The following is a 115,343-nucleotide window of genomic DNA, read 5'->3' on the forward strand; positions in this document are numbered from 1 at the left end:
GGCGGGCTCGCTGATTCGCGTGCCCGATGCGCTGGAGCGGTTGCGTTATCTATGGATCGGCCCGAAGGCTCAGGTCGACGTGCTGCTGCCCTCGCTCGACGACAAACTCAAGCGCGTGTCGCCGGCGGTGTGGGACTGGCTCGACATCCGCGCGGGCGAACCGCGCATCACGCAGCCGGTGGTCGAACAGTTCGTGCCGCAAATGGTCAACTTCGACGTGCTCGGCGCGGTGAATTTCCGCAAGGGCTGCTATCCCGGCCAGGAAGTGGTCGCGCGCAGCCAGTATCGCGGCACGATCAAGCGGCGCACGTCGCTCGCCAACGTGGAAGGCGAACTGACGAGCGTGCGGCCCGGCATGGAACTGTTCCATTCGGACGATCCGGGCCAGCCGTGCGGGATGATCGTGAACGCGGCGTGGGCGCACGCTGGCGGTGTCGATCTGCTGGTCGAGATCAAGCTCGCCGCGCTCGAAAGCGGCGCCGTGCATCTGGGCGCGGCCGATGGCCCGACGCTGCGCTTCCTTGCGCTGCCCTACGGGCTGCCGACAGAGGTTTGACCCCTGCATCACGGCAAGCGGCGCGATCAGCGCCGCTTTTTTGCCGGGATAGACAACGCGAACGAACGCCAACGCTCTCACCGGGAGACATTCCCCGATGTGCCTGATCGTTTTCGACTGGCGGCCCGACGCGCTCGACGGCCCGCTTTTCACGCTCGCCGCGAACCGTGACGAATTCTTTCGCCGCACCGCCGAGCCGATCAGCTGGTGGAAGGACGCGCAAGGCGTGCTGGCCGGCCGCGACCTGGTGGGCGGCGGAACATGGCTGGGCCTGTCGCGCGACGGCCGCTTCGCCGCGCTGACCAACTATCGCGCGCCGCACCAAATGCGCGCCGATGCGCCCACTCGCGGCACGCTCGTCAGCAACTGGCTAACCCGTTCCGCGCGCGACGCGGACGGCAACGCGCACGAAAGCCCGCTCGCGTATCTGCAACACGTTGCGCGAACCGGCGACATCTACAACGGCTTTAATCTGCTGGTCGGCGACTGGACACGCCGGGAGCTCGCCTGGTATGGCAACCGGGCGGATCTCGCGCCTGCGTTGCTTTCTCCGGGCACGCACGGGATCTCGAACGCGGTGCTCGATACTGCGTGGCCGAAGCTCGTGAACAAGCGCACCGAGTTGCGCACGCTCCTCGCGCGCGATGCGACGCCGCCGCTCGAACGTCTGATCGAGCTGATGCGCGACACGCGCGTCGCGCGCGACGACCAGTTGCCGTCCACCGGCATTCCGCTCGAACGTGAGCGGGTGTTGTCGGCGGCGTTCATCGAGTCTGCGGACTATGGCACGCGCGGCACCACGGCGCTGCGCGTAAGCGCGCAGGGCGCCGTGATTAGCGTGGCCGTCGCCGAGCGCAGCGACGACAACGGCTCGCATCGGATCGTGCGGCCGGGCGATTTCGAGCGCAGCTTCGCGTTCAATGTCGAACGTGAGATGGCCTGAGGCCGGTTCCGGGAGCTTCGCATGGTTCGTAGTCCGGAATTGTTCCGATGCGCTGCAACCCGCGCTGTGAACCCGGCACGCTGAAACGAAAGCCGCCGCTACTGAACTACGAACGCGGCGCGCGGCTTGCGCATCAGCTTCTGCCGAGCTTCGAGGTTCAGATCAGCTTGACGAGCTGCTTGCCGAAGTTCTTGCCTTTAAGCAGACCCATGAACGCCTCGGGCGCCGCATCGAGCCCTTGTGCGATGGTCTCGCGATACTGCAGCTTCTTCTGCGCGACCAGCGCGCCCAGTTGCTCGAGCGCTTGCGGCCACACATCCCCATGCTCGCTCACGATGAAGCCTTGCACGAGCAGCCGTTGCCTGAGAATCGTGGACGGATTCTTCAGCGGCACTGGCCGACCGTCATAGCCGGCGATGAATCCGCACAACGCAATGCGCCCGAACGCATTCATGCGCGCGAGCGTCGCATCGAGCACTTCACCGCCGACGTTCTCGAAGTAGCCGTCCACACCGTCTGGCGTCGCGGCCTCGAGATCGCGAGACAGGTTGCCCGCTTTGTAATCGATGCACGCGTCGAGGCCGAGCGTCTCGACCACGTAACGGCACTTGTGCTCGCCGCCCGCGATGCCCACCGCACGCGCGCCGGCCAGCTTCGCCAGTTGACCGACCACGCTCCCCACAGCGCCGCTCGCCGCGCTGACCACCACCGTCTCGCCCGCTTTCGGCGCGATGATCCGGTTCAGCCCGTACCATGCGGTCACGCCGGGCATGCCGACCGGTCCGAGATAGGCCGATAGCGGCACATGCGTATCGTCGACTTTTTGCACGCCGGCACCGTTGGACGTGCCGTATTCCTGCCAGCCGAACATGGCGACGACCTTGTCGCCCACCGCGAACTTCGGGTTCTTCGACTCGACCACTTCACCGACGGTGCCGCCGATCATCACTTCGTTCAGCGGCTGCGGCGCCGCGTACGACTTGCTGTCGTTCATGCGGCCGCGCATGTACGGATCGAGTGACAGGAAGTGATTGCGCACGCGCAACTCGCCATCGGCCAAGGGCGCGAGCGGCGTTTCGACGAGCCGGAAATTGTCGGGCGTGACCGCGCCCTGCGGACGGGAAGCGAGCACGAGTTGACGGTTGATCTGGGGCATGAGGATCGTCTCCGGGAGTTGGCGATGAGGAAAGCAAATGCACGCTTGGGCAAGTCCAAGGCGGACCGACAGGTTTGCGTAGCCGTTGGACTACGCCCAATGAGATGTGACCGCAGCGGGACATGCCCGTTGAGGTCCACATCTTACCGTGGGCTCGCGTCATGCACTGAAGCGAGCCATCGATTACCTAGGTAATCGACACGTATGGACCCAGGTAATTTGAGCACCTACATTGCTTTCGAGATTGAACCGAAACCGACAAGTGAAAGTGGAGAGGACGATGTCAGCCCAGAAAGCGCAAGAGGTGGATATCAGGACGCTACGACGTGTCATCGCGGCGGCTTCGATAGGAAACTTTGTCGAATGGTTCGATTTCGCCGCATACGGCTTTCTCGCGACCATCCTGACGCGACAGTTCTTTCCGAGCGGCGATCCTACCGTTGGGCTTTTGAAGACGTTCGCGGTATTCGCGGTCGCCTTCGCGTTCCGACCGCTCGGCGGGCTTTTTTTCGGGGTCGTCGGAGACCGGATCGGCCGCAAGAGAACCCTCGCTGTCACCATCCTGTTGATGGCCGGCGCGACCACGCTGATTGGCCTTCTCCCGACCTATGCGAGCATCGGCTACTGGGCGCCGCTGCTTCTCACCGTCATTCGCTGCGTCCAGGGGTTTTCCGCAGGTGGCGAGTACGCCGGGGCCTGCGCCTATGTGATGGAGCATGCACCGCGCCGGCGCCGGGCGTTCTTCGGTAGTTTCATTCCCGTTTCGACCTTCTCGTCATTCGCGTGCGCGGCAGTCGTCGCTTACGCGCTCGACGCGTCGTTGGCGTCCGCCGCGATGATCGATTGGGGATGGCGGGTGCCGTTTTTGACGGCGGCGCCGGTTGGCCTCATCGGCGTCTATTTGCGCGTGAACCTGCATGAGACGCCCGCTTTCCTCGCACTCGCGGGCAGAAAAGAAGTCGCGCACGCCCCTCTGATGGAAACCCTGCGTTCGCAGTCCGGGAACATCCTGAAACTCGGCGCATTCATATCGGTGACGGCGCTGTCCTTCTATACATTCACGACGTACTTCGCAACCTACCTTCAGGTAGCCGGGCATCTTTCTCGCGCGACCTCGCTCCTCGTGACGGTGCTGGCGCTTTTCTTCGCGGCGGCCTGCTGCCCGCTCGCCGGCTGGTTGTCCGATCGGGTCGGCCGTCGCACGACGATCGCGAGTACCTGCGTCTTCATCATCGTCTCCGTTTATCCCGCTTTCGCCCTCGGCGGATCTGGCGACTTGTCCCGGTCACTGCTCGGCGTGGCACTGCTTGCCGTGGGCGCCGTGCTCTCCGGTGTGGTCACCGCGCCTCTTCTGTCGGAGGTCTTCGCGACGAAGACCCGATACACTGCGTCAGCGATCACGTACAACCTCGCCTACACGATCTTTGGCGGCACCGCGCCGCTCGTCGCAACATGGCTCATCGCCGAGACTGGAACGAATCTCGCGCCGGCGTACTACCTGATCGCAGTGTCGATCCTCGCAATGATCGGCGGACTCGCACTGCGCGAAACGTCCAGAACGGCACTCGAGGAAGCGGGCCCGGCAACGCAACGCGCGAGTGGTGGCGCGTGCGTCGAACACGCGATCAAAAGGACCAGCTGAGCGCCGCGGGCGCACGCCGCTTGCAGGCCCAACTGAACCGGTATATGCAATGAGTAGCCGCCACGATTTACGCCGCAGTCGACGAATCACCAGGGTGCGAGCCGTACGCCCGGGATCTCTGCATGGGCGGCTACCCGTCCGCTTGCCACTGGCGCGATATCGAAGCTTTGACGACGCGTGATTGCTACCTGCACGCGTCGAAATAAGCTATGCCTGTCTATTGCGACGAGAATCGGATTACCCCACGGTCCTGGCGAAAGGATAAGAAATATGACCGACGCGAAGTCCACGCTGAACTACCAGGATCTGTTCAGGCATCTTCCCGTCGCTGTCATCGTGGCCAGAGAACGAGTCATGGTTGACTGCAATTCGAGAGCCCTGGAAATGTTCAGGGCGCAACGCAGTGACATCGTCGGTCAGTCGTTCTCCGTCCTTTACCCCCAGCGCAAGGACTTTGCGACGACCGGCCGCCGTCTCGCGCCCCTCATCGCAAAACGCGCGATGTTCAGCGACGACCGCATCATGCGGCGCATCGACGGAAGCCACTTCTGGGTCACTGTTTGCGGTTTTGGATACAACCCGAAACGACCGTTCGAACTCGCCATCTGGACCTTTACCGACTCATCGGAAGGCCCGCAGCAACCTCAGGTCGCGAGCACGTTGACGGCACGTGAGCGCGACGTTGCGGCGTTCCTTGTTCACGGCATGTCCAGCAAAGAGATCGGCAAGGAGTTGAATATCAGCCCTCGCACGGTCGACATTCATCGCGCAAGCCTGCTGCGAAAATACGGAGTCAAGGCGACACCGGAGCTCGTCGCGCGGCTACTTGCCTGACCTTTCTTACCGCCTCGACCTTTCTTACCGCCTCGACCTTTCTTACCGCCTCGACCTTTCTTACCGCCTCGACCTTTCTTACCGCCTCGACGCCGACGCGGGACTGAGCGACGTCGTCGCTGTCATCGGAGTGCAAACATCAGAAAGCCGTGTTCCGACAACGGCGGCAGGCGATAGACGTTTGCACGCGAAAGAGAATGTGCGCTTTCACCGGCCCTTAGCGAGTCAGCGATCTGATCGATCAATGTGTTGAATAGCTTGCGCGGTGATTCCGCCCGCGCACACGGCTCGCTCGGCTCAAGCTCCTGGCCGTGGTCGCGCCGCCGAAGCCGCACACTCGCGCCCTAACCCGTCAACCGTCGCTCGGCCCGGGTTTGGCCGACGGGTCGCTGCGCAAGCGCTGGCGGGTCACGTCGCGGCCGACCGCAAGGCGTCGCATGTATTTGAAGGTGCCGAGCGCCTTGGCGACGAAGTGCCCTTCGCTGTCTCGGATCTCGCCTTCGCAATAAGCCATGGTGGTCGAGCGATGCAGTACGCGCCCGCTCGCGCGTAACTCGCCGCGGCCCGGCTGCATGAAGTTGACCTTCATTTCGACGGTGACGACGCCGACGCCGTCGCCGGCCAGACTGCGCGCGGCCATTGCGAGCGCGACGTCGGCGAGCGTCATGGTGACGCCGCCGTGCGCGACGTCCCACGTATTCATGTGATCGGGCTGCAACGGCAGCACGATTTCGCTGACGCCGTCGGCGGCCGACAGCAACTGCACGCCGAGACGGTCGACGAACGGGCTCTCGGGCAACGATGGCCTGGATGCGTTCGGGGAGGGAGATAAATCGGTCATTGCATATTCAGGGTTCGTGGTCGGCGCAGCGAAATGGTGCGCCGATGGGACTCGCTTGTTCGTTGAGCTTTGGCATTCACATCATGATTCCCATCACGAGTCGTCGCGTCGTATTGCAGCCGGACGCACGATCAACCTTCGGTGCGCCGCAAGAAATGATACCCGCTATCGCACCGTCGCATGCATGGCCGGCGGCGACGCGTTGGCGGCACGGATCGTCGTCGATCAGTGCGAGGCGGGCGCGCGCCATCCATCGGCGCGGCGCGTTCCCGGCGGCCATCGTGCTGCGTGCGCATGCGCATCGCGGCATGCAGCGTTGCATCGGTCGCGCCGCGCGGCAGTCGACCGCGCTCGTCGGAACGCGGCTGCGACGCGCCGCCTGCAACGCTCTCTTCGCGCGACTTCGCCCGGTACAATGCCTGACCAACCCGCTTGCCTGGAGGTGCTGGTCATGTCCTCATCGCGCGCGCCGCTGTCCAGCCGCATATTCGGTCTTTACCGCCTGCTCGCCGTCTCCACGTTTTTCATGCTCGTCGCGCTGACGCTCAATGGCTGCGCCGGCCTGTTCGGTGCCGACCCGCTGCGCGTCAGCGTGGCCGGCCTCGAACCGATCGCCAGCCAGGGGCTGGAGATGCGCTTTAACGTCAAACTGCGCGTGCAAAATCCCAACGATTCCACGGTCAGCTTCAACGGCGTGTCGCTCGATCTCGAACTGAACGGCAAGCCGTTTGCGAGCGGCGTCAGCGATCAGGCGGGAACGGTGCAGCGTTTTAGCGAGACCATCGTCACGGTGCCGCTGACGGTGCCGGCTTTTGCCGCCGTGCGCCAGGCCTTTGCGGTCGCGGACGCCGCGCAGTCAGGCCAGATTCCGTACATCCTGCGCGGCAAGCTCGCGGGCGGCATGACGGGGACGACGCGCTTCACCAATCAGGGAACGTTGAGTCTGTCGTCGCTTGGCGCGGGTTGGCAGTGATAGGGGCGCTTGCTTCGAGCAACCGATCCGCGAGATCGGCGCGAACGGAAAACGGACGGCACGGATCGAGCGCCGGTTGCACGTTAGCGCCGCGCGCCCCGTCTTAGGTGCCTCACGTACGGCCCGCATCAAACCACTTCGAACAAGCCCGCCGCGCCCTGCCCGCCGCCGATGCACATCGTCACGACGACCCGCTTCGCGCCGCGCCGCTTGCCTTCGATCAGCGCATGGCCGGCGAGCCGCGCGCCCGACACGCCATACGGATGGCCGACCGCGATCGCGCCGCCGTTCACGTTCAGCCGATCGTGCTCGATGCCGAGCTTATCCGCGCAATACAGCACCTGCACGGCGAACGCCTCGTTCAATTCCCACAGGTCGATGTCCTCGACCTTCAGCCCCGCCTGCTTCAACAGCTTCGGCACCGCGAACACCGGGCCGATGCCCATTTCGTCCGGCTCGCAGCCAGCCACGGCAAAGCCGCGGAACATGCCGAGCGGCTGCAGTCCTTCGCGCTCGGCCACTTTCGCATTCATCACGACGCAGGCCGACGCGCCGTCCGAAAACTGGCTCGCATTGCCGGCGGTGATGACGCCGCCGGGCATCGCGGTGCGAATCTTCGACACGCCCTCCAGCGTCGCATCGGCGCGAATGCCTTCGTCGCTGCTGACGGTGACTTCCTTGGTGTAAAGACGCCCGCTCGCTTTGTCGGCGACGCCGGCGAGCACCGTCAGCGGCACGATCTCGTCGTTGAACCTGCCGGCCTGGAGTGCGGCGGCCGCGCGCTGCTGCGAGCGCACGCCGTATTCGTCCTGACGTTCCTTGGAGATCGAATAGCGCTTCGCGACGTTCTCGGCGGTCTGCAGCATCGACCAGTAGATTTCCGGCTTGTTTTTGCTGAGCCAGCCCTCGGCCATCATGTGGCGGTTCATCTCGTTCTGCACGCACGAGATGGACTCCACGCCGCCCGCGACGAACACGTCGCCTTCACCGGCGATCACGCGTTGCGCGGCGAGCGCAATGGTTTGCAGTCCTGACGAACAGAAACGGTTCACCGTCATGCCCGGCACGCTGACCGGCAAGCCGGCGCGCAACGCGATTTGCCGCGCGATGTTGCCGCCTGTGGCGCCTTCCGGATTCGCGCAGCCCATGATCACGTCCTCGACGCGGGCCGGGTCGATTTTTGCGCGCTCGATCGCGGCCTGCGTCACGTGGCCGCCGAGCGTTGCACCGTGCGTCATGTTGAACCCGCCGCGCCATGATTTCGCGAGGCCCGTGCGGGCGGTGGATACGATTACGGCGTCGGTCATGTACGTCTCCTTCAACCCCAGTTAGCGCTTTGGCGCCCTACCTCAGTCATCCAATTCCATCGGCCATCGGCTGCTCAGCCGTTGAACCCGCGGCCTTCGGCCGCCAGCTTGCCAATGCTCGCCGCAAGTTCCCACGCATCGCCGTTCGGCTGCGTTGCGTAGCGGCGGATCGCCCGCTCAACGTTGTACAGGCCGACCGTGTCCGCGTACAGCATCGGCCCGCCGCGATGGAGCGGAAAACCGTAGCCCGTCAGATAAACGACATCGATGTCCGACGCTTTGGATGCAATCCCTTCTTCGAGAACCTTCGCGCCTTCGTTGACGAGCGCGAACACGAGGCGCTCGACGATTTCCTCGTCGCTGATCTCGCGGCGCTTTTCGTTGATTTCCTTCGAGTAAGCGCAGATCATCTCGTCGACGACTTTCGACGGATATGCGGTGCGCTCGCCCGCCTTGTAGTCGTACCAGCCGCCGCCGGTCTTCTGTCCAAAGCGCCCCATCTCGCACAGACGGTCGGCGAGCTTCGAGTAATGGATCTCGGGACGTTCCTGATAGCGGCGCTTGCGGATTGCCCAGCCGATGTCGTTGCCGGCCAGATCGCTCATGCGCAACGGGCCCATCGCGAAGCCGAAGTTCTCGATGGCCTTGTCTATTTGCGCGGGCAGCGCGCCTTCTTCGAGCATGAAGAGCGCTTGACGGAAATACTGCTCGATCATCCGGTTGCCGATGAACCCATCGCACACACCGGACACCACCGCGGTCTTTCCGATCTTTTTCGCGAGCCGCATCACGGTGGCGAGCACGTCCTTGGCAGTTTCGTTGCCGCGCACCACTTCGAGCAGCTTCATGACGTTGGCCGGGCTGAAGAAGTGCATGCCGACGACGTCTTGTGGACGCTTCGTGAACGCGGCGATCTTATTCAGGTCGAGCGTGGACGTATTCGACGCGAGAATCGCGCCGGGCCTCGCGACTTCGTCCAGACGCCTGAACACCTGCTCTTTGACGCCGAGTTCTTCGAACACGGCTTCGACGATCAGGTCGGCGCTCTTCAGGTCGTCGTAGGACAGCGTGGGCGTGATCAACGCCATCCGCGCCTGGAGCGCTTCGGGCCCCAGCTTGCCCTTCTTGACGGTAGCTTCGTAGTTCTTGCGGATCGTTGCGAGCCCGCGCTCGAGCGCTTCGTGTGTCGTTTCCAGCAGCGTAACCGCAATGCCCGCGTTGACGAAGTTCATCGCGATGCCGCCGCCCATGGTGCCCGCGCCGATCACGGCCACCTGACGGATCTCGCGCACCGGCGTATCGGCAGGCACATCGGCAATCTTGCCGGCCGCGCGTTCGGCGAAGAAAGCATGCCGCAGCGCACGGCTTTGCGGCGTCTGCACCAGCGCGACAAAGCACTCGCGCTCGAATGCGAGGCCCTTGTCGAAACCGTTCTGCACGCCCGCTGCCACTGCGTCGATGCATTTGTGCGGCGCCGGAAAATTCTTCGCCACCGCCGCGACGCTATTGCGCGCGAACTGGATGAATCCGGCCGCATTCGGATGCTCGATCGGGCGATCGCGCAGCCTCGGATGCGGGCCTTCCTTCGCCCCCACCTTGCGCGCGAACACGAGCGCCGCTGCGGCCAGGTCGTCCCGGCTAGCGACGAGTCCGTCGAACAGGCCCGAATCGTCCAGCTGTTCGGACAGCACCGGCGCACCCGAGACGACCATGTTGAGCGCCGCTTCGAGGCCGATGGCGCGCGGCAGCCGCTGCGTGCCGCCCGCGCCCGGCAGAATGCCGAGCTTCACTTCCGGCAGCGCGATCTGCGCGCCGCGCGCGGCAATGCGGTAATGCGCGCCGAGCGCGAGCTCGAGGCCCCCGCCCATCGCGACGCTGTGGATCGCCGCGACCACTGGCTTCGCGCTGCTTTCCACGATCTTGATGACCGTGGCGAGTGTGGGCTCCTGAGTGGCTTTCGGCGTGTTGAATTCGGTGATGTCGGCGCCGCCCGAGAAGGCCTTGCCCGCACCGGTCAGTACGATCGCCGCGAGCGCCGGATCGTTCTGCGCGCGCTCGATTGCGTCGACGATGCCCACCCGCGTCGACAGGCCGAGGCCGTTCACCGGAGGATTGTTCAGCGCGATCACGGCCACGCCGTCCCGGGTTGTGTAGTCCACTGCCATCTGCCTGCCTCCATGCAACCATGCCGATCCTGCTGAGCATGCCGATCGTGCGGTTAGGGCGGCACATTGCGCGCCGGGCGTCGGGGCTATCCAAGCGGCTCGTAGTTCAGATCATTGAATCAGGCAGCCGACGGCTAGTCCCGCGTTTGCAGGCAAGAATACACACAAAAGCACGATCGTTCCATTCACGTTGGGGCGGGGTTTGCCCTGGCAAGCGGGCAATGCTGTTCGTCCTCGAGCGCGGAAGGCAGCACGTGGTCGCGGAAAATTTCGCGCAGCTTGAGCTTCTGCAGCTTGCCGGTCGCGGTATGCGGCAGGTCGTCGACGAACACGACGTCGTCGGGAATCCACCACCTGGCGACCTTGCCTTCGTAGAACGCGAGCAGTTCCTCGCGCGTGACGTCGCACCCGGCGCGCTTGACGACTACCAGCAGCGGACGCTCGGTCCACTTCGGATGCGCGCACGCGATGCATGCCGCTTCCGCCACCGCCGGATGCGCGATCGCGACGTTCTCGATATCGATCGAGCTGATCCATTCGCCACCGGACTTGATGACGTCTTTGGAGCGGTCGGTGATGTGCAGGAAACTGTCGCGGTCGATCGTGGCGACGTCGCCGGTCGGGAACCAGCCGTCCACCAGCGGCGAGTCGTCCTTGCGGAAATAGCGGTCGATCACCCACGGACCGCGCACATACAGGTCGCCGAACGCGACGCCATCCCACGGCAATTCGCGCCCGTCCTCGCCGACGATCTTCATGTCGACGCCGTACATCGCGTGGCCCTGCTTTTCGAGCAATTTGCGCCGCTCGGCGAGCGGCCGCTGGCTCTGCTCCCAGTTGAGCTTTGCCAGCGCGCCGAGCGGCGACATTTCGGTCATTCCCCACGCGTGGATCACCTGCACGCCGTAGTCGTCTTCGAAGGTGCGCAGCATCGCCGGCGGGCACGCGGAACCGCCGATCACGGTGCGCTCCAGCGACGAAAACTTCACGCCCGCCTCGCGCAGGTAGTTCAGCAGGCCGAGCCACACGGTCGGCACGCCGGCCGAATACGTGACGCGCTCGCTTTCCATCAGCTCATACAGCGACTTGCCGTCGAGGTCCTTGCCGGGGAATACCAGCTTCGCGCCGGTCAAGGGCGCGGCGTGCGGAATGCCCCACGCGTTCACATGGAACATCGGCACGACGGGCAGCACGCAATCGCGCGCAGACAGACTCATTGCATCCGGCAAGGACGCGCCGAACGCATGCAGCACCGTCGAGCGATGCGAATAGAGCGCGCCTTTGGGATTGCCCGTGGTGCCCGACGTGTAGCAAAGGTAGGAGGCCTGCCGCTCGTCGATAGCCGGCCAGTCGAACTCGCCGTCCTGCGCGGCCATCAGCGTCTCGTAGCTGAGCACCGGCGTTTGCATCACGGGCAGATGCGCGTCGTCGGCGAGCGCGATCCAGCCGCGCACCCGCGGGCACTGCGGCGCAAGCACGTCGACGAGCGGCGCGAACGTGGTGTCGAACAGCACATACGCATCGTCGGCGTGATTGACGATGTAGGCGATCTGATCGGGAAAGAGACGCGGGTTGATCGTGTGGCAGACGGCGCCGAAGCCGGTCGTGCCGTAGTAGGTTTCCAGATGCCGGTAGCCGTTCCACGCGAGCGTCGCGATCCGCTCGCCCGGTGCTACGCCCAGCGCGATCAGCACCTGCGCGAGCTGCCTGGCGCGTTTTTCGCAGTCGCGGTACGTATAGCGGTGCAGGTCGCCCTCGATGCGCCGCGAGACGATCTCCGTGCCGCCGAAGTGCCGCGCGGCATGCGCGAGCAACGAGGGCACGGTGAGCGGCACGTCCATCATCTGGCCCAGCAGCGGCGTCGTCATAAAGCGGGGTCTCCTCGGCTTTTGTGTTTCGATCGGGTTGCGGTCCGGGAGCCGATTGAAGGTGTCTGACTGCGGGGTGGCGAAATCCGCAAAGCCGGCGACAGATGGGGATGAGACCGGGGTAGCACATCTGACTACCGCATGCGGGTGCAGCATCGTCCAAAGGCCGGCCAGCAGCTCCGCGGGCGCGGACTTACAATATCGGTTAATCCAGAGGCGCTCAACATGTCGTTTTCCCCAAGCATTACAGGGTTATCCGAAGCTTTAACGGAGCTGTCCAACGCTCTTCTCACTCCCCCGCCGAGCGCGTTCGCGCAACTCGGCAGTGCGTTTCTCACACGTCTGCCCGCCGCGCCGCTCAGCGCGCCGTACATGGTCGGCTTCTCCGCGGAGACTGCCGCGTTGCTTGGTCTGCCGCCCGAGCTTCGCGACGATCCGGGTTTCGCCGAACTGTTCTGCGGCAACGCGACGCGCGAATGGCCGGCCGACGCGCTGCCTTATGCGTCCGTGTACTCGGGCCATCAGTTCGGCGTGTGGGCGGGTCAGCTCGGCGACGGCCGCGCGCTCGGCCTCGGCGAAATCGAACACGGCGGCCAGCGCTTCGAGCTGCAGCTCAAGGGTGCCGGACGCACCCCCTATTCGCGCATGGGCGACGGCCGTGCGGTGCTGCGCTCGTCGATCCGCGAGTTTCTGTGTTCCGAAGCGATGCATCACCTGGGCATTCCAACCACCCGCGCGCTGTGCGTGATCGGCTCCGATCTGCCGGTGCGGCGCGAGACCATCGAGACCGCCGCCGTGGTCACGCGCGTCGCGCCGAGCTTCGTGCGCTTCGGCCACTTCGAGCACTTCTATTCGAACGATCGCGTGGACGCACTGCGCGCGCTCGCCGATCACGTGATCGAGCGCTTCTATCCGCATTGCCGCGATGCCGACGATCCGTACCTCGCGCTGCTGAACGAAGCGGTGCTGTCCACCGCCGACCTGATGGTCGAATGGCAGGCAGTCGGTTTCTGTCACGGCGTGATGAATACCGACAACATGTCGATTCTCGGCCTCACGATCGACTACGGTCCGTTCGGCTTCATGGACGGCTTCGACGCCGGCTATATCTGCAACCACTCCGACTCGCAAGGCCGTTACGCGTATCGGATGCAGCCGCAAATCGCATACTGGAATCTGTTCTGCCTCGCGCAGGGGCTCTTGCCCCTGCTCGGAGAACAACACGACGAAAGCGTGCGCAGCGACAAGGCCATCGAAGACGCGCAGCGCGTGCTGGGCAGTTTCAAGGAGCGCTTCGCGCCCGCGCTGGAGCGACGCATGCGTGCGAAGCTCGGCCTCGAAAACGAGCGCGACGGCGACGCGGCGCTGATCAATCGCCTGTTCGACGTGATGCACGCGAACCGCGCTGATTTCACGCTGGCTTTCCGCAATCTGGCGCGCGTGTCGAAACACGATGCGAGCGGCGACGCACCGGTGCGCGACCTGTTTCTCGATCGCGCCGCGTTCGATGCGTGGGCGAACGACTATCGCGCGCGGTTGTCGGAAGAAACACGCGACGACGCGGCGCGCGCCATTGCAATGAACCGTGTGAACCCCAAGTTCGTGCTTCGCAATCACCTGGCGGAAACGGCGATTCGCCGCGCGAAGGAGAAGGACTTTTCCGAAGTGGAGCGTCTGGCGGCCGTGCTGCGCCGCCCGTTCGACGAGCAGCCCGAGTACCAAGCTTATGCGGGCTTGCCGCCCGACTGGGCGAGCTCGCTCGAAGTGAGTTGTTCGTCGTGACGCGTGCGCGAGACAGGCAGCCTCCAAACCGAGTTAGAGACAGGAACCGACCATGAACAAACCCGATGACCTGAACCCCGCTGCCCCCGCCGTGCAGAAAGACGACGAAGCGTGGCGCAAGCAGCTGTCCGACATCGAATACGAGGTGACCCGCCACGCGGCCACCGAGCGTCCCTTCACAGGCCGCTACCACGATCACTGGGAGCGCGGCATCTACGACTGCGTCTGTTGCGGCACGCCGCTGTTCGAATCGGACACCAAGTTCGACGCCGGCTGCGGCTGGCCGAGCTACTTCAAGCCGATCAACGGCGAAGTGATTGACGAGAAAACCGACCGTTCGCACGGCATGCTGCGCATCGAAGTGCAGTGCAAGAACTGCGGCGCGCATCTGGGCCACGTGTTCGAAGATGGGCCGGCGCCGACCGGTCTGCGCTACTGCATCAATTCGGCTGCGTTACAATTCGAGCCCAAGTAACGCTGTGCGAAGCGCGGCGCCTGGCCGGCAGCGCGCGCCATCGGGCGTCCGAGGGCCGCAACGCCGCTGATCCGGCCTGCGGCTTCGTCAGGCGGGCGCGTCAGGCTCGCGGCGAACAGCTCAGTGTTGTCCCTGGCCGGTCCGCAACGCTCTCACCACAGGGCGCTTCTCACTGCGCCCTCACCTTCGACTCATTCTGCGAATTCCCGACCAGATAATGAAATTCCTGTTCGATCTGTTCCCGATCATCCTGTTCTTCGTCGCCTTCAAGATATGGGGCATTTTCACGGCGACGGCAGTGGCGATCGTCGCCACGCTGGTGCAGATCGCGTGGGTGGCCTTTCGCCACCGCAAGGTCGATCCGATGCTGTGGGTGAGCCTCGGCGTTGTCACCGTGTTCGGTGGCGCAACGCTGGTGCTGCACAACGACACCTTCATCAAATGGAAGCCGACGGTGCTGTACTGGGCGTTCTCCGTCGCGCTGATCGTCTCGCAACTGGGCTTCAACAAGAACCTGATCGAAGCGATGATGGGCAAGCAGATCACGCTGCCGCACGTGGTCTGGGGCAAGCTGAACGTGGTCTGGGCGGTATTTTTCGTGCTGCTTGGGCTCGTCAATCTGTTCGTCGCGTATCACTACACGACCGACCAATGGGTCAATTTCAAGCTGTTCGGTGCGACCGGATGCCTGCTGGTGTTCATCGTCGGACAGAGTTTGTGGCTTGCGAAGTACATGAAGGAAGAATGACATGACGAGCGATGTATTCATGCATGCGAGCACCGCCGAGCGCGCCGCGCTGATCGAGGCACGTCTCGCGGCCGCGCTCGCGCCGGTCGAATCGATTCACATCACCGACGACAGCGCACAGCATGCGGGCCACGCGGGAGCCGCCGCCGGCGGCCATTTCAGTGTCACGATCGTGGCCGCCGCATTCGCCGGGAAGCCCCGCGTGGCGCGGCATCGCATGGTGTATGATGCGCTGGCCGACGCCATGGAGCGCGGCATTCATGCCCTTGCCATCACGGCGTATACGCCCGAAGAATTTGCTTTGTTGCCCCGCTAGGAACTTCCGATGACCTTGAAGAAAACCCGCCTTTGGGTATTGCTGGCTGCGTTTGCGGCCGCACCTGCATTTGCACAGAACATCGCTGTGGTGAACGGCACGCCGATTCCCAAAGCGCGCGCCGATGCGCTGATCGATCAGCTGGTTCATCAGGGCCAGCAAAACACGCCGCAACTGCAAACGGCAGTGCGTGAAGAACTGGTGAACCGCGAAATCCTGATGCAGGAAGCGCTGCGCCGCGGCCTGCCGAATCGGCCCGACGTCAAGGCGCAAGTCGCCGTCGCGCAGCAAACCGTCGTGCTGCGCGCGCTCATCGAAGACTTCGTGAAGAACAACCAGCCGAGCGACGCCGAAGTCACCGCGCGCTACAACGCACTGGTCAAGGACGCGGGCGGCAAGGAATATCACCTGCACCACATCCTCGTCGACAACGAGCAGCAGGCGAAGGACCTGATCACGAAGATCAAGGCCGGCGCAAGCTTCGAAGACCTCGCCAAGCAATACTCGAAGGACCCCGGTTCGGGCAAGAACGGCGGCGATCTCGACTGGTCGGACCCGAAGGCCTACGTGCCTGAATTCGCGGAAGCGGCCACGCATCTGCAGAAAGGTCAGATGACCGACACGCCGGTGCATACGCAATTCGGCTGGCATATCATCCGTGTCGACGACGTGCGCAACACCACCCCGCCGCCGCTCGAACAGGTGCGCCCGCAAATCGTGCAGCAGATCCAGCAGGAAAAGCTGCAGGCGTTCGAAGAAGGTCTGCGCAAGAACGCGAAGATTCAGTGAGTGGTTGTAGAGCGAGCGCTTCGTCTGAAGCGTGAAAGCAGAAAAGCCGCCTGGGGCGGCTTTTTTGTTACTGCGGTTTTTCCGCTTTGTGCGAAGGTCGGCGCGAACGCAGGCAACGCAGATGTAAGGCTCGACTTGCCGCACATCGCAAAACGCGTCGCACGCTGTGAATCACTGCAGCATGGAGCCGGACGACACCGCCGCCCCTAAACCAGGCGGCGGCCCTGCATGCCTCAGTTCAGCCCAGCCAGCGGCGCGCGTTCTGGAATACGCGCATCCAGGGGCTCGCGTCCGTGCTGCCCTCGCCCCAGCCTTCCGGGTGCCAACTCATCTGCACCGCGCGATGCACGCGCTCCGTGTGCGGCATCAGCACGGTGAAGCGGCCATCGGCGGTGGTGACCGACGTGATGCCATTCGGCGACCCGTTCGGATTGAACGGATATTGCTCGGTCGGCTGTCCCCGGTGATCGACATAACGCATCGCCACCGCGACCTTCGACGCATCGCCTTGCTGCGAGAAGTCCGCGTAGCCTTCGCCGTGCGCGACCGCGACCGGAATGCGCGAGCCTTCCATGCCGGCGAAGAAGATCGACGGCGACGCCTGCACTTCCACCAGCGAGAAGCGCGCTTCGAACTGCTCGGACTTGTTGCGGGTGAACTTCGGCCAGGCTTCGGCACCGGGGATCATCGACGCGAGGCTGCTCATCATCTGGCAGCCGTTGCAGATGCCGAGCGCGAACGTATCTTCGCGACCGAAGAAGGCGGCGAACATGTCGGCCAGTTGCGGATTGAAGCGGATCGCCTTGGCCCAGCCTTCGCCTGCGCCCAGCGTGTCGCCGTACGAGAAGCCGCCGCACGCTACCGCGCCGGCGAAGTCCGCCAGGTTCGCGCGGCCCGCGAGCAGATCGCTCATGTGCACGTCGTGAGCGTCGAAGCCGGCACGGTCGAATGCGTAGGCGGTTTCCAGGTGCGAATTGACGCCCTGCTCGCGCATGACCGCCACACGCGGACGCGCGCCCTTGCCGATGAACGGCACCGCGACGTCCTCGGCGGGGTCGAAGGTGAGCACCGGCGTGATGCCCGGATCGGCGGCGTCCAGCAGCGCATCGTATTCGGCGTCGGCGCAGGCCGGATTGTCGCGCAGGCGCGCGATGCGCCAGCTCACTTCGCTCCATGTGCGATGCAGTTCGGTGCGCGGCGCTTCGTAGATCTTCTTCGCGTCGCGATAGATTTCGATCGCGTCGCGCTCGTTGACCTTGCCGATCACATGCGAGCACGCCGACAACCCATGTTCGCGCAACGCCACCAGCACCGCGTCGCGCTCCGCCGCGCGCACCTGGATGACGCCGCCAAGTTCTTCGGTGAAAAGCGCGCGGATCGTGCGATCCTCGCGGCGGCCGCTGGTCTGCTTCGCCCAGTCTTTCGCGTCGCCGTAATCGGATTCATGATGCGGATCGAGCACCAGCATGTCGACATTCAGCGACACGCCGACGTGACCCGCAAACGCCATTTCGCACACCGTCGCCCACAGGCCGCCGTCCGAACGGTCGTGGTAAGCGAGCAGCTTGCCCTGGCTGTTGAGCGCCTGGATCGCATTGAAGAAGCGCTTCAGGTCTTGCGGATCGTCGATGTCGGGCACCGTGTCGCCGACCTGCTGCGTGACCTGCGCGAGGATGCTGCCTCCCAGACGATGCTTGCCGCGGCCGAGGTCGATCGCGATCAGCACCGAGTCGCCGACCTCGCTCGAGCGGCGCAGTTGCGGCGTGAGCTGCCTGCGCACGTCTTCGACCGGCGCGAACGCGGAGATGATCAAGGAGACCGGCGCGACCACTTCTTTCGCGACGCCACGGTCTTCCCACCTCGTGCGCATCGACAGCGAGTCCTTGCCCACCGGAATGCTGATGCCGAGCGCCGGGCACAGCTCCATGCCAATCGCCTTGACCGTGTCGTAGAGCGCCGCGTCTTCGCCGGGCGCGCCGCATGCGGCCATCCAGTTCGCCGACAGCTTGAGCTTGTCGAGCGACGCGATCGGCGCCGCCGCGATGTTCGTGATCGCCTCGCCGACCGCCATGCGGCCCGAAGCGGGCGCGTTGATCACGGCGAGCGGTGTGCGCTCGGCCATGGTCATCGCTTCGCCGCGGAAACCCGCGTAATCCATTGTGGTAATGGCGACGTCGGCCACCGGCACTTGCCACGGGCCGACCATCTGGTCGCGCGCGGTCGTGCCGCCGACCGAGCGGTCGCCGATCGTGATCAGGAACGACTTGCTGGCAACCGTCGGATGACGCAACACGCTTTGCGCAACGTCCGCCAACGCGAGACCGGTGACGACCACCGGCTCGAGCCGCTGCTCGACGCGCTTGACGTCGCGATGCATGCGCGGCGCCTTGCCGAGCAGCACTTCCATCGGCATGTCGACCGGCTGATGCGCGGCGGCGTCGTTCAGTTCGGAGTCGATCAGCTTCAACTGACGCTCGGCGGTGGCCGTGCCGATCACCGCGAACGGGCAGCGCTCGCGCTTGCACATCGCTTCGAAGGCGGGCAGATCGTCCGGCGCGATCGCCAGCACATAGCGCTCCTGCGCTTCGTTCGACCAGATTTCGCGCGGCGACAAGCCGCTTTCCTCCAGCTGGATCTTGCGCAGTTCGAACACCGCGCCCTTGCCCGCGCCGTCCACCACTTCCGGGAACGCGTTCGACAGACCGCCCGCGCCGACATCGTGAATGCTCAGAATCGGGTTTTTGTCGCCGAGTTGCCAGCACGCGTTGATGACTTCCTGCGCGCGGCGCTCGATTTCCGGATTGCCGCGCTGAACCGAGTCGAAGTCGAGTTCGGCGGTATTGGTGCCCGTTGCCATGGAACTGGCCGCGCCGCCGCCCATCCCGATGCGCATGCCCGGGCCGCCGATCTGGATCAGCAGCGAGCCTTCCGGTAGATCGAGCTTGTGCGTGTGCTGGTCCGAAATATTGCCGATGCCGCCGGCGATCATGATCGGCTTGTGGTAGCCGCGCACGAGGCCTGCGACGTTCTGTTCATAAACGCGGAAATACCCGCCCAGATTCGGCCGGCCGAATTCGTTGTTGAACGCGGCGCCGCCCAGCGGGCCGTCGATCATGATCTGCAGCGGCGACGCAATGCGATCGGGACGGCCGTACGCTTCGTGCTGCTCGGCCGGATTGCGGTGCGCGAGCGGCTGAGCGGCGTCGCGCGCGTTTTCCCATGCTTCGACGCCGTCCGGCAATGCCAGGTTCGACACCGTGAAGCCCGCCAGACCCGCCTTCGGACGCGCGCCGCGGCCGGTCGCGCCTTCATCGCGGATCTCGCCGCCTGCGCCGGTTGCGGCGCCCGGGAACGGCGAGATCGCGGTCGGGTGATTATGCGTTTCGACCTTCATCAGCGTGTGCGTGAGTTCGACGCTGCGGCGGTAGTGCTCCGGCAATTCGCTTGCGCCGAGCTCGGCCGGCGTGCGCGGGAACCAGCGTTCCGCCATGCCGCCCGCCATGATCGCCGAGTTATCCGAATACGCGACGATGGTGCCTTGCGGATTCAACTTCTCGGTGTTGCGGATCATGTTGAACAGCGAGATCTCCTGCTTCTCGCCGTCGATGGTCCAGTCCGCGTTGAAGATCTTGTGGCGGCAATGCTCGCTGTTGGCCTGCGCGAACATCATCAGTTCGACGTCGGTCGGGTTGCGGCCGAGCTTCGTGAAGGCGTCGACCAGGTAGTCGATCTCGTCGTCGGCAAGCGCGAGGCCTAGCTCCCGGTTCGCGCCTTCCAGCGCGCCGCGGCCGTGGCCCAGCACGTCGACGGTTTGCAGCGGCCGCGCCGGCAGCTCGTCGAACAGATGCAGCGCGTGGTCGCGCGAGGGCGACAGGCTTTCGGTCATGCGGTCGTGCAGCGCCGCCGCGACGGCCGCGCGGGCTTCGTCGGAGAGCGCCTTCTTGCCGCCGAGCAGGCCGCTTTTGAGCGTGACCGTGTACTCGACGCCGCGCTCGATGCGGCGCACCTGGGTGAGCCCGCACAGATGCGCGATGTCGGTCGCTTTGCTGGCCCACGGCGACACCGTGCCGAAACGCGGCACGACGAGGAAGGTTTCGGCGGCGCCGCGCTCGTTGCCGGCTTCGAGGGGATGACCGTAGTGCATCAGCGCCTCGATCTTCGCGGTGTCTTCAGTGGACAGCGGGACCTGCGCATTGACGAAGTGCAGGTACTGCCCGCTCACGCCGGCGATATTCCGGTCGATGCGCGTAAGCGTTTCGAGCAGACGGGTTTGACGGAAATCGGAAAGGGCCGAAGCGCCGGGGAAACACGAGAAGTGGGCCATGGACTTGACGTTGCGTCGCTCAGTGATGCCGAGAAGTCGCGCATGCAGGCGACATGAGGCGGAAAGGAAGTCCGGGATTATACCCCGGCAACGCGCTTGCAGCGGGCCTGCCGGTGCGCTCCCGGCCCGCGCGCGGGCGCCGCCGGGTGGTGGGCAGCGCGTGGCCGCGACGGCGCTTTGGCTGCTATCATGCGCGCTTTCATCAGATCGGCGCGAGCCGCCCGAGCCATGCCGGGCACGCGCGCCGCATGCCACGCTCAACGGGAATGTGCCGCTTCGGCGTGCCGTCGGCAATTCGAATCAAAACATGGATGTCATCGTCATTGGCGGCGGGATAGCGGGCGTCGCCACCGCTTATCACCTGCGCGCGGCCGGCCATCGCGTATGCGTCGTCGAGCGCCACGCCACCGTCGCGCAAGGCGCGACCTACGGGCACGGCGGCAGTGTGCTGCCGACCCCGCTCGACGTCTGGTTCGGCCCGACGTTCCTCGCGAGCCGCCAGAACGCCAGGAACGGCGTCGTCAACAAGATCGGCTTTAACGGAGCGGCGCGTCAGTTCGTCAAGCAGCTCGCCGCGCTGCAGGAACCGCAGGCGTTCGCGCGCCAGTATGGCCGCTTGCGTGCGCTGATCGAGGCGTCGCGCGACGCGCTCGCCGACATGGAAGCGCGCTTCGGTCTCGAATTCGAACAGACGGCGGGGCTGCTGCATCTCGTGCGCGGCGAGCATGAATGGCAGTTGACGCAGCCCGCGCTCGACCTGCTGCGCCAGTATGAAGTGCCGCATCAGGTGCTGACGCCGGCCGAATGCGCCGCGTACGAGCATTCCGTGCGCACCGAGCCGCAATTCGCCGGCGGGGTGCTGTTCGAACAGGAGCGCACGGCGAACTGTCCGCTGTTCGCCAAGCTCATCAAGCAGACGCTCGATTCGCAAGGCGGCGTCCAATTCATGCTGGGCTGCGAGGTCTCGGCGATCCGTCTGGAAGGCCAGCGCGCGTCCGTAGAGCTGGCGCCGCGCGCCGCGGCGGCCGCCCGTTCACATGAAGTCGAAGTGATCCATGCGGACGCGGTCGTGGTGGCCGCCGGTCACGGCAGCCTTGCGCTGCTCGAGCGCGCCGGCTTGCGGCTGCCGCTGCATCGGCTGCGCTTGCACACGTTGGTCGCGCCCATCGCGCATGAGGAATGCGCGCCGCACGTGGCGATCGTCGACGCGGTCAAGCGGATTGGCATCAGCCGGATGAACCAGCGGCTGCGTATCGCAGGGGGCGCAGTGCTGCAAAGCGCAAGCCAGATCGACAAACCACTGGGCGAAGCCGTGACCACGGAAGCGCTCGCGCTGCTCGGCCAGGCGACCCACGACTGGATTCCGGGCGCGGCGCGGATCTCGGCGGCGCTGCCGTGGGAAGGCGTCAAGCTGCTGTCGCCGGACGGCTTGCCGGTGATCGGCAACGCGCTGCACCCGAGGCTCTTTGTCAACGCGGGCCATGGCCCGGCGGGCTGGGGCTTGGCCTGCGGTGCGGGCAAGCTGGTTGCCGACCTGCTGTCGGGGCACGCCCCGGATGTGCCGGACGATACGCTGGCCGCGCTGCGCGCGGAGCGTTTCCAGTAAGGTCCGGTCTCAGCGGTAGTGCGCTTCGAGCTCTCGCGCATGCTGGCTGGAGCCCGTCCCCGAGCGGAACGAAGGAGCCGCGCGTAGACCGTTTCCGGTAACGTCCGATTTCAGCGGCCATGCGCTTGCCGCTCTCGCGCATCGTGCTTTGAGCCGCCCGCGAGCGGGCTGGACCGACCGCGTGTAGACCGCTTGCAGCAACGTCCGATTACATCGGCAATGCGCTTTTTCAGCTCTCGCGCACCGCGCCTTGGGCCCGCCCGCAAGCGGGCCGAAAGAGCCGAGCGCTGCGGCTGTATCGGCACTACCATAGCGGTTTGCAAGCTTCGCGGCGGGCATGGGATCGACCGGGCCCAACGCAATGCAACAGCGGCAACTGAACCGAACCGGACCGCACCACCAGACGCCGCCACCGCAACGACCGCAACGCCCGGACGCAACCCCAACGACCGGAATCACCGGACGAACCATCAGGCCTCGCCATGACAGACGCCGAAAACGCTCCCCCGACGCTCATCGACCCACACCGTCGGGCGCTGCCCCTGCTGACGCTCACCGACCTGCGCATCGCGGAAACGCAAGCCGCGGCGGCATTGCCGCCTCACACGCTGATGGCGCGCGCGGGTCAGTCGGCCGCGAGCTTCCTCCATGAACAGATCACCCGCGACACGTCGATCGCCCGCGCAAAGCAGCGCGTGTGGCTGATTGCCGGCCCCGGCAACAACGGCGGCGACGCGCTGGTCCTCGCGACCCGGCTGCATGAAACCGGCATCACGGTGGAACTCTGCATGCCCGTCGAAGTGAAGCCGGACGACGCGCGCTGGGCGCTCGACGCCGCCCGCGCCGCGGGCGTGCCGATCACCGCGGCGCCGCCGGCATCGCTCGACGGCTACCGCTGGCTGGTGGACGGCATGTTCGGCATAGGGCTGACGAGACCACTGCAAGGCGTGTTCGCGAACGTCGCGCGGCAGTTGTCGCAACGCGCGAAGGCGCGGCCCAGGAAAGGCGGCGTGCTCGCGCTCGACGTGCCGAGCGGCCTCGACAGCGACACCGGCACGATCGTCGGCAATGGGGGCGACGCCGCCGTGCACGCGACCCACACCATCACTTTCATCGGCGCGAAGCCGGGTCTGTTCACCGCGCAGGGGCGTGACCTTGCCGGCGCGGTAACGGTCGCGCCGATCGGCGTGGACAGTAGCCAGCGCACGAGCGTGCAACTGAACGCGCCCGAACTGTTCAGCACATACCTGCCGCCGCGCGACTTCGCGACCAACAAAGGAACCTTCGGCAGCCTCGCAGTGGTCGGCGGCGACACCGGCATGTGCGGCGCGCCGATCCTCGCGGCGCGCGCGGCGCTCTTTTGCGGCGCCGGCAAAGTGCACGTTGCGCTGCTGGGCGAGGGCGCCCCGCCCTACGATCCGCCCCATCCCGAGCTGATGCTGCATGCGCTCGACGATCTGCCGCTGGACACGATGGACGCGCTCGCCGTCGGCTGCGGAATGGGGCATCGCGATTGTGCGATGCGGGTGATGCACGACGTCCTGCCGCTCGACGTGCCGAAGCTGTTCGACGCGGATGCGCTAAACCTGATCGCCAAAGACCCGGCGCTCGCCGCCGAACTCACCGCGCGCGGCGTGCAAGGCGACCCGTGCATTCTCACGCCGCATCCGCTCGAAGCCGCGCGCCTGCTGGGCAGCGACGCGCCCGGCGTGCAGCGCGACCGGCTGAGCGCGGCGCGCGCGCTAGCCGCGCGCTTTGCCAGCGTGGTGGTGCTCAAAGGCAGCGGCACGATCATCGCCGCGCCGGACGGCCGCCTCGCCATCAATCCGACGGGAAACGCCGCGCTCGCGACGGGTGGCACCGGCGACGTACTCGGCGGCATCATCGGCGCGCTGCTCGCGCAACGTCTGCCGCGCTACGAAGCGGCGCTCGCGGGCGTCTACCTGCACGGCCTCGCCGCCGACACCCTGAGCGCGCAAGGCCACGGGCCGGCCGGCCTGACGGCGGGCGAACTCGCGCCCATGGTGCGGACCTTGCTCAACCGTCTGTTCTATCCGCCGGCGCATGCATAACCTTTGCGCGCGCAGCGCGATCGGGTGCAGCCTGTCACGCAACGCCGCTATACTGAGTAACTGCGCTGCGCGCCGGGTCGATCACGGATGACGCCGAGGCTTCAACGGACATCCACGCGCTGGATGGCACCCCTGGAGCCTCGGCGACCGCCATCGCCGAACCGGGCCGCGCGGCATCGCTCTGACAGCCTCGTTGCCTCATTCCCGGCAGCGCTTCATGCGCGCGCCTTCCCTCCTGCCCCTGGTTAGACGGACGCTATGACCCAGAACTCGCTCCCCTCCTGGTCCTCGCTGCAAACGCATTACGAAAAGATTCGCAATGCGCATATGCGCGACTGGTTCGCCCCCGAGAACGATCCCGCCCCTACCCGCGCCGAGCGCTTCACGTTCTCGGGCGGCGGTCTCGCGGCCGATTTCTCGAAACACCGCATGACCGATGAGACGCTGCATCTGCTGGTGCAACTCGCTCGCGAAGCCGGCGTCGAGAAGCGCCGCGACGCGATGTTCGCAGGCGACGTGGTCAACCCGACCGAAGGCCGCGCGGCCTTGCATACCGCACTGCGCGCAACCGATCCGAAAGCGCCCTTCTTCGCCCAGGTGCAGGCCGAGCGCGCGAAGATGGCCGCCTTCGCCGACCAGGTGCGCAGCGGCGCATGGACGGGCTATACCGGCAAGCGGATTCGCTATGTCGTGAACATCGGCATCGGCGGCTCGGACCTCGGGCCGAAAATGGTCGTGCATGCGCTGCATCATCTGGCTGCGCCGGAGATTGCCACGCACTTCGTGTCGAACGTCGACGGCGCGGACCTGTACAACGTGATGCAGCAGATCGACCCCGAAGAGACGCTCGCGATCATCGTCTCAAAGACCTTCACCACGCTCGAAACCATGACCAACGCGCGCTCGCTGCGTGACTGGTTCATCGAGAGCGGCTGCCCGGAAAGCGCGCTCGCGAAGCACTTCGTCGGCGTGTCGGCCAACCCTTCCGAAGTCGTCAAGTTCGGCATCGCCAAAGAGAACGTGTTCGAAATGTGGGACTGGGTCGGCGGCCGCTATTCACTGTGGTCGGCGGTGGGCCTGTCGATCATGATCGCGATCGGTCCGCAACAGTTCGGCGAACTGCTCGGCGGCGCCAACGAGATGGACCAGCATTTCCGCGACGCGCCGCTCGAAAAGAACCTGCCGGTTCTGCTCGGCATGATCGGCATCTGGTATCGCAACTTCTTCGGCTTACAGAGCTATCTGGTCGCGCCGTATTCGGAAGCGCTGCATTTCCTGCCGTCGTATCTGCAACAACTCGAGATGGAGAGCAACGGCAAGTCGGCGCGGCTCGATGGCGCGATGGTCGACTATCCGACTGCCGCCGTGACCTGGGGCGAACCGGGCACGAACGGCCAGCACGCATTCTTCCAGATGCTCCATCAAGGCCCGACCATCGTGCCGATCGACTTCATCGCGGTGCTGACGCCGGAGCATCCGTTGATCAGCCATCATCCTAAGCTGCTGGCCAACTGCTTCGCGCAAAGCGAGGCGCTGATGCTCGGCCGCACCCTCGAGGAAGCCCAAAAAGTGGCCGGCCCGGACAAGCCCGAACTCGCGCCGCACCTGGTGTTTCCGGGCAACCGTCCAACCACGACGCTGCTCGTCGACGCGCTCACCGCGCGTTCGCTCGGCGCGTTGATCGCCTTGTACGAACACAAGGTGCTGGTCCAGGCGTCGGTGTGGGACATCAATCCGTTCGATCAGTGGGGCGTCGAATTGGGCAAGATTCTCGGCAAGGTGGTCGAGGCCGACCTGACGGCCGGCAGCGTCGACGAAAAGAAGCACGACTCGTCGACGTCGGCGCTGATCGCGCGGGCGCGCGCGGCGTTAAAGCGGTGAATAAAGCGGTGAATGTGCGCCGGGCGCTAGTGTCATGTCAGTGAGCTGATCAGCAGCATGCACTTGCGTGGCTACCCGCGTCGTTTAGCGCGATACGGGGTGGCTTCAGGTTACCGCATGTTGCTGCGTTACGTTCGGCGGTTCACGACGAAGCGCATGTGAAAAAGCGGGCCGTCATGCGGCCCGCTTGGCTTTTCAATTGATGGCCACCGATTCGATGGCCACAGCTCGCGCCTCCTGCGCGCTAGCGCGCCGTTCACGCGAGTCGTCCCGCCTCGATCGTCACGATGGTATCGCAACGACGCGCCAGCTCGATGTCATGCGTGACGAGGATCAGCGTCGCGCCGTTCGTGCGGTTCATCTCGAACATCAGATCGATCACCGCATGGCCGGTGGCGGCATCGAGGCTGCCGGTCGGCTCATCGGCGAACAGCACGGCCGGGTGCGTGACGAAAGCCCGCGCCAACGCGACGCGCTGCTGCTCGCCACCCGAGAGCAGCTTCGGATAATGACCGGTGCGCTGCCCCAGACCCACTTGCTCCAGCAGCGCACGCGCTCGCGCGGCAGCCTCGCGCGTGCCGATGCCGCCCTGGAGTTCGAGCGGCAACGTGACGTTTTCGAGCGCGGTCAGATGCGGCATCAATTGAAACGACTGGAACACGAAGCCGACCGAGCCGCCGCGCAATGCGGCCCGTTCGTCTTCGCTCAGTTCAGTCAGCTCGCGGCCGAGCAACCGAACCGAGCCCGAGCTCGCGCTGTCCAATCCCGCGAGCAAGCCAAGCAGCGTAGACTTGCCCGACCCGGATGCACCGACGATCGCCACACTGCTGCCGGCATCGATAGCAAGATCGATGTCGTCGAGAATCGTTAGGTCGCCCGTTGCATCCTTAACCTTCTTGCACAAACCCCGTACTTCAATGACCGGATCAGTTTTGTTTAGCATGGTGAAGCGTAGGTTGAAAGTGCTCGCCATGGGTTTTAGCACCACGGCTCGGATTGCTGCGGCAACAGGCTCAGTCGTCGTGAGCGCTGCGCTTTTTTCGATGGCCTTGCCGGTTCGCGCCGCGAATGCGCCCGAACCGGCCAAGCCGGTGATCGTCGTGCTCGGCGACAGCATCTCGGCCGAATACGGCTTGCCCCGCGACACGGGCTGGGTGGCATTGCTGCGCGAGCGTCTCGCCAAGGAGCGATTCGATTATAGCGTCGCCAATGCGAGCATCAGCGGCGATACCACGAGCGGTGGGCGGGCTCGCTTACCGGCGCTGATGCAGCGTTTGAAGCCGAGCATCGTGATCGTCGAGCTCGGCGCGAACGATGCATTGCGTGGCGTGCCGCTCGCCACCACCGAAGACAATCTGCGCACGATTATCGAGCAGGCTCAGCAGGCTCGCGCAAGGGTCGTGCTCGTCGGCATGTATGTCCCACCGAACTATGGCCCGGACTACACCCGCAAGTTCCACGGCATGTATGGCGAATTGTCGAGGGAACTGAAGGTGCCGTTGGTCCCGTTTCTGCTCGCGGGCATCGCCGACCAGCCGGACATGTTCCAGGCGGATCAGATCCATCCGGCGCAGCAGGCACAAGCGGTGCTACTCGGGAACGTGTGGCCCGTTCTCAAGCCACTTCTTCGCACAGGTTCGCCGCACTGAGAAGCGTGCTAACAACTTGTTTCCAGAACTGTGGGAACACGGGTGGCAGGCGTCGTTCTGACACTTTCACATCCGTGTGACCGGCTCGATTCTGAGCGACTTCCCAGGAGATAAAGTGAAATACCTACCGTTAATCGCTTTGACCGTGGCAATGTCTGCCTGCGCCGCTCAACCGCCCGCTGGCGTTGAATCTGTCGGACAGAGCCAGCAACCCCCCAGTGCCGTCGCCAGCTGCATCGCGCAGAAATGGGCGGACAGCTCCCAGCAACAGGTGATCTCGCAAAATACGCTTGCCCACGATCAGGCGATGGATGTCTATGTTCCCGGCCAGCAGCCTCCTAACGGCGCTGCCGCGGTGGTGCGTCCGTCGTACACCGGCAAGGGCACGTGGGTCGGCTTCCGTGGCGCGGGCACGGCGAACAGCAACGCTACCGGCGCAATCAGCGCCTGCCTTTGAGCCAATGCCGCTTCACGTTTGAAGCACGTTGTATCGTCAAATGAGAAAGCCCCGCAATGCGGGGCTTTCTTGCCTCTGCACCGGGTGCAGCATTGCTGCTCACCCCGCGAGCCTCGTTTTGATGACGTCTATTGGTCGGTCGCTTGCGCGTTGCCGCTGTCGAGTGAACCGTAGAACTTCACCTTCGAACGGGCGCGCAGCGCCTGGAGGTAGGCCTCGCTTTCGGACTGCGCATTCACTTGTGCGATCTGCTGCTGGGCGGCGGCGAGATGCTGAGGATCGGGTGGGGGGGCCGCCACCACCGAATTCACCCGATAAATCGCGTAGCCGTCGTCGCCCAGGTCGACACCCACGTACGCCGGCAATTTTTGGCCATCCACTTTGTAGATTGCACTCAATGCAGCCGGCGGCACGCCCTGAGCGTCGTTGCGCGACACTTTCAACGGCGATGAGAAACCGGTCGTGGCCTTCGACTTTTCAAGTTCGGCCAGCTTCGCCGCACCGTCCTTATGGGCCGCTTCGTTCGACTGCGCGGCGAACACCTTCTGACGCACCGCGTCTTTGACAGCCTCGAAGGCCGGCACAGCCGCAGGCTTATAGTCGGTGACGTGCGCCGCGATCAACGTGTTGCCGCCGACGTCGATTGCCTGGGTGTTGTTGCGTTGCACTGCCGCGTCGTTGGCGAACACTGCCGCGAGGAACTTCGGATTGTTCAGCGGGCTGCCCGGCGGCAGCTTGGGGTCCGGCTGCGGCGTCACCGTAGCGGTTTGCAGTTGCAGCTTGTATTTGTCGGCTGCAGGCTGCAGGCTCTTCGCCTTCTCGTACACGAGCGACGTGAAGCCTTCCGAACTGTCGGTGAACGCCTTGCTCGCCAGTTGCGCCTTCAGGTCTTTGGCGATCTGATCTTTCACTTCGTCAAACGGCTTCGTAACCGCCGGCTTGACGTCCGTCACCTTGACGATGTGAAAACCGAAGTCGGTCTGCACGATGCCGCTGATTTCGTCCTTCTTCAGAGCGAACACCGCGTCGTCGAACGCCTTGCCGCCCGCGATCATGCCGCGGCCAAAGTACCCCAGATCGCCGCCCTTCGATGCCGAGCCCGGGTCCTGCGAATTCGCCTGCGCGACCTGCGCGAACTGCTCCGGATGTGCCTTGACCTGGGCGAGCAACGCTTCGGCCTTCTGTTTCGCCTTGGCCTTGTCGGCCGCGCTGGCGTCTTTGGGCGCGGCGATCAGGATGTGGCTGGCACGCACTTCGCCTTCCGTGCGGTAGTGCGCGATGTTGTCGTCGTAGTATTTTTTCAGGTCCGCGTCGCTCGGCTGGATCGATGCGGCCAGCGTTTGCGGCGACAGCACGAGGTACTGAATGGCCGCAGTGGCCGGCGTCGCGAACTCGTTGCGATGCGCGTCGTAGTACGCCTGCAGTTGCGCGTCGGTGGGCTGGACTTTGGCCGCATAATCGCGCGGATGGAACGCCATGCCTTGTACTTCACGCTGCTGCTCGGCGAGCTCGGTCAGGTGCTGTGCGAGTACTTTCGACACGAACGCGCTGCCTTGAATGCTCGCGGGCAACTGCTGCAGGGCGAGGCTGTAGCGCACCCGTTCGTCGTATTGGTCCGGCGTCATGCCCTGCATTGCAAGCAATTGCTTGTAACGTTCGACGTCGATCGAGCCGTCGGGATTTTTCAGCGACGAGATGACGGGATCGTTCAGCAACACGCGGCGCACGGCGTCGTCGGAGGCAGTCAGATGCAGGCGCTGCGCTTCATCGGCCAGCACGCGCTGTTCGATCAGACCGTCGAGAATGTCGCGACGGTGTTCCGGCGTATCGAACGACTTCGCGTCGAATTGCGCGCCCAGCATCTGACGGGCTCGGTCGAGTTGCTGACGCATGGCGTCGTCATACTCGGCGCGCGTGATCTTGCGACCGTTGACGCTCGCGACGTTCGCACTTTCGTCAAAGAAGCCGCGGAAACCTTGGATACCCACAAAACCCAACCCCGGCACAATGATGAGGATGAGCATGAACATCATCAGGCGTTTGTGATTGCGGAAAAAATCGAGCATGCGTAAGGAGTGCCGAAAACAGAACGCCCGATCTTACAACAGCGGGCAATAAAAAAGGCGAACCGGAGTTCGCCTTGCGTGGATACTGGCGGAGTGGACGGGACTCGAACCCGCGACCCCCGGCGTGACAGGCCGGTATTCTAACCGACTGAACTACCACTCCTTGTACTGCGCTGACTGCCTGGTAACACTAGCCTGGATCTGAAACTGGTGGGTGCCGGGAGGTTTCAAAACCCTCTGGCCTGCCTTGACGGACCAAGCTTTCCCCAGTTCCATCATACAAATACAACTAAAAAGCAACGACGTGAGATTTTGCCGCAAATGTCGCAGTCTGGCAACGAAAATCTGCCTGCAACTCGACCGGCCCCAACGAAAACTTCGCGCGCCCGGCAATCCGTCATGGTCACACCGGCATCGCGACCCGCTCGTACCACCCAGCTATAGAGGGGCTGCGCGCTCGGCTCGAACGCCTTCGCCAGTTCCTCCGACGTGCGCCCGGCCTTCACCAACCCCACCATTTGCGACCCGAATTCCGCCCAGTACGGAGTTGCGATGCTTGCCGCTTTTTCGCACCGTCTCTTCAAAAGGATAGGGGTCCGTCTGTACGGTTCAACTTAGGACTCCCTCATAAGCTTCAGTAGCTTGCGTATCACCTGCGCTCCCAGTTTCAGATAAAAAAGCGCTTGGCCAGCCAAAGGGTATACAGTGGGAACACCGGTCGCCTTGAGCGACATCCATCTCTGGGGCTCCATCATGCGATCGCCGATTAAATCCGCCTCTGTGACAGTTGGCAGCGAGAGCGAGTATTCCATCGAGCGCAGAACGCGTGCTCACGTACTCGATACAGCGGATGCTGTACGAGCGGAAAAGAGGCGCGCCAATTTCGCTGCCATCGACTCCAACGCTAGCAAGTGGCGCTATCCGGCCCCAGGCATGAAGAGCTGATCGTGGCGCTTCAATTTCCCAACCCGAGCCGTAGCTACGATGCCTCCCGGCATTGTGTGTGTTTCTGGGGCTACGACAACTCGCGCGAAATCACCTTCCTGGTCGACGACGCCATCCTCAGAAATCTGCAGCCTGGCGTGGGATCCGATGAGCGGTCGATACTCGGTGCTTTCGACCAGGGCCGCGAAAAGATCCTCGATATCGCGAAGAAGCTGTATGTCGGTGGTGCGCAGAACCGATATTCGATTTCATAAGTTGCGGCCATCTCGCGGGCATGCTCCCAGATCTGCCAGGTCCAGGTCTTGCCGGACGCCCCGGACCACTTCGGAAAGAAGCCACATTGGTGCTTCCGTTATGACGGCGGTTACCGGGTACCTGTCGGCATTCTCTTGACTCGCCGTGTCCCGAGGGTCATTGGCCTGCACGCCCCCCGCCTCAAAGCCGGCCCGGGCAGTCGACGCAACGACGAATTGAGCTCACGCGAGACGGCCACGGTGCGTCAAACTCACGGCTTGCAACACGATTCGATGAGCGGTTCCTTTTCCGTCCCCGACACAGCCCAAAGCCAGTGCTCGGACCGATTCATATTCAAGTGGGAGAGCAGCATGACTGATGACCAGGTGGACATGGCAGAAATAGCGGAAAACAGGAGCCGCAGAGAAGCGGGAGCGGCGGCAACGAAAGCTGCCACGGCTGTCGCGCCAAAACCGCATACGACGGGCATCGATCCGGATGTGGACAGATTGCGCAAGCCTTGGGGCAAGCGTGTCTGGGCATGGCTCGGAGCCTCGGGAGTCCGCACTCACGTTCGTCACCCACGGCCGGAATAGTCCAGCCCGCGCGGGTAGATACGGCACGAGCGCAGGAGCGCCGCCTGCTTTTACGCATCCGCTCAGTGAGTTCCGTTGACGGTATGGCACATACCCGACCTGGCGGATTGGCGATCGACTGTCGCTTGACAACAAGCTCCCCCTTTTCCTCGCGCCTATCCTGAGGCTTAGCGCCTGGGTCTTCTCATGCCTTCGGTTTCCATGGCGGCATTGCGTTCTTCGCAGGCCTCAGTGGGCTCCATTGTCTCGTCGACGGAAGCGCTGGCGCGCTCCGTGGCCGCTTTCGTTTCATCGACCGTGGCGCCCAGTCCGCCATCATCATCCGCCGGAGGCTCCAGCATGTCCCGAAGCATGGCGGCCAGTTCCGGTGTATCCCACGGCGCGCCATGCTGCTCTTTCTTCTTTATGTAGTGCCGGACTTCGGCGTCTTGCTCCGGAGTCAAAGGAAGGCCGCGAAAAGTGCTTTGGGGGGTGGCGTCGACCATGACATTGCTCCGAAAATCGTCTCATCTTCAGTGTAGGCCTTTTGCAGCGGACGAAGGATAGGTTCGATGTCCGGTTCCATATCAGAGGCCTCATCAAAACCTCCGTCGCTCGGCTTACCTTGTTGCCAGCAACGCGTTCCGCTCAGACGTGATGGTCAACCGGAGTCACCCGTCAGAGACCGAGCCGCCAGGTCACGTTGCTGCGCGCGCGCGCCTCACAGCGCGCGCGGAAAAAATCCGTTTGATAGATGCGCGGGCGCGCCAGCAATCTGCCCAGAAAAGCCCGCTCAAGTTGATCGTATGCGTAGTCGTCGAGATCGGGCCGCTCGGCCCTCAGGCGTTCACCCTCTTCGCAAAACCGGCCGCGCGAAGCGCCAAGCACTGCAAGGTCGATGTCACAAGCGAAACCGGCGTCCAGCTCCTGCGCCGGGCTTTTGTGCGTTGTCGCGATGATCATCGCGCAGATGCGCTCGCATGCGGCAATGCGACCTTCGGCCCTGCGCCGGAACCAGTCCGCGCTGCTTTGCTCGTTATTCAGCGCGCCGGGAATGTAGATCACGTCGTGGCACCAAAGTGCGAGTTCGACGGCATCTGGATCGGGAATCAAGCCACGAGCCAGGTCGAGATCGCGCAAACAGCGGCGCACATGCCGTAGCGTGTGATAACGACGCGCTGGCTCTGCATAGCATCGCGCAAGACAGGCATAGACGTCCTCGGCATGCGCCCCGCCGCTGCGCGACCACAACGCGACGAAACGCGCCTGCGTCTGGTTCATGCTCGCTCCTTTGCCCGAGCGTCTACGCACGACGGCCCCGTGCCAACGTGATCGCGATGCTCAGAGAAATTCCTTGCGAATGTCGATAGTCGACCTCTGTCCGATGCTCTTGTAGTGATGCGCGAGCCACGCATCCGCTTCACGCCGCCCGTTGTCGCGCAGCTCGCTCAAGAATCCCCAATCCGCGTTGTACTTGCTCGACACACTCAAGGCGCACATGGCATCGTCGGCGCGAATGGAATGGATCAGCATTTCCTTCATCTCGCCGCGATCGACCTTGCCCTGCTGGATCAGCTCGGTGACGAACGCAACCGCTCGCATCTCGCGCATCAGCGACGAGTTGAAGCTGATCTCGTTGATACGGTTGAGGATTTCCGCCGTGGTGATCGGCACACCACGGCGCACGAGCGGATTGATATGCACGATCACGATGTCGCGTGTCGTGCAGTTGTAAATCAGCGGATAGATGGCCGGGTTGCCCATATAGCCGCCATCCCAGTAGTACTCGCCGTCGATCATGATCGCCTGGAACAATGTCGGCACGCATGCCGATGCAAGTACCGCGTCCGCGCAGACATCCTCGCCTGTGAAAAGGCGGATTTTCCCCGTCTCTACGTTCGTCGCGCACAGATATAGGCGGATCGGACAGTGGTTGCGCAGCCGGGTAAAGTCGACCTGGCTTTTGAGCACTTCGAGTAGCGGATTGAGGTTGTTCGGATTGAACTGGTAGGGCGAAAAGATGCGCAGCGCCATGTCGGCGAATGCATAAAGCGGCGAATGATCGAGCCCGAAGCTGTGCGTGCCTTTTAGCCACGGCAGCCAGCGCAGCGGGTTGTAGCGCTCCGCCGATTGCGCGACCGCCTGCCAGAAATCGTGCAGCGCCTGGCGCGCGCCCTCTTCGCCGCCCTGTAGCAGGCCATATGCGAGCACGACGGCGTTCATCGCACCGGCGCTCGTCGCGCTGACGCCCTCGATCGCAAGCCTGCGGTCCTCGAGCAGCCGGTCGAGCACGCCCCAAGTGAACGCGCCGTGCATCCCGCCGCCCTGTAAAGCCAGCGCGATCTGTTTCGGCGGTTCATCGTCGCGGCGTCTTGTGTGCGTGGTCGTCATGCCCGTCTCCTCAGCTCCCCGTCTGCGCGGAGCGGCGTCAAGCAGTGGGCTGGATGCCGGAGCGCCGCTCGCCGCCGTCCGTCATCGGTGGGGTCACCCAGCGCCCGTGTTGAGCGCATCCAGTAGCGCTTGCGCGTCTCACAGGTCAGCCGTGTCGAACCCCTCCGTGAAGCAGGAATACACCTGGGATAGCCCTTGCCTGGCCTGCGCCGGGTTCCCTTGCCGCTGCAACAGCCGGGCGAGGTCCGACGCCGCCCGCAATTCCAGCGATCTGGCGCCTTGCTCGCGCGCCCGTGCGATCGCCTCGTGAAAACAGTCCGCGGCCTTGTGGTCGCACATCCGCACAGGACCTTCGTTGTTCGTCGCAGCCATCGAGAAGTTTCCCCTGAGCCGGTACAACTCGGCCTCGTAACAATGTTCGCCCGACTTCTCGACAATCGACATGGCCTCGTCGAGCATGCGCAGTGCGGCCTCGCTGTCTCCTGTGCGCCAATAGCTGTCGGCAAGCAGCGCCAGAAAATAAGGCCGCTGGTCTTCGCCGCCAGCGGCTCGTTGCGCGTCGAGGCCCGGGCGCATCTGCGCGATGCCCTCCTCAATGTTTCCCTGCGCGGTCATCGACCAGCCCCGCAGAAGCGTTCCCCACGCGAGCCAGTACGGCAAGCCGTGTTCGGTCGAGACGGTAATCACGGCTTGCGCACGCTCGCCGGCGAGCGACGACTCGCGCCGCAGTTGGTGCAACTGGGCGGCGTAGGTCAGGCTAAAGGCGAGAGTCGGACCATAGGCAAGCTTCTGCGCAAGAGCAAGCGCTTCGCAGCTGCGCTTGCGCGCCTCATCGGGGTACCCCTGAAACCACATGGTCAACGCGAGAATGCCGTCGCCGAGCGACTTCGCCACGTAGCCTTCATAGTAGTGGACGGCTTCCATCATCAGCGCGACGACGGGCTTGATCAGGCGATGCGCCACTTCGGGTTCGAGATCGTGGATCAAGGCGGTGGAACCGGCCATATCCGCGAACAGCGCCGTTACCGTCTTGCGCTCGCCAGCGGTTTCGCCCCGCGCTTCCATGGCCGCATGTTCCGCACGGATGCGTTCGGCAAGATGGTGAGGTGTGTAATGAACGGGCGCGGGCGGCGGTTCCGAAACGGATGGGCGATAGCGGGATCGCGTTGCCGGTGCCTCGCCGAGCGGCGCTCCGCATTCGCTGCAGAATCGGGCAGCCGACCCGGCCTCATGGCCGCAACGCGAACATGTGCGAGACAGCATAGCCCCGCACGCTTCGCAGAACTTTGCGTCGGCGGAGCTCTCGGACCCGCAGTTTGTGCAGCGCATACAACCCTCTTCCTGCCAAGGGTCAAGACATCAACATTATGCGCCGCTGCGCACGGACATTCATTCGCGAATGCGCCTCCCAGTGCTGGGCGCCGGTTGTCGAAAGCGTTGTTGCAGCTGTAATTGGTACAAGGTCTTCACAGCGGCGCTAACGTGTCGGTCGATTGCTCTAGCGAGGGATGGCGCGGTAGCGGCGCGCGGTGGTTTGCCGGTACCGGTTGGGCGCGCGAAGAGCGGGCTGCGTTTCGCCGACTTGCCTATTGCGAGAACTGGGCGTCGCGCTATCCGCAAAGCAGGTGCACACGATTCAAGGCTGCCGTGCGGCACGGATGGGAGCGTGTTACGGGTGGCTGACCGCTCGTTGCCGGTGGTGTCGGGACCGCGGCCATCGGCATATCGCCGCTATGGAACCACCCTTTCGCGACCATAGAGCATCATCATCACGATGATGACCAGCCCGAAGACCACCTGGCGGAAGACGTCGGCTGGCAGTCTGATACCGAACTCCCCGAAGTAGTCCTGCGGCTGCAGCACCGAGAGGATCGATTGCAAAAGCGTAATCAGGATTACGCCGACGACGGTGCCCAGATAGGTGCCGCGCCCGCCGAGCACGTTGGTGCCGCCGAGCACGATAGCCGCGATCGTAGGCAATAGATAAGGGTCGCCCATCGCCTGATAGGACCGGTTCGCCCAGCCGGCAAGCAACACACCGCCGGTCGCGGCGCAGGCACCGGACAGTGCGAAGGCGAGCAGGGTGACGCGCCGGGTATCGACGCCGGAGAGAAACACCGCGCGCTCCCGATTGCCGATCGCATAGATCTGCCGGCCAAGCCGGGTGCGCGTCAGCATGTAAATCGTAGCCGCCCCGATCGCGATCCAGACGAGCAGTGGATTGGCGATTCCGGGAACCAGTTGCCCGCTGCCGACGGCGATCATGAGTGCGGTGGCCCGATCCTGGGGCGCGAAGCCGCCGGTGTGATAAACCATGAGGCCCTGCGCGACGGCATTCATGCCGAGCGTGAAGATCATCGAAGGCGCGCGAAGATACGCAACCCCCAAGCCGTTCACCACGCCGACCACAACACCGCAAAAGATTCCGAACGGAATGGCGAGCGGCACGCCGAGGGCGGGCCCGAGGATGCCGGCTGCGCCGGTGGCCATCATGCCGCCCATCGCAATCGTCCAGGGAATCGACAGGTCGATCTGCCCCATCAAAATCACGATCATCTCCCCCGTTGCGATCGTGCCGAGGAAGGAGGCGACCCGAAGCTGCTGGGCCAGGTACTCGACGGACAGGAAGCCTGGCTTGGCGGCCGCACCCAGCAGGAGCAGGAGCACAACGCAGCCGAAGGCGATCAGCGTCGCGGCGTCGATCTTTGGCAAGATGCGAAGCATGGCGGGCGCTAGCGATAGAGATCGAGCTTGTTGCGCACGCGCAGCAGCCGCAGCGAGCCGAGACTGACCGCGAACAGCAGGACGACCCCGACGAACAGCGGCTGCAGCACCGGATTGATATTGAATACGATCAGCAGATCGCCCACGGTGCGCATCACGAAGGCCCCGAAGACCGAGCCGACCACGCCGCCCGATCCCCCGAACAGCGAGGTGCCGCCGATCACCAGCGCGGCGATGGAGTTCAGCGTGTAGTCCGCGCCAAGCGCGGCCCGCGCTTCGCCGGAAAAGGTGATGCAGGTCAGCAGGAGCCCGCCGAGTGCGGCGAACAGCCCGGCCAGCGTATAGGCCAACAGCTTCGCCCGCGCAATGGGTACGCCGGACATGTACGCTGCCTGTTCCGCCGAGCCCACGGCATAGGCGGCCCGCCCCAGGGTGGAGTCCCGGTACGGCAGCCAGACGAAGACGACAGCGGCGAGGATCAGCAGGACGGACGAAGGCACGGCGTAGGTCGAGCGTGTCATCAGAGCGGCGAAATCGCCGTTGATGTCGCCGCCCGGCTGTGGCCGCAGGGCGAGCGCGATGCCGAAATAGATCGCGCTCGTCGCAAGCGTGGCGATCAGCGGCTGCAGCCTGCCGTAGACCACGATCAACCCGTTCACGAGGCCGCAGATGAGGCCCACGACGAGCACGGCGACAATGCCGAGCGCAGTGCTCGCCGGATCGCCGGTGACGATCGACGACGCGAGGCAATTGGCCAGCATGAATATCATGCCGACGGAAAGATCGAGTCCCCCGGTCAACACAGGCAACGTCTGCGCCATGGCGACGAGCGCCAACAGCGCGCCCTTGTTGGCCGCCGTGTTGACGACATCGGAGGTGAGGCCGATCGGCTGGGCAGCCCCGTAGACGCCGAACATGGCCACGAAGATCGCCGCCGAGACTAACGCCCCGCGCTGCGCCGCAAACCAGTAGCGCCAGTTGCTCATGTGCCGTCTGCCCATCATGGTCAGCCCTCGTTCGGCGTTCACTCGGCTACCTCGCGACATTCCGGGCAGGCCGCTGCGCCGCGGATGTCAGGTTCAGCGCGGCACCGATCAGGTTGTGCTCGGTCAACTCGGCGCCCTGCAGCATTCGGACGATGGTGCCGTCGTAGAAGACGGCCACCCGGTCGCAGCACCCGATGAGCTCGTCGTAGTCGGTGGAATAAAACAGCACCGCCGTCCCCTGCTGCGCCAGCTGTCGCAACAGCTGGTAGATTTCCTGTTTCGTGCCGACATCGATCCCCCTTGTCGGGTCGTTCAAAAGCACGATGCGCGGCTTGGTCATCAGCCATTTGCCTATCACCACCTTCTGTTGATTGCCGCCCGACAACCCGGCCACGGGACCATCCAGTCCGTCCGACTTGATCGCAAGCTGGCGCACGACTGCGTCGATCAGCACGGCCTCGGCCTTGCGGTCGATGCGGCCCAGGCTGCTTACCGCATCGAGGGCGGCGAAGGACAGATTCTCACGCACGGTCATCGGCAGCATCAGCCCTTCGTTCCTGCGATCCTCCGGGATCAGCGCGAGGCCCAGCTCCGGCGACTTTGCCTGACGGGGGCTCGAGATCTTCACCGGCTTGCCGGCCACCTCGATCTCGCCTCCCACGCCGATCAACGCTCCGAACAGGGCCAGCAGAAGCTGTCGCTGTCCTTGCCCGTCGAGCCCGCCCAGACCGACGACCTCGCCCGGATACACGTCGAGAGTGACGTTCTTCAACTCGCCGGCCCAGGAGAGATTGCGCACCGCGAGCCCGGGTTTGCCCTCACGCCGGGTCTTACCGAGTGGCGGAAAGACGCTGGAATATTCCCGGCCGATCATCATTTCGACGATCGCATCATCTGATCGAGTGCCGGCGACAAAAGTCTCGATGTAGCGGCCGTTGCGGAAAACCGTGCAATCGTCGGCGAGTGCGGCGATCTCGTGCATTCGGTGCGAGATGTAGATGATCGCCATCCCCTGGGCCCGCAGTTGCCTGAGGAGCGTGAAGACCTTGGCCACGTCGGCCGCGGTCAACGCCGAGGTCGCCTCGTCGAGGATCAGCACTTTCGGCCGCCGCGCGAGGGCCTTGGCGATTTCCACCATCTGCTGGCGCGACAGCGGCAACTCGCCCACCGGCGCGGCAGGATGGATGTCTTCACCGCCGATTCGCGTCAACACCTCCTGCGCGCGCCGCCGTTGCGCCGCCCGGTCGATGAGTCCGAACCGGCGTGGCGGATGGGTGATGCAGATATTGTCGGCCACGGTCAGATCGGGCAGCAGCGAAAGCTCCTGAAAGATGCACGATATCCCCGCCTCCGCCGCCGCCCCGGGCGTAGCGAAGGCGACCGGCGCGCCGCCGAGAAAGATACGCCCGCTATCAGGCTGCACCACGCCGCAGAGGATCTTGATGAATGTGGACTTGCCCGCCCCGTTCTCCCCCAGTAGCGCGTGGATCGAGCCGGCACGACACGAGAATTGCACGCCCTCCAGCGCCCGAACGCCGCCGTACTGCTTCGAAACACCTTCCACCCGCAGTAGTGGGCCCGGCGTCTCCTCGATCATCCTGCCGCCTCTCTGTTCGCGCCGCGCGGCCAGGGCTGTCCCCGCCGCGCGCCTGGTTCAGTCGTTGGTGCCGGACTGGGTCGCAATTTCTTCGGCCGAGAAACCGATATGGCAGCTTGGGAAATTGTTGCCGGCGAAGAAGCTGCCCGGCAGTTTCGGGAAGACGCTCTCGCCGGGCTTGAATGGCGAATAGTCGACCGACGTGGGCAGGGCGATGCTTTGCGGAACCACCTCGCCCTGCAGCGCGGCGATTGCGATCTTGATCGCCACCGCGCTCTGCGCCGGGCCCGTGCCACCGGACTGGCAGGTCAGGTCGTCCTTGTCGCAGAGCATGCGATAGGCGTTCTCCGTCTCGCCCGAGATCGGCGCCTTGAACTTGCCGGAGTCGAGCATCGCCTGAACCGTGCCCTGCGATCCACCCTGGACGTAGATGCCATCGAACACGCCGCCCGCGGCGATCGCGTCGGCGGTCGCTTTTTGCGCATCGCCTGGCGCCCAGTTGCCGATCACGTCGACCACCTTCACCTTACGGCCCGACTTGTCGAGCACTTCGTGGAAACCCTTGTCGCGAGCGAGGTCCACCGGCTGACCGGACGGACCCCGAACGTGCAGGAACGTCAGGTCACCCGTCTTCCTGGCTTGCTTCAGCAGGAACGTGGCGGCCATCTCGCCAAGGCCCTGCTGGTTGACGTTGACCGAAATCTGATCCGGACTGTCGATCACGTTGTCGAAGGACACCACCACCACGCCTTTCGCATTGGCCTTTTGCACCACACCCTTGAAAGCGGCGGCGCTATTGGCGTCGACGATGATTGCGTCGAAGCCCTGGTCGATGAAATTGTTGGCGGCGGCGATCTGCGCGGAGATGTCCTGGCCGACGGAGACGACCTTGAATTCCTTGATGTCCTTCTTCACCGCAGGCTGAGCCACATAAGCCTTGGCGACCCGGATCATCTGGACGCGCCAGTCGTTGGCGATGAATCCGTTTACCAGGGCAATGCGATAGGGCCCGTGCCGGGCCGGCCACTGGAAGAATTTCGTGCTTGCCGATTGCGGCTTGAAACAGCCTGGATCGGCGCCCGGTCCATTGACCACCTTCGGACCGGCCGCCAAGGCCTGGGTTGACAATGCGATCGCCGCGAGCATTCCAATCGCGGTGCGACGTAGACCTTTCCGTATGGTTCTCATGGATCTTTCTCCCAGCGACCAGATGAACACAAGGCTGCCCGAACAAAGTCTGATGAGTGACAGATGGCCTGTCAAGGATAAGACGCTATGACCACTTATTATGAGCTTTGCTCGAAGTGGCGACGCGAGCCGACGCAGACGAGGGATGCCAGCCACGCGCCTGACGACTGCGTCGAGGCAGTCGATGGGTTCGCCAGGATCGCGCCAAATGAGGTGGTTGTCGGCCGTGCTATTGCGGTTAGACAGCGTCATGTCCGCATCGTCCGCCGAGCGCAACTTTCATCCCCGGCTATTGCACTCGCCGACTGTTGCATCTATGCAACCACGGAACTCGTCATCGGCGCGCTGTTTGCGCTTCGCCAGACTAACCTCGCAACGCAACATGCGTTGTCTGGGCTGTAACGTAGTACGTTTTCCACGTACATCATTGCTGTACCACTTAGGCAAAGTTCTGCTCTGACCAATAGCTTGGTACGAAAAAGCGAGTCCTTTCGTGAGAGCCGGACTATTGGCCAGCGAAATGTAGGGCTACGAAGTATGTAATCGGTCAGTGGAAACTGCAGCGCTCAATGTTCGTTGCCGTCCAGCCGCGCTGCCCGCACGCGAATCCGCGCCTGGTTCCTTGGAGAGTAGTCGAAGTGGATCATCATGGCTTCGAGCATGAACAGGCTCCTGATTCAGCGCGCCGCGCCGGTTCATTCGCTGATGCAGCGGGTTGATGCGCCCGCTGATGTGCGGATACCCAAACCCTGGACAAATGTGGCGATGCGCTCACACGCCTCCCCCAACCGCGCTTCATCGACGACGAACCCGAAACGCACGAAACCGTTCGCCGTATCGCCAAACGCACTGGCATCGAGCAACGCCACGCCTTGCGCGCGAAATAGCTGCCATGTGAAATCGAACGCGTTGAGGCCCGTGCCCGTCACGTCCACCATCATGAACATGCCCGCTTCTGGCAACAGGCAACGCAAGCCCGGCACTTGACGCAAACGGTGGTAGACCACATCGCGCCGACGCCGGTAGAGCTCGCGCATATCGGCGACGATCTGCGCTTTGTGCTCCAGCGCCGTGAGCGCCGCCTGCTGGATAAAACCCGGTAAGCCATAGAGCATGCACAGCGCCAGGCGTTCAAGATGTTCGACGAGCGGCGCCGGCCCAATTACCCAGCCTATCCGCCAGCCGGGCATCGCGTGCGACTTCGACAGACTGCTTATCGTCACCGTGCGCCCGGCCATGCCGGCGAGGGATGCAATACTCACATGATCGCGCTCGAAGGTCAGGTCGGCGTAGACCTCGTCGGCAAGCACCCACAGATCGTGCTGGCAGGCCAACTGTGCAATCCGTTCCAGATCGGCCCGCGGCATCACGACGCCGGTCGGATTGCAGGGTGTGGCAAAGAAAATCGCCTTCGTGCGCGGCGTGATGGCCGCTTCGAGGGCATCGCAATCGACATGGAAGCCGCGCGCCGGATCGACCGGCACAGGCACGAGGGTGGCGCCCGATGCGCGCACGCTTGCCTCGTAGGTCAGATACATCGGCTCCGGCACGATCACCTCATCGCCCGCCTGGCACAGGCAGAGCGATGCGGCGAACAGCCCATTTTGCGTACCCGCCATCACAATCACATTCTCTGCGGCAACCGCCTGGCCGGTCGCACGCATATGTTCCCGCGCAATCGCCGTGCGCAACGCGGGGCGGCCCGCCACCTCGCTGTAATGGGTATCGCCGCTGCGCAATGCGGTGACCGCGCGCTCGACGATGACATCCGGGGTAGCAAAATCGGGATCCCCTACGCTCAGTAAAATGACGTCCTCGGCTTGAGCAAGCGCCTTCTGTGCCGCGTAATGAATCTCCCAGGCCGAGGTTCGCTTACCTTGCAGGCGTTCCACCAGATCCGAATACTTCATCCGGCACTCCTTGTAGTGGCAGACACGAGACCGCTAGTTCGCGCAAGTTCCATCGCCGCGGTTCAGGTTCAACGTGACGAACGGACAGGCACGCGATGTTCCACATAACCAAACGCCTTTTCAATGGCGAAGGCGAGAGCGACATAAATGATCGCGATCGCGAGCAAGGGCTCATACGTGCGCAGGGTTTGCGCGCGAATATAGTTAGCGGCGCCGAGTACGTCCATAACCGCGACCGTAGACGCCAGCGCGGTCGATTTCAGCAGCATGACCGTTTCACCCGCGAGGGTCGGCAACAGGGCCTGGATTGCGCGCGGCAACCAGACCCGGCGTATCACGAGACGAGGACGCATCCCCATGGCGCGCGCGGCTTCTATTTCGCCTTTCGGCACACCGCGCAGTCCGGCGCGGATCACTTCGCCAACATACGCGCCCACGCTGATCACCAGCGCGAGCGCGACATACCAGAAGCCATCGCGCAAAAACGGCCACAAGAAGCTCTCACGTAACGACGGCCAACCGGTAAAGAGCGAGCCGAGGCCGTAGTAAATGATATAGATCTGCACGAGCAGCGGCGTACCGCGAACCACCTCGGTAAAGCCTTTGCTCAGAATTGCAAGCGGCGCGTTGTGCGAAATCCGCGCGAATGCCACCGCAACGGCAAGCGCGAAACCAAACCCGCCAGAAATCACCAGCAGCTTGAGCGTCGTGACTACACCCAGCAGGAGCAACGACGCATACGACGACAACACACTCAGATCCATGGCAGGCACCCGCTTAGATCGATAAACGGCAATCAGAAATTCGGCATCCAGCGGCCGAAGCGCCGCTCGATCTCACGAAAGAGCAGACCGGACAGTGACGTGATGACGAAATAAACGGCCCCGACCATCAGGTAGTAGTGGAGATATTCGCGCGTCGAGCCCGCCGCCTGCTTGGCGGTGTTGAGCAATTCGTTGTAGCCCACCACACTGATGAGCGCGCTGTCCTTGACGAGAATCAGCCACAGGTTGGCGAATCCCGCGAGCGCGTAAGGCGCCATCGCCGGCAGGATGACCCGCCGGAACACCAGCGCCGGCCGTGCGCCAAACACCTTGCCCGCTTCGATTTGACCGTAGGGAATGGCAACGATCGCCCCACGGATGATTTCCGCCGCGTACGCGCCCTGCACTATGCCCAGCACGATGACCGCCGCCGCGAAGCCATTCACATTCACGGGCCCGATACCCACCGACGTCATGAGCAGATTGACGGCGTCGGTGCCGGCGTAGTAAAGCAGCAGGATGAGCAGCAGTTCGGGGACCGCACGGCAGACTGTGGTGTACCCCTGCGCGATCCGCTCGAGCATGCGCACACCTGAGAGCTTCGCGAATGCCCCCGCCAGCCCAAGCACAAGGCCCACGACGAACGCGCCAATCGAGATTTCGAGCGTCACTATGGCGCCCTGCAGCAGCGCTACGCCCCAACCATCCGGGTCCATCCCGAGGTACGCTACCCAAGCCCATGAGTTCATGCGGTCTCCCGTCTGTGGCGGCGTCGGATATCAGTGTGGCCAGAGATCGATCGGGAAGTACTTTTTCGAGATCTCTGCGTACTTGCCCGAATCGTGCAATTCCGTCAGCGCCTGGTCTATACGCTGTTTGAGCGCGGTGTCGCTCTTGCGCAAACCCGCACCCATCCCGGAGCCGTACACGGCCGGATCCATCTTGACGCTGCCCGGACCTTTCAGTTCGAGCGCGGCGCCGTCCTTCGTCTTGAGGAAAGCGATGACGCCCAACTGATCGAGGTACATCGCGTCGATGCGGCCGGCCACGAGGTCCGCATTGCAATCATCCTGGGAGTTGTACAGGCGCACAGTCGCTGTCTTGCCATAAGTGTTCTTGATGAACTCGGCGTTCGCGGTGGAACCCTGCACGCCGATGATCTTGCCCTTCAGGCCTTCCGGCGTGAGGGTCATCCTCACGTTTTTCGGCGCCACAAAGGCACCGGGCGTTTCATAGTACGGACGCGAGAACGCGATGACCTTCTCACGCTCCGGCGTGATCGACATCGAATTGAATATCACGTCGATCTTGTCGCTTTGCAGCGCGGGGATGATGCCGTCCCACGCCACCTCCTTGATCTCACACGCGGCTTTCATCTGGACGCACAGCGCACGGATCAGATCGGCTTCAAAGCCGCTCCATTGGCGTGTCGGCGACTTCATCAGAAACGGTGGATAGGGTTCCGCGGCCACGCCGAAACGCAACTTGTCCTGCGCGGCGCTGAGAGGCGCCGTGAAAGTGAGCAACGCGAGGGCGGCACTTGCCGTGAAAACGAGATTGCGCAATATTTTTTTCATGATCGATCTTCTTCTCTATCTGGAACAGTCGGCCATCGCAAACGAACGATTCACTAGCGGACTCAAACTCACCAGCTTCGATGCGGTACGCACTAGCGTTGCTTGTGCGCCTTGACGAACTGACGGCATCGCTCGCTCAGCGGTGCGTCGAAAACCTCCGCAGGCGCGCCACTCTCTTCCACGCGGCCTTGATGCAGGAACATGATCTTGCTCGACACGTCGCGTGCGAAGTCCATTTCGTGCGTCACAAGAATCATGGTGCGGCCTTCGCAAGCCAGATCGCGAATCACTTTCAGCACCTCGCCGACACGTTCGGGGTCAAGGGCGGAGGTCGGCTCGTCGAACAGCATGACTTGTGGCCGCATCGCGAGGGCTCGTGCAATCGCGACCCGTTGCTGCTGTCCACCGGAAAGGAACGCCGGGTAGATATCGCGTTTATCGGCAAGGCCCACACGTTCGAGCAGATGTTCGGCGCGCGCGACCGCTTCGGGGCGCGCTTCGCCGAGCACATGAATCGGCATCTCGATGACGTTTTCTAGCACGGTACGATGTGCCCAGAGATTGAAGCTTTGAAAGACCATGCCGAGCCGGGTGCGGATTCGCTCGACTTGCCGCGGATCGCGCGCGATGGGCCGACCTTTTCGATCGATACCCAACTGGATCTGTTCGCCGTCCACGACGATCGTGCCTTGCGAAGGTATTTCCAGCAGGTTGATGCACCGAAGCAAGGTACTCTTACCGGAACCGCTTGCGCCAATCAGAGAAATCACTTCGCCTTCGTGCGCTGTGAGGGAGACGCCATTGAGAACCTCCAGATCGCCGAAACTCTTATGGAGATTCTCGATACGCACTCGCTCCGCCGCCTCTACCCTGCTGCCATTGACTAGGGCTAACATGCTGTCTCCTTGATCCTTCGCTAGCATTTCTCGTAACCGGTGCCGCGATCTCTTGTTGAATGGACGACCAACCTGCATGTGCGTACGATTATATGGGCTGCTGAACAATGGTTCAACAACTTTCACGTTTCGCGCCAGGATTTTCCAGTCTTCCCTGCGCTTGTGAACGGGCATCGAACAATCACGCAATACGCTTGAATACAGAGGCCGAAACGCAACGGCGCCTGTCGAAGCGAAGTACCGAAGCAAACCTCGAAACGGCTCGATTTAACAATCGTTCTGGACTCGCATATAATCGGCCGCATAACGACTCTGAAAGGCCATGGAGTGAAAAAGGTCATCGGCAAGGAAGCCGTCGCGACTCGCGGACGCGGTGTCCGAGAAATGCCTGCTGTGCGTCAGCAATCGATCATCGACGCGACGATGCGCTGCATTGCCCGCTACAGTTATTCCGAAACCACCATCGACCGCATCTGCGCCGAGGCAAAAGTCTCGCGCGGCCTGATCAACCATCATTTCCAGTCGAAAGACGAACTGATGGCGGAAACTTACAAACGGCTCGCCGCGGATCTGCTTGCGCTTTCCAGGGAGGCAGCGGCGAATGCCACAAGCCCCGAAGAGAAACTCGATGCCATCATCAAGGTGAGTTTCGCTGCGCCTGTATTTGCATCCAGGAACGTCAAGGTCTGGCTCGGGTTCTGGAGTGTCGCGCATAGCGACCCGGTGATCCGCAAAGCGCACAAGGAACTGTACAGCGGCTACAAGCAAGCGCTGAAGCGACTGTTCGACCAGATCGGCGCGGAGCGCAGTGCGCCAGTCGACAGCGAGCTCGCGGCATTGACGCTCACAGCGGTCATCGACGGGTTCTGGCTCGAACTTGCACGTGACCCCACCTCCTTCACGGCCGAAGAAGCGCTGCGCGGCTGCCTGCGGGTCGTGGAAAGCTTCCTGCCGCCGGCAAAGACGAGCAGGAAGCGTGCGTGACCAACGCGCAAGTTTGCGCGTACTAGCCGGTTGACCGGCCCGGTAAAGAAAAAACCGCCATCCTCAGGGGGATGCTACTTTCAAGGCCGGGGTAGTCCGACACTCATCACGGACCTACCGGTATGTCAGCAACTAGCGGCTCGGCGGACGCGAGCGGCCGTGATTTCGATCAACGAGGGCGCTGTCTGCTGCGCCGCGCGTGCCAATGCTTCAGTCAGCGGCATGCCTTCGTCGAGTCGCTCGGCGGCCCATCCGTATGCCTGCGCAATCGCGACGAAATCGGGCGTATGCAAATCGACGCCGATGGGTTCGACCTCGCGACTGAGCATCGCGTTTTTTATTTCACCGTACCCACCGTTGTTGAACAACAGTACGATCACGCGCGCCTCATGTTGCACTGCCGTGCCGAGTTCGCCCAAGGTGAACTGAAGACCGCCGTCGCCAGCGAGACATACCACGGGGCGGGTGGGGTCGCCAAGACTCGCGCCGATGGCAGCAGGCAGGCCGTAACCGAGCGAGCCGAACCCCACCGACGCGTTGAACCACGACCGCGGGCGCGGCGCGGCATAGCCGACATTACCGGAGTACACAAAGCGCGTGGAATCGCCGACGATGCTCGCGGTCGGCAGAGCCTGCCTGACACACGCCAGCAGGTCGAGATCACGCCGCGTGACAGCGTCGAGCTCGCGCTCGCCGGCGGCACGGCACGCGGCCGCCCGCGCCGCCCCGTTGCCACGGTGCTCAGGCGCGGACCACACCTGACGTAGCGCGGCCAGTGTTTCCCCGACATCGCCTAGCATGGGCAATGTCGGCGCCGCGTTGCGAAAGAGCTGTTGGGCGTCGATATCGATGCGCAACAGATTCGTCGGCGGCGCAAAACTGCCGTTCGCATAGAGATCATAGTCAGTCGGTCCGAATTCTGTGCCGAGCGCGACAATCAGATCGGACTCACGCATCAAGGCCCGCACTGCCTCGCTCGACGCGGACCACGAGATGCCCAGCGCGTGTTCGGGTGGCAGGATGCCACGTCCGTTGATGGTCATGACGACAGGCGCATCGAGCTCTTGTGCAAACCATCGCACTTCTTCCGCCGCGGCCAACGCGCCTCCGCCCGCCAGAATCAACGGCGCACGCGCCTTGCCGATGAGTTCGAGCGCCGCCTCGATAGCGCGCGGTGCGGCCGGTCCCGTGCTCACGCGCGGCGGTGTTGCGGGAATAGCGGGCAAATCCCGCGCCGAAGCGGTAATCACGTCGAGCGGCAACTCAATATGCACCGGGCGCGGCCGTCCACTCGAAAACACGGCGAACGCGCGCGCCACGACCTGCGGCAACTCCTGGGCGCGCGTCACCGTATGACTGAACTCCGCTACGCCGTTGGTCAGCTGACGTTGATCGGGCAATTCATGCAGGTGGCCATTGCCGGAGCCAAGCTGCCCCAGTGCATTGACGCTGGAGATCACCAGCATCGGAATCGAATCGGCGAAGGCCTGCGCCATCGCCGTGACGATATTGGTTACGCCTGGGCCGGTGATCACAAAGCATATGCCGGGACGACCGGTTGCCCGCGCATAGCCGTCCGCCATGAAACCGAGCCCCTGTTCATGGCGCGCCGTGATATGGCGTATGGAGCTTCCGGAAAGTCCACGGTACAGGTCGATCGTATGTACGCCTGGAATGCCGAAGACGGTGTCCACGCCATAGGCCGCGAGGAGTTCGACGAGATACATGCCCACTGTTTTCATGCGATTTCATCCATCAGTCGGGAAGCCGGTTTGATACCCCGTCGCGGTTTGATACCCGCACCCAAGACTTCCATTTCGTGCTCACAATTGCCGTTGTTCGCTTCAGCCCTGCCCCCTCATCTGCTGCGTTCGCACGCGCGGGTACATCTCCGCATCGAAATCATCGAGCGACGGGAAAGCCAGTGGTTCAAGCTGATCCAGTTTCCTCAAATAGTCGCCGTACCGGCAGAGTATCGCCTCGCGCTCGGCCGGCTTGACGTAAGGCACGTGATAGGCCACGAACGACGGCAGCACCTCGAAGCCGGCATAGCCGAACGTGCCGCGCAGCATATGTCGCATCATCAGGTCCATTGCGCCGTGCACGCCTTCGTCATCGAACATGAAATCGCGGGCGCCGCACGTGTAAGCCAGCATCGCGCGCTTGCCGCGCATGCCGCCGCGGTCATAGAAACGCCGCCCGCCGTAGACCTTGCCCGACACCAGCACGCGGTCCAGCCAACCCTTCATGATCGCTGGCACGGAGCACCAGAAAAGTGGAAAGCTGAAGATGATCAGATCACAAGCGAGCAGCTTCTCGAGTTCCACGCGAATATCCCGTGCAATCGTGTTCGCGGCGACGCTTTCGCGCTGTTCGAGCGCATAGACCAAATAGTCGCTGTTCTTTCGCGTGCCAAAGTCGGCTGCACTCGCCACCGGGTTCCACTTCATCGCGTACAAGTCCGACACGATCACCTCGTGTCCCTGTTCCTGCAGTATTTTCACTGCATGCCGTTGCATCGACGAGGTAAAGGACTGTGGCTCGGGATGAGCGTGAACGATCAATACCTTCATATCGAAATCCTCTCCGAAGTAGCAAAGTTCAAAGGCCGCCGGCCCCTCTTTTGCGGGATCGGCGACGAAGTAGTCACGATGCCGGTGAGCTGCGACAACCGCGTTGATAGCCGTCCCATTTCCATTACAGGTTGAACGTTCATTTAATTGCACGTATATTATACGGAAACGAAGGCCGCAACTAGCGTCTCAACAACGAAGGAGACAGGTGATCATCGTGACAATCGAAGACATTCATGTTGAACAACATAACGGTGTCAGAACTATTCGTCTCCACCGTCCATATAAGCGCAACGCGCTGGCGCGTCCTCATCTGGACGCCTTGCACGGACTGATCGACAGTTATGCAAACGATCCGTCCGTGCGGTGCCTGGTGATTACCGGAACCGGCAAGGCCTTCTGTGCAGGGGCGGATGTCGACGAGTGGGCCGCAGCCGAAGCCCGCGGCGAACTGGCCACCTACGGCTGGACCGATAAGGCACATGCTCTGGTGCAGGTGCTAGCGGCCTTTCCGCGCCCCACGGTGGCGGCGATCAACGGCTCGGCAGTCGGCGCCGGCACGGACATCGGTTTCGCCTGCGATTTCCGCATCGCCAGCAGATCGGCCTCGCTTCGATGCGGGTATACGGGAATGGGTTACGGCCCCGACATGGGGGGGACCTGGTTTTTGCCCCGTATTGCAAGGCCGGATGTGGCGAAACGCTTCATCTTTCTGAACGAGCGCTGGTCGGCGCAGGACGCCTGCGCCGCCGGACTTGTCTCCGAGGTGATCGAAGACAACGCGTTTCAGGAACATGTCGACCGTTTCGCCGACCGGCTCGCAAGCGGCCCGAGTGTCGCCTTCGGTCACACAAAGGAACTGCTGGCTTGCTCCTTATCCGCCACGCTGGCCGAACAACTGGAGCGCGAGATGGCAGCCGGTGTCGCGTGCGGACATAGCGAGGATGGTCAGGAAGCATTGCGCGCATCGGTTGAAGGACGCGCCCCGCAGTTTGCAGGGAGATAATTCATGGATTTTTCGCTCACCCATGAGCAGGACATGCTGGTCTCTTCACTGCGCACTTTCGTCGAGAAGGAATTGCAGCCTCACGAATTCGCTGTGGATCGCGCGGACGAAGTTTCACCGGAACTGGCCGCCTCGATTCGCAAGCAAGCCATCGACCTGGGCTTCTATGCCTTCAATATGCCCGAGAGTGTCGGCGGCGCGGGACTCGACTTTGTGACGCAGGCGCTCATCGAGCGCGAGCTGGGTCGCACGAGCTGGGCGCTACATGTGTTCGTCGGCCGTCCCAGCAAGATCCTGATGGCCTGCAAAGATGACCAGATCGAGCGTTATCTGAAGCCTACGGTGCGTGGCGAACGGGTGGACTGCTTCGCGTTGACCGAACCGGACGCCGGTTCCGACGCGATGGGCATTCGCACCCGCGCGGTGCGCGACGGCGGCGACTACGTCATCAACGGCAGCAAGCATTTCATCAGTCACGCTGAAACTGCGGACTACGTGATTCTTTTCGCGGTCACTGGTGAAGAGGAAGTCCGTGGACGTGAACGCAAACAGGTCACCTGCTTTCTGATCGACAAGGGTACGCCTGGCATGACGCTGCATCGGGGCCCGCATTGTACGAGTCTGCGCGGCTATCATCAGTCGGCGATCTTCTTCTCGGATTGCCGCGTCAGCGCGCAACAAATACTTGGCGAAGAACACCGCGGCTTCGAGCTGGCGAGCGAGTGGCTAACGGCTGGTCGCGTGATGGTCGCGGCAAACAACATCGGCCGTGCACAGCGGGCGTTCGAAATGGCCGCCGGATGGGCGGCCACACGGCAGCAGTTCGGCAAGCGCATCGGCGAATTCCAGGGGACGTCGTTCAAGCTCGCCGACATGGCGACCGAGATTCGCGCCGCCGAACTCGTGACACTCTTCACCGCCGACAAACTCGACAAGGGCACCATGACCGATGGCGATGCCGCGCTCGCCAAACTCCTCGCGACAGAAACACTCGGCCGCGTCACCGATCATGCGGTCCAGATCTACGGTGGGATGGGCTTGATGGACGAACTGCCGATCGAACGCTTCTGGCGCGACGCGCGTATCGAGCGCATCTGGGAAGGCACCTCGGAAATCCAGCGGCATATCCTCTCGAAGGAAATCCTTAGAAGGTACAGCTAGAGCCGTATTGCTTGCGGCCGGCGCGGCCATCGTGCGCATATCGTGCACGATGCCGCGCTGCCAAAAAAAATGCAGGGCACGCACTGCATGCGCGCACTCAAACATTAAAGAGACACTTCATGGGACATACTCCCGCCGCCGCGAGCCGCGCTGTTCTGCGGGCCGCAAATCTGCGCCGGCTTCTCAATCCCGCCAGCATTGCGTTTATCGGTGGCCGCAGCATCGCCGGCGCGGTGCAGCGCTGCCGCGATTTCGGCTTTACCGGCGATATCTACCTCGTCAATCCGACCCACGCCGAGATTGACGGCGTCCGCAGTCACGCGAGCATCGCCGAACTCCCCTGCGCGCCTGACGCGGTATTCGTCGCGGTGCCGGCTGCGCAGACGATCGGCGTCGTGCGCGATCTTGCCGCGCGCGGAGCCGGTGGCGCAGTCGCGTATGCATCGGGGTTTGCGGAGATGGGCGGGGACGGCGCCGCCTTGCAAGCCAGCCTGCTCGAAGCCGCCGGCGAGATGCCCCTGCTCGGTCCGAATTGCTATGGACTGCTAAACGGGCTGAACGGCAGCGCGCTATGGCCCGTCGCTCACGGCGCCGCACGCGTCGACGAGGGCGTGGCGGTGATCACGCAAAGCGGCAATCTCGCGTACAACCTCTCGATGACTAGCCGTACGGTGCCGTTCGCGTATCTCGTGAGTGTCGGCAATCAGGCGATGATCGACGTGGCCCTGCTGATCGACGCGTTCCTCGACAACGCCAAGGTCCGCGCGATCGGCGTCCATCTGGAAGGGCTTGGGAACGTCCATGCGTTTAGCACTGCGGCCGCCCGCGCCCTGGCGAAAGGTGTGCCGATCGTTGCGCTCAAGAGCGGCGTATCGAAGCTCGGCGCGCAACTCGCGCTTAGCCACACGAGCTCCCTCGCGGGCTCCGACGTGTTGTACGACGCGCTCTTCAAACGGCTCGGCATCATCCGCGTCAAGGATCCTGTCAGTCTCGTCGAAACGTTGAAGTTCGTGTCGCTAGGCGGCGTGCCAAAAAACCGCAAACTCGCGGCGCTCGCGACGTCTGGCGGCGATGCGGGTTTCGTCGCAGATCTCGCGGAAACACACGGCATCGAGTTTTCGCCTGTCAGCGCACAAGGCCGGGCGACGCTCCAACAAGTACTGCCCGCTTACGCGCACATCGTCAACCCGCTCGACTTGACGACAACGCCGTGGGGCAATCCGGACGCAATGCGCGCCTGCTGCGACGCCTTGTTGAGCAATAGCCCGGGCGCGGCAGCCATGATTCTCGACTACCCCAAAGAAAGCACCGGCGAGCGCCCTGCATGCGATATCGCCGCCCACGCGTTCGCCGATTCCGCTCGCCGGCATGGTGTCACCGGCGCGATCATTTCGGTATTTCCCGATCTGACGCCACCCGAACATGGCGCGCAAATGGCGGCCGCCGGCGTCGCGCCCTTGCAAGGGCTCTCCGAAGGTATCACGGCGATCGGTGCGGCGATGTGGTACGGCGCCACGCGCTCACGCATTCTGGAAGCGGACAGCCTCTCAGCGCTGCCCGTGCTGCAAGCAGGACAGGTCACGGAATCGAGCCGCCTGTACGATGAATGGGACAGCAAGCGCATGCTCACGCAATACGGATTGACGGTGCCCGCGAGCGAACTGGTGGCGCCCGCCGATGCACCCGCAGCGGCCCGGCGGTTGGGTTTTCCGGTGTGCGTGAAGGTCGTGAGCGAGCAGCTCCCGCACAAGACCGACGCCGGCGCAGTGGCACTCAAACTGGATTCGCCGCAAGCCGTCGCGCAGGCAATCGAGCGCATGACGCAAAGCGTCGCGCAGTACGCGCCAGAGGTGAAGGTTGAGCGCATTCTGGTCGAGCGAATGGCAGGCGAGCCGATTCTGGAACTGATCGTCGGCATCAAGCGTGAGGACGGTTTCGGGTTGGCGCTCGTGCTTGGCAGTGGCGGTGTGCTCGTTGAACTGATCCGCGATACGGCAACCCTGCTGTTGCCCGTTGGCGAGGCAGACGTGCGCGCGGCACTGCTGGGACTGAAACTTGGCCCGCTCCTGACCGGCTATCGCGGTGGCCGCCATGCCGATCTCGATGCGGTCGTGCGCAATATCATGGCGATTGCCAGATTCGCGCAGGCACACTCCAACAGGCTTATGGAACTCGATGTCAATCCGCTGTTGGTGCTCGAACACGACGCAGTGGCGGTGGATGCCTTGATCCGTCTCGACGTTTGATGCAATGCTGTTTGCCCGCTTTAACCCGGGGGTTAAGGCCGGCAAATAAAGCGGCCAACAGTTCAGACGACCTTATGCGTCACGCCCCAAACCGCCCGAATGGAACGGCAGCAGGCATTCGAGATGCCTCCACGCCTGTCGAACAAGTCGCGAACACACCTGGTGATACACGCGTCATGCAATGGAGGCTGAGCACTTGCATTACTGAACGATTTTTCAATACAAACACAGAGCAACTGTGCTTCAGTGTTTGCATGAAGGGTGCTTGAGTTGACGTTGAAAAACCGTTCAATTCGGTCTACTATCGATTTAAAGGCGCGTGAGCGGTCGCCGGCGGCACGACTGATGCCAAGCAGGACGCGCAGCGTCTTTTCACTACAACCGCAGACGCCGCTCGATGTGTTCCGGACTTGACATTGGAGAGAGCCGCGTCCCGCCGACGCAGGACGCGTCATTGCAATCAACCATCGCCGCCTTACCCGCTAAAACAACAGAATATGACACTCGAATCATGGAGTCGCCGCGCCGTCGAGCTCCGCATTGAAGGGCGTGCTTTCATCAACGGCGCACTCAAAGAGGCGCACGATGGCGCGACATTTCCCAGCACCAGCCCGATCGACGGACGCGCGCTCGCAGCGGTCGCGCGATGCAGCGAGGAAGACGTGAACCAGGCGGTCAGCGCCGCGCGGCGCTGCTTCGAAAGCGGCGCTTGGCGAGGCATGGAACCTCGCGCGCGCAAGCGCGTGCTGCTGCGCTGGGCAGAACTCGTACGCCAACATTCGGATGAGATTGCCCTGCTCGAAACGCTCGATACCGGCAAGCCAATCGCCGATACCACGAGTGTGGACATTCCGTCGGCCGCTTATAGCATTGGCTGGTTTGCGGAAGCCATCGACAAGGTCGGCGGAGAGGTCGCGCCCACCAGTGCGAACTTGCTCGGTCTCGTGACACGCGAGCCGGTGGGCGTCGTTGCCGCCGTCGTACCGTGGAATTTTCCTGCACTCATCGCGATATGGAAATGTGCGCCGGCGCTCGCCGTCGGCAATAGCGTCGTACTCAAGCCCTCGGAGAAGTCGCCGCTCAGTGCAATCCGGCTTGCCCAATTGGCCAATGAGGCCGGGCTGCCGCCAGGCGCGCTCAACGTTGTGCCGGGCTTCGCTGATACCGGACAGGCGCTCGCCAGCCATATGGATGTCGACTGCATCGCATTCACCGGATCGACGGCGGTAGGCCGCAAAATCGCGCGGTACGCCGCTGAGTCCAATCTCAAGCGTGCATGGCTCGAACTGGGCGGCAAATCGCCCCAGATCGTACTGCCCGACTGTCCCGACCTCGACCGTGCCGCGCGCACGGTCGCGCATGCGGTGTTCTACAACACCGGGCAGATGTGCACGGCAGGTTCGCGCCTGCTGGTCCATCGCGAGATCAAGGGCGAGTTCGTCGAACGGGTGCTCGCCGCCGCGCACGGCTATGCGCCTGGCAATCCGCTTTCGCCGGACACACGCATGGGCAGCCTGATCGATGCATCGCAAGTCGATCGAGTTCTGGGCTACGTCCAGCGCGGACGCAACGATGCCACGCTGCTCACTGGCGGTCGCCGCGCGTTGCACGGCAGCGGCGGTCAATATATCGAACCGACCGTATTCGACTGTCCGCGTGCCGATATCGCCCTCGTGAACGAGGAGATCTTCGGTCCGGTGTTGTCAGTCGTGACCTTCGACTCGCTGGACGAGGCGGTCGCTCTCGCCAACGATACCGTGTACGGGCTCGCCGCATCGGTCTGGAGCGCCGACCTGACGACCGCACATGAAACGGCGCGCCGTCTGCGCGCCGGTACGGTGTGGGTCAACTGTTACGAGGAAACCGACGATATGAACTTCCCGTTCGGCGGTTTCAAGGAATCGGGTAACGGTCGCGACAACTCGCTGCATGCATTGGAAAAATACACCGAGTTGAAATCGACCATCGTCAAACTACGGTGACGACGCCGCACAGCCGGGCAGCGGTTTCTTCGGGTCGTCACGGGGGATCAACCTGTCTCCCGAAGGTTTGTGTTGCGGAGTCTTCACCCATGCGCAGCGGCCCTGCCCCAAGCCGACACTATGCGCGGCACAGTCGACGCTTACTGGAAAGCGCGCGTGACCCCATGCGCATGCGCGCCACCACGCATGGACAGGTGAATGCAAAGCACGCCGAGCATCGAGATGGCCGCCGGCACAGCTGCGGCAACGAACAGCGATGCGGGAGACCACTGCAGATGTATCAATGCGCCACCCAGCACTGGACCGACCACCGAGCCGATCCGGCCTACCCCAAGACTCCAGCCAATGCCCGTCGACCGTAACGCTGTCGGATAGTAAGTCGCGGCGAGCGCATTGAGCGCAGGCTGTCCGCCGATAACCGAAAAACCGGTGAGAAAAATCGCGACGAATAGCGCGCCGACGGAGACGACCACAAGCGGATTGCCGATCGCAGCGGTCGAAAAGATCGCCAGCAGAAAAGTCGTTGCCAGCACGCGGGTAAAGCCGATGCGATCGATGATGCGTCCAAGCGCAAGCGTGCCGATCACGCCGCCGCCCCACAAGGCTGTTCCCGCGTAGACCGCGATCGACGTCGAGTAGCCGGCTTCGCGAATCACCGTAGGCAACCAGTTCGACAGGAAGTACATCGCGAGCAGGTTCGCAAAGTTGACGACCCATAATAAAAGCGTGACACGTGTTCTGCCGTCCTTGAACAGTTCGACGAACGGCACGCCCTTCGGTTTCTGTTCACTGACCTCGAACACCGCATCCGTGGGCAGGTCGGCAGCGGGCGCGATCTTCGCAAGCCCGCGACGGATACGGGCAACATCGCCTTTGCGGAAAATCAGGAACTGGAGCGACTCGGGCAGTGCCGTCCACATCAGCACGCCGAGTCCAAATGGAATCGCGCCGCCGACGAAAAACACCGCTCGCCAGCCGAAATTCGGAATCAACGCCGCAGTGATCAATCCGCCGACCACGCCACCGATGGTAAAGCCACACGAAACGATCATCATCAGCGTGACCCGGATGCGCCGCGGACTGTATTCACCGGCCAGCGCCATTGCATTCGGCATGATGCAGCCGAGACCGAGTCCGGCCGCAAAGCGCCAGACGACCAGTTCGATGATGGAATGCGAAAAGCCGGTCGCAAACATGCATATCGAGAAAAAGAACGTCGCCGCGATCAACACGGGGCGGCGGCCGATCCGGTCGGCAAGCGTGCTGAACGCAAGCGAGCCGACCAGCATGCCGAACAGCCCTGCGCCGAAGACCGGCGCCAGCGTTTCTTTCGCAATGCCCCACTCGCGGATCACAACCGGCGCGACGTAGCCCATCGCCTGCACGTCGAATCCGTCCATGACAAGGCACACAGCGCAAAGCACGACGACCATTAACTGATAGAGGCCGAACCGGCCGTCATCGACCAGTGCGTTGACATCCACCTTCTTACTCATTACCCGTCTCCTGAAAAGCCAGCCGCTCTCGTCTGCAGTCCGTGCTGCATGGCGGCCTGCCGTTTAAAGGGTGTACAGCGTCAAAGCTCCAGCACGAGCTTCTTACCTTTCGCGCGCGAGCAGCAGGTCATCATCCGCGTATTCGATTGCCGCTCGCCTCTGGTGAGCACGACATCGCGATGATCGACTTCGCCTGCCAGCACGCGCACTTCGCATGAGCCGCACAGACCCTCCTCGCAATCACTCTGTACGTCGACGTTCGCCTTGCGTAGCGCGGCGAGCAGTGTCTGATCGGCCGACACCGTCAGGACGAGCCCCGAATCCTTCAGCTCGACTTCGAACGCTTGCTCCTTGCCCGGATCAAGTGTGCCGATCGTCGATTCGAAATGCTCGACTTTGAGCGAGTCGTCGGGCCATGCTGCGGATGCGCGTTGCAACGCTTCGAGCATGCGCGCCGGGCCGCACGCATACACCTGAGTTCCGTCGACGATCTGTAGTGAGTCGAAGTCGTTCCGCGTACCTTCATCGGACACGTACACCCGCATGCGGTCGCCATGCAATGCCGAAAGTTCGTCGAGCAGCGCCATCGAAACGCGGGTGCGTCCGCTAAAATGCAGTTCATAGTCGAGGCCCACCGCTTTCGCGCGCCGGGCCATGGCGCTGATCGGCGTAATGCCAATGCCACCTGCGATCAGGACGACCTTCATCGCTGTTTCATCGAGCCGGAAGTGGTTACGCGGGCCGCGTATGCGCAGCAAGGCGCCCGCCTTGACGTTGTCGTGAAGCCATTCTGACCCGCCCCGCCCGTGCGGCTCTCTCAGCACAGCGAGCTCGAACACCCCCTTGTCGTCCGGATCACCGCACAGCGAGTATTGCCGCGAGATGCCGGTGTCGCCGCATTCAACGTCGATATGCGAGCCCGGTGTCCAGCGAGGCAGTGGCCGGCCGTCGGGCGACGCGAGCTTGATGCGGACAACATCCGCGCCCACGTAACTCGCTGACGTGACGACGACGGGACGGCTGATCGCATGCGCCGATGGCTCGCCAATCCGCACCGCGGCGCGAGGTCGCAGCACCGAGGGATCGGTGCGTTCGGGATTGAGCGCGGGGTCCCATTCAACGAACAGATGCTCAGGACCACGAAACGACGTATTTGGTACGTACGTGAAGCGCTGTTCGGCAAGGCGCATGTGCGGCAGTCGACGCGTGAATTCTTCGAGGAAGATCTGCATCTCCATGCGCGCGAGATTCTTGCCCATGCACTGATGCGAACCATAGCCGAACGTGAGTTGTTCGCTCGCATTCTCCCGGCGGATATCGAACAGGTCGGCATCGGCGAACTGACGTTCGTCGTGATTCGCGGACGACATCACGATCAGCAGCTTCGATCCCGCCGGAATGTCGATCCCACCGACGGTAACGTCTTGGGTCGCCAGACGCCGCCACGCTGCGACAGAACCGTTATGCCGCAAGCACTCTTCGATTGCATTCGGGATCAGACTCGGGTCGTCGCAGATATCGCGCCACGCCTGTGGATGCTGAAGCAGCAACTTCATCGCATTCGCGGTCGCGTTCGCAGTGGTTTCGTGCGCGGCTACGATGCCCGCCATCATCATCGAATGCAGATACGAATCGGTGACGACCTCGGGCATTTCCTTCTGCTTGCGAATGCCGTATTGCATCCAGCCCGGACCATCGGGATTTTGGCGCATCTTCTCGAGCACCTTGCCCGCAAACTGCCAGAACTTGCCGACCGCATGCGCGACTTCGACCTGCTCTTCGGGCTTGGGCCGTCCCCAGGTATTCACGGTGTGCGCGATTGAGTACTTGCGCAACGTGTCCATGTCTTCTTCCGGCACGCCGAGGAAATGCAGCGCAACGGTCAGCGGCACCTCCCACAGCATCTGATCGACCAGATCGGCCTGCCCGTCGTCAATGAACCGATCGACATATTCGCGCGCGAGACGGCGCACCATCGGCTCGTGGTGCCTGAGCGCCTCGGGCGTGAACGGGTCCATCAGAGCGCGGCGGCGCGGCATGTGCGCCGGCTCGTCCTCGTTCACGAGCGTCCGGTTCATTGCATAGCCGTATGAAGCCAGCACCCCGTTCGCCTCCGGTCCCGTCGGCGTGATTTTTTCGAGTGCGATTGACGGGCTGAATGTGACGTTGTCGCGAAAGATCGCCTTGATGTCCTCGTAGCGCGTCACGACCCAATAGCCCAGCTTCGGACTGTAGAAAACCGGCTCCTGTTCGCGCGCCCAGCGCACGTATTCCGGCGGGTCCTGCTGGTAGCCGTCTTCGAACGGGTCGAATCCTGCCGCGCGGCTGCTGACCGGGCAACCCGTCGGCGTCGCCGAAACGCTGCTGCCGGCGCTCTTCTGAAAGGGACACGTTGGGGCGTGCTCCGCGTTCATGACTTCGCTCATCTCACGTCTCCTGACTGCGTTTTGCGTAACTATAGTACGCTTTGCGTAATTCACTACCAGGGTAAACGTGTCTATGCTGACGGACGGCGCCGACCGCCCGCTAGAATGGATGCATGAAGAAATCTCAAATACCTGCAACACACGGGGAAGGACTCGCTTTACCGGAACGCGAGCGCCGTCAGCGCGTCCAGTCCGCATCGACCGCCATGGTCGTACTCAAGGGACTGGCGGCGGTCGGTGGACGCGCGTCACTCACGGCGCTGGCATCGCATATCGGCGAGAGTCCAGCGAAGGTGCACCGCTATCTGGTGAGCCTGATGGAAGAATCGCTGGTGACGCAAGAAGCGGGCACCCAGCAATACATGCTGGGAACGGAGTGTCTTGCTATCGGCCTCGCGGCCATGCGACTCGCCGACCCGATCCGGCTGGCCGAACCGTCGCTGGTCCGGCTCAGAGAGCGCCTCGAAGTCACCTGCTTTATCGCCGTGATGGGCAATCGGGGACCGACGATCGTGCGCTTCGAGGAGCCGGGGCTGCCTGTCACGGTAAACGTGCGTGCCGGGTCGGTCTTGTCGCTATTGTGGTCGGCGACTGGCCGGCTTTTCCTGGGACTGCTCGACGAAACCCGCGTTTGGGCACTCGCGGAAGAAGAGTTACGGCAATCGCCTGCCGATCTGCTTGCACAACTCGACCGCGACGATCCCATCGGGCAGTTAAAGCGCGACGTTCAAGCCGTCCGCTGTGCGACGGTCAAGGACACCAACCTGAAAGGAATCAGTGCTGTCGCCGCACCTCTTTTCGATTTCAACGGCCGACTGTGCGCGACGCTGACGGCGCTGGGCGCGACGGGAGGATTCGATTCGTCTATCGATGGATCGATTGCGACAGCAGTCCGACAAGAGGCGCAGGCTATCAGTGCCCGGCTCGGGTATGTAGCGGCAACGCAGGCCGTCAAGACAGAGGTGGCGCCGAGAATTCGAACGGCTCGGTAGGTGGAAAAGCTGGGGTGTGAGTGATCAACCCACTGCCCGGACAATCCGCCATTGAGTGCTGGCTCATGAGACCAATGCATGTCCGGCTACCGGAAACGACACGTTGCCTTCGCCGTGCTCCTTGCCAGGATCAACCTTGTGATAGTGCCAGCCGATGCGTTTGGAAGGTAGCACGAACTGCAACGCGGCCCGGACGATCGGCGTGCCCTTGTTTCCGGACCGTCCGTCACAAACAAAAAACCCGCAGAGCCAATGGCCATGCGGGTTTCAGGCTACTTCAGCAGATCTCTTCGGATCTTCTCGGACGTGAATCACGAAACGGTATGGTGGGTGCTGAGAGGCTCGAACTCCCGACCTACGCCTTGTAAGGGCGCCGCTCTACCAACTGAGCTAAGCACCCGTTTCTGTTCAGCGTGCTTCGTGCGAAGTGCTTCGCTTCTTGCTTCAACTCACCGCGCAACATTCGTCAAGCAGCAAGCCCATTAGTTTAGCGCATCCTTCAGAGCTTTGCCAGGCCTAAATTTAGGCACGGTCGCTGCTTTAATTTTGATGGCAGCGCCGGTGCGCGGATTGCGTCCCGTGCGCGCGGTCCGCTTGCCGACCGCGAACGTGCCGAAACCGACCAACGTGACCGAACCGCCTTTCTTCAGCGTACTTTTGACTCCACCAATCACCGCATCCAAGGCACGGCCTGCCGCAGCTTTCGAAATGTCGGCGTGCTGCGCAATATGATCGATCAATTCCGTCTTGTTCATTCCAACCCCCGAGAATGTTTATGGCAATCGCGATGGTGCTCTATAGCACCTGGCATCACGCGGCCGGCGGGGAACGCCGAGCCGCCCCATTAGAAGGGGCCGAAACCCTTGTGTCAAGCCGGGTTGAGCCTGATTCGAGGCGTTCATCGAGAGGATTTTTTTCGGCAACTCGGGCGTGCGACCGATACGCGCGCGATGATGCCGTACGCACTCCTCGCATTGCTCAAAAGGTGGGAAAACGCGAGCTTCGAAGCCTGTTCCGCGATGCCGCGCACGAAAAAAAACCGCGGTCTTGACCGCGGGTTCTTGTTCAGCAAACACTTGCCTTGTCGATGATTTCAGTGCACCTGGTGCGACGCGCGCACCCGTCATCAACGCCGCCGAAATCGAGCGGGAACGCGCTGTCGAAGTCGGTTGCGAGCGCTCACCTTCACTCAACCCAAGTTCGGCCTTCGCTCGTCCATGGGCATGCTGGTATCTTCCGTTCCGTTGATACCAGCATGCTATATGGACATAGAACCGTTAACAGCCGAACCCAACGCTAGTGCTTCACGAACTCGGTGGCCGCGTCTTTGCCCGACTCGGCCGCAACAGGCGCAGCAGGCTTGGGCTCCTCTTCCGGCAACGCTTGCGGCACACGTTCGAGCGCCAGTTCGAGCACCTTGTCGATCCAGCGGACCGGCACGATTTCGATCGCGTTCTTCACGTTGTCCGGAATCTCCGTCAAGTCTTTGACGTTTTCTTCCGGGATCAGCACCAGCTTGATGCCGCCGCGATGCGCCGCCAGCAGCTTTTCCTTCAGACCGCCAATCGGCAGGACTTCGCCACGCAACGTGATTTCGCCCGTCATCGCCACGTTGGCACGCACCGGAATGCCGGTCAACACCGACACCAGCGCGGTCGTCATTGCGATACCGGCCGAAGGACCATCTTTCGGCGTGGCACCTTCCGGCACGTGAATGTGAATGTCCTGCTTCTCGAACGCTTCGTCCTTGACACCGAGACGCCGCGAACGCGAGCGCACGACCGAGCGCGCTGCTTCGACGGATTCTTTCATCACGTCGCCGAGCGAACCCGTGCGGATCACATTGCCCTTGCCCGGCATCACCGCAGCTTCGATGGTCAGCAGATCGCCACCCACTTCCGTCCATGCGAGACCGGTGACCTGGCCCACCTGGTTTTCCTTCGCAGCCAGACCGAAGTCGTACTTGCGCACGCCGAGGAAGGTGTCGAGATTGCTGCCGTCGACCTTCACCGCGCCTTCCGCCTTCTTCAGCAGCAGCATCTTCACGACCTTGCGGCAGATCTTCGAAATTTCGCGCTCGAGCGAACGGACGCCCGCCTCGCGCGTGTAATAACGAATGATGTCGCGGATCGCCGTTTCCGTCACGTCGACCTCGCCTTCCTTAAGGCCGTTGTTCTTCTTCTGCTTGGGCAACAGATAACGCTGCGCGATGCTGACCTTCTCGTCTTCCGTGTAGCCCGCGAGGCGGATCACTTCCATCCGGTCGAGCAGCGGCGGCGGAATGTTCAGCGAGTTCGAGGTCGCCACGAACATCACGTCCGATAGATCGAAGTCCACTTCGACATAGTGATCGGCGAACGTGTGGTTCTGTTCCGGATCGAGCACTTCGAGCAGCGCCGACGACGGATCGCCGCGAAAATCCTGGCCCATCTTGTCGACTTCGTCGAGCAGGAAAAGCGGATTGCGCACGCCGACCTTGGTCAGGCTTTGCAGAATCTTGCCGGGCATCGAACCAATGTAGGTGCGACGGTGACCGCGAATCTCGGCTTCATCGCGCACGCCGCCCAGCGCCATGCGCACAAACTTGCGGTTCGTCGCACGGGCGATGGACTGGCCGAGCGACGTCTTGCCGACACCCGGAGGCCCGACGAGGCAGAGGATCGGCGCCTTGACCTTTTCGACACGTTGCTGGACCGCGAGATACTCGAGAATGCGTTCCTTAACTTTCTCGAGACCGAAATGGTCTTCGTCGAGCACGCGTTCCGCGTTCGAGAGGTCGTTGTTGACCTTGCTCTTCTTGCGCCACGGCAGGCCGATCAATGTATCGATGTAGTTGCGCACAACCGTCGCTTCCGCCGACATCGGCGACATCAGCTTGAGCTTCTTGAGCTCGGCGTCGGCCTTCTTCTTGGCTTCCTTCGGCATACGGGCAGCCGTGATGCGCTTCTCGAGTTCTTCGAGATCCGCACCTTCTTCGCCTTCGCCGAGTTCTTTCTGGATCGCCTTGACCTGTTCGTTCAGGTAGTACTCGCGCTGGCTCTTCTCCATCTGACGCTTCACGCGCCCACGGATGCGCTTCTCCACCTGCAGGATGTCGATCTCGGCCTCGAGTTGCGCGAGCAGATGCTCGAGTCGCTCGATCACGGGGAACATCTCGAGGATGTGCTGCTTCTGGTCGAGCTTGAGCGGCAGATGCGCTGCGATCGTGTCGGCCAGACGCCCGGCTTCGTCGATACCCGATAGCGACGTCAGGATCTCCGGCGGGATCTTCTTGTTCAGCTTCACATACTGATCGAACTGCGACACGATTGCGCGGCGCAGCGCTTCAGTTTCAGCGCTGTCGGCATGGTCCGGTTCGAGCGGCATGACTTCGCACGAAAATTGGGTTTCCTGTTCTTCGATGGAAAGCGTCTTCGCGCGCTGCAAACCCTCGACGAGCACCTTCACGGTACCGTCGGGCAGCTTCAGCATTTGCAGGATGTTGGCAACACACCCTACTTCGTACATGTCCTTTTCGGTCGGCTCGTCTTTAGCAGCCGTTTTCTGGGCGACGAGCATGATGTGCTTGCCGCCTTCCATCGCTGCTTCGAGAGCCTTGATCGACTTCGGGCGGCCTACGAAGAGCGGAATCACCATGTGCGGGAAGACGACTACGTCGCGCAGCGGGAGCAGCGGGAGCGTAATGCGTTCCTGCGGGAGGAGTTGGGTTCCTGACATTTCATTTCCCCATGAGTGGAATCAGTTCGTTCGATAGGTGAGGCCAGCAGAAAATATTGCAAGCCTGCGCGTGTGGGAAAAGTTCAGTGACTCCGAAGGTTCAGTGACTCCATAGTGAAAACAACCATGCTGACCACACGATAAACGAAAAAGCCGTTCACGTCGCCATGAACGGCTTTTTGCAGAACCCGAAAGCCGATCAGTTCGAACCCGCGACCCTGGGCGCGTCTTCGTAGATCAGTAGCGGTTTGCCGTCGCCGTCGATCACGTTGTCGTCGATGATGACCTTACTGACACCTTTCATTTGCGGCAGATCGTACATCACGTCGAGCAACGCCTGTTCCAGGATGGAGCGCAAACCGCGTGCACCTGTCTTGCGACGGATTGCCTTGCGCGCCACCGCTTGCAACGCTGCGGGACGAATCTCCAGCTCGACGCGTTCCATGTTGAAGAGCTTGTGATACTGCTTCACCAGCGCATTCTTCGGTTCGACCAAAATGGTCATCAGCGCCGCTTCGTCGAGCTTGCCGAGCGTCGCGACCACCGGCAGACGGCCGATCAGTTCGGGAATCAGCCCGAACTTGATCAGGTCTTCCGGTTCCACTTCGCGCAGCACTTCGCCCGCGTCACGGTCCTGCTTGCTTTTCACGCTCGCACCGAAGCCAATACCGGTTTTCTCGGTACGATCGACGATGACCTTTTCCAGCCCGTCGAACGCGCCACCACAAATGAAGAGGATGTTGGTAGTGTCGACCTGAATGAAGTCCTGGTTCGGATGCTTACGGCCGCCCTGCGGCGGCACCGAGGCCATGGTGCCCTCGACCAGCTTGAGCAAAGCCTGCTGTACGCCTTCGCCCGATACGTCGCGGGTGATGGACGGGTTGTCGGACTTCCGGCTGATCTTGTCGATTTCGTCGATGTAGACAATGCCGCGCTGCGCCTTGTCCACTTCGTAATTGCAGTTCTGCAGCAGCTTCTGAATGATGTTCTCGACGTCCTCGCCGACGTAGCCGGCTTCCGTCAAGGTGGTCGCGTCTGCGATCACGAACGGGACGTTCAGAAGGCGCGCAAGCGTCTGCGCAAGCAGCGTCTTGCCGGAACCGGTCGGGCCGATCAGCAGGATGTTGCTCTTGGACAGTTCGATCTCGTCCTTCTTGTCGAGATGCTTTAACCGCTTGTAGTGGTTGTACACCGCGACCGCGAGGATTTTCTTCGCGCGTTCCTGACCGATCACGTACTGGTCGAGAATTTCGCGGATCTCCTGCGGGCTCGGCAGATCGGACTTGGACAAGCCAGCCTCGATACCTGCGCCGGCAGCTTCGTCACGAATGATTTCGTTGCACAGGTCGATACATTCATCGCAGATGAACACCGACGGGCCGGCAATCAGTTTTTTGACTTCATGCTGGCTCTTGCCGCAAAACGAGCAATACAACAGCTTTTCGCTGTTCGAACTTTTTTTGTCCGCCATAGATGTGTGAGCCTCCGGACACTCAGTTACATGATACGCCGTTTGCCCCCGCCTCGCAGTTTGGGCGCGGCGGGACTTGAGCCAAGGTGACGGCGCTTGCCGCAGGCGCTCGGACGATACTCGATTGTTTCCTAGCGGATCAAGGACGCTTGTGTGCGACCTGGTCGACGAGGCCGTATGCTTGCGCGTCATCGCCGGACATGAAGTTGTCGCGGTCGGTGTCGCGCGCAATACGCTCTACCGGCTGACCTGTATGGTGCGCGAGCAGATGATTCAACCTTTCCTTCAGGTACAGGATTTCACGCGCCTGGATTTCGATGTCCGAGGCCTGACCGCGCGCGCCGCCGAGCGGCTGGTGAATCATCACGCGCGAATTCGGCAGCGCGAAACGCTTGCCCTTCGCACCCGCCGCCAGCAGGAACGCGCCCATGCTGGCCGCCAGACCCATGCACAGCGTGGAGACGTCCGGCTTGATGAACTGCATCGTGTCGTAGATCGCCATACCGGCCGACACCGAGCCGCCCGGGCTGTTGATGTAGAAGCTGATGTCCTTGTCCGGATTCTCGCTCTCGAGGAACAGCATCTGCGCGACGACGAGATTGGCGGTCTGGTCGTTCACTTCGCCGACCAGGAACACGATGCGTTCCTTCAACAGACGGGAATAAATGTCGTACGAGCGCTCTCCCCGGCCGCTCGTTTCCACGACGATCGGCACCAGTCCGAGCGCCTGCGCTTCGAGATCCCGGGACGACTGGGAGGTCAACGTGTCCAGCATTTGGGCGCGAAAGGTCATGCAATGGATCCTTGTCTGGAAATACTCTGGATAGGGATGCTAGACAGGTATGTACGGCGAGCCCGTATTCAAGTACGCGATCAGTACGAAGCCGTTGTGCTGATCAGCGCAATGGGTCGTGCAGAATAACAGCACGGAACCAACACAAAACAGTACAAAAAAACGGCGTGCTGGCCGTCGCTCCGACAGCCGGCACGCCGTTGCAGCGACGCTTAAGCTTGCGCCGTTGCGCTTGCCAGTTCTTCGAAGCTCACTTCCTTGTCCGTCACCTTGGCCTTGCTGAGCACGAATTCGACGACGTTCGCTTCAACGACGTACGCCTCCATTTCAGCAAGACGCTGCTGGTTGGAATAATACCAGCGGACGACTTCCTTCGGGTCTTCGTAGCTTTTCGCGAATTCGTCCACTTCGCTGCGAATCTGCTCCGGCTTCGCCTGCAGTTCGTTCGCCTTCACCAGCTCGGCCAGCACGAGGCCCAGCTTGACGCGGCGCTCCGCCTGTTCCTTGAACATTGCGGCCGGGATCGGGGCGTCCTTCGCGTTGGGCACACCGCGCTGCTCCAGATCCTGGCGAGCCATTGCGACAAGGCGTTCCTGATCCTGTTCGATCAGCGCGTTGGGTACCTCCAGTTCCGAAATCTTCAGCAACGCGTCCATCACCTGATTTTTGACGATGGCTTGCGTGCGGCGCTTCGCTTCGCGTTCGAGATTGTCTTTGATCTCGGCGCGCATCTTGGTCAGATCGCCGTCTTCGATGCCGAGGGACTTGGCGAAATCAGCGTCGATTTCAGGGAGGTGCGGCCACTCGATCTTCTTCATCGTGATCGTAAATTGCGCCGTCTTGCCTGCCACGTCCTTGCCGTGGTAGTCCTCGGGGAAAGCCAGATCGAATTGCTTCGATTCGCCCACCTTCAGGCCCTGCGCCGCCTTTTCGAATTCCGGCAACATGCGGCCTTCGCCCAGCACAAACGCGAAGTCGTCCGCGCTGCCGCCCTCGAACACTTCGCCGCCGATCTTGCCGACGAAGTCGACCGTTACGCGATCGCCTTCTTTCGCAGCCGTGTCCGCACCGCCGTCGCCGTGCTCGCCGGCTTCGCCGCGCGCATGATAGTGCACGCGCTGCTTGCGCAGGATATCCAGCGTGCGGTCGATTTCGGCGTCGCCGATGGTAGTCGTGGTGCGCTCGATTTCAGCCGTGGCGACGTCGCCCAGCTTCACTTCCGGGTACACCTCGAAGGTCGCGTCGAACGCGTAGTCGCCGGCAACCGCGTCGGCCTTCGGCGCGAAGCTCGGCTGGCCCGCGACCCGCAGGTTTTCGGCGCGGCTAATGTCGAAAAATTCCTTGCCGACCTTGTCGCTCAGCACTTCGGCTTCCACCTGGCCCGCATATTGTTGCGTCACCATCTTCAGCGGCACCTTGCCCGGGCGGAAACCCGGCATGCGCACGTTCTTCGCGAGTTGACGGATACGCGAGTCCACTTCCTTCTGCACGGCGTCCTTCGGCAGGGAAATCGTGACGCGGCGTTCGAGCTTGCCGAGGTTTTCAACAACGTTAGCCATGGCTTCAATCGTCCTAAAATTATTCGAGCGAATCAGTTATCTTCTCCGTGCCGCTTTTCGACGTCGCTGCGAGCCGATCGCGCCTGCGCCGCGGGCTTGCGGGCCGCCGGCAGCACGGTTGGGTCCAAAGAGCCGAATATTTTAGCAAACTATTTGCGCGCCTATCCGGGATTCGACGAATGGGCGCGTTTTTATCGGCGTTCCGGCAGGTTTTCGCGCTGTTTCGGTGCGGTTTCGATTCAGCGTGCGCCCGCTTCCCCGGTCCGTTCATGGCTTGGGCGCTTCCCTCGGCGCGATGCGAGTCCGCGTTGCCCGGCCGGTTCGCGGGCTCGTGCGGCTTTACGGCATCTGCCCGCAGCGGTGCGCGCGTCGGCGCTGGCGATTCCGGCTATGCCGTTCGGCCTATTCAGTCGGCGCGCCCATGCTGATAAGCTAACGCACGCCGCAACCAATCGCCGTCCTCGCAACGATTCCAACCATTCAGAGACACCATGCCGAATTCGTCGCCCCCGCCTGTCGTCGTCATTGCTCCCGATTCCTTCAAAGGCTCGCTTAGCGCGCAACAGGTCGCGCAGGCGATCGCGAGCGGCGTCCAGCGCGCCCGGCCCGACGCCAGCGTGCGAATCTGTCCGATGGCCGACGGCGGCGAAGGCACGCTCGACGCGATGCTCACGCGCGGCGGCGAGAGGCGCAAGCTGAGCGTGCGCGGTGCGGCAGGCCAATTGCGCGAAGCGCTGAGCGGCGTGCTCGCGGACGGCAGCGCGATCATCGAGACAGCCGAGATCGTCGGCATCACGGATCCGGTCGGGATGGGCGTGCCTGTCGAAGCGCGCAGTACGCGCGGGGTGGGCGAGGCGGTTCGCGCGCTGCTGGACGCAGGCGTGCGGCACTTTTTCGTTGCGCTGGGCGGCAGCAGCACGAACGACGGCGGCGCCGGCCTGCTGAGCGGCCTCGGCCTCAAACTGTTCGACGGGCAAGGCAACGAACTCGAGGGCACACCCGAACAGCTCGCGCGCGTTGCGCGCGTCGACGTTTCGCAACTCGACGCCCGGCTGGCGGATACCCGGTTCGTGGGGATGTCGGACGTCGACAATCCGTTGACCGGCGAGCACGGCGCAACTGCCGTATTCGGTCCTCAAAAGGGTGTCAAGCCGGACCAGGTAGCCACCATCGACGCCGCCCTCGCCCGCTTCGCCGACCTGCTCGAAGCCGCGCTCGGGCGCTGCGCGCGGGAGCTGCCCGGAGCGGGCGCGGCCGGCGGCCTCGGCTTTGCGCTGCACATGCTAGGCGCGCAGTTCGAGCCGGGCGCGGAGACAGTTGCGCGGCAGATCGGTCTCGATGCCGCGCTCACTGGCGCCGACTGGCTGATTACCGGCGAAGGCCGCTCGGACGTGCAAACACTGCATGGCAAGGCGCCCTTCATCGCCTGCCGTCATGCGCAAGCGGCCGGCGTGCCCGCCACGCTGCTGTCCGGCGCCGTAGATTCCGCCGCTTTGCCGCGCCTCGCCGATTACTTCAGCGGCTGCTTTTCGCCGGCGCCGGGCCCGATCACGCTCGAAGCCGCAATCAGCGACGCTGCGCGCCTGCTCGCCAACGAGGCCGAACAGCTGACCCGCCTCAAATACGGCACGCGTTGACCCGCGGGACGGTTGCGGCAACAATCACAGCGCCGCGACGGCTCCACTTACCACGGGATGACCATGAAGGACTCCGTTAAAGCCGGACTCGAACAATTCCTCACGTACCGGCTGCATGTGCTGAACAAACTCTCGGAGCGCGGCATCAGCGAGCGCTATCAGGCGAAGCTGGGCGTGACGCTGCCGGAGGCACGGGTGATTGCATCGGTGGGTTCGTTTGGACCGTTCTCGATCATGGATCTGGCGAGGCACGCCAATCTTGACAAAAGCCAGGCGAGCCGCGCGGCCGAAGCGATGATCCGCCAGGGACTCGTGCAGCGCCAGCCGAGCGCCGATGACGGCCGCGTGGTGCTGGTTTCGCTGACACCGGAAGGCCGTGCGCTGTACCGGAAGGTGATGCCGATCGCGCGCAAGTGGAACAGCGATATGTTCGACTGTCTCGACGAGCGGGAAAAGGCGGCATTCGGCGCTGCGCTGGACAAGGTCATCGAGACGATGACTGCGCGCCCGGAATGATGCAGGTTGCGAGGTGCGGGGTGCCTGATGCGTTTCGCGGCGGGTCTCGCCCGAGCCTCACAATGGTTTGTTTTCGTTGACGGGTCCGTTCCGCTTGCCGGTTCCGGCTGCGTCCGCGGCACCCGTTCCTGGATCGTCACGCTGAGTCCCCACGTCAACGGCCCGCCCTCGCGCAACCCTCGCAAGCCACCACGCGATGACTCCGAGCGCGAAGACCGCCAACGCCACAGCGGCCCATAGCGGGTAGCGGCGCGACACCGCCGTGGAATTGTTGGCGACGGGCGTCGCGCGTGCCGGTGGTGCAACGTGCAGCGGCGCAACGTGCAGCGCGTCGCCCAGGCGCGCCGTCGCGGCAACCGACGAGGCGTCCTTCAACAACGCGTCGAGACTCACCGCCGCCGAAGTCGTCGCGGCGCTACCCACCGCCAGCGTAAAGGGCGCGCTCCCGTGCGCGGCGAACGTCAGTATCGCCGGATGCCAGCCCAACGCAACGGTCAACGCACCCGCGCCGATCCCGCCGTTGCGCGTGTCGACCACCACCCGCCATTGACGATCCGTGTCCGGCTTCAACGGGAGCGCCGCGTTCGTCTGCTCCACTTCGCCGTTATGCAAGCGGAACAGCGTCGCGTGAGCGACCTCCCGCCACGGCGCATTGAGACCGATGCGCGAGTAGACGAGCGCCGGCGCCACCGTATTCGGCTGAGGCAAACCGATGACCAACCGGTCGACGGGATAGGGCCGCCCGGTCGTGAAGAAGTACTGGCCGGGCTTGAGGCCGGGCTGAGCGACGATGCCTTGGTGCCATTCGCGCTGTGTGTCCGCCCGGCGCGCCGCATCGGCGCCAGCCGCGAGCACCTCGGCATCGATCGAATCGACGTACGGAGCGCCGTCGAGCCAGTGCAAACGCAGGTAACGCTCGTGGACGCCGTTCAGTTCGATCCGGTTCTGGCTCAGGATGCTGCCGTTGTAATTGACCTTGAGCAGTTGCGCGGCGCCCGCCGGTTGCCACTGACGCAAATCGCCGCTGGCTTCGACGCTCACACGGCCCTGGTAATTGTCGTTGCGCAGATGAACGAGCAACGCGCCGACGCGGCCGGCCTGCGCCGCGCGGCCGGCATCGATCACGTCCACGTCGTGTTCGGCGCGCGGCGGGGGCGCCGAGGTGGCGCGCAACGATCCGTCGGTGGAGATGACGACGCCAGGCTGCGGACCATTGGCGCCGGCAGCCGCTAATGCCACAGGAAACCAGCGCACCGGGCGCAGCGCGGACGGGATGCGCGCCGGCTCGCGCGGAGCGTCGAGCGCATAGGGCACGGCTTCTCCCGCGCCGTTGAAGACGCGCACGTCGCCCAGATCGCCACGGCGGCTGGCCTCATACACGGCAGCAGACAGCGGAACGCTGTACAGCGCGGCGCCGTCTTGCAGCTGGAGCGCGAAACGCTGCGCGAAAAGATCGGCGGCCGTAGCGGGCGCCGATGTCCAAAGGGCTGCGAGCGCCAGGCACCCGCCGGTCAGTATCAAAAGACGCTTCATTGCTCAATTTCCGGGTGCACAAGCTTGGATGGCCGCGGTAACCAGTGCCCGCCGGCCGCAACCTGGAACCGATACAGATGACAGACATGAGCCGCACGATCGCTGTCGGGGCTGACAGGTCGAACAGGAATAAGCGGTCGGTGCTTTGCCGCCAGCAGCAGGCCGCCAAGGAAGCAAAAGCAACCGCGTTATCCAGATGATCGCTGCACGCGCGCAGAACGTCCAGAGTAACGAAACTGGCGCGCGTGATCACGCCATCGAAGAGCCGCCCGCCCCTGCCGGGTTCGCGACAACCCGTCAACCATGTCAAAATTCGCCATGGGCCAGCGCGCCTTCATACACCACTTTTCATCCAGGGAAGTTTCAGTGGACATTAACAAGCAAGTCGCGGCACTCACCGCTTCAGAACTCCAGACCGCCGGCGCGAGCCAGGCGACGGCGATCGCGGTCAGTGTGCTGCTGCGTCATCTTCGCTCGCCCGAGCTCTCAAAGCTGTTGTCGTCAGCATTCGAAAATCATCAGGCGGTGATGTTGCAAACGCCGTGGCCGGATCAGATGCTGCAAGCATTCGAATCGACCCGCCGCTTTCTCGAAGGCGCGGCTCAGGCGCAGATGTCTGGTGCACAGGCGCAATCGGGCACGCCGGGGCTCTGAGCTTTGTCGGCAGGCGTTGCCGGACGCGCGCCGTAGAAACGAAAAACCCCGTCAGTCCAACGACTCGACGGGGTTCCGCGGTACAGATGAATGGTGCGAGGGAGGGGACTCGAACCCCTACACCCTTGCGGGCGTCAGGACCTAAACCTGGTGCGTCTACCAATTTCGCCACCCTCGCAGCCGGGCTCGCCACTGTGCGTACGGCCCGATGTCCTGCCTGCTCGCGAGCGCGCAAGAAACGGGCGCCCGCAACCGTAAGCGCGAGATTCTAACCGATTGATCCGCGCTTGTCTGCCCTTTCGCAGCATCTGTAAAAGCGTCGCCGATGCTACAATTTTTGGCTTCGCGCAGGCATGCCGTGCGTCTTCTTCGCCGTTCCTTTCCCACATATCCAAGCCAGTGAATTTCGACGAATATTGCCAGCAGAAAGCGGCGCCGCCTGGATCGAGCACTTACTATGCGCTTCGCCAGGCGCCCGCAGCAAGTCAACCGCTGCTGACCGCGCTATTCGCGTTGCGCCGCGAATTCGAAGAGACCGTCAAGGAGATCAGCGATCCGGCGATCGGCCGCACGAAACTCGCCTGGTGGCAAAACGAAATCGCGGCGCTGGCGTCGGGTTCGCCTTCGCATCCGGTTTCCCACGCGCTCGCGGCTTATCTGCCCGACGTGGGGCAGGAATATCCGGCGTTGCAGGCATTGCTCGCCGGTTTCGAAATCGATCTCGACCAGGCGCGTTACCTCGACTATCCCAATCTGCGGCGCTATGTGCAAGGCGTGGGAGGCACCTTCGCGGCGCTGGTCGCGCGCGCCACGGCGAACGACGCCGAACTGGCGCAAGACTGGTCGGCGCCGCTTGGCGAAGCGCTATTGCTTGGACAGTTCGTCGTCGAAACGGGCAACGATGCGCGCCACGGCCGCATCTACATTCCTATCGACGAAATGCAGCGCTTCAACGTCACCGCTGCCGATCTGATCAATCGAAAATATAGCGATGCATTCACTGACCTGATGCGCTTTGAAACGCGGCGTGCGCGCGAGGCGTTGCGCAACGCGCTCGCTGCTGTGCCCGCCGCCGAGCGCCGCGCGCAGCGCACGCTGCTCGCGCTGGGGGCGCTGGCGTTGGCATTGCTCGAAGAGATCGAACGCGACGGCTATCATGTTCTGCATCAACGCATCGGGTTGACGCCGATCCGCAAACTCTGGATTGCGTGGCGCGCGAAATAGACCGGATTACCCTGGGCGGCTCGATGCGCCGCTTCACGTCGACGCGACTCGAGGCGCGAGCGTCCCACCGGTTGCCTGCAAGTCCTGTAGTACTCCTGCATGAATCAATTGCGCATTGGCCAGCATCAAACGCGTAGCAGTGGCAATGGCTCGAAGCGCTGCAGCAGGATCGCCGACGCATCCAGCCCCCACCAAAGCCCAAGCACGGTCGCATACAACCGTCGAAAGTCGATGCCGAGCGGCAACTCGCCGTTGCCGTCGAGCCGCGCGAGCGTCGGCGGCAGCCCGTACAGACCGCCCCGCACACGTGCGCCCATGACGAAATGCGGCGCCACGGTGCCGTGTTCGGTGCCACTGCTGTCGTTCTCTTGCGCGCGGCGCCCGAACTCCGCATAGGTCATCACGAGCGTGCGTTCCCAGCGGCCAAGTTCGACGAGCGCCGCTTTCAGCGACGCCAATCCTTCAGCGAGTTGCTTGAGCAACGCTGTCTGCTGCACCGGCTGGTTGTGATGCGTATCGAAACCGCTCAACGTCAGACGGATGGCGGCGACGCCCCGCCCACTTCGCCGTTGTTGTTGCGGCATGCCGGATAGGGCGAGCATCTGCATCGCGGCCCTCACTGAGTTACCGAATACGCCGCCGGGAAACACCGTATCGAACCGCACTGGATGCGGCGCTGCGCGCAGATCGGGATCGGTGTTGCCGGCGTCGAGAGTCCGTGACGATGCGACATTGCACTCGTCCAACAGCGCCGGAGCAGCGACCCGCGATGCGTTGGCCGATCCGGTCCAGGCGCTGAGCGCGATCGGCCGTGCGCCGCTCGCAAACGGCCCCATCTCGGCGTTGCCGGCCACTACGCCGTCAGCGGCAAGGCCGGCGCGCACCCGCATCTGCGCAAATGCGCGCGTCAGCCATCCTTCGCGCAGATACTGGTCGGAGTTCGACGCAGTGTCCCAGATCTCGGTCGAGCGGAAGTGCGAGCGATTGCGTCCGAGGTAGCCCACGCCTTGCACGATGGCCAGTTGCTGGTCGCGCCAAAGCGGCATCAACGGCAGCAGCGAGGGATGCAGCGCGGTGCGCTCGTCGAGTGCAATCGCCTGCTCGCGTTTGATGCCGATGTTCTTGCGCAGTTTGTAATAGGCAGGGTCGGCAAACGGAATCACGGTATTCAAACCGTCGTTGCCGCCCTTCAGTTCGACGAGAACCAGGAGCTTGCCCGGATCGCAGCTTGAACGCGCGCGCGGCGTGAACGCCTGCGCGGCAAACCCGTCTCGCAGCGGCAGCGTGGCGGCAGCGGCTGCGGCCGCGCTCATCGAAAGAAAGCTGCGTCGTTTCATCCGCTCCTCGTTCGATTGCGATCGCCTGAGCCGTGCCACCGTCGACGCAATTCTGCAATGGGCGTCAGGGTCGTCACATCGAAGCGTACGCTCCTCGATGGCTGCGCGCTATCTCACGCTTGCAACGGGACGCGGCCACGCGTTTTGAGCGACCAACGAGGGCGCGGGAACTCACCGTGCAAGTAATATCCCGTAACGCGCAGCGCGCGGGAACATCAACGATCCGCCGCTACCGATAGGCATCCGGTCGCGGTCAGTCATCGCGATGGACAGAGCACCCGCGCCGCGAGCAGGCCAGAAAGACTAGCGCTTATACAGTTCGCGCACAGCATCTTCGATATGCTGCCGCAACAAATGCCGCTCTTCGGGCGTCATATGACCATCGCGACGACGTTGATCGAGATCGGGAGGGACCGCGGTGCGCAGCATCAGATCCGATGCGGACGGGTCAGCAGCCGGGTTGTGGTGCAGAGCGTGGGAATTGCCGGGCCTGGGCGCGCGCGCGCTCGCCGCTCTGTCGGCAGAAGGCTGGGCATAGGCGGGCGTTGGTCCCAGCGAGCCTGCGAGCGTTGCGGCTACTGCCAGTGCAATCATGCTCAGGCGCACGTTCGGCCAAACCCCTCCCTTCATGTTGTTCCCTTCGTGGCGCGGCAACCGGCTACCTCAGATGCGTATGCAAACCCCGGTAGCGAGCCGGGAGCGAGAGTTATTGTCGGGTGAAGTATCCACCGAACAGCCGCATTCCGTAAAGGACTCTAGCTGCCCCCGCTTTACGCCGTGCCATAGTGGGGGTAAATTTTGTAACTGACTGTAACCCTGTAAACGATGCAACCGCGCACCACTTTCTAATCGCGCTAAGATGCCGACCATGGAAACCAAAAACCCTTCGAAAATCCTCGTCGTCGACGACGATCCCCGCCTGCGCGATCTGCTGCGCCGCTACCTCGGCGAACAGGGCTTCAATGTCTACGTTGCAGAGAACGCGCCGTCCATGAACAAGCTCTGGGTGCGCGAGCGCTTCGATCTGCTGGTGCTCGATCTGATGCTGCCCGGCGAGGACGGCCTGTCGATCTGCCGCCGCCTGCGCGGCAGCAATGACCGTACGCCCATCATCATGCTGACGGCCAAGGGTGAAGACGTCGATCGTATCGTCGGGCTGGAGATGGGCGCCGACGACTATCTACCGAAGCCGTTCAATCCGCGCGAACTGGTCGCGCGCATTCACGCAGTGCTGCGCCGGCAGTCGCCGTCCGAGTTGCCGGGCGCGCCGTCCGAAACCACCGAGGTATTCGAATTCGGCGAGTTCGCGCTGAATCTCGCAACCCGCACGCTCACCAAGGCGGGGCAGGAAATTCCGCTGACCACGGGCGAGTTCTCGGTGCTCAAGGTGTTCGCGCGTCATCCGCGCCAACCGCTGTCGCGCGAAAAGCTGATGGAGCTCGCCCGTGGCCGCGAATATGAAGTGTTCGACCGCAGTCTGGACGTACAGATCTCGCGTCTGCGCAAGCTGATCGAGCCGGATCCCGGCAGCCCGCGTTTCATTCAGACGGTGTGGGGTCTGGGCTACGTCTTCATCCCCGACGGTGCAGCCTGAGTTTGCTTGGGTCTCCTGTGTCGAGCAGAGTCGGCGCCGTAGCGCTGACGCCTGTCCCGTGCAAGTTCGTTTCTATTTCTGACGTCACATAAGAAGGGCCCATGCGGATCGACCGGCGCCTCCTGACGCTCGCGTTCGGCGGGCTTTTCTGGCGGACCTTTCTGTTGATCGCTCTGCTGATCGCAGTCAGCCTGGCCGCGTGGTTCCAAAGCTTCCGGGTGATCGAGCGAGAACCGCGCGCGCAGCGCGTGGCTTTGCAGCTCGTCGCGATCGTCAAGCTCACGCGCACCGCCCTCCTCTATTCCGATCCCGACCTGCGCCGCGCGCTGCTGCAGGATCTGGAAAGCAATGAAGGGGTGCGGGTGTACCCGCGCGAAGCCACCGACAAGTACAAACTCCAGCCGGACGAATCGCTCAATCGCCTCATCGAGCACGACATTCGTGGCCGGCTCGGCGACGACACAGTCATCGCGCAAAGCGTGAACGACATCAACGGCGTGTGGATCAGCTTCAAGATCGACGACGACGACTACTGGGTCGCGCTCGACCGTGACCAGCTCGACAACGCGACCGGCTTGCAATGGGCCGGCTGGGGCGTGTTCGCGCTGGCGCTGTCGCTGTTCGGCGCGGCGTTCATCACGAGTCTCGTGAACCGGCCGTTCGCGCGGCTCGCCATGGCGGCGCGCAAAGTCGGCTCGGGCCAGTCGCCCGAGCCGCTGCCCGAGCGCGGCATGGGCGTGGCCGCCGAAACCAACCGCAGTTTCAACCAGATGGTGCAGGATCTGGAACAGCTCGAAGCCGATCGCGCGCTGATGCTCGCGGGCATCTCGCACGATCTGCGCACGCCGCTCGCCCGGCTGCGGCTGGAAACCGAAATGAGCCCATCGGATCAAAGCACGAAAGACGCAATGGTCGACGATATCGAGCAGATGGACATGATCATCGGCCGGTTCCTCGATTACGCGCGCCCGGTGCAGCGGGTGCCGGAGCCGGTCGACCTGTCGGTGATCGCCGGCGAACTGGCCGCGCGCATGCAGAGCGAGGACAGCATGCGCCTGATCACGCGGCTCGCGCCTTCCGCGGTGATCGAGGCCGACGAGACCGACATGCGGCGGGTGGTCGGCAATCTGCTGGAGAACGCGCGCAAGTACGGCTTGAGCGACGGCGACGGCATCCCGCATGTGATGCTGGAGACGCGCGTGTCGCACTCGCGGGTGGAACTGTCGGTGGTCGACGAAGGCCCTGGCATTCCCGAAGATCAGCTGGCGCTCGTGACCCGGCCGTTCTATCGCGTGAATTCGGCGCGCACCCAGGCGAATGGCACGGGCCTTGGCATGGCCATCGTTCAGCGGCTGGTCGGCCGTTACCGCGGGGCGTTGCGCTTGCGCAATCGCATGCCTGGACCGGGCCTCGAAGTCACGATCGAGTTTCCGCTGGCCAAAGGCGCCTGAGCATGTCAGCCCTTGGCGGCGCTGGCCACGCTCGCAGCCCCTCTGGTGTTGAATAACGACTCTCGGCGCCGTTAGAAATAAACTATTGATCGGACGGTTTCATAGACCTATAGTTGGGCGGTGTCATGCGCTCGCGAACACGATCTGGTAGCCTCAACATGCTGTTTTTTCAACCCACACGAAGGAGCACTCGCATGAAAACCGTTGGCGATAAAGTCGAAGCGTTCACCGTCACTGCTGCGAAGCCGGGTTTCAACACTCATGAAGAAAACGGCGTATCCGCGTTCGAAGAGATTACAGAGCAGTCGTTCCCGGGCAAGTGGAAGATCATCTATTTCTACCCGAAAGACTTCACGTTCGTGTGCCCGACCGAGATCGTCGAGTTCGGCAAGCTTGCGAAGGACTTTGAAGAACGCGACGCGGTGCTGATGGGCGGCAGCGTCGACAACGAATTCGTGAAGCTGGCATGGCGCCGCGAGCACAAGGATCTGAGCAAGCTGAACCACTATTCGTTCGGCGACGTGAAGGGCGAGCTGATCGACCAGCTCGGCGTGCGCGACAAGGAAGCGGGCGTCGCGCTGCGCGCCACCTTCATCGTCGATCCGGACAATACGATCCAGCACGTGTCGGTGAACAACCTGAACGTGGGCCGCAATCCGGAAGAGGTGCTGCGTATACTGGACGGCCTGCAAACGGACGAGCTGTGTCCTTGCAATCGCGCCGTCGGCGGCGCAACGCTGTAAGCCGTGCCGTCAAAAGCCCGCTTCGCTTGCAAGAGCCGCGGGCTTTTTTATCGACAAGCCTATAGGAGAGGTCAATGGAATTCCTGTCTTCGATCAAGGCGCGCGTACCCGACTATGCGAAAGACATCCGGCTGAATCTCGATGGGACCATTGCCCGCTCATCGCTCGAAGGAAACGACGCGGCTGGCGTCGCGCTCGCAGCGGCCTTCGCGGCGAAGAGCACGGTGATCGTCGACGCGATCCGTAATGCCGGCGTGTTGTCCCCGGAAGAAACGCAGGGCGCGCTGACCGCCGCCGCGCTGATGGGGATGAACAACGTGTGGTACCCGTACGTCGAGATGACCGAAAGCGCGGACCTCAAATCGCAACCGGCGCAGTTACGGATGAACGCTTACGCGTCGCATGGCGGCGTGGACAAGCGGCGCTTCGAGATGTATGCGTTGGCGGCTTCGATCATCGGCAAATGCCATTTCTGCGTGAAATCGCACTTCGATACGCTGGTTGCCGAAGGCATGAGTTCAACGCAATTGCGCGACGTGGGCCGCATCGCAGCCGTGATCAATGCGGCTGCGCAGTGTATTGCCGCCGAAGACAAATAGCGCTGTGCCGTCATGCGGCGGGAGGTTGGTTTTCTGCGCCGCACGCGTCGTGATCGATGACCGATTCATGGCCGATTGATGGCCTTCACTCGGCCCTGCGGCGACCCGCTGCCGATCCGCAAAGCCGGCTCAACTCCTCGTCAGCAGCACCACGGCTTGCGCTTCGATCCCCTCACTGCGGCCGAGATAGCCGAGCTTCTCGTTGGTCTTGGCCTTGACGTTGACCCGCTCGATCGGCAAATCGAGATCGGCTGCGATATGCGCCCGCATCCCTTCGATATGCGGCGCCAGCTTCGGCGCTTGCGCGACCACGCTGCTATCCACGTTGGCGATGGCAAAGCCCGCCGCCTTCACGCGCGCAACGCATTCGCGCAGCAACACGCGGCTGTCCGCGCCGGCGAACTTCGCGTCGGTATCGGAAAAATGGCGGCCGATATCGCCCAGCGCGGCCGCGCCGAACAGCGCGTCGGTAATCGCGTGCAGCAGCACGTCGGCATCCGAATGACCGAGCAGCCCGCGCTCATAAGGAATCGTTACGCCGCCGATGATCAACGGACGCCCCGGCACCAGCGCATGCACGTCGTACCCTTGTCCCACTCTCAAATCCATATGCGTCAAGTCCTCTGGTCCGCTTATTAAAACCGGAATCGGTCACGAAGCCGCCGGCCGGCTCAGAATCGCCTCGGCCAGATCGAAATCTTCCGGGTACGTGACCTTGAAGTTGCGCAAGCTGCCTTGCACGAGCTTGGGCGCATGCCCCAACCATTCAATTGCGCTTGCTTCGTCGGTGAGATCGTGACCCTCGGCCTGCGCGCTCAGGATCGCTTCGCGCAACATGCCGATGCGAAACATCTGCGGCGTTTGCGCCTGCCATAGGCCGTCGCGCGCCTCGGTGCGGGCAATGCGGCCATCAGCGGACGCGGCGTCGATCCGTTTCAACGTATCGGCGACCGGCAACGCCATGATGCCCCCCACCGGGTCCTCCCTGAGCGCCGCGACCAGCGTGCGAATCAGCGCGGGCGTAATGCCGGGGCGCGCCGCGTCGTGCACCAGCACCCAGTCGCCGTCGCGCGCGCCGAACCCGGCGAGCGCATGCAGACCGTTGAGCACCGATGCCTGGCGCGACGCGCCGCCCGAGCGGCGCACCGCAAAGCGCAGCCCGCCAAAGCGCCGGGCGTCGAAGTGCTGGTCGTCGGGAGCGATCACGACGAGAGTCTGTGCAAACTCGCTGCATGCGTCGAACGCGGCCAGCGAATAATGCAACATGTCGCGACCGGCGACCGTGCGATATTGTTTGGGCATCGCGGCGCCGGAACGGCTGCCGGTGCCGGCGCATGGAATCAGGGCAAATAGACGGGAAGTCACGAATGCGGACGCCGCGAAGTCAAAGTAAAGGACGGATTTTATAATAGGTTCTTTCGCATCCGCGCCCCGACGCGCGTAAACTTGGCCGTCCGTGTGAGCCCGAGGCCGCTTTTTCCCATCTATGCCAGACATCGCCGCATCATCGCAGTACTCTCCGCCCGTCGCGCTCGTCAAGGCCGGCCAGCGCTTTAACTTCGACGGCACGCACGGCTCGTCCGACGCGCTGCTGATCGCCCGCTACCATCTGGCCTATCGCGACAGGGTGCCGTTGCTGGCGGTCGTGTGCGAAAGTGCCGTCGATGCGCAGCGTCTGTCGCAGGAAATCGGCTTTTTTGCGCCCGAAGCACGGGTGCGCCTGCTGCCCGACTGGGAGACGCTCCCGTACGACACCTTTTCCCCGCATCAGGACCTGGTCTCCGAGCGCCTCGCCACGCTGCACGATCTCGGCGAAGGCCGCTGTGACATCCTGCTGGTGCCCGCCACTACGGCGCTCTACCGGATGCCGCCGGCGTCGTTCCTCGCGGCCTATACGTTCGCCTTCTCGCAAGGCGAGCGCCTCGACGAGGCGCGCCTGAAGGCGCAACTGACGCTGGCCGGCTACGAGCACGTGAGCCAGGTGGTGCGTCCCGGCGAATACTGCGTGCGCGGCTCGCTGCTCGACCTTTACCCGATGGGCTCGCCGTTGCCTTACCGGATCGATCTGTTCGACGACCAGGTCGATTCGATCCGCGCTTTCGATCCGGACACCCAGCGCAGCCTCTATCCGGTGAAAGACGTGCGCCTGCTGCCGGGCCGCGAATTCCCGTTCGACGAAGCCGCGCGCACCGCGTTTCGCAGCCGCTGGCGCGAGACCTTCGAGGGCGATCCGAGCCGCGCGTCGGTCTACAAGGACATCGGCAACGGCGTGCCCTCGGCGGGCATCGAATACTATCTGCCGCTCTTCTTCGACGAAACGGCCACGCTCTTTCACTACCTGCCCGAAGGCGCGCAACTGGCGTTCGTCGGCGATCTGGAAGCCGCGATCCGCCGTTTCGGCAACGACACGAAACAGCGCTACAACTTCCTGTCGCACGATCGCGACCGGCCGATCCTCGAGCCGCAGCGGCTGTTCCTGACGGACCAGGACTTCTTCGCCTTCGCGAAGCCGTTCGCGCGGCTCACGCTGCCTGCCAACGCGGGCGGCGGCTGGTCGACGCCGCTGCCGGATCTCGCGCTCGACCGTCACGCCGACGACCCGGTGCTCGCGTTGCGCGCGTATCTGAACACCACGCCGAACCGCGTGCTGTTTGCCGCCGAATCGGCGGGCCGGCGGGAAACGCTGCTGCAATTGCTGGCCGACAATCATCTGAGCCCGGCTTCGTGCGACAGCTTCCAGGACTGGCTGCTTGGCGACGCGCGCTTCTCGCTGGGCGTGGCACCGCTCGCCAACGGCTTCGCCGTGCCGTCCGACGGCATTGCGATCATCACCGAAACGGAGCTGTACGGGCCGCTCGCGCGCCGCGCGGGACGCCGTCGCCAGGAACAGGCCAGCAACGTCGATTCGATGGTGCGCGACCTGTCCGAGCTCAAGATCGGCGATCCGGTCGTGCATTCGCAGCACGGCATCGGCCGCTACATGGGGCTCGTCACGATGGATCTCGGCGAAGGCGACACCGAGTTCCTGCACCTCGAATACGCGGGCGACAGCAAGCTGTATGTGCCGGTCGCGCAATTGCACGTGATCTCGCGCTACAGCGGCGCCGATCCGGAGAGCGCGCCGCTGCATGCGCTCGGCTCGGGTCAGTGGGAAAAGGCCAAGCGCCGTGCCGCGCAGCAGATTCGCGACACCGCAGCCGAGTTGCTCAATCTGTACGCGCGCCGCGCCGCGCGTTCGGGCCATGCGTTCTCACTCGAGCCGAAAGACTACGTGAAGTTCGCCGAGAGCTTCGGCTTCGAGGAAACCCCCGACCAGGCCGCCGCGATCGCAGCCGTGATCGGCGACATGACGAGCGGCAAGCCGATGGACCGTCTGGTGTGCGGCGACGTCGGCTTCGGCAAGACCGAGGTGGCATTGCGCGCGGCCTTCATCGCGGTGATGGGCGGCAAGCAGGTGGCGCTGCTCTCGCCCACCACCCTGCTCGCCGAACAGCACACGCAGACCTTCACCGACCGCTTCTCCGACTGGCCGGTGCGCATCGCGGAGCTGTCGCGCTTCAAGTCGACCAAAGAAGTCAACGCGGCGATCCAGCAGATCAACGAAGGCACGGTCGACATCGTGATCGGCACGCACAAGCTGCTGTCGTCGGACGTGCAGTTCAAGCGCCTCGGGCTCGTCATCATCGACGAAGAACATCGCTTCGGCGTGCGTCAGAAAGAGGCGCTCAAGGCGTTGCGCGCGGAAGTCGACGTGCTCACGCTGACCGCCACGCCGATCCCGCGTACGCTCGGCATGGCGCTGGAAGGACTGCGCGATTTCTCGGTGATCGCCACCGCGCCGCAAAAGCGCCTCGCGATCAAGACGTTCGTGCGTCGCGAGGAAGACAGCGTGATTCGCGAAGCAATGCTGCGCGAGCTCAAGCGCGGCGGCCAGGTCTACTTCCTGCACAACGAAGTCGAAACCATCGAGAACCGCCGGCAGATGCTCGAAGCACTCGTGCCCGAAGCACGTATCGCGGTCGCTCATGGTCAGATGCATGAACGCGAACTCGAGCGCGTGATGCGGGACTTCGTGGCGCAGCGCGCGAACGTGCTGCTGTGCACGACCATCATCGAAACCGGTATCGACGTGCCGAGCGCCAACACGATCCTCATGCACCGCGCCGACAAGTTCGGCCTCGCGCAATTGCATCAGTTGCGTGGCCGGGTCGGCCGCTCGCATCACCAGGCCTATTCGTATCTGCTGGTGCACGATCCGCAGGGGCTCACCAAGCAGGCACAACGCCGGCTCGAAGCCATCCAGCAGATGGAGGAACTCGGCTCGGGCTTCTATCTGGCGATGCACGATCTCGAGATTCGCGGCACGGGCGAAGTACTCGGCGACAAGCAGTCGGGCGAGATTCACGAGATCGGTTTCCAGCTCTACACCGACATGCTGAGCGACGCGGTGAAAGCGCTCAAGGAAGGCAAGGAGCCCGACCTCACCGCGCCGCTCGCCGCAACCACCGAGATCAATCTGCACGCGCCGGCGATTCTGCCGGCCGACTATTGCGGCGACGTGCAGGAGCGTTTGTCGCTCTACAAGCGCCTCGCCAACTGCGAGCACGGCGATTCGATCGACGGCATTCAGGAAGAGCTGATCGACCGCTTCGGCAAGCTGCCGCCGCAAGCGCATGCATTGGTCGAAACGCATCGTCTGCGGCTCGCAGCGAAGCCCTTGGGCATATCGAAGATCGATGCGGGCGAAGCGGTGATCGGCTTGCAGTTCATCCCCAATCCGCCGGTCGACGCCATGCGGATCATCGAGATGGTGCAAAAGCACAAGCACATCAAGCTCGCCGGTCAGGACAAGCTGCGTATCGAAACGCGCAGCCCCGATCTGGCCGTTCGTATCGCGACCGTCAAGGAGACCTTGCGCGCGCTCGCAACGCCGAGCCGAGGCACCACGGCGGCAGTCGCAGCACGCTAGATCCACAGGTCGCGCGTTCGCGGTGCATGAGAAAACCGGGGGACGTCCTGCGTTTTCCGCTTCATGCTGCGCTGCGCCAATGCGCGCACGCAGCATACGCGGGCGTTTTTTTTTGGGTATGATCGAAAGACTCGAACGCCGGAGCCTTAGTCATGTCGCACGTCGCTGAATCAGCCCAATCCGGGCAATCGTCCACCGCCGCTTCGGTCGCCTCTCCCGTCTCGCTGCCTTGGGTCACCCGTCTCGTGTCGATGGACACGGTCAGCCGAAATCCGAATCTCGGCCTGATCGAAACGGTGCGCGACGAACTGCGCGCGCTCGGAATCGAAGCCACGCTCACCCACGACAGCAGCGGCAAATGGGCGAACCTGTTCGCCACCCTCCCCGCACACGACGGCCAGACCAATGGCGGCGTCGTGCTGTCGGGCCACACGGACGTCGTGCCAGTGGACGGCCAGCAATGGGACAGCGATCCGTTCAAGCCGGAAGTTCGCGGCGACAAACTGTATGGCCGCGGCACCTGCGACATGAAAGGCTTCATCGGCGCAGCGTTGGCGCTCGTGCCGGACATGCAGCGCACCCGGCTGGCCAAGCCGATTCACCTCGCGCTGTCGTTCGACGAGGAAGTGGGCTGCGCGGGCGCCCCGCTGCTCATCGCCGACCTGATGAAGCGCGGCGTAAAGCCCGACGGCTGCATTGTCGGTGAGCCGACCAGCATGCGCCCGATCGTTGCGCATAAGGGCATCAACGCGTATCAGTGTTGCGTGCGCGGCCAGGCCGCGCATTCGTCGCTCACGCCCACGGGCTTGAATGCGATCGAATATGCGGCGCGTCTGATCTGCTACATCCGCGACATGGCCGATCGGTTCCGCGAGCAAGGCCCGTTCGACGAACTATTCGACGTGCCCTTCACCACCGCGCAAACCAGCACGATCAGCGGCGGCAATGCGCTGAACACCGTGCCGGCCGAATGCCGGTTCCAGTTCGAATTCCGCAACCTGCCCACGCTCGATCCCGAGCCGATCTTCGCCCGCATCGATCAATACGCGCGTGAAACGCTGCTGCCGAAGATGCTGCGCGAACATCCGTCGGCGGGCATCGAAATCACGAAGATCGCCGCGGCGCCGGGCCTCGATTCGTCTGAACAGGCTGCGATCACGCAACTCGTGCGCGCGCTGACGGCCGACCAGGACAAGCGCAAGGTCGCGTACGGCACCGAGGCAGGGCTCTTTTCGCTGGCAGGCATTCCGAGCATCGTGTGCGGTCCCGGCGACATCCAGCAGGCGCACAAGGCCAATGAGTTCGTCGCGCTGGATCAACTGGTGGCGTGCGAGCGCTTCCTGCACAAGTTCATTCATAGCATGTCGATCGAGGCTCACGCAGTCTGAAACCGAGCGCCGCGAAACAGGTCTTACCTATATCAAGGACCCCAGGCCGCCGCCATGTCTACCGCCAGCCCGCAGCACACCGACCACACAATCGACGGCGAGCCGATCCCCACGCTCGACGACATCGCCTCACAGCACTTTGCGTTGACGCCGTGGGTCATGCGAACGCCGGTGTTCGACCGGCTCGACTTTTCGTCGCTGCAAGGCACGGTGGTGAATTTCAAGTTCGAGTTGTTGCAGGCGGGCGGCAGCTTCAAGGCGCGCGGCGCATTCACCAACCTGCTCGCACTCGACGAAGCGCAGCGCAGCGCCGGTGTGACCTGCGTGTCGGGCGGCAATCATGCGGTGGCGCTCGCGTATGCGGCACGACGTCTTGGCATCAGCACGAAGGTCGTGCTGTTCCGCTCGGCGAACCCGGCGCGCATCGCGTTATGCCGTCAATATGGCGCCGAGATCGTGTTCGCCGGGGACATTGCCGAAGCGTTCGAACTGGTGCGCCGCATCGAGGCTGAAGAAGGCCGCTATTTCGTGCATCCGTTCAACGGTTATCGCACGGTGCTGGGCTCGGCCACACTCGGCTACGAATGGGCCACGCAAACCCCGGACCTCCAAGCGGTGATCGTGCCGATCGGCGGCGGCGGTCTCGCCGCCGGTGTCTCCACCGCAATGCGGCTGGCCAATCCGATGATCCACGTGTACGGCGTCGAACCCGAGGGCGCGGATGTGATGCGCAAGAGTTTCGCCGCCAACCACACGGTCAAGATGGGCCAGATGCACAGCATCGCGGACTCGCTGATGTCGCCGCATACCGAGGAATACAGCTACGAGTTATGCCGCCGTCATATCGACCAGCTCGTGACGGTCTCCGACGATCAACTGCGCTCGGCCATGCTGATCCTGTTTGCAGAGCTGAAGCTCGCAGTGGAGCCGGCCTGCGCCGCCGCGACCGCGGCGCTCCTCGGACCGCTGCGCGAGCAGCTGCAGGGCAAGCGGGTGGGCGTGCTGTTGTGCGGCACCAATACGGATCCGGTGAGTTTTGCCGCGCATCTGGAACGCGCGCGGCATAGCGAGTCGCAGTTCCCTCGATAGTCCCATTGGTTGCGGTTTCGGCGCGCATTCCGCGCGGACTGAGCGCGGATCGAGCTCATTGCCAGCCCGAAACACCTGGCCTATCCGTCCCAGGTTGGTATCATTCGATACATCGACATCTGGGAGGAATCCGCATGAGCATGATCAAGGAATTCAAGGAATTTGCCCTGAAGGGCAACGTGATGGATCTCGCGGTCGGTGTGATTATCGGCGGCGCGTTTTCCACCATCGTCAATTCGATTGTGAAAGACCTGATCATGCCGGTCGTCGGGGTCGTCACCGGCGGCCTCGATTTCTCGAACAAGTTCGTCCGGCTCGGCGAGATTCCGCCCACCTACCATGGCAACCCCTCGTCGTATAAAGACTTGCAAACGGCGGGCGTGGCAGTGTTCGGTTACGGCTCGTTCATCACGGTGCTGATCAACTTCCTCATTCTCGCGTTCATCATTTTCATGATGGTCAAGTTCATCAACAATCTGCGCAAAACACTCGAACCGGCGCCGGCCGAAGCCGCGCCGCCGCCAACGCCGGAAGACGTGCTGCTGCTGCGGGAAATTCGCGATTCGTTGAAGGAATCACCGCGTTAATCGCCGCGATCCGGCCTTTTCGCCGGGCGCAATCAAGAGGCCTGTTGCCGCTGTTGCGGCAACAGGCCTTTGCTTTTCTCGCAACGCGAGGCGCTCGTGCTGCACGGGCAAGAGCATGAGTCAGAGGCGCTTCTGTGCCTTCAGCTTCACTGCCCCCTCGATCATCGTTTCAAGCTGGCCGAAATTGACAGGCTTGGTCAGATGCGAAGTAAACCCCGCGCTCAGACATCGGCGCACGTCCTCGTCGGTGCCGAAGCCAGTCAATGCGACCGCCGGCGCAGCCGAATGCTGACGGAATGTCCGGATGAAATCGAGGCCCGTGCCGTCCGGCAAGCCAACATCGCTCACGACCAGATCGAAGCTTCGCTGCTGGGTGGCGGCAAGCGCATCGTCGACGCGGCCCACTACCGTGACGTGGTGACCGAGGTTACGGATCAGTTGCGCCATCACGTCGGCAGTATCGAGGTGATCCTCGATCAGCAGGATCGTCAGCAGTCCGGCCGGATGCACTTCGTCGCGTGGGGTGGCCGGCTGGGTGGGAACCGGCGCAGCCGCGGTCGGCAACGTAATCGTGAAGGTCGCGCCACAGTGCGGGCCGGGGCTGTGCGCGCTGACCGTGCCGCCATGGACGTCGGTCAGCGCCTTGGTGATCGCAAGACCGAGACCCAGGCCGCCGAACTGCCGGGTCATGTTCTGGCCGCCCTGCTCGAACGCATTGAAGAGTTTGCCGATCTGTTCGGGCTCGATGCCGATGCCGGTATCCTCGACCGATAGCTGCACACGCATCCGTTCGTCGCGCGTGCGCACATAAATATGGCCGCCATCCGGCGTGAACTTCGCGGCATTGCGAATGAGGTTCCACAGCATCTGCTGCAAGCGTGCGCGATCAGCCAGCACGTAGTGGTGCGTCGCGCGCTTGTCCACGTGCAGGTCCTGCTGCTTGATCTGAATCTCGCTGCGAAACAGCTCGAGCACGCTGTCCAGCACGTCGTGCACGTCGACCGTTTCGAGCGATAGACGTAGCTTGCCGTTCGCGACCCGCGTCAGATCGAGCAGATCGTCGATCAGCCGCGCTTCCAGCTCGACGTTGCGGCGGATCATGCGCACGCTGCTGCGCGCCTCATCCGGCAGATCCGGGATCATCTCCAGCAAGCGCGCGCCGGCGAGTACCGGCGTGAGCGGCGTGCGCAATTCGTGCGACAGCATGGCGAGAAAACGGTCTTTGGCGCGATTGGCCTGTTCGGCAGTGTGCCGCGCCGCCTGCTCCGCCGCCAGCAGCCGCTCGCGTTCCTCGATCGCCTCGCGCTGCGCATGGATATCCGTCAACGTGCCGAACCATTTATTGACGTTGTGTTCGGCGTCGCGCATCGCGACCGCGCGCGCGTCGAACCAGCGATATTGGCCGTCGTGGCGGCGAATCCGCATCTCCTGCCGATAGTCGCTGGCCTGGCTCGCGACCGCCTTGAGCCAGCTGTGCCGCACGCCTTCGCGATCGTCCGGATGCACAGCGTCGAGCCACGCGAGACCGTGCGAACTATCATATGCGAGCCCTGTGTAGTCGTACCATTGCCTCGACAGAAAATCGCAATCGCCTGCCGCGTCGCAGGTCACCACGAGGTGCGGCAACGCTTCGGACAACGTGCGGTAATGCGCTTCACGATCGCGCAGCAACAAGGCTTCGTCCGACGCCTTTTGCAGCCGCACTTGCGACAGCACACGCTCGACCGCCTCGGGCAGGTAATCGAGGTAATCGCCGGACTTGGGCACCACATCGGACACGCCCGCGCGCAGCGCTTCGATCACGCGCGATTCGTCGGTGAAGCCGGTCACAAGGATCGCGGGAATCCGCACGCCTTGCGTGCGCAGACGACGGAAGAAGTCGAGCCCGGTCTCGGGTCCGCTCAGTTGGTAGTCGAGCACCAGCAGATCGGGACTGCCGCTGTCGAGCCGCTCGCGCGCGGCCGCGACGCCCGTGCAGATCGCGACCCGGCAACCGGCGCGTTCCAGCGACTTGCGCGCGAGCCGCAGGATGCCTTCGTCGTCGTCGACAACGAGCACATACGCGGCATGCGGAGTGAACACTTCTTCTGTCATGCGTAGCATTCTCTGGCTGTGTCGATGGGTCGAACGGATTATCTATCGTGCCACGAGCGGCTTTCGGACGGATCGTCGCGAGCTTGGGCTCATGGCGGCGCGAGCCGATGGCCCGGCGACAACTCGACTACCTGCAGGAAGAAACCGAGCCGGCGCACCGCTTCGATGCACGCATCGTATTGGACCGGCTTGCGGACATAGACGTTGCAACCGGGTTCGTAGCAGCGCCCGATTTCGCGCGGATCGTGGGTGCTGGCGACCACGATGCCGACCGTCTCCCCGTATCTCATACGCTCTCCGAGTCCATGATTCGCGCCTGCCCGCGCGCAGCCAGCTTGCCGCGACGACCGCGGCCGGTTCAACTGCGCAACGGCTGCTCCGGCAAGACCACGAAGAAGGTCGACCCCGCGCCTTCGGCCGACTCGACCCAGACCCGCCCGCCATGACGCTCCACCGTACGCCGCACCACCGCGAGACCAATGCCGTCGCCCGGCGGGGCATCGCCGTGCACGGGCTGGAACGCGCGGAACATCTTCGACATGGAGCCGGCGGGAATCCCCCGCCCGTTGTCGCGCACGTAGTAGGTGTGCATTCGCACTGCGCGCGGATCGCTTCGATCGACCGGCTCGGACTCCAGCGCGCCGATTTCAATGCGCCCGCGGCGCGCCGGGTCGAGAAAATTCAGCGCATTGCCGATCAGGTTGCCGAAGACCTGCTCGATCGCGGCCGGATCGCCCCACGCAGGCGGCAACTCGCGCACGCAGACCAGCGCCGCGCGCTGGCCGATCACATCCTGCAGCGCCTCCACCACCCGCCCCACCGCGCGCGCGACGCTGACTCGCTGCGCCCGATATTCGAGCCGGCCCGCGCGTGAAATCCGCAACAGCGCGTCGATGATCGCCGCGACCCGCGCAATCGCCGTGCGCAGATATCGCAGCGACTCGCGCACGTCGCCATCGACAATATGCACCATGTGCCGATGTTGCGCGTGCGGCAGACCCGCCTGCCTGACGATGCTATCCAGCTCGTCGCAAGACACCTGTAATTCCTTCGAAAAACCCTGCAGGTTCACGAGCGGCGAGCGCAGATCGTGCGACACGCTGTAGACGAACATTTCGTTGTCTTGCGTTTCCTGGCGCAGTTCCTCGTTGACACTGGCGAGCTCATAGGCGCGCGCTTCGAGCCGCGCTTTCAGCGTGGCGTGCTCCTTGTCCGCCTCGCGCAGACGCGTGCCGGTCTGATGCAGCACGGCGTCGAGCGCGGCGATCTCGTCGTTGCCCGACAGCGGTGGCGCGAGCGGCCGGTCGCTGCCGAGCCGCTGCGCATTGCCGGTCACCACTTCCAGCCGTCGGCCGATGCTGCGCGCGAACACCACCGCGGTGGCCGCCCAGATCAGCATCGAGCCGAGAACGGCGCCGATCAGCGCGTAGTGCTCGCGTTCGCGCCGCCTCGCGAGCGCCGCCGAGCGTTCGGTATCGAACCGCGCGGCCTCGTTACCGAACGCGGCCAGTTCCTCACGAAACAGTGCGAGTTGCTCGGGCAACGGGCCGCTCTCCAGCGCGACAAACGGCGCGAGACTGCGCCCCTCGTGCATGGCCTGCGAAATGTCGAGCGCGTGCGCGCGATAGGCGTCGACCGCACGCCGCATGTGCTGCACGCGCTCGCGTTGCTGCGGCGTTGGTGCGACCAGCGCCTCGAGCGTCGCCAGCCGGTCGCTGAGATCGACCCATACCGCATGGCGATCGATCAGCGACGCGTCGCCGGTCACCATCGCCGCGCGCACCCGTGCGGCCTCGCGCAAGAGCGGAGCCACCATCGCCGACGATTGATAAAGGATCTGCTTGCTGGTGTCGACCCACTGCGCGGCCTGCGCTGTCTGCTCCTGGGTATCGAAGACGACGCCAAGAAGCGCCAGCTCTACCGCGCTCGGCACCGCAATCAGGAGCAGACCCTTGGTGAAGAGTTTCATGTTCACCCTAAGGGGTCGAAGGACATACAAGCGCAAGCGGCTCGCGAGTACGCGTTGCATTGCGAGCCGCGCCGCCGCACCTGCGCTGCAGCGGACAGGCAAGCGGCCGAGCGCAGCCGGCCGGGCCATTATCGACGCGAACCGCGGATATTTCAACGGCACGCCAGGATGCGCTCGGCCACATAAAAATGAGTTTTTTATTGGTATTGGATGTTTTTTCGATGGCTCGGGCGTCTATGATGGAAACACATGTGCTGGGATTGGAAAGCGCGCGGCGAGGCGATTCGGCATGATTCGTGCGGGAAGCGGTGAAGGCGGTGCAATCGCCGAATCACCGTGAATCCAGCCTTGCCGTATGCTATAAAAGATCGACGTGCGGCGCGCGAAGCCGGGAGTTGTCGCATGAGGACGCTGCGTTTCTTGCAATTCTTTTTCAGGCGAATTTTTATGTCCTTCCCGAAAAAGCGTAGACGCGCGAAGGTGGACGGCGATGAGTCGTTCCTCGCGGTACTGCGGCATTTCAAGCCGTTCGGTCAGCTCGACACCAAGATCGCGCGGGCTCGCGCGCAAGACGAGCCGGTGCTTTATGCGCATGTGCTGCCTGGGCTCGACGTGCTCCTGTGCAGCGTGCGCGGCGCGCAACCGCCGTATCCGGCCGCGGCGGAATTGCGGCGGCGCTGCATCGAATCGATCACCAATGCCCTGGAGCAGCCGCTCGACGGCCTGGAGAACGGTGGCTACTGGTACGAGGCTGACGGCTTCGGATTCCTGGTGTTTGCCAGCCGGGCGCGCGGCAAGATCCTCACCGAATTCGGCGCGACGCGCGTGGGTGCCCGTCGCGGGGTGCGTCGGCAGGATGCCGCGGGTGATGCTACGCCACGCTCGCTGAGGTAGGGGTCTTAGGCAGGCGTCTGATGTAGGCGTCTCAGGCAGGCACGCGAGGTCGGCATATCTGTCGGCCTGGCATCGCTACTTTCAATGATCGCGCAATGCCGCGGGATTTCCACCGCGGCCGCGCTGCATCCCTTCCCTCAGGCTGACTTCGTCAACTCGCACCGGTGCGGCGCGCGGCACCTTGGCGTGCCATTGCGGTGCATGCTCATTTCCCGGTGACGTGGCTGGAATGCCATGCAGAGGCGGCACGCTGCTCAGCCACAAAAAGTCGATCGACCGAGCGCCGCCGACACTCCACTTCGCAAGGACGCTGGCAATGTCGTCCGCATCAGCTCCCCTTGTATTCGGCCGCGCTGGCCGGCGACATGACAGCGGGCTTCTTCTTCTCACCCGCCGCGGGCGACGTCGCCGCTCCGTTGGACGACTTGTTGACCGGCGCGCCTTCGAGTGAAAGCGCCGCCTTGGGCTGCTGCTTGACGCCCGGCGGCGGCGCCGTCGGCGCCTGACGAACCTGCGCCAGCAAGCGGCCGCACGGCAGCGACTTGTTGTTGCTCGGTGCGAGCAACGGGATCAACGCTGCAAACGGATTGATCAGGCCGAGCCCGACCGCCGCGCCCCCGCGCAACGCCAGCGCCGCCGCATTCACGCCCACATCCGGTTTCTTGAACGTGCCCTTCACATAGAGCGGCGAGCGCAGCGAAAACACCCGGAAGCCCTTGGTATGCGGATGCACACCCAGGTCGATCGTCTCGTCACGCAAATTCACCTGGCCGTCGATGTCGATCACCGCGTCGCCTGTGTCGAGCGCGAACACGCGCGAATCGAGCACGCCGTTGGTCGCGACGAAATCGGCGGCCGCGCAGTTGATCTGCACGTCGCGATCGCCGAACAGCTTTCTATAGACGACGTTCGCCACGTTGAGTCCGGCCGCTTCCATCAGCAGAACGCTCACCGTACCGTCTGTGACCAGCGCCTTCAGTTCGCCGTTGGAAGTGGCCGCCAATGCGGCCGGCGAATTGCCGGTCGCCGTAAGCGCGGCATCGCCATTGATTTCGCCGAGCGCGCTTTGCATCGTCTTGAAGTGCGGGAACAACTGCTTGAGCTTCACATGCCGGGCCGCGGTCGCGAAGCGCGCCTTCAACGGCGCCGTGCTGCCGTCCAGACGAATGTTCGACTCGAGCGAGCCGCCGGCCACGCCGAACTTCAGCGGCTCGAACGACAGTACGCCGTCGGTCATCACGACATGCGTGTAGAGGTCCGTGATCGGCAGGTCAGGATTCTTGACGATGCGCCGGCCGGTGAACTTGACGTCGGCGTCGATCGCCTTCCAGCGTTCGGTGCGGAACTCTTCGACCGGCAGCACGCGGCCGCTCGGCTGGGGGGTCGCGTCGCCGCGTTTGGCCTTGCTGGCGTTAGAGTCCGCGCCGATCACCGGCGCCAGATCGGAGAATTGCAGCAGATGCGACACCACTTCGCCCTGCAGCAGCGGACGGGGTTTGCGCGCCGTATAGACGAGCGATCCGTTCAGGTCGGTGCCGCCCATCCGGCCTGTAAAATTTTCATACTTGAAGACGTTGCCGCTCGCCCTGAACTGGCCGACCAGCCGCCCTTCGGTGGCATAGGGGGGCGTGTCCGGCAAGGTCACGCCCGTCAGCGAATACAGCCGTGCCATGCTGTTGCCTTGCAGCCAGAGCCGCAGGTCGACCGCCGCGAGATGCGCCGGATCGGTGATGGTGCCCACGAGACTGATGTGCAAATCTCCGGCCTTGACATCGGCCTGCACCGGAAACGGCCGGTTCGCGTCCTGCAGCGCCAGTATGCCGCCGACCTTGCCGCTGCCCGACACCGGAGTTTTGTTGTAGGTGCCCTTGATCGTCCAGCCCATCGCATACGTCGGCTCCTGCTGCGTCGCGCCGCCGGCCGTACCGGTCGCGGTCCCGCTCGCGCCCGGCGCGGCGACGCTCCCGCTTGCTTCGCCTGCCTCGCTCGCTGCGCTCGCCGCAGGCGAACTGCCAGCCGTCAGCGCACCGGATGCTGCACTGGCCGCCGTCGTGCCGGACGCCCGGCTATCCGTCGACGACGCGCCAGAGGCTGCCGCCGCAGCGGCGGCAGTCTCCGAAGCCGCCTGCGCATCGGCCTGCGCCCCCAGCTTGCGAGCGCCTTCCTTGCCGATCGTCTCGGCGGACGCGCTGCGCGAAGCCGCTTGCTGCTGCTTCATTGCTTCGCCGATCGGAATCGGCCGGCCGAGCGTGTCGATGCCTATCTGCGCATCCACCTTCTTCTGCTGGTCGGACAGCGTGATATTGCCCTTGGCAAACCCGATGTCGTGCAGATCGAGCTTCCATTCCGATGGCCGCCTGGACGACGGCAGCTTGAAGGTCCAGTTGTCGCGCCCGTCCAGCAGACGTTCCAGATCCACGGAAGGATTCACGACATGGATCACGGGAATCACGATGTCGTGCGCGAGCAGCGGCAGCACCTTCACCTGGAAGTCGATTTCGTCGAGCGTGGCGAACTGCGGCTGTCTGGTCCAGTCCGGATTGGCCACCGTGACTTTGGCCGCCGAAAAGCGCGGCCACGGCATCCAGCTGCGCCAGCCGGTCTCGCCGGCCGCTCGCCGCCAGCCCACCTTCAGATCGCCGTTGATCGTGAACTGGCGGCCAATCGCTTGCGAGACCTTGTCGTCGACATAGGGCCGCGCGCGATTCCAGTCGAACGTCATGATGAAAATCACCAGCGCGACGATCAGAACGACGAGAATCGCCAGCAGCCATACGATGACTTTTCCGATGCGCCGTCCGATGGTCCTCGACCCTGCCATTGAGAAGCTCCGCAACTGTTCTTCCTTGCACACCCGGCAGCAGACGTCGTGCCCGGGCCGCGCTGGCGCCCGCCGCCCGGCTCATGGCTTTATCATGCTGGACAGCCGGATAAGAGACCGGCCGGGGCCGCGCCGCCATGAATACGCGTGGCCGCGTCGCCGCCACGCCCACCCCACTACCCTCGAACTCATGACCGATGTTCCCCTCGTTCTTGCCGACGGCATCGTCCGGCGCGATCCATTGCGCGGCCAGACGCTGTTGCAGCCTACCACCTTCGCGCTCGATGCCGGCGACCGTATCGCGATCACCGGCCCGTCAGGCTCGGGCAAGAGCGTGTTTCTGCGCGCGCTCGCCCTGCTCGATCCGCTCGACGCCGGACGCGTCGCGTGGCATGGCGCCGCAGTCGAGCGCGCCGCGATTCCACGATACCGGCGCAACGTCGCCTATATTCGCCAGCGGCCGGCCTTGCTCGACGGCACCGTCGAAGACAATCTGCGCTACCCGTTCGAGTTGCGCGCCTATCGCGACGTGCGCTTCGATCGCGCCCGCGCGGCGAACCTCGTCGCCCAGGCCGGCCGCGCCGACGACTTTCTCGGCAAGCTCGCGAGCGAGCTCTCCGGCGGCGAAGCGCAGATCACCGCGCTGATCCGCGTGCTGCAACTGGCGCCCGACGTCTTGCTGCTCGATGAGCCGACCGCATCGCTCGACCCGGATTCGACGCGGGCCATCGAAGCGCTCGTGCATGCATGGTTCGATGCCGAACCGGAGCGCCATGCATCGGTGTGGGTGTCGCACGATCGGGCGCAGGCCGCGCGCATGAGCAAGCGTCATCTGACGATGCGCGCCGGCGTGCTCGACGAAACGGCGCAGATCGCATGCGCGCATCAGGAGCACGGCCAATGAGCTTGCAGAATCTAAGTCTCGGGGACGTGGCGATTGCCGCGCTGCTCATCTTCGTGAACGGCGCGGTGTCGGTTGCGCTCAAGCTCGACCTCGAACGCAAGCTCGCGTGGGCCGCGTTGCGCACCGTGGTGCAGTTGCTGGCGATCGGCTACGTGCTCGGCTGGGTGTTCCGCAACGACCGCTGGTTCGTCGTGCTGCCGCTGATGATCGTGATGACGCTGATCGCCGGCCTGGCGGGCGCCCAGCGCGGCAACCACACGTATGCCGGACAGCGTGCGGACAGCGTGCTGTCCATCTGGGTCAGTTCATGGCTGGTTGCGGCAGTCGGACTGTTCGCCGTGATCCGCATTCACCCATGGTATGCGCCGCAATACGCGATTCCGATTCTCGGCATGATCCTCGGCAATACGCTGACCGGCGTGTCGCTCGGCATCGAACGGATGACCGAGGAGTTGACCGCGCGGCGCGACCGCGTCGACATGGCGCTCGCCCTCGGCGCGACGCGCTGGGAAGCGGCGCAGGCGCCGGCGCGACAGGCGGCGCGCGCGGGCATGATGCCCGTGTTGAACCAGATGGCGGTGGTCGGCGTGGTGAGCCTGCCGGGCATGATGACGGGCCAGGTGCTGGCCGGGCAGTCGCCGTTACAGGCGGTGCGCTACCAGATCGTCATCATGTTTCTGATCGCGGCATCGTCGGCGCTGGGCACCGTGGGCGCGGTGCTGTTGACGTACCGGCGGCTGTTTTCGGCGGAGCACCGGTTTTTGTCCGCACGACTGGTGGAGCGCGCAGCACAACGGCGGTGAGCCGCGCGGCCTGACGCGAAGCGGCGGCGCGGCGCGCATCGCACGAATAGTGCCCGGCTCGCGGACCTTGCCCGCGTCCCGCCGCTGGGGCAGCGCCTTAACGCCTGGCGCTCACCGTCACTTCCGTGCCGTCGTTCAGCGTCAGGGTTTTGGCGCTGCCGTTGACCGGCATCGTAAAGCGCACGATCTGACTCACCGTCACATCGTTCGGACAATTGAGCGTTTTTCCGCCGCTCGTGACGGTCTTCACGCCGTGCGGCGTCTGCGCCTGGAAGCTCATTTGCACAGTCGCTGTGCCGTCGCTGGATACGACCGGCGCAAAGCGGATCTGCGTCTGGCGAATCATCGCCCCGTTTGCGTCCAGAGGCAGCGACGCATAGTTCGGACACCCATCGGTGCCAGGCACCGGGCCGCCGGGCGGCACGGTCTTCCAGGTGAAATCGTCCGATTCGCCGGAGCGGATGGTGCGGGTTTCCTGCGAGTTGCCGAACTGCTTCGACGTGACGCGAACCGTGTAGCGGATCGGACCGTCGAGCGCGGCCTGGGACGTCACCGTGATTGGCGTGGCCGCATGAGCCACCTGCACCAGCATGCCGGGCGCGAGTGCGCTGGCGAGAAAAGCGACAACCGAAACGGCGGAGAGTTTGAAGCTGTAGCTCATTCTGTCACCTCGTTGTTGTGCCGCTGCGCGCCTCCCCTGCAGCGCTACGGCCTGGCGCCGCCCGACTGTAGCCGGTGCATGCGCGGCCGGCCGGGTCGTTTGATGCGCAGCCGTTTTTGCATGACGCATCACCAGTCTAACGCCAAGCGCAACGCAGCGCGTGCCGTGCGAGCTTGGGTGTTAACCCGCTTGCGGGAACGCGTTTCATGGGCGTGCTTTCTGCCGGACGGCCCCGATCGAACGCGGCGTCTTGCGCTTTCAACCGTGCGACCGGCACCGGCATGCTGAACGACTGTGGCGCCAGCGGCGCGTCGATGGCCCGCACTACCGCTTTTTCGCCGCTCCCTTATCGTTCGAATTGACGTCGCTGTGCGCATCGTTCTGCGTCGTTTGCTGATACTCGCCACCGCCGCGGCGGTCGGTATCTTTCAGGCCGCGCTCGAGGTCGCTGTGCGCCTGCTTGCCGACATCGCGCGGCGCATCCTCGTGCTGTGAGTCCGAACTCTGGTCGGTCTCATGCGGCAGCGGCGCGGCGGTTTCCTCTAACGAACGCGGCTGCTTTGGCGCATGCGGGTCGGCCTGCTTGTCGCCATCCGACGATTGCGGTGTGGTTTTCATCCAGTACTCCTCTCTTTTCCAATGTGCCCGGCCGGCCAGCGCTCATTGCGCTTGGTCCAGCCGTCTTTTCATCGCGGCGGTGATGCGCTGACGGGTCTTCGCATAGTCCGCCCAGGGATCGTGCTCGAGATCGGCGAGGCGCTCGTGCAGGTTCTCGATGTTCCATTGATTGCCGCCCGTGGTCGACGCGACTTCGTCCCACGAAAGCGGCACCGACACACCCAGACCCGGCCGCGCGCGCGCCGAGAAGGCGGCCACCGTGCTCGAGCCGCGGTTGTTGCGCAGGTAGTCGACGAAGATTTTCTGCTTGCGGTTCTGCGCGCCCATCTTCGCGCTGAAATACTTGGGCAAGGTTGTCGCCATATGCTGCGCGACAGCTTGCGAAAAGTCCTTCACCTCGTCCCAGCCCGCCTGCTTCGCGAGCGGCACGACGACATGCAGCCCCTTGCCGCCGCTCGTCTTGCAGAACGACTGGAGGCCCAGTTCTTCGAGCAGCGAGCGCGTCAGTTGCGCGGCTTCGATCATGCGCTCCCAGCCGAGCGACGCGTCGGGGTCGAGATCGAACACCATGCGATCGGGCTTCTCGATGTTCGACGCGACGGCATTCCACGTGTGGAATTCGACGGTGCCCATTTGCGCGGCGCCGACCAGCGCTTGAAGCGTTTCGACGGTAATCAGCGGCGGATGGCCCGGGTCGAGACCGGGGTGCTGCATGATGTTCGGAATCGACAGCTTCTGGCTGTGCTTCTGGAAGAACAGCTCCCCGCCGATGTCCTCGGGCGCGCGCACCAGCGACACCGGCCGGTCCTGCAGATGCGGGAGCATCCACTGGGCGACTGATTCGTAGTACTGCACGAGATCGAGCTTGCGCGTGCCGGTGCTTTTGTCGATCACGCGCTCGGGATGAGACACGCGCACGCCGGCGACTTCAGCGGCTGATTTTGCGGCTGCGGGTTTCGCGGTTGCGGTCTTTGCAGTCGGAGGCTTTGACGTTCTCGTCTTCGGCGTCGCGGTCTCCGCCGGCGCTGTCTCTCCCGCCGCACGCGTCGCCGTCGCGGGCTTCGCCGCTAACGTCTCTGCCTTGACCGTCTTCGCCGTTGCACGCTTGGACGCCGCGCGCTTTTGCGGCGCGGCATCGGACGGGGTATCCGTTTCTTCTTGCACGTCGGCTCCTTGACGGGGTGCTTCCTTGACGATCTGACGCGCCGGCTTGTCGTCGCGCAGACTCACGAACGACGCCTGACGCACTATCCCGTCGCTCGTCCATTCGGCGAAATTGCATTCGGCGACGAGCACGGGTTCCACCCAATGCACCGGCGTGCGGCTACGCTCGCGCGGCGCGCTCGCGAACGGCATGCGCGAGGTCTCGTGCGCGTCGAGCGCCTTTTTGACCGAGCGCAGCAAGGCGGCGTCGAAACCGGTGCCGACCCGGCCGGCATAGCGCAGCTTGCCTGCGTCATCGTACACACCGAGCAGCAGCGCGCCGAACGCCGCGCGACTGCCGCTCGGCTCCGAATAGCCGCCGATCACGAACTCCTGGCGCCGCCGGCACTTCAGCTTGATCCACGTCTGCGAGCGCCCTGACACGTAGGCGCTGTCGCGCCGCTTGCCGATGATGCCTTCGAGCGCCATGTCGCAGGCGCTTTTGAGCAGTTCCTCGGCGCTGAACCCGAAGTCGTTCGAGAAGCGCACCACGCGGTCGTCGAAGCCTTCCAGCAGTGCGCGCAAAATGGCACGGCGCTGTTCGAGCGGCACGCCGCGCAAGTCATAGCCATTCAGGAACGGCACATCGAACAGGTAAATGACGATGTCCTGCGGGCGGTTCGAGTCGAACGCGTTTTGCAGCGCCTGAAAATCCGGCACGCCTGCTTCGTCGAGCACCACCGCTTCGCCGTCGAGCCATGCGGTATGAAGGCCAAGCTGATCGAATGCTTTTATCTGCTTGCTGAACTTCGCGCTCCAGTCGTTGCCGGCGCGCGTGAACACCTTGACGGCGCCGCCCTTGACCGACCGGTCGATGCGAGCCAGCACCCGGTAGCCGTCGAACTTGATTTCGTACAGCCAGTCGTCGCCTGGCGGAGGCGTGTCGACGAGGGTTGCCAGTTGAGGCTTGAGGGTGGCAGGCAGACGGGCTGCGACCGCGCCCTCGATCGACGGGGACGCAGCCAGTTCGCGCAGCGACTCCGTGGTACGCGTGGCGACGATATCGGGCCGCTTTGGATCGCCCCGGCGTGACGCAGCGCTCGACGCGCCGCGCTTGCCGGCGCCTTTCGCGGCCGTGCTGGAGACGTTCGAAGCGGCAGTGGCTTTGAGGTTCGCCGGGGCTTGGCGCGCGGTTTTCTCTGCCACGTTGCTCGCGGTTTTCGCTGTGCTTTTGGCGCTCGCCGCACCTTTTTCTTTCGCGCCGTCGCCAAGCACGCTCCCGGGCTGCTCCTTGAGCACGTCGTAGTCGCGCTCGTCGCGGGCTTCGTCGTCGCGCTCCTTGATCAACAGCCACTGCTCCTTGTCGCCGCTGCCGCGCATATGGCTGCGCACCAGCGTCCAGCCGCCGTGCAACTTCGCGCCGTGAAGCCTGAACTTGAGCTTGCCGGCCGCATAAGAACGGGCCGCGTCGTCGACGCTGCCGAGCGGCTCCCAGGTGCCGCGATCCCACACGATGACCGTGCCCGCCCCGTAATTGCCGGGCGGAATTTCACCTTCGAACGAACCATATTCGACCGGGTGATCCTCGACATGCACCGCCAGCCGTTTAACCGAAGGGTCGAGGCACGGCCCCTTCGGCACCGCCCATGACAGCAGCGCGCCGTTCAGTTCGAGCCGGAAATCGTAGTGCAGGCGCCGCGCGTGATGCTCCTGAATCACGTACGAAAGCGCGTGCTCCGCTGCGCGGGCCGCCGCTTTACGGCTGCCGCGCTTGCGAGCCGCGTCAGCGCCGGAAGGTTCGGGCGTTTCATCGAAGCGGCGCTTGCGGTGGTAGAGATCGAGTCGGTCGTTCATGGCGGTGACGTCGTCGCTGATGGGTGGGCGCCGCGTTGGCGTTCAGCCGTGCGCTCAGGCCGCCGCGCGCCGCTTGCGCGCTGTCGGCGTCGACGCGGTCCTGGTCGCGGCTTTGGTCGGGGCACGGCCGCCGGCCGTACCGCTACCGCTGCTGCGCGATTTGCTTGCGGTACTCGCGCGGCGAGCCTTTTTGCGGGCCGGGGTGGCATCCTCGTTGTCGGATTCGGCTTCGGCCTCGGCGTCGCTTTCGTCCTCCTCCTGCGTGGCGCGCTTGCGGCCGCCGGCTGCCTGCTTGCCTTTGCCCCGGCCCAGGCTGCGCTTGAGCAGATCGGACAGGTCGAGAATGTCGGCCGATTGACGCGACTCGTGGGGCGCTTCGACCTCGGTGATCTCCTCGGTCTTGCCCGCGCGAATCTTGCGATCGACGAGCGCCATGATGTCGTCGCGAAACGTGTCATGGTACTGCGACGGGTCCCACGTATCGCTCATGTCGTCGATCAGCTTTTTGGCCATCTCCAGTTCGCGCGCGGACACGCCAGCGGCCTTCGTGCCTTCGGGCGGCAGCTTGAACTGGTCGAAGTCGCGCACCTCGGCGGCCCAGCGCAGCGTGTTCAACGCCAGCACCGGCCCAACCGGAATCAACGCCGCCAGATGCTGCTTGTTGTGCAGCACCACGCTCGCAACGCCGACCTTGCCCGACGCCTTCATCGCTTCGCGCAGCAGCGCGTACACCTTGTCGCCTTTGCGGTCGGGCGTCAGGAAGTACGGCGTGTCGAGATAGAGGAAGGAGATGTCGGGCGCGTCGACGAACGCGAGGATGTCGACCGTCTGCGTCGATTCCGGATTGGCCGCGCGGATCTCTTCGTCGGAGAGCACCACGTACTTGTCCTTCTCGTACTCGAAACCGCGCACGATGTTATCGCGCGTCACGTCCTTGCCGGTGCGCTTGTTGATCTGCTTGTAGCCGACTGGATCGATCGTGCGCTTGTCGAGCAGATTGAAACCGACTTTTTCCGACTGCGTCGCCGGATACAACTGCACCGGTACATGGACGAGCCCGAAGCTGATCGCGCCCTTCCAGATCATGTGTGGCATCGTGCGCTCCCCTGGGCCGAGACTTGAAGCTCAGACCTGCATCGAGACCTGAACTGAGGCAGTAAGCCAAGCAGCAAGCGTGCCACGGGTTTCGGGCCTCAGCCGGCGTGTGGCGCGCCGACAGCGGCTCAGGGCCGGGCTGTAACTCTTGCGACTGGCCGGCAAAAGCTACGGCATGCGGCACGCCGGAACATCGGCTATGCGGCTTGCCCGGGCCGGGGTTCGAGTTCGATGGGCACGACCGCAAAGCCGCGAAAACGCACGCGTGCGCCGCGCGTCGGCTCGCCATCGACGCGATAAGCCGGAAAGCGCTGCACGAACCGACCGATCGCGATACGGGCTTCGAGCCGCGCGAGCGACAGCCCCGCGCACTGATGAATGCCGAAGCCGAACGCGAGATGCCGGTTCGGCGTGCGGCGAATATCGAAGCGGTCAGGCTCGGCAAACTGTTCCGGGTCGCGATTGGCCGCGCCGATGCACAGCGTGACCGGCGTGCCACGTGCGACCGCGACCCCACCGATCTCGGTGTCGACGGTCGCGATGCGGTTGCCGAGCTGGTTCGAACTCTCGAAGCGCAAGCACTCTTCCACCGCCGAGTCGATCAGCGACGGCTCGCCCAGCAACGCAGCCCGCTGCTCGGGCCAGTGCGCAAGCGTGACGAGGCCGTTGCCGATCAGGTTGGTGGTGGTCTCGTGCCCGGCGTTCAGAATGAAAATGCAGTTCTGCAACAGCTCGGCTTCGGACAACTGCTCGCCGCCTTCCTCGCCCTGGATGAGCCGCGTCAGCACGTCGTGCTGCGGGTCGCCCAGCTGGGCGCGGCGTCGCGCGACCAGACCGCGCAGATAGTCGATGAATTCGCTCACCGCGCGGTTGCCCCGTTCGAGCTGCGCGCCGGTCAGCGACGGTTCGAGCGCGCCGAGTATCGCGAGCGACCAGTCGCGCAACGGCTCGCGCTCGGCATGCGGCACGTCGAGCAGATTGCCGATGATCTCGACCGGAATCGCCGCCGCGAATTGGCCGATCAGGTCGATGCGGCCCCGCTCGGCGGCCGCGTCGAGCAGGCCGTCGACGAGCTGCACCAGACCCGGCTCCATCGCGGAAATGGCGCGCGCCGTAAGCGCCCCGGCGATCAATTTGCGCACCCTTGTGTGGCGAGGCGGATTGTTGAATACGAGACTGGTGGTGTGGTGCGCGTAGAGCGGCGAACCGCCGTACTTCGGCTTGAATTCGACGGTCTTGTCGGAGCTGAAGACTTTCGGGTCGCGGTAGACCGCCTGCACGTCCCGATAGCGGGTCAGGAACAACGACCCGTCGGGCATGCGCTTGACCGGTTCGTGCGCGCGCAGCGCATGGTAGACGGGATAGGGATTCGCATAGAACGCGGGGCTCAGATGCCGCAGATCGAACTCGCGTGCAAGCAGAGATGCGTCGCTGGCGGTCGCCGGGGTCATGCATTGTCTCCGTCGAGGTGCGCGTTCGGCGCGCTTGTACGGGCTTGCTTGTATGGGTGATCTGGGTCTCGCGCGCGGCGCCGTCGCGTGTGCCGTGCGCTGCCTGCGAGACCTGCGTGCGCTGCATGCGGCCATCAGAAAGCAGAGCGTGCGCGAGGCGCGATTGGCCCGATTGGCCCGATTGGCCCGATTGGCCGATTGGCCCGATTGGCCCGATTGGCCCGATTGGCAGCGCCAGTATGAACCGGGCCTTGCGAAATTGCACGACACGCTGACCCGCAACGACTCACGTCGCGCCTTGCGTGGCGGCGCATCGGGCAGAACCGATACAATAGCCGGATTTTCCGCGCGCGCCGCGCGCTTCATCTTTCCCGCGCAACTGCGTCGTCCATGAACCTCGTCATTCAAAGCCCCGCGCCTCTGAGCGCCGACCACCACACAACGCTCGTCGCGCTCGCACGCGGTTCGCACGCCACCATGATCGACGCGCATGCGCTGCGTATCGCCGACGCGGACATCGCGCAGCGCGCCGACCTCGACGTGTATTGCGGCACTCACCAACTGGACTACGCGTTCATCGAGCCGGGCCTGCGGCTGCGTGACTTCGGCCTGCTCGCAATGGACATGGATTCGACGCTGATCACCATCGAATGCATCGACGAAATCGCCGACTTCTGCGGATTGAAAGCGCAAGTGGCCGCAATCACCGAAGCGGCGATGCGCGGCGAGATCAAGGATTTCAACGAAAGCCTGACGCGCCGCGTGACGCTGCTCAAAGGTCTTGATGCAAGCGCGCTCGAACGTGTGTACGAAGAGCGGCTGCAACTGTCGCCGGGCGCGCAACGGATGCTGACCGGCGCGAAAGAAGCAGGTTTGAAAACGCTGCTGGTCTCGGGCGGATTCGCGTTCTTTACCGAAAAGCTCAAGGCACGCCTAAGCCTGGATTTCACGCGCGCAAACACGCTTGAAATCGTGGATGGCAAGCTGACCGGCAGGGTGATCGGCGAGATTGTCAACGCGGACGTGAAAGCGCGCACGCTGCGCGAAACCTGCGCGACGCTCGGTATCGAACCGACTCGCGCGATCGCAATGGGCGACGGCTCCAACGACCTGAAGATGATGGCCGCGGCGGGACTCTCCGTTGCATTTCGCGCGAAGCCGGTGGTGCGCGAAGCGGCTAGCGTAGCGTTCAACCATGTTGGACTGGATGGCTTGCTGCGATTGTTCTGACGCTGGCGGGAAGCCTGGATGGCGCGTGAGCTAACGTCCGGCTAGCGCCTGTTTGATGCGCGGGCATCCAGAAAAAATAAGGTTCATCGAAGCTCATCATTGTGCGGCCGCCCCGAGCGAAATGCGCACCATCGTAGCGTCGAGATCCGGCTTCGGCCATTGAGCCCAATGAGTTAGGCGTACTGATTATCTGGACAAAAAAAGGCCCACCGGGAACATGTTCCGATGGGCCGCTTCACGGTCGTGACCAGTGACGTGCAGCCGTGCAGCCGTGCAGCCGTGCAGCCGTGCAGCCGTGCAGCCGTGCAGCCGTGCAGCCGTTCAGCCGAGCGCGCCGAGACTTTGCTCGATATCGGCGCGCAGATCCGCCTCGTCTTCGAGGCCGATATAGAACCGCACCAGCGTGCCGCGATGCGGCCACTGCCCGGCCGTGCGCATCGACGCCACGTCGTACGGCATTGCGAGGCTGTGCGCGCCGCCCCAGCTCCAGCCGAGCGAGAAGAGTTCCAGCGACTCGCAGAACGTGTCGATTTGCGCCGCGCTGTAGCGGCCGTCGAACACGACCGAAAACAGGCCGCCCGCCCCCGTGAAGTCGCGCTTGTAAAACTCGTGGCCCGGGCAATCGGCGATTGCCGGGTGCAAAACCGCGGCGATTTCCGGGCGGCTCTTGAGCCACGTGGCCAAGCCGAGCGCCGCGCGGTCGTGTTGGGCGAAACGCAGTTGCATGGACGGCAGACTGCGCAGGATCAGCGAACAGTCGTCGGAAGACACGCCGATCCCCATGCGCATGCGCGCCGCTTTCAGCTTCAGATGCAGTTCGCGCTCCACGGTGATGGTCGCGCCCATCAGCACGTCGCCGCCGCCTGACTGGTACTTCGTGAGCGCCTGCACCGAGATGTCGACGCCGTGATCGAACGGCCGGAACGCGAGCCCCGCGGACCACGTGTTGTCGATCGCCGTGATGACCTTGCGCGCGCGCGCCGCCGCCGTGATGGCGGGCACGTCGGCCACTTCCATCGTGACGGACCCCGGCGCCTCGATCCAGATGAGGCGCGTGTTCGGCTGGATCAGACCGGCGATACCCGCGCCGATCATCGGGTCGTAGTACCGCACCGTGACGCCGAAATCGCGGGCGAGCCAGTCGCCATGGTCGCGGTTGGGCGAGTACACGTTATCGGGAATCAGCACGTCGTCGCCGGCCTTGACGAGGCCGAAGTACACGTTCGAAATCGACGACAGTCCGGACGGCTGCAACAACGCATGATTACCGCCCTCGATGGCCGCAAGACGCTGCGCCAGCGCAAGGGAGGTCGGCGTCGCGTGCAGGCCGTAGCGCCATTGCGCGTCGTTTTTCCAGTCGAGCGCCCGCATGGTCGCGAGGTCGGGGAACACGACCGTCGACGCGCGCGTGACCGGCGTCGAGAACGACTCGAAGCCCGGCGTGATCTGGTCATCGGCGTGCACGGTGCGGGTTTGCAGCGCGCGTTTGAGCTTGGATTGGGTCATGATGAAGTTGTGTGAATGCGAACAGGAACCGACCGAAGTGAAACGGAAGCGCTCACGCCGGTTCGGCAGGCGCGCCACTTAGGCAAGAGTAGACGGATTGCATCGGGCGGCGGGCTTTCCCCGCAGCAGCTTTACTCGCCGGTTTGCAGATTGCTGACACCGCCCACCGGATGCCCGCCGGTGCCCCCCGCGCGGCCGCTGGCCGACGGTTGCGGCGCCGCAGCCCCGGGGGCGGGCGTGGCCGGCGCAGCTTGCGCGGCAGCCGGTGCGCCGGGCGCCGGCAACGCCTGCCCCGCCGCGAGCGGCTTCAGGTCGAACGGCTGTGGATCGGAATCGTCGACATTCATCCGCTCGCCCGCCACCGAGCCGTCCGCCGCGAACTTGCCGACCCAGTTGCCGGTGATGTGGGTGCCGTCGTTCGATTCCTCGACTTCCAGCGTATCGCCAGCGCGGTCGCCTGCGATGAGGATCACTTCGCCGCTGTCGGTGAACTGGTACTCGCCGTGCACGCCGGACGGGTCGTCGGTTTTTGCCCCGAGCCGCAGCACGATCTGGCGCTGGCCCAGCATGCCGGCATAGCGCGGGAACTTCGCGAACTCCGGGCTCGGTTTGAGCGGCAACTGGATGGGTGGCGGCGCCGCCAGTTCCTTGACCGCATCGCTCTGCGCCCAGGCCGGCGCGGGCATCAGCGCCGCCGTGCCGGCGCACAGCAACGCGGCCGCGCCGACGATCGCCAACATACGCCGCCCCGTCGGGCGCCCCGGCGTGCCTTCGACTGCGTCATTAACTGCGTCATTGACTGCGCCATTAACCGCGCCTGCCACCGCGCCGTTCACCTTTTTGAATTCCCGCATCCGTTCCGTCCTTATTGCCTGATACATGCCAACTGGCGGCTCACCCCGCGGCCGCGCAGCTTCACCGGGAAGCGTCAAATCCGCTCGAAGATCGCCGCGATGCCCTGCCCGCCGCCGATGCACATCGTCACCAGCGCGTAGCGCCCGCCGATCCGCTGCAACTCGTACAGCGCCTTGACGGTGATCAGCGCGCCGGTCGCGCCGATCGGGTGGCCGAGCGAAATGCCCGAGCCGTTCGGGTTCAGCTTCGCCGGATCGAAGCCCAGTTCCTTGCTGACCGCGCAAGCCTGCGCGGCGAACGCCTCGTTCGCCTCGATCACGTCGAGCTCGGCCACCGTCAGGCCGGCCCGTTCAAGCGCCTTGCGGGTCGCTGGTACGGGACCGATGCCCATGTACGCCGGATCGACGCCGGCATGCGCGTACGACACCAGCCGCGCCAGCGGCTTCGCGCCGCGCTGTTCGGCCACGCGGCGCTCCATCAGCACGAGCGCCGCCGCCGCATCGTTGATGCCCGACGCATTGCCGGCCGTCACCGTGCCGTTTTCCTTCGCGAACACTGGCTTGAGCTTCGAGAAGTCTTCCGCCGATGCGTTCATGCGCGCATGCTCGTCGGTGTCGAACACGACCTCGCCTTTCTTCGACGCGATCGCGATCGGCAGGATCTGTTCCTTGAAGTAGCCGTTCGTGATCGCGTTGGCCGCGCGGCGGTGTGATTCGAGCGCGAGCGCGTCCTGCGCTTCGCGCGAGATGTCATATTTACGCGCGACGTTTTCGGCGGTCACGCCCATGTGGATGGACTGGAACGGATCGTTCAGCGCGCCGACCATCATGTCGACGAGGCGCGCGTCGCCCATGCGCTGACCAAAGCGCGCGGCGGGCATCGAGTAAGGTGCCCGGCTCATGTTTTCCGCGCCGCCGCCGATCGCGATGTCCGCGTCGCCGAGCAGGATGCTTTGCGCGGCCGACACGATCGCCTGCAAGCCCGACCCGCACAACCGGTTCACGGTCAACGCGGGCGTGTGCTGCGCGACCCCACCGTTGATCGCGGCCACGCGCGCGAGGTACATGTCTTTCGGCTCGGTATGCACGACATTGCCGAACACCACGTGACCGACTTCGTCGCCCGACACACTGGCGCGCGCCAGCGCTTCGCGCACCACCCGCGCGCCGAGATCGGTCGGCGCGAAGTCCTTCAGACTGCCGCCGAATCCGCCGATTGCCGTGCGCACACCGCTTACCACCACCACGTCTCGTTGCATCGCTCGCTCCTGTGCTCGTCTCTGAAAGTCTGCAAGATGACCTTGCGTTGATGGACCGTGCCTCGCGGCGCGTGGCGTTCAGCCCGCCAGCAGCCGTTCGACGCTCGCGCGTGAAGGAATCGGCGCCACTGCGCCGTAGCCTTGCGTGGACAGCGCCGCGGCGACGTTGGCATAGCGCGCCGCCGCAAACGGATCGTCGCCCGCGACCATGCGCGCGATGAAGGCGCCGCCGAAGCAGTCGCCCGCGCCTGTCGCGTCGACCGCATTGACGGCATGGCCCGGCACGACGCGCCGCTCGTCGGGCGTCGCGATGTACGAGCCCTCCTTGCCGAGCTTCAGCGCGACCACACGCGGACCGTGTGACAACAGAAAGTCGACGATCTCGTCACGTCCGGTGAGGCCGGTGAGCTCGGTGACATCGTCCCAGCTCGGCAGACAGATGTCGGTCTGGCGAATCGCTTCGAGCATCACCGCGCGCGCACGCGCGAGCGGCCACAGCTTCAAACGCAGGTTGGTATCGAAACTCACGCGCACGCCGTTGGCGCGCGCATGGGCGATCGCTTCGAGCGCGGCGTCGCAAGCGCTCAGGCTGATCGCGAGGCTGATGCCCGACAGGTGTACGACCTGGGCCGCGGCAATGGCGTCGAGCGGCAGGTCGCGCGGCGCATAGCGGCTCGCCGCCGAACCCGCGCGCAGATAGTCGAACGCGTGACCCTCGGGACCGTGCGAAACGAAATAGACGCCGGTGGACGCCTCTCGATCGACGCGCACGAGCGACGTATCGACCTCCTCGCGCTCCCACAGATCGAGCAGCAAGCGCCCGAAATGATCCGCGCCGACCGCCGACACGAAGCCGGTCCGCGCGCCCTGCCGCGCCGCCGCGATGCAGAAGTTCGAGGTGTCGCCGCCGAAGCCTTGCAGGTAGTTTGCGTCGTTTTTGGCGGACTGGTTGAATTCGATCATTGCCTCGCCGAGCGCGAGGATCGCAGCAGGGCCGCCTTGTGCGGGGCGGCCTTCAGGCCGGGCTGCCAGGTCGGGGCTCATCGCTCAGACCTCGCCCCACAGATCGTGGCCATCGGCGCCCGTGATTTTCACCGACACGAAATCGCCGACCTTGTAGCGCCTGGACGCCTTGGCGGCCGGCGCCACGTACACGACGCCGTCGATCTCCGGCGCATCCGCCGCGGTGCGGCCAATGCCGCCGTCGGCATTGATCTCGTCGACCAGCACCTTCAGCGTCTTGCCGACCTTCTTCGCGATCCGTGTGGCCGACACCTGCTCGGCCACTTCCATGAAGCGGGCGCGCCGCTCTTCGCGCACTTCGTCCGGCAAAGCGCCGTCGAGTTCGTTCGCACTCGCGCCTTCGACCGGCGAGTACGCAAAGCAGCCGACCCGATCCAGCTCCGCCTCGCGGATGAAATCGAGCAGCGTTTGGAACTGTTCTTCTGTCTCGCCCGGAAAGCCGGCGATGAACGTGCTGCGGATCGTCAGGTCCGGGCACATCTCGCGCCATGCCTTCACGCGCTCCATCACTTTCTCGGCGTTGGCCGGCCGCTTCATGCGCTTGAGCACTTCGGGATGCGCGTGCTGGAACGGCACGTCGAGATAAGGCAGCACGTGACCCTTGAACGGCCCTTCGGCCATCATCGGGATCACTTCGTCGACGCTCGGATACGGGTACACGTAGTGCAAACGCACCCACGCGCCGTATTGCGCAGCGAGTTCGCCGAGCGCCCCGACCAGATCGGTCATGCGGGTCTTGATCGGCTTACCGTTCCAGAAGCCCGTGCGATATTTGACGTCCACACCATAAGCGCTGGTGTCCTGCGAGATCACCAGCAGTTCCTTCACGCCCGACTTGAACAGGTTTTCCGCTTCGAGCATCACCTCGGCCACCGGACGCGACACGAGGTCGCCGCGCATCGACGGGATGATGCAGAACGTGCAGCGGTGGTTGCAGCCTTCCGAAATTTTCAGGTACGCGTAATGGCGCGGCGTGAGCTTGATGCCCGCGGCGGGCACCAGATCGACGAACGGATCGTGCGGCCTGGGTAGATGCGTATGCACGTGCTGCATCACTTCACCGAGCGCGTGCGGGCCGGTCACGGCCAGCACTTTCGGATGCACCTCTTCGATCAGTCCCGAACCGCTCGCGCTCTTCTTCGCGCCGAGGCAGCCGGTGACGATCACCTTGCCGTTCTCGCTGAGCGCTTCACCGATCGCGTCGAGGCTCTCCTGCACGGCCTCGTCGATGAAGCCGCAGGTGTTGACGACCACGAGGTCAGCGCCGTCGTATGTGCCGGAAATCTCGTAGCCTTCGGCACGCAACTGGGTAATGATCTGCTCGGAATCGACGAGGGCTTTGGGGCAGCCGAGCGAAACCATGCCGATACGCGGCGAGCCGGACTGGGTGGTGCTTTGCAGCTTGGACATTGGGGAATCTTGGAATGACGGCAAAGTCGGCAGTTTACAGCTATTTGCGGTTCTCCGATCCAAAACCGGCGGGCGGAAACAGCGCCGACCGGCAAGTGGAACACGCAGAGGGCCGGGAGGCGCAGCCCGGTGTGCATTTTGATTCGTTTGGTATTGGTCTGGTGAACCCGGTGCAACGGCTCGAACGCCTCGCGGACGGCGAGCCTCGTTCGCCAAAGCCGACCGCCTGGGCTGGCTCCAGGTTGCAGGCAACCGATCTCGCTCAGTGACGGCCCGGCAGTTCCCTCACGGCGGCGCCAATCGACTCAGGGCGCCGACACAGCAAGCGGCTCGGGTTTGGCACTGACGGATTGCATCAGTCTCGACACGATTAGCCGGCGAGCCGGAACTTTTATCGCACAGTAACAGAGCGCACCAGCGACAACTACCGCAAACAGTTCCGCCACCAGCACGGTCAACCCCACGGTCGGACTCCCGGTAAGTGGCGCCGTCTGACGATCTGATTGCAGGCTATCTGCACGACGGGTGAATCAGATAGATTGAAAACGATATCTCGCCGAGAAAGACGGCGGCACGATTGCCGAACATCGCATTTCCGACCAAGCCACCCGTTGCAAGACCGGCAATGATTAGCATAACTAATAGAAGCACCAGAAATCGAAGCGAAGACGGGATGCACATCAGAATAACGAACCCGCACAACCCGAGGCACATCGCCGTGTCGCCGGCGCTCCATGTTTTGAGCACGCGGTGCAGCCCGTAACGCGCGATGAAGGTGGGGATGATCCGCAGCAGATGCCGGGACGTCGCTGGACACGGCGTCTTTCATCGGCGGCGGTTCGGGTAGCCGCTTCTGGGCAAAGCTGTGTGAACAGCCACGGGCATTGCAATGCGCCGTCATCATGGGGAGATGTCGGCCGCTTTGGGCGCGGCACGCCTTGCGCGGCTCGCCGTCACGGAAGAGAACGTTGAGCAGGCGTGTACGTCCGCGGCAACCGTCGAGCTATGCGAGCCTGACCCAGGGCACCAGAGCGTGACCGCAGAGCGGCTTGCGCGCTACCGGAGAATATACGCGGCGCTTAAGGATGAGTTTTCGCGATAGATATTCATCCGAATACAGCGGCGGGCGGATCGAACCGTTCCAGCGCGTGCGATGGCTGGCACCGGATGGATTCGCCCGATGCCAGCGCGGCTTCGATCATCCGCACAATGTCGTGCGAGTCCTGCACCCGGCGAATCGCCGCATGCAGCTCGGCCGCCTGCGGCCAGGTCCGCTGCAGATAGCTCAGCCACTTCTTGACGCGTCCGTGCTCGTGTCGCGACGAGACCCGCGCCTGCAACGTCCCCAAGTAGCCGACGATCTCGCGCAGCACGCGCTGCCATTCGCCCGCACACGGCGTCGGGTCCATCAGCCCGCGGATTCGCGACGCGAGGAACGGGTCCGATACGGCGCCGCGGCCGATCATCACGTCCGCGCAGCCACTGACGGCCCGGCACCGCTGCCAGTCGGCCACGCTCCACACTTCGCCGTTGGCGATGACCGGCACGTCCACCGCGTCGTCGATACGCGCGATCCACTCCCAGTGCGCCGGCGGCCGGTAGCCGTGGTCGCGCGTGCGCGCATGCACGACGAGCGAAGCCGCGCCGCCTTCGGCGAGCGCGACCGCACAATCGATCGCCAGCGACGTATCGGACACGCCGAGACGCATCTTCGCCGTCACGGGAATGCGGGCCGGCACCGCGCCCCGAACCGCGCACACAATCCGGTGCAGTTGCTCAGGGTCGGCGAGCAGCATCGCCCCACCGCCGTGCTGATTGACGAGCTTGGCAGGACAGCCGAAGTTCAGGTCGATACCATGAGGCGATAACGCAGCCGCGTGCCTTGCATTGCGAGCCATCCAGCCGGGATCGCTGCCGAGCAACTGGATCACCATCGGCGTGCCGCTCGGCGTGCGGCTCGCGTCGAGCACTTCCGGCGCTTCGCGCTCATAGACGCGCGCGGGCAGCAGCGAACCCGTCACGCGGACGAACTCGGACACACAGCCGTCGAAGCCGCCGATGCGAGTGAGCACGTCGCGCAACACGTAGTCGGCGAGACCTTCCATGGGGGCGAGAAACAGCCGGCTCATACGCAACGCCAGTCATGCGATTGGCCGGTCAAGGCAGGCAGGCCGATCCGGGCTTCAAAGTCGAAGCGGCCGGCGCGGTGACGGAGAACATTTGCAGCATAGGTGGGTCCGGCGTGAAGCGATGATGAGGGCGGCGATGGCGAGCGCTATGGCAGCGCTGGGCGAAAAGAAGAACCGCGAACAGGCGCCCGCAGCGCAAAGCGCTCCGGGCGCTAAGCTCGCGATTGTACCGCGCGGGCAGCGATGAACCTCGGTGACGTTACAGGAACCAAAGGGCGCGCAGGTTCCCTTGCGCCGCGAATCGTATCAGCCGTGAGGCCGCCGCGCATCTGTCTGCTGGTCCCCGGCTTGCGGCCGCAATTGGCCCGCTGCCTTACGCAATGCGAGCCTGTCTGAATCGCAGCCGAACAACGGTGGCAATGACGACGACAGCGCCTGCGCCGCCGCTCGCCGATGTCCGCCGTTACTTCTTCTCCGGTTCCGGATTCGTCTGCGGCACGCCCGGTGCGTTGCCTGCATTGACCGCCCCGCCGGGGGTGAACGGGAATGTGGCGAACATCGACTTCGCCTGGTTCTGCATCTGCTCCTGCATCTGCACGAACATGTTCTTCGACTGTTCGATATAGCTGGTCATCATGCCTTGCATCATGGGAGCCTGCATGTTCATGAACTGCGACCAGACTTCCGGATTCATCGCCTTGCCTTCATACAGATTCTTCGACTGGTCGGCGAGCTTCGCCTGAATGTCGATGAAAGCCTGGATGTTCTTTTCCAGATAGGTGCCCATCATGCCCTGCATCGCATGGCCATAGAAGCGGATGATCTGCGAGAGCATCGACGACGAGAACATCGGCAAGCCGCCGCTCTCCTCTTCGAGAATGATCTGCAACAGAATGGCGCGCGTCAGGTCCTCGTTGCTCTTCGCATCGATGACCTTGAAGTCCTCCTGATCCAACACGAGCTGTTTGACGTCCGTCAGCGTGATATACGTGCTCGTTTCGGTATCGTAAAGCCGACGGTTCGGATATTTCTTGATAAGTCGTTCGGCTGTTTTCTTTGTAGTAGTAGTCATGTAACGCCTTTGAGCGCGAGTTAAGCGCGAAAACGGCGCCGTGCCGGCTGCGCAATCGGGCCATTGCGCAGCCGGCACGCCGCCGAACTGTCCGAGCCGAAGCGCGCCGCCTTCGAAGCGGCACGCTGTGGACTCAGCCCATATGCAAGCCGCCGTTCAGCGAGAAATCAGCGCCGGTGGAGAAACCCGATTCCTCCGACGCGAGCCACGCGACGATCGAGCCGATTTCGTCCGGCCGCCCGAGGCGCCGCACCGGAATCGTCGCCACGATCTTTTCCAGCACGTCTGGCCGGATCGACTTGACCATGTCGGTCCCGATGTAGCCCGGCGACACGGTGTTTACCGTCACGCCCTTGGTGGCCACTTCCTGCGCGAGCGACATCGTGAAGCCGTGAATGCCGGCCTTCGCGGTCGAGTAGTTGGTCTGGCCGAACTGGCCTTTCTGCCCGTTCACCGACGAGATGTTGATCACGCGGCCCCAGCCACGCTCGACCATGCCGTCGATCACCTGCTTGGTGACGTTGAACAGGCTGGTCAGGTTGGTGTCGATCACCGCCGTCCAGTCTTCGTGCGTCATCTTGCGAAACAC

Annotated in this window: 91 protein-coding genes, 3 tRNA genes and 2 pseudogenes (2 of these 96 running past the window's edge); 41 read left to right on the forward strand and 55 right to left on the reverse strand. The window is 63.7% G+C overall.

What is annotated here, in order from left to right; genetic code table 11:
- Both ygfZ and ABQJ48_RS02255 read left to right on the forward strand, forming a co-directional pair.
- On the forward strand, positions 1-556 hold the 3' portion of the coding sequence (gene ygfZ, locus ABQJ48_RS02250) for a CAF17-like 4Fe-4S cluster assembly/insertion protein YgfZ (protein WP_367835668.1). The gene continues 512 nt to the left of window position 1, outside the view; the window shows 556 of its 1,068 coding nt (coding positions 513-1,068); its start codon lies beyond the left edge, outside the window; its stop codon occupies positions 554-556.
- 97 nt (positions 557-653) lie between these two features.
- A complete protein-coding gene (locus ABQJ48_RS02255; RefSeq protein WP_367835669.1) occupies positions 654-1,499 on the forward strand; it encodes an NRDE family protein in 846 nt (281 codons plus the stop codon).
- Positions 1,500-1,656: 157 nt separating this feature from the next.
- On the opposite strand, the gene ABQJ48_RS02260 is transcribed toward ABQJ48_RS02255, so the two are convergent.
- Positions 1,657-2,655: an NADP-dependent oxidoreductase gene (locus ABQJ48_RS02260; RefSeq protein ID WP_367835670.1), complete on the reverse strand. Its 999-nt coding sequence runs from the start codon at positions 2,653-2,655 to the stop codon at positions 1,657-1,659.
- A 280-nt stretch (positions 2,656-2,935) separates the two neighbouring features.
- Here ABQJ48_RS02260 and ABQJ48_RS02265 point away from each other — a divergent pair, with 280 nt between their 5' ends.
- Complete coding sequence (locus tag ABQJ48_RS02265; protein WP_367835672.1) at positions 2,936-4,297, forward strand: MFS transporter; 1,362 nt, start codon at positions 2,936-2,938, stop codon at positions 4,295-4,297.
- A 261-nt stretch (positions 4,298-4,558) separates the two neighbouring features.
- A complete protein-coding gene (locus ABQJ48_RS02270) occupies positions 4,559-5,131 on the forward strand; it encodes a LuxR C-terminal-related transcriptional regulator (protein WP_367835978.1) in 573 nt (190 codons plus the stop codon).
- A 352-nt stretch (positions 5,132-5,483) separates the two neighbouring features.
- On the opposite strand, the gene ABQJ48_RS02275 is transcribed toward ABQJ48_RS02270, so the two are convergent.
- Positions 5,484-5,972 carry a PaaI family thioesterase gene (locus ABQJ48_RS02275; RefSeq protein WP_367835673.1) on the reverse strand — a complete coding sequence of 163 codons (489 nt, stop codon included), beginning with the start codon at positions 5,970-5,972 and terminating at the stop codon, positions 5,484-5,486.
- A 451-nt stretch (positions 5,973-6,423) separates the two neighbouring features.
- Between ABQJ48_RS02275 and ABQJ48_RS02280 the strand changes: the two genes are divergently transcribed.
- Positions 6,424-6,945, forward strand: a complete 522-nt coding sequence (locus tag ABQJ48_RS02280) for an LEA/WHy family protein (RefSeq protein ID WP_367835674.1) — start codon at positions 6,424-6,426, stop codon at positions 6,943-6,945.
- A 128-nt stretch (positions 6,946-7,073) separates the two neighbouring features.
- On the opposite strand, the gene ABQJ48_RS02285 is transcribed toward ABQJ48_RS02280, so the two are convergent.
- The 3 genes from ABQJ48_RS02285 to ABQJ48_RS02295 all read right to left on the reverse strand — a co-directional run bounded on the left by ABQJ48_RS02285 (position 7,074) and on the right by ABQJ48_RS02295 (position 12,285).
- Entirely contained in the window at positions 7,074-8,252 is a 1,179-nt protein-coding gene (locus ABQJ48_RS02285; protein ID WP_367835675.1) for an acetyl-CoA C-acyltransferase, read from the reverse strand.
- A 74-nt stretch (positions 8,253-8,326) separates the two neighbouring features.
- Positions 8,327-10,417 carry a 3-hydroxyacyl-CoA dehydrogenase NAD-binding domain-containing protein gene (locus ABQJ48_RS02290; protein ID WP_367835676.1) on the reverse strand — a complete coding sequence of 697 codons (2,091 nt, stop codon included), beginning with the start codon at positions 10,415-10,417 and terminating at the stop codon, positions 8,327-8,329.
- A gap of 185 nt (positions 10,418-10,602) precedes the next feature.
- A complete protein-coding gene (locus ABQJ48_RS02295; RefSeq protein ID WP_367835678.1) occupies positions 10,603-12,285 on the reverse strand; it encodes a 3-(methylthio)propionyl-CoA ligase in 1,683 nt (560 codons plus the stop codon).
- 225 nt (positions 12,286-12,510) lie between these two features.
- Here ABQJ48_RS02295 and ABQJ48_RS02300 point away from each other — a divergent pair, with 225 nt between their 5' ends.
- The 5 genes from ABQJ48_RS02300 (at position 12,511) to ABQJ48_RS02320 (ending at position 16,395) form a co-directional block, all read left to right on the forward strand.
- The gene (locus ABQJ48_RS02300) at positions 12,511-14,067 is read left to right on the forward strand and encodes a protein adenylyltransferase SelO (protein WP_367835679.1); all 1,557 of its coding nucleotides are present in this window, start codon (positions 12,511-12,513) and stop codon (positions 14,065-14,067) included.
- 52 nt (positions 14,068-14,119) lie between these two features.
- Positions 14,120-14,542 (forward strand): peptide-methionine (R)-S-oxide reductase MsrB, encoded by a 423-nt coding sequence (gene msrB / locus ABQJ48_RS02305; protein ID WP_367835680.1) that lies wholly within the window; start codon positions 14,120-14,122, stop codon positions 14,540-14,542.
- A gap of 217 nt (positions 14,543-14,759) precedes the next feature.
- On the forward strand, positions 14,760-15,290 hold the full coding sequence (locus ABQJ48_RS02310; RefSeq protein WP_367835681.1) for a septation protein A: 531 nt from the start codon (positions 14,760-14,762) through the stop codon (positions 15,288-15,290).
- Between the two features lies 1 nt (position 15,291).
- The gene (locus tag ABQJ48_RS02315; RefSeq protein ID WP_367835682.1) at positions 15,292-15,606 is read left to right on the forward strand and encodes a BolA family protein; all 315 of its coding nucleotides are present in this window, start codon (positions 15,292-15,294) and stop codon (positions 15,604-15,606) included.
- A 9-nt stretch (positions 15,607-15,615) separates the two neighbouring features.
- Positions 15,616-16,395, forward strand: a complete 780-nt coding sequence (locus ABQJ48_RS02320; protein WP_367835683.1) for a peptidylprolyl isomerase — start codon at positions 15,616-15,618, stop codon at positions 16,393-16,395.
- 238 nt (positions 16,396-16,633) lie between these two features.
- On the opposite strand, the gene purL is transcribed toward ABQJ48_RS02320, so the two are convergent.
- Positions 16,634-20,719 carry a phosphoribosylformylglycinamidine synthase gene (gene purL / locus ABQJ48_RS02325; RefSeq protein ID WP_367835684.1) on the reverse strand — a complete coding sequence of 1,362 codons (4,086 nt, stop codon included), beginning with the start codon at positions 20,717-20,719 and terminating at the stop codon, positions 16,634-16,636.
- A gap of 307 nt (positions 20,720-21,026) precedes the next feature.
- Between purL and ABQJ48_RS02330 the strand changes: the two genes are divergently transcribed.
- The 3 genes from ABQJ48_RS02330 to pgi all read left to right on the forward strand — a co-directional run bounded on the left by ABQJ48_RS02330 (position 21,027) and on the right by pgi (position 26,278).
- Complete coding sequence (locus ABQJ48_RS02330; RefSeq protein WP_367835686.1) at positions 21,027-22,325, forward strand: FAD-dependent oxidoreductase; 1,299 nt, start codon at positions 21,027-21,029, stop codon at positions 22,323-22,325.
- A gap of 482 nt (positions 22,326-22,807) precedes the next feature.
- Positions 22,808-24,397 (forward strand): NAD(P)H-hydrate dehydratase, encoded by a 1,590-nt coding sequence (locus ABQJ48_RS02335; RefSeq protein ID WP_367835687.1) that lies wholly within the window; start codon positions 22,808-22,810, stop codon positions 24,395-24,397.
- Positions 24,398-24,655: 258 nt separating this feature from the next.
- Complete coding sequence (gene pgi, locus ABQJ48_RS02340; protein ID WP_367835689.1) at positions 24,656-26,278, forward strand: glucose-6-phosphate isomerase; 1,623 nt, start codon at positions 24,656-24,658, stop codon at positions 26,276-26,278.
- A gap of 256 nt (positions 26,279-26,534) precedes the next feature.
- Here pgi and ABQJ48_RS02345 read toward each other — a convergent pair whose 3' ends face one another.
- Positions 26,535-27,221 (reverse strand): ABC transporter ATP-binding protein, encoded by a 687-nt coding sequence (locus ABQJ48_RS02345; protein ID WP_367835691.1) that lies wholly within the window; start codon positions 27,219-27,221, stop codon positions 26,535-26,537.
- 28 nt (positions 27,222-27,249) lie between these two features.
- On the opposite strand from ABQJ48_RS02345, the gene ABQJ48_RS02350 reads away from it, so the two are divergent.
- Both ABQJ48_RS02350 and ABQJ48_RS02355 read left to right on the forward strand, forming a co-directional pair.
- Positions 27,250-27,927 carry an arylesterase gene (locus ABQJ48_RS02350; protein ID WP_367835692.1) on the forward strand — a complete coding sequence of 226 codons (678 nt, stop codon included), beginning with the start codon at positions 27,250-27,252 and terminating at the stop codon, positions 27,925-27,927.
- A 115-nt stretch (positions 27,928-28,042) separates the two neighbouring features.
- Positions 28,043-28,384 carry a hypothetical protein gene (locus ABQJ48_RS02355; protein WP_367835979.1) on the forward strand — a complete coding sequence of 114 codons (342 nt, stop codon included), beginning with the start codon at positions 28,043-28,045 and terminating at the stop codon, positions 28,382-28,384.
- Positions 28,385-28,512: 128 nt separating this feature from the next.
- On the opposite strand, the gene ABQJ48_RS02360 is transcribed toward ABQJ48_RS02355, so the two are convergent.
- Both ABQJ48_RS02360 and ABQJ48_RS02365 read right to left on the reverse strand, forming a co-directional pair.
- Complete coding sequence (locus ABQJ48_RS02360; RefSeq protein WP_367835693.1) at positions 28,513-30,450, reverse strand: SurA N-terminal domain-containing protein; 1,938 nt, start codon at positions 30,448-30,450, stop codon at positions 28,513-28,515.
- A gap of 86 nt (positions 30,451-30,536) precedes the next feature.
- Positions 30,537-30,613 (reverse strand) — tRNA-Asp (locus tag ABQJ48_RS02365).
- A 784-nt stretch (positions 30,614-31,397) separates the two neighbouring features.
- Here ABQJ48_RS02365 and ABQJ48_RS02370 point away from each other — a divergent pair.
- The gene (locus ABQJ48_RS02370; protein WP_367835980.1) at positions 31,398-31,649 is read left to right on the forward strand and encodes a DUF1488 family protein; all 252 of its coding nucleotides are present in this window, start codon (positions 31,398-31,400) and stop codon (positions 31,647-31,649) included.
- A gap of 743 nt (positions 31,650-32,392) precedes the next feature.
- On the opposite strand, the gene ABQJ48_RS02375 is transcribed toward ABQJ48_RS02370, so the two are convergent.
- The 13 genes from ABQJ48_RS02375 to ABQJ48_RS02440 all read right to left on the reverse strand — a co-directional run bounded on the left by ABQJ48_RS02375 (position 32,393) and on the right by ABQJ48_RS02440 (position 46,237).
- The gene (locus ABQJ48_RS02375; RefSeq protein WP_367835694.1) at positions 32,393-32,710 is read right to left on the reverse strand and encodes a hypothetical protein; all 318 of its coding nucleotides are present in this window, start codon (positions 32,708-32,710) and stop codon (positions 32,393-32,395) included.
- A 172-nt stretch (positions 32,711-32,882) separates the two neighbouring features.
- The gene (locus ABQJ48_RS02380) at positions 32,883-33,485 is read right to left on the reverse strand and encodes an HD domain-containing protein (protein WP_367835695.1); all 603 of its coding nucleotides are present in this window, start codon (positions 33,483-33,485) and stop codon (positions 32,883-32,885) included.
- A 60-nt stretch (positions 33,486-33,545) separates the two neighbouring features.
- Positions 33,546-34,595 (reverse strand): patatin-like phospholipase family protein, encoded by a 1,050-nt coding sequence (locus ABQJ48_RS02385; protein ID WP_367835697.1) that lies wholly within the window; start codon positions 34,593-34,595, stop codon positions 33,546-33,548.
- Positions 34,596-34,733: 138 nt separating this feature from the next.
- Positions 34,734-35,924 (reverse strand): zinc-ribbon domain-containing protein, encoded by a 1,191-nt coding sequence (locus ABQJ48_RS02390; protein ID WP_473094086.1) that lies wholly within the window; start codon positions 35,922-35,924, stop codon positions 34,734-34,736.
- 402 nt (positions 35,925-36,326) lie between these two features.
- Positions 36,327-37,319: an ABC transporter permease gene (locus tag ABQJ48_RS02400; protein WP_367835698.1), complete on the reverse strand. Its 993-nt coding sequence runs from the start codon at positions 37,317-37,319 to the stop codon at positions 36,327-36,329.
- A gap of 8 nt (positions 37,320-37,327) precedes the next feature.
- The gene (locus tag ABQJ48_RS02405; RefSeq protein WP_367835699.1) at positions 37,328-38,347 is read right to left on the reverse strand and encodes an ABC transporter permease; all 1,020 of its coding nucleotides are present in this window, start codon (positions 38,345-38,347) and stop codon (positions 37,328-37,330) included.
- Between the two features lie 4 nt (positions 38,348-38,351).
- A complete protein-coding gene (locus ABQJ48_RS02410) occupies positions 38,352-39,902 on the reverse strand; it encodes a sugar ABC transporter ATP-binding protein (RefSeq protein ID WP_367835700.1) in 1,551 nt (516 codons plus the stop codon).
- Between the two features lie 57 nt (positions 39,903-39,959).
- Positions 39,960-41,366 (reverse strand): substrate-binding domain-containing protein, encoded by a 1,407-nt coding sequence (locus ABQJ48_RS02415; RefSeq protein ID WP_367835701.1) that lies wholly within the window; start codon positions 41,364-41,366, stop codon positions 39,960-39,962.
- 419 nt (positions 41,367-41,785) lie between these two features.
- Complete coding sequence (locus ABQJ48_RS02420; RefSeq protein WP_367835703.1) at positions 41,786-43,000, reverse strand: pyridoxal phosphate-dependent aminotransferase; 1,215 nt, start codon at positions 42,998-43,000, stop codon at positions 41,786-41,788.
- A 68-nt stretch (positions 43,001-43,068) separates the two neighbouring features.
- The gene (locus ABQJ48_RS02425) at positions 43,069-43,764 is read right to left on the reverse strand and encodes an ABC transporter permease (protein WP_367835704.1); all 696 of its coding nucleotides are present in this window, start codon (positions 43,762-43,764) and stop codon (positions 43,069-43,071) included.
- Between the two features lie 32 nt (positions 43,765-43,796).
- Positions 43,797-44,513 (reverse strand): ABC transporter permease, encoded by a 717-nt coding sequence (locus ABQJ48_RS02430; RefSeq protein WP_367835705.1) that lies wholly within the window; start codon positions 44,511-44,513, stop codon positions 43,797-43,799.
- 30 nt (positions 44,514-44,543) lie between these two features.
- On the reverse strand, positions 44,544-45,341 hold the full coding sequence (locus ABQJ48_RS02435; protein ID WP_367835706.1) for a transporter substrate-binding domain-containing protein: 798 nt from the start codon (positions 45,339-45,341) through the stop codon (positions 44,544-44,546).
- Between the two features lie 92 nt (positions 45,342-45,433).
- A complete protein-coding gene (locus tag ABQJ48_RS02440; protein WP_367835982.1) occupies positions 45,434-46,237 on the reverse strand; it encodes an ABC transporter ATP-binding protein in 804 nt (267 codons plus the stop codon).
- A 327-nt stretch (positions 46,238-46,564) separates the two neighbouring features.
- Here ABQJ48_RS02440 and betI point away from each other — a divergent pair, with 327 nt between their 5' ends.
- On the forward strand, positions 46,565-47,221 hold the full coding sequence (gene betI / locus ABQJ48_RS02445; protein WP_367835707.1) for a transcriptional regulator BetI: 657 nt from the start codon (positions 46,565-46,567) through the stop codon (positions 47,219-47,221).
- 125 nt (positions 47,222-47,346) lie between these two features.
- On the opposite strand, the gene ABQJ48_RS02450 is transcribed toward betI, so the two are convergent.
- Together ABQJ48_RS02450 and ABQJ48_RS02455 are read right to left on the reverse strand one after the other, a co-directional pair.
- The gene (locus ABQJ48_RS02450; RefSeq protein WP_367835709.1) at positions 47,347-48,963 is read right to left on the reverse strand and encodes a 5-guanidino-2-oxopentanoate decarboxylase; all 1,617 of its coding nucleotides are present in this window, start codon (positions 48,961-48,963) and stop codon (positions 47,347-47,349) included.
- Between the two features lie 102 nt (positions 48,964-49,065).
- Complete coding sequence (locus ABQJ48_RS02455; RefSeq protein ID WP_367835711.1) at positions 49,066-49,794, reverse strand: NAD(P)H-dependent oxidoreductase; 729 nt, start codon at positions 49,792-49,794, stop codon at positions 49,066-49,068.
- A 103-nt stretch (positions 49,795-49,897) separates the two neighbouring features.
- Between ABQJ48_RS02455 and ABQJ48_RS02460 the strand changes: the two genes are divergently transcribed.
- From ABQJ48_RS02460 to ABQJ48_RS02475, 4 genes are all read left to right on the forward strand, one after another.
- The gene (locus ABQJ48_RS02460; protein WP_367835713.1) at positions 49,898-50,800 is read left to right on the forward strand and encodes an enoyl-CoA hydratase/isomerase family protein; all 903 of its coding nucleotides are present in this window, start codon (positions 49,898-49,900) and stop codon (positions 50,798-50,800) included.
- A gap of 3 nt (positions 50,801-50,803) precedes the next feature.
- On the forward strand, positions 50,804-51,961 hold the full coding sequence (locus tag ABQJ48_RS02465) for an acyl-CoA dehydrogenase family protein (protein ID WP_367835714.1): 1,158 nt from the start codon (positions 50,804-50,806) through the stop codon (positions 51,959-51,961).
- 119 nt (positions 51,962-52,080) lie between these two features.
- Complete coding sequence (locus ABQJ48_RS02470; RefSeq protein ID WP_367835716.1) at positions 52,081-54,207, forward strand: acetate--CoA ligase family protein; 2,127 nt, start codon at positions 52,081-52,083, stop codon at positions 54,205-54,207.
- 497 nt (positions 54,208-54,704) lie between these two features.
- On the forward strand, positions 54,705-56,189 hold the full coding sequence (locus ABQJ48_RS02475; protein ID WP_367835718.1) for an aldehyde dehydrogenase: 1,485 nt from the start codon (positions 54,705-54,707) through the stop codon (positions 56,187-56,189).
- A gap of 140 nt (positions 56,190-56,329) precedes the next feature.
- Here ABQJ48_RS02475 and ABQJ48_RS02480 read toward each other — a convergent pair whose 3' ends face one another.
- The gene (locus ABQJ48_RS02480; RefSeq protein WP_367835720.1) at positions 56,330-57,685 is read right to left on the reverse strand and encodes an MFS transporter; all 1,356 of its coding nucleotides are present in this window, start codon (positions 57,683-57,685) and stop codon (positions 56,330-56,332) included.
- Positions 57,686-57,765: 80 nt separating this feature from the next.
- On the reverse strand, positions 57,766-60,099 hold the full coding sequence (locus ABQJ48_RS02485) for a cytochrome P450/oxidoreductase (RefSeq protein ID WP_367835983.1): 2,334 nt from the start codon (positions 60,097-60,099) through the stop codon (positions 57,766-57,768).
- 125 nt (positions 60,100-60,224) lie between these two features.
- On the opposite strand from ABQJ48_RS02485, the gene ABQJ48_RS02490 reads away from it, so the two are divergent.
- Positions 60,225-61,103 carry an IclR family transcriptional regulator gene (locus ABQJ48_RS02490; protein WP_367835722.1) on the forward strand — a complete coding sequence of 293 codons (879 nt, stop codon included), beginning with the start codon at positions 60,225-60,227 and terminating at the stop codon, positions 61,101-61,103.
- A 324-nt stretch (positions 61,104-61,427) separates the two neighbouring features.
- On the opposite strand, the gene ABQJ48_RS02495 is transcribed toward ABQJ48_RS02490, so the two are convergent.
- From ABQJ48_RS02495 to tig, 6 genes are all read right to left on the reverse strand, one after another.
- Positions 61,428-61,503: transfer RNA gene (locus ABQJ48_RS02495), tRNA-Val, on the reverse strand.
- Positions 61,504-61,585: 82 nt separating this feature from the next.
- On the reverse strand, positions 61,586-61,858 hold the full coding sequence (locus ABQJ48_RS02500; protein WP_367835723.1) for an HU family DNA-binding protein: 273 nt from the start codon (positions 61,856-61,858) through the stop codon (positions 61,586-61,588).
- Between the two features lie 541 nt (positions 61,859-62,399).
- On the reverse strand, positions 62,400-64,820 hold the full coding sequence (gene lon, locus ABQJ48_RS02505) for an endopeptidase La (protein WP_367835724.1): 2,421 nt from the start codon (positions 64,818-64,820) through the stop codon (positions 62,400-62,402).
- A 199-nt stretch (positions 64,821-65,019) separates the two neighbouring features.
- A complete protein-coding gene (gene clpX / locus ABQJ48_RS02510; RefSeq protein WP_367835726.1) occupies positions 65,020-66,291 on the reverse strand; it encodes an ATP-dependent Clp protease ATP-binding subunit ClpX in 1,272 nt (423 codons plus the stop codon).
- Positions 66,292-66,430: 139 nt separating this feature from the next.
- Positions 66,431-67,084, reverse strand: coding sequence for an ATP-dependent Clp endopeptidase proteolytic subunit ClpP (clpP, locus tag ABQJ48_RS02515; RefSeq protein WP_007182010.1), 654 nt, complete (start codon positions 67,082-67,084; stop codon positions 66,431-66,433).
- A 212-nt stretch (positions 67,085-67,296) separates the two neighbouring features.
- Positions 67,297-68,643 carry a trigger factor gene (gene tig, locus ABQJ48_RS02520; RefSeq protein ID WP_367835727.1) on the reverse strand — a complete coding sequence of 449 codons (1,347 nt, stop codon included), beginning with the start codon at positions 68,641-68,643 and terminating at the stop codon, positions 67,297-67,299.
- A gap of 491 nt (positions 68,644-69,134) precedes the next feature.
- On the opposite strand from tig, the gene ABQJ48_RS02525 reads away from it, so the two are divergent.
- Entirely contained in the window at positions 69,135-70,280 is a 1,146-nt protein-coding gene (locus tag ABQJ48_RS02525; RefSeq protein ID WP_367835728.1) for a glycerate kinase, read from the forward strand.
- A 63-nt stretch (positions 70,281-70,343) separates the two neighbouring features.
- Positions 70,344-70,796, forward strand: a complete 453-nt coding sequence (locus ABQJ48_RS02530; protein ID WP_367835730.1) for a MarR family winged helix-turn-helix transcriptional regulator — start codon at positions 70,344-70,346, stop codon at positions 70,794-70,796.
- A 57-nt stretch (positions 70,797-70,853) separates the two neighbouring features.
- On the opposite strand, the gene ABQJ48_RS02535 is transcribed toward ABQJ48_RS02530, so the two are convergent.
- Positions 70,854-72,329, reverse strand: coding sequence for a DUF3999 domain-containing protein (locus ABQJ48_RS02535; protein WP_367835731.1), 1,476 nt, complete (start codon positions 72,327-72,329; stop codon positions 70,854-70,856).
- A 366-nt stretch (positions 72,330-72,695) separates the two neighbouring features.
- Here ABQJ48_RS02535 and ABQJ48_RS02540 point away from each other — a divergent pair, with 366 nt between their 5' ends.
- A complete protein-coding gene (locus tag ABQJ48_RS02540; RefSeq protein WP_367835732.1) occupies positions 72,696-72,983 on the forward strand; it encodes a hypothetical protein in 288 nt (95 codons plus the stop codon).
- Positions 72,984-73,074: 91 nt separating this feature from the next.
- Here ABQJ48_RS02540 and ABQJ48_RS02545 read toward each other — a convergent pair.
- A tRNA-Leu gene (locus ABQJ48_RS02545) sits at positions 73,075-73,161 on the reverse strand.
- A 221-nt stretch (positions 73,162-73,382) separates the two neighbouring features.
- Between ABQJ48_RS02545 and ABQJ48_RS02550 the strand changes: the two genes are divergently transcribed.
- Positions 73,383-74,207: a squalene/phytoene synthase family protein gene (locus ABQJ48_RS02550; RefSeq protein ID WP_367835733.1), complete on the forward strand. Its 825-nt coding sequence runs from the start codon at positions 73,383-73,385 to the stop codon at positions 74,205-74,207.
- Positions 74,208-74,332: 125 nt separating this feature from the next.
- Here the strand turns inward: ABQJ48_RS02550 and ABQJ48_RS02555 are convergent, their stop codons facing one another.
- Together ABQJ48_RS02555 and ABQJ48_RS02560 are read right to left on the reverse strand one after the other, a co-directional pair.
- Positions 74,333-75,544: a DUF1501 domain-containing protein gene (locus tag ABQJ48_RS02555; RefSeq protein ID WP_367835734.1), complete on the reverse strand. Its 1,212-nt coding sequence runs from the start codon at positions 75,542-75,544 to the stop codon at positions 74,333-74,335.
- Positions 75,545-75,847: 303 nt separating this feature from the next.
- Positions 75,848-76,174 carry a hypothetical protein gene (locus ABQJ48_RS02560; protein ID WP_367835985.1) on the reverse strand — a complete coding sequence of 109 codons (327 nt, stop codon included), beginning with the start codon at positions 76,172-76,174 and terminating at the stop codon, positions 75,848-75,850.
- 229 nt (positions 76,175-76,403) lie between these two features.
- Between ABQJ48_RS02560 and ompR the strand changes: the two genes are divergently transcribed.
- From ompR to ABQJ48_RS02580, 4 genes are all read left to right on the forward strand, one after another.
- Positions 76,404-77,138, forward strand: a complete 735-nt coding sequence (gene ompR, locus ABQJ48_RS02565; RefSeq protein WP_006048917.1) for an osmolarity response regulator transcription factor OmpR — start codon at positions 76,404-76,406, stop codon at positions 77,136-77,138.
- Between the two features lie 101 nt (positions 77,139-77,239).
- Entirely contained in the window at positions 77,240-78,589 is a 1,350-nt protein-coding gene (locus tag ABQJ48_RS02570) for an ATP-binding protein (protein WP_367835735.1), read from the forward strand.
- A gap of 194 nt (positions 78,590-78,783) precedes the next feature.
- Entirely contained in the window at positions 78,784-79,332 is a 549-nt protein-coding gene (locus ABQJ48_RS02575; protein WP_367835736.1) for a peroxiredoxin, read from the forward strand.
- Between the two features lie 74 nt (positions 79,333-79,406).
- Positions 79,407-79,931: a carboxymuconolactone decarboxylase family protein gene (locus ABQJ48_RS02580; RefSeq protein WP_367835737.1), complete on the forward strand. Its 525-nt coding sequence runs from the start codon at positions 79,407-79,409 to the stop codon at positions 79,929-79,931.
- Between the two features lie 129 nt (positions 79,932-80,060).
- Here the strand turns inward: ABQJ48_RS02580 and ispF are convergent, their stop codons facing one another.
- Positions 80,061-80,540: a 2-C-methyl-D-erythritol 2,4-cyclodiphosphate synthase gene (gene ispF / locus ABQJ48_RS02585; RefSeq protein WP_367835738.1), complete on the reverse strand. Its 480-nt coding sequence runs from the start codon at positions 80,538-80,540 to the stop codon at positions 80,061-80,063.
- A gap of 42 nt (positions 80,541-80,582) precedes the next feature.
- Positions 80,583-81,296 carry a 2-C-methyl-D-erythritol 4-phosphate cytidylyltransferase gene (ispD, locus tag ABQJ48_RS02590; RefSeq protein WP_367835740.1) on the reverse strand — a complete coding sequence of 238 codons (714 nt, stop codon included), beginning with the start codon at positions 81,294-81,296 and terminating at the stop codon, positions 80,583-80,585.
- Between the two features lie 121 nt (positions 81,297-81,417).
- Here ispD and mfd point away from each other — a divergent pair, with 121 nt between their 5' ends.
- From mfd to mscL, 4 genes are all read left to right on the forward strand, one after another.
- On the forward strand, positions 81,418-84,900 hold the full coding sequence (gene mfd, locus ABQJ48_RS02595; protein WP_367835742.1) for a transcription-repair coupling factor: 3,483 nt from the start codon (positions 81,418-81,420) through the stop codon (positions 84,898-84,900).
- A 152-nt stretch (positions 84,901-85,052) separates the two neighbouring features.
- Positions 85,053-86,288 (forward strand): acetylornithine deacetylase, encoded by a 1,236-nt coding sequence (gene argE / locus ABQJ48_RS02600; protein ID WP_367835744.1) that lies wholly within the window; start codon positions 85,053-85,055, stop codon positions 86,286-86,288.
- Between the two features lie 54 nt (positions 86,289-86,342).
- Positions 86,343-87,377, forward strand: coding sequence for a threonine ammonia-lyase (locus tag ABQJ48_RS02605; protein ID WP_367835746.1), 1,035 nt, complete (start codon positions 86,343-86,345; stop codon positions 87,375-87,377).
- A 134-nt stretch (positions 87,378-87,511) separates the two neighbouring features.
- Positions 87,512-87,964 (forward strand): large conductance mechanosensitive channel protein MscL, encoded by a 453-nt coding sequence (mscL, locus tag ABQJ48_RS02610; RefSeq protein ID WP_367835747.1) that lies wholly within the window; start codon positions 87,512-87,514, stop codon positions 87,962-87,964.
- A gap of 120 nt (positions 87,965-88,084) precedes the next feature.
- Here the strand turns inward: mscL and ABQJ48_RS02615 are convergent, their stop codons facing one another.
- The 3 genes and pseudogenes from ABQJ48_RS02615 to ABQJ48_RS02625 all read right to left on the reverse strand — a co-directional run bounded on the left by ABQJ48_RS02615 (position 88,085) and on the right by ABQJ48_RS02625 (position 92,027).
- Positions 88,085-90,058, reverse strand: a complete 1,974-nt coding sequence (locus tag ABQJ48_RS02615) for a hybrid sensor histidine kinase/response regulator (protein ID WP_367835748.1) — start codon at positions 90,056-90,058, stop codon at positions 88,085-88,087.
- Positions 90,059-90,147: 89 nt separating this feature from the next.
- Positions 90,148-90,324 (reverse strand): annotated as a pseudogene (locus ABQJ48_RS02620) (response regulator); the annotation flags it as partial.
- A gap of 92 nt (positions 90,325-90,416) precedes the next feature.
- A complete protein-coding gene (locus ABQJ48_RS02625) occupies positions 90,417-92,027 on the reverse strand; it encodes a sensor histidine kinase (protein WP_367835750.1) in 1,611 nt (536 codons plus the stop codon).
- A 402-nt stretch (positions 92,028-92,429) separates the two neighbouring features.
- Between ABQJ48_RS02625 and ABQJ48_RS02630 the strand changes: the two genes are divergently transcribed.
- Positions 92,430-92,921, forward strand: a complete 492-nt coding sequence (locus ABQJ48_RS02630; protein ID WP_367835751.1) for a hypothetical protein — start codon at positions 92,430-92,432, stop codon at positions 92,919-92,921.
- 328 nt (positions 92,922-93,249) lie between these two features.
- Here ABQJ48_RS02630 and ABQJ48_RS02635 read toward each other — a convergent pair whose 3' ends face one another.
- On the reverse strand, positions 93,250-95,742 hold the full coding sequence (locus ABQJ48_RS02635; protein WP_367835752.1) for an AsmA family protein: 2,493 nt from the start codon (positions 95,740-95,742) through the stop codon (positions 93,250-93,252).
- 190 nt (positions 95,743-95,932) lie between these two features.
- Between ABQJ48_RS02635 and ABQJ48_RS02640 the strand changes: the two genes are divergently transcribed.
- A complete protein-coding gene (locus ABQJ48_RS02640; protein WP_367835753.1) occupies positions 95,933-96,646 on the forward strand; it encodes an ABC transporter ATP-binding protein in 714 nt (237 codons plus the stop codon).
- Positions 96,643-97,449 carry an ABC transporter permease gene (locus ABQJ48_RS02645; RefSeq protein WP_367835754.1) on the forward strand — a complete coding sequence of 269 codons (807 nt, stop codon included), beginning with the start codon at positions 96,643-96,645 and terminating at the stop codon, positions 97,447-97,449. The genes ABQJ48_RS02640 and ABQJ48_RS02645 overlap by 4 nt, the downstream gene beginning before the upstream one ends.
- Positions 97,450-97,546: 97 nt before the next feature.
- Here the strand turns inward: ABQJ48_RS02645 and ABQJ48_RS02650 are convergent, their stop codons facing one another.
- From ABQJ48_RS02650 to ABQJ48_RS02670, 5 genes are all read right to left on the reverse strand, one after another.
- Positions 97,547-98,110, reverse strand: a complete 564-nt coding sequence (locus ABQJ48_RS02650; protein ID WP_367835755.1) for a DUF6013 family protein — start codon at positions 98,108-98,110, stop codon at positions 97,547-97,549.
- Positions 98,111-98,434: 324 nt separating this feature from the next.
- Positions 98,435-98,728: a hypothetical protein gene (locus tag ABQJ48_RS02655; protein ID WP_367835757.1), complete on the reverse strand. Its 294-nt coding sequence runs from the start codon at positions 98,726-98,728 to the stop codon at positions 98,435-98,437.
- A gap of 42 nt (positions 98,729-98,770) precedes the next feature.
- Positions 98,771-101,725: a DNA ligase D gene (gene ligD, locus ABQJ48_RS02660; RefSeq protein WP_367835759.1), complete on the reverse strand. Its 2,955-nt coding sequence runs from the start codon at positions 101,723-101,725 to the stop codon at positions 98,771-98,773.
- A 54-nt stretch (positions 101,726-101,779) separates the two neighbouring features.
- Positions 101,780-102,820: a non-homologous end joining protein Ku gene (gene ku, locus ABQJ48_RS02665; RefSeq protein ID WP_367835760.1), complete on the reverse strand. Its 1,041-nt coding sequence runs from the start codon at positions 102,818-102,820 to the stop codon at positions 101,780-101,782.
- Positions 102,821-103,017: 197 nt separating this feature from the next.
- Positions 103,018-104,271 (reverse strand): cytochrome P450, encoded by a 1,254-nt coding sequence (locus ABQJ48_RS02670; RefSeq protein ID WP_367835761.1) that lies wholly within the window; start codon positions 104,269-104,271, stop codon positions 103,018-103,020.
- Positions 104,272-104,323: 52 nt separating this feature from the next.
- Here ABQJ48_RS02670 and ABQJ48_RS02675 point away from each other — a divergent pair, with 52 nt between their 5' ends.
- On the forward strand, positions 104,324-104,665 hold the full coding sequence (locus ABQJ48_RS02675) for a hypothetical protein (RefSeq protein WP_367835762.1): 342 nt from the start codon (positions 104,324-104,326) through the stop codon (positions 104,663-104,665).
- The gene (serB, locus tag ABQJ48_RS02680; RefSeq protein WP_367835763.1) at positions 104,662-105,501 is read left to right on the forward strand and encodes a phosphoserine phosphatase SerB; all 840 of its coding nucleotides are present in this window, start codon (positions 104,662-104,664) and stop codon (positions 105,499-105,501) included. The genes ABQJ48_RS02675 and serB overlap by 4 nt, the downstream gene beginning before the upstream one ends.
- Positions 105,502-105,822: 321 nt before the next feature.
- Here serB and ABQJ48_RS02685 read toward each other — a convergent pair whose 3' ends face one another.
- From ABQJ48_RS02685 to rimO, 5 genes are all read right to left on the reverse strand, one after another.
- Positions 105,823-107,007: a cystathionine beta-lyase gene (locus ABQJ48_RS02685; RefSeq protein ID WP_367835765.1), complete on the reverse strand. Its 1,185-nt coding sequence runs from the start codon at positions 107,005-107,007 to the stop codon at positions 105,823-105,825.
- A 131-nt stretch (positions 107,008-107,138) separates the two neighbouring features.
- Complete coding sequence (locus tag ABQJ48_RS02690; RefSeq protein WP_367835986.1) at positions 107,139-107,747, reverse strand: hypothetical protein; 609 nt, start codon at positions 107,745-107,747, stop codon at positions 107,139-107,141.
- 188 nt (positions 107,748-107,935) lie between these two features.
- Positions 107,936-109,120 carry a beta-ketothiolase BktB gene (gene bktB / locus ABQJ48_RS02695; protein ID WP_367835766.1) on the reverse strand — a complete coding sequence of 395 codons (1,185 nt, stop codon included), beginning with the start codon at positions 109,118-109,120 and terminating at the stop codon, positions 107,936-107,938.
- A 78-nt stretch (positions 109,121-109,198) separates the two neighbouring features.
- Entirely contained in the window at positions 109,199-110,164 is a 966-nt protein-coding gene (locus ABQJ48_RS02700; RefSeq protein ID WP_367835767.1) for a sugar kinase, read from the reverse strand.
- 3 nt (positions 110,165-110,167) lie between these two features.
- Entirely contained in the window at positions 110,168-111,553 is a 1,386-nt protein-coding gene (rimO, locus tag ABQJ48_RS02705; RefSeq protein WP_367835768.1) for a 30S ribosomal protein S12 methylthiotransferase RimO, read from the reverse strand.
- Positions 111,554-111,567: 14 nt separating this feature from the next.
- Here rimO and ABQJ48_RS02710 point away from each other — a divergent pair, with 14 nt between their 5' ends.
- Positions 111,568-111,822, forward strand: coding sequence for a hypothetical protein (locus ABQJ48_RS02710; protein WP_367835770.1), 255 nt, complete (start codon positions 111,568-111,570; stop codon positions 111,820-111,822).
- A 528-nt stretch (positions 111,823-112,350) separates the two neighbouring features.
- Positions 112,351-112,655 (forward strand): annotated as a pseudogene (locus ABQJ48_RS37790) (xylulokinase); the annotation flags it as partial.
- A 4-nt stretch (positions 112,656-112,659) separates the two neighbouring features.
- Here the strand turns inward: ABQJ48_RS37790 and ABQJ48_RS02715 are convergent.
- From ABQJ48_RS02715 to ABQJ48_RS02725, 3 genes are all read right to left on the reverse strand, one after another.
- Positions 112,660-113,682, reverse strand: coding sequence for a tRNA dihydrouridine synthase (locus tag ABQJ48_RS02715; RefSeq protein WP_367835772.1), 1,023 nt, complete (start codon positions 113,680-113,682; stop codon positions 112,660-112,662).
- A 463-nt stretch (positions 113,683-114,145) separates the two neighbouring features.
- Positions 114,146-114,754 (reverse strand): polyhydroxyalkanoate synthesis repressor PhaR, encoded by a 609-nt coding sequence (gene phaR, locus ABQJ48_RS02720; protein WP_367835774.1) that lies wholly within the window; start codon positions 114,752-114,754, stop codon positions 114,146-114,148.
- Positions 114,755-114,887: 133 nt separating this feature from the next.
- Positions 114,888-115,343, reverse strand: the 3' portion of a protein-coding gene (locus tag ABQJ48_RS02725; protein WP_367835775.1) for a 3-ketoacyl-ACP reductase. It continues 285 nt past the right edge of the window; 456 of the gene's 741 nt are visible here — the last part of the coding sequence; its start codon lies off the right edge, out of view — the gene reads right to left on this strand; its stop codon occupies positions 114,888-114,890.

It is taken from the genome of Paraburkholderia suaedae, from assembly GCF_040812055.1.
GTDB lineage: Bacteria > Pseudomonadota > Gammaproteobacteria > Burkholderiales > Burkholderiaceae > Paraburkholderia.

Coding starts and splice junctions, on each gene's coding strand:
- msrB (WP_367835680.1), top strand. CDS start 14,120: ATGAACAAACCCGATGACCTGAACCCCGCTGCCCCCGCCGTGCAGAAA.
- ABQJ48_RS02470 (WP_367835716.1), top strand. CDS start 52,081: ATGGGACATACTCCCGCCGCCGCGAGCCGCGCTGTTCTGCGGGCCGCA.
- lon (WP_367835724.1), bottom strand. CDS start 64,820: ATGTCAGGAACCCAACTCCTCCCGCAGGAACGCATTACGCTCCCGCTG.
- ABQJ48_RS02490 (WP_367835722.1), top strand. CDS start 60,225: ATGAAGAAATCTCAAATACCTGCAACACACGGGGAAGGACTCGCTTTA.
- ABQJ48_RS02400 (WP_367835698.1), bottom strand. CDS start 37,319: ATGCTTCGCATCTTGCCAAAGATCGACGCCGCGACGCTGATCGCCTTC.
- ABQJ48_RS02650 (WP_367835755.1), bottom strand. CDS start 98,110: ATGAGCTACAGCTTCAAACTCTCCGCCGTTTCGGTTGTCGCTTTTCTC.
- ABQJ48_RS02310 (WP_367835681.1), top strand. CDS start 14,760: ATGAAATTCCTGTTCGATCTGTTCCCGATCATCCTGTTCTTCGTCGCC.
- ABQJ48_RS02450 (WP_367835709.1), bottom strand. CDS start 48,963: ATGAAAACAGTGGGCATGTATCTCGTCGAACTCCTCGCGGCCTATGGC.
- ABQJ48_RS02285 (WP_367835675.1), bottom strand. CDS start 8,252: ATGACCGACGCCGTAATCGTATCCACCGCCCGCACGGGCCTCGCGAAA.
- ABQJ48_RS02640 (WP_367835753.1), top strand. CDS start 95,933: ATGACCGATGTTCCCCTCGTTCTTGCCGACGGCATCGTCCGGCGCGAT.
- ABQJ48_RS02440 (WP_367835982.1), bottom strand. CDS start 46,237: ATGTTAGCCCTAGTCAATGGCAGCAGGGTAGAGGCGGCGGAGCGAGTG.
- ABQJ48_RS02320 (WP_367835683.1), top strand. CDS start 15,616: ATGACCTTGAAGAAAACCCGCCTTTGGGTATTGCTGGCTGCGTTTGCG.
- ABQJ48_RS02350 (WP_367835692.1), top strand. CDS start 27,250: ATGGGTTTTAGCACCACGGCTCGGATTGCTGCGGCAACAGGCTCAGTC.
- ABQJ48_RS02535 (WP_367835731.1), bottom strand. CDS start 72,329: ATGAAGCGTCTTTTGATACTGACCGGCGGGTGCCTGGCGCTCGCAGCC.
- ABQJ48_RS02300 (WP_367835679.1), top strand. CDS start 12,511: ATGTCGTTTTCCCCAAGCATTACAGGGTTATCCGAAGCTTTAACGGAG.
- ABQJ48_RS02555 (WP_367835734.1), bottom strand. CDS start 75,544: ATGAAACGACGCAGCTTTCTTTCGATGAGCGCGGCCGCAGCCGCTGCC.
- ku (WP_367835760.1), bottom strand. CDS start 102,820: ATGCCACACATGATCTGGAAGGGCGCGATCAGCTTCGGGCTCGTCCAT.
- ABQJ48_RS02530 (WP_367835730.1), top strand. CDS start 70,344: ATGAAGGACTCCGTTAAAGCCGGACTCGAACAATTCCTCACGTACCGG.
- ABQJ48_RS02605 (WP_367835746.1), top strand. CDS start 86,343: ATGTCTACCGCCAGCCCGCAGCACACCGACCACACAATCGACGGCGAG.
- ABQJ48_RS02710 (WP_367835770.1), top strand. CDS start 111,568: ATGACGGCAAAGTCGGCAGTTTACAGCTATTTGCGGTTCTCCGATCCA.
- ABQJ48_RS02375 (WP_367835694.1), bottom strand. CDS start 32,710: ATGGTCGACGCCACCCCCCAAAGCACTTTTCGCGGCCTTCCTTTGACT.
- ABQJ48_RS02280 (WP_367835674.1), top strand. CDS start 6,424: ATGTCCTCATCGCGCGCGCCGCTGTCCAGCCGCATATTCGGTCTTTAC.
- argE (WP_367835744.1), top strand. CDS start 85,053: ATGTCGCACGTCGCTGAATCAGCCCAATCCGGGCAATCGTCCACCGCC.
- ispF (WP_367835738.1), bottom strand. CDS start 80,540: ATGGATTTGAGAGTGGGACAAGGGTACGACGTGCATGCGCTGGTGCCG.
- ABQJ48_RS02570 (WP_367835735.1), top strand. CDS start 77,240: ATGCGGATCGACCGGCGCCTCCTGACGCTCGCGTTCGGCGGGCTTTTC.
- purL (WP_367835684.1), bottom strand. CDS start 20,719: ATGGCCCACTTCTCGTGTTTCCCCGGCGCTTCGGCCCTTTCCGATTTC.
- ABQJ48_RS02265 (WP_367835672.1), top strand. CDS start 2,936: ATGTCAGCCCAGAAAGCGCAAGAGGTGGATATCAGGACGCTACGACGT.
- ompR (WP_006048917.1), top strand. CDS start 76,404: ATGCCGACCATGGAAACCAAAAACCCTTCGAAAATCCTCGTCGTCGAC.
- ABQJ48_RS02700 (WP_367835767.1), bottom strand. CDS start 110,164: ATGAGCCCCGACCTGGCAGCCCGGCCTGAAGGCCGCCCCGCACAAGGC.
- tig (WP_367835727.1), bottom strand. CDS start 68,643: ATGGCTAACGTTGTTGAAAACCTCGGCAAGCTCGAACGCCGCGTCACG.
- ABQJ48_RS02430 (WP_367835705.1), bottom strand. CDS start 44,513: ATGAACTCATGGGCTTGGGTAGCGTACCTCGGGATGGACCCGGATGGT.
- ABQJ48_RS02480 (WP_367835720.1), bottom strand. CDS start 57,685: ATGAGTAAGAAGGTGGATGTCAACGCACTGGTCGATGACGGCCGGTTC.
- ABQJ48_RS02345 (WP_367835691.1), bottom strand. CDS start 27,221: ATGCTAAACAAAACTGATCCGGTCATTGAAGTACGGGGTTTGTGCAAG.
- ABQJ48_RS02385 (WP_367835697.1), bottom strand. CDS start 34,595: ATGACGACCACGCACACAAGACGCCGCGACGATGAACCGCCGAAACAG.
- ABQJ48_RS02410 (WP_367835700.1), bottom strand. CDS start 39,902: ATGATCGAGGAGACGCCGGGCCCACTACTGCGGGTGGAAGGTGTTTCG.
- pgi (WP_367835689.1), top strand. CDS start 24,656: ATGACCCAGAACTCGCTCCCCTCCTGGTCCTCGCTGCAAACGCATTAC.
- ABQJ48_RS02580 (WP_367835737.1), top strand. CDS start 79,407: ATGGAATTCCTGTCTTCGATCAAGGCGCGCGTACCCGACTATGCGAAA.
- mscL (WP_367835747.1), top strand. CDS start 87,512: ATGAGCATGATCAAGGAATTCAAGGAATTTGCCCTGAAGGGCAACGTG.
- ABQJ48_RS02670 (WP_367835761.1), bottom strand. CDS start 104,271: ATGACCCCGGCGACCGCCAGCGACGCATCTCTGCTTGCACGCGAGTTC.
- ABQJ48_RS02255 (WP_367835669.1), top strand. CDS start 654: ATGTGCCTGATCGTTTTCGACTGGCGGCCCGACGCGCTCGACGGCCCG.
- ABQJ48_RS02260 (WP_367835670.1), bottom strand. CDS start 2,655: ATGCCCCAGATCAACCGTCAACTCGTGCTCGCTTCCCGTCCGCAGGGC.
- ABQJ48_RS02335 (WP_367835687.1), top strand. CDS start 22,808: ATGACAGACGCCGAAAACGCTCCCCCGACGCTCATCGACCCACACCGT.
- ABQJ48_RS02630 (WP_367835751.1), top strand. CDS start 92,430: ATGAGGACGCTGCGTTTCTTGCAATTCTTTTTCAGGCGAATTTTTATG.
- ABQJ48_RS02690 (WP_367835986.1), bottom strand. CDS start 107,747: ATGTTGGCGATCGTCGGCGCGGCCGCGTTGCTGTGCGCCGGCACGGCG.
- ABQJ48_RS02455 (WP_367835711.1), bottom strand. CDS start 49,794: ATGAAGGTATTGATCGTTCACGCTCATCCCGAGCCACAGTCCTTTACC.
- ABQJ48_RS02675 (WP_367835762.1), top strand. CDS start 104,324: ATGGGTGATCTGGGTCTCGCGCGCGGCGCCGTCGCGTGTGCCGTGCGC.
- ABQJ48_RS02485 (WP_367835983.1), bottom strand. CDS start 60,099: ATGAACGCGGAGCACGCCCCAACGTGTCCCTTTCAGAAGAGCGCCGGC.
- ABQJ48_RS02645 (WP_367835754.1), top strand. CDS start 96,643: ATGAGCTTGCAGAATCTAAGTCTCGGGGACGTGGCGATTGCCGCGCTG.
- ABQJ48_RS02295 (WP_367835678.1), bottom strand. CDS start 12,285: ATGACGACGCCGCTGCTGGGCCAGATGATGGACGTGCCGCTCACCGTG.
- rimO (WP_367835768.1), bottom strand. CDS start 111,553: ATGTCCAAGCTGCAAAGCACCACCCAGTCCGGCTCGCCGCGTATCGGC.
- mfd (WP_367835742.1), top strand. CDS start 81,418: ATGCCAGACATCGCCGCATCATCGCAGTACTCTCCGCCCGTCGCGCTC.
- serB (WP_367835763.1), top strand. CDS start 104,662: ATGAACCTCGTCATTCAAAGCCCCGCGCCTCTGAGCGCCGACCACCAC.
- ABQJ48_RS02560 (WP_367835985.1), bottom strand. CDS start 76,174: ATGAAGGGAGGGGTTTGGCCGAACGTGCGCCTGAGCATGATTGCACTG.
- ABQJ48_RS02655 (WP_367835757.1), bottom strand. CDS start 98,728: ATGAAAACCACACCGCAATCGTCGGATGGCGACAAGCAGGCCGACCCG.
- ligD (WP_367835759.1), bottom strand. CDS start 101,725: ATGAACGACCGACTCGATCTCTACCACCGCAAGCGCCGCTTCGATGAA.
- ABQJ48_RS02275 (WP_367835673.1), bottom strand. CDS start 5,972: ATGACCGATTTATCTCCCTCCCCGAACGCATCCAGGCCATCGTTGCCC.
- ABQJ48_RS02465 (WP_367835714.1), top strand. CDS start 50,804: ATGGATTTTTCGCTCACCCATGAGCAGGACATGCTGGTCTCTTCACTG.
- ABQJ48_RS02360 (WP_367835693.1), bottom strand. CDS start 30,450: ATGCTCGATTTTTTCCGCAATCACAAACGCCTGATGATGTTCATGCTC.
- ABQJ48_RS02435 (WP_367835706.1), bottom strand. CDS start 45,341: ATGAAAAAAATATTGCGCAATCTCGTTTTCACGGCAAGTGCCGCCCTC.
- clpX (WP_367835726.1), bottom strand. CDS start 66,291: ATGGCGGACAAAAAAAGTTCGAACAGCGAAAAGCTGTTGTATTGCTCG.
- clpP (WP_007182010.1), bottom strand. CDS start 67,084: ATGACCTTTCGCGCCCAAATGCTGGACACGTTGACCTCCCAGTCGTCC.
- ABQJ48_RS02330 (WP_367835686.1), top strand. CDS start 21,027: ATGGATGTCATCGTCATTGGCGGCGGGATAGCGGGCGTCGCCACCGCT.
- ABQJ48_RS02425 (WP_367835704.1), bottom strand. CDS start 43,764: ATGGATCTGAGTGTGTTGTCGTCGTATGCGTCGTTGCTCCTGCTGGGT.
- ABQJ48_RS02575 (WP_367835736.1), top strand. CDS start 78,784: ATGAAAACCGTTGGCGATAAAGTCGAAGCGTTCACCGTCACTGCTGCG.
- ABQJ48_RS02475 (WP_367835718.1), top strand. CDS start 54,705: ATGACACTCGAATCATGGAGTCGCCGCGCCGTCGAGCTCCGCATTGAA.
- ABQJ48_RS02715 (WP_367835772.1), bottom strand. CDS start 113,682: ATGAGCCGGCTGTTTCTCGCCCCCATGGAAGGTCTCGCCGACTACGTG.
- bktB (WP_367835766.1), bottom strand. CDS start 109,120: ATGCAACGAGACGTGGTGGTGGTAAGCGGTGTGCGCACGGCAATCGGC.
- ABQJ48_RS02635 (WP_367835752.1), bottom strand. CDS start 95,742: ATGGCAGGGTCGAGGACCATCGGACGGCGCATCGGAAAAGTCATCGTA.
- ABQJ48_RS02685 (WP_367835765.1), bottom strand. CDS start 107,007: ATGACCCAATCCAAGCTCAAACGCGCGCTGCAAACCCGCACCGTGCAC.
- ABQJ48_RS02390 (WP_473094086.1), bottom strand. CDS start 35,924: ATGCGCTGCACAAACTGCGGGTCCGAGAGCTCCGCCGACGCAAAGTTC.
- ABQJ48_RS02625 (WP_367835750.1), bottom strand. CDS start 92,027: ATGAAACTCTTCACCAAGGGTCTGCTCCTGATTGCGGTGCCGAGCGCG.
- ABQJ48_RS02525 (WP_367835728.1), top strand. CDS start 69,135: ATGCCGAATTCGTCGCCCCCGCCTGTCGTCGTCATTGCTCCCGATTCC.
- ABQJ48_RS02315 (WP_367835682.1), top strand. CDS start 15,292: ATGACGAGCGATGTATTCATGCATGCGAGCACCGCCGAGCGCGCCGCG.
- phaR (WP_367835774.1), bottom strand. CDS start 114,754: ATGACTACTACTACAAAGAAAACAGCCGAACGACTTATCAAGAAATAT.
- ABQJ48_RS02500 (WP_367835723.1), bottom strand. CDS start 61,858: ATGAACAAGACGGAATTGATCGATCATATTGCGCAGCACGCCGACATT.
- ABQJ48_RS02615 (WP_367835748.1), bottom strand. CDS start 90,058: ATGACAGAAGAAGTGTTCACTCCGCATGCCGCGTATGTGCTCGTTGTC.
- ABQJ48_RS02380 (WP_367835695.1), bottom strand. CDS start 33,485: ATGAACCAGACGCAGGCGCGTTTCGTCGCGTTGTGGTCGCGCAGCGGC.
- ABQJ48_RS02420 (WP_367835703.1), bottom strand. CDS start 43,000: ATGAAGTATTCGGATCTGGTGGAACGCCTGCAAGGTAAGCGAACCTCG.
- ABQJ48_RS02290 (WP_367835676.1), bottom strand. CDS start 10,417: ATGGCAGTGGACTACACAACCCGGGACGGCGTGGCCGTGATCGCGCTG.